89 protein-coding genes and 5 pseudogenes (2 of these 94 running past the window's edge) are annotated in these 115343 nt (G+C 62.5%); 43 read left to right on the plus strand and 51 right to left on the minus strand.

Annotated features, from left to right (window positions below; genetic code table 11):
• Nucleotide 1 carries a 1-nt sliver of a glycogen synthase gene (glgA, locus tag ACO07W_RS16365; RefSeq protein ID WP_421844774.1) on the minus strand. Its footprint begins 1163 nt before the window's first position, so just 1 of its 1164 coding nucleotides falls inside the window; the start codon is cut by the window's left edge — 1 of its three bases falls inside, at nucleotide 1; its stop codon lies off the left edge, out of view.
• A gap of 168 nt (nucleotides 2–169) precedes the next feature.
• Between glgA and glgC the strand changes: the two genes are divergently transcribed.
• Nucleotides 170–1384 (plus strand): glucose-1-phosphate adenylyltransferase, encoded by a 1215-nt coding sequence (gene glgC, locus ACO07W_RS16370; RefSeq protein WP_421844776.1) that lies wholly within the window; start codon nucleotides 170–172, stop codon nucleotides 1382–1384.
• Nucleotides 1385–1684: 300 nt separating this feature from the next.
• Here glgC and ACO07W_RS16375 read toward each other — a convergent pair.
• A pseudogene (locus ACO07W_RS16375) lies at nucleotides 1685–2052 on the minus strand (ATP-binding cassette domain-containing protein); the annotation flags it as partial.
• 320 nt (nucleotides 2053–2372) lie between these two features.
• Entirely contained in the window at nucleotides 2373–3038 is a 666-nt protein-coding gene (locus tag ACO07W_RS16380) for an O-methyltransferase (protein ID WP_421844778.1), read from the minus strand.
• Nucleotides 3039–3261: 223 nt separating this feature from the next.
• Here ACO07W_RS16380 and sigE point away from each other — a divergent pair, with 223 nt between their 5' ends.
• The 4 genes from sigE to tatB all read left to right on the plus strand — a co-directional run bounded on the left by sigE (nucleotide 3262) and on the right by tatB (nucleotide 6705).
• A complete protein-coding gene (gene sigE, locus ACO07W_RS16385; protein WP_421844780.1) occupies nucleotides 3262–4032 on the plus strand; it encodes an RNA polymerase sigma factor SigE in 771 nt (256 codons plus the stop codon).
• Between the two features lie 162 nt (nucleotides 4033–4194).
• Nucleotides 4195–4596, plus strand: a complete 402-nt coding sequence (rseA, locus tag ACO07W_RS16390; RefSeq protein ID WP_421844782.1) for an anti-sigma E factor RseA — start codon at nucleotides 4195–4197, stop codon at nucleotides 4594–4596.
• A gap of 171 nt (nucleotides 4597–4767) precedes the next feature.
• A complete protein-coding gene (locus tag ACO07W_RS16395) occupies nucleotides 4768–6294 on the plus strand; it encodes a S1C family serine protease (protein ID WP_421844784.1) in 1527 nt (508 codons plus the stop codon).
• Nucleotides 6295–6705 carry a Sec-independent protein translocase protein TatB gene (gene tatB, locus ACO07W_RS16400; protein ID WP_421844786.1) on the plus strand — a complete coding sequence of 137 codons (411 nt, stop codon included), beginning with the start codon at nucleotides 6295–6297 and terminating at the stop codon, nucleotides 6703–6705.
• A 24-nt stretch (nucleotides 6706–6729) separates the two neighbouring features.
• On the opposite strand, the gene ACO07W_RS16405 is transcribed toward tatB, so the two are convergent.
• The 6 genes from ACO07W_RS16405 to ACO07W_RS16430 form a co-directional block, all read right to left on the minus strand.
• On the minus strand, nucleotides 6730–7884 hold the full coding sequence (locus tag ACO07W_RS16405) for an Mrp/NBP35 family ATP-binding protein (RefSeq protein WP_421844788.1): 1155 nt from the start codon (nucleotides 7882–7884) through the stop codon (nucleotides 6730–6732).
• 36 nt (nucleotides 7885–7920) lie between these two features.
• On the minus strand, nucleotides 7921–9252 hold the full coding sequence (locus tag ACO07W_RS16410; RefSeq protein WP_421844790.1) for a lytic transglycosylase domain-containing protein: 1332 nt from the start codon (nucleotides 9250–9252) through the stop codon (nucleotides 7921–7923).
• 104 nt (nucleotides 9253–9356) lie between these two features.
• Nucleotides 9357–9899, minus strand: coding sequence for a DUF1003 domain-containing protein (locus ACO07W_RS16415; RefSeq protein WP_421844792.1), 543 nt, complete (start codon nucleotides 9897–9899; stop codon nucleotides 9357–9359).
• Nucleotides 9896–11185, minus strand: coding sequence for a magnesium transporter MgtE N-terminal domain-containing protein (locus tag ACO07W_RS16420; protein WP_421844794.1), 1290 nt, complete (start codon nucleotides 11183–11185; stop codon nucleotides 9896–9898). Before ACO07W_RS16420 ends, ACO07W_RS16415 begins: the two co-directional genes overlap by 4 nt.
• Nucleotides 11186–11242: 57 nt before the next feature.
• On the minus strand, nucleotides 11243–11893 hold the full coding sequence (locus ACO07W_RS16425) for a DUF4190 domain-containing protein (RefSeq protein WP_421844796.1): 651 nt from the start codon (nucleotides 11891–11893) through the stop codon (nucleotides 11243–11245).
• 148 nt (nucleotides 11894–12041) lie between these two features.
• Complete coding sequence (locus ACO07W_RS16430; RefSeq protein ID WP_421840071.1) at nucleotides 12042–13316, minus strand: IS256 family transposase; 1275 nt, start codon at nucleotides 13314–13316, stop codon at nucleotides 12042–12044.
• 278 nt (nucleotides 13317–13594) lie between these two features.
• Here ACO07W_RS16430 and ACO07W_RS16435 point away from each other — a divergent pair, with 278 nt between their 5' ends.
• From ACO07W_RS16435 to ACO07W_RS16460, 6 genes are read left to right on the plus strand one after another with little or no spacing between them, the layout of a single operon-like run.
• Nucleotides 13595–14122 (plus strand): general stress protein, encoded by a 528-nt coding sequence (locus ACO07W_RS16435; protein WP_421844798.1) that lies wholly within the window; start codon nucleotides 13595–13597, stop codon nucleotides 14120–14122.
• Between the two features lie 25 nt (nucleotides 14123–14147).
• Nucleotides 14148–15569, plus strand: a complete 1422-nt coding sequence (locus tag ACO07W_RS16440) for an extracellular solute-binding protein (RefSeq protein WP_421844800.1) — start codon at nucleotides 14148–14150, stop codon at nucleotides 15567–15569.
• On the plus strand, nucleotides 15566–16507 hold the full coding sequence (locus ACO07W_RS16445; protein WP_421844802.1) for a carbohydrate ABC transporter permease: 942 nt from the start codon (nucleotides 15566–15568) through the stop codon (nucleotides 16505–16507). Before ACO07W_RS16440 ends, ACO07W_RS16445 begins: the two co-directional genes overlap by 4 nt.
• Before the next feature lie 4 nt (nucleotides 16508–16511).
• A complete protein-coding gene (locus ACO07W_RS16450; protein WP_421846050.1) occupies nucleotides 16512–17351 on the plus strand; it encodes a carbohydrate ABC transporter permease in 840 nt (279 codons plus the stop codon).
• A gap of 4 nt (nucleotides 17352–17355) precedes the next feature.
• Nucleotides 17356–18537, plus strand: a complete 1182-nt coding sequence (locus ACO07W_RS16455) for an ABC transporter ATP-binding protein (RefSeq protein ID WP_421844804.1) — start codon at nucleotides 17356–17358, stop codon at nucleotides 18535–18537.
• A complete protein-coding gene (locus ACO07W_RS16460; protein WP_421844806.1) occupies nucleotides 18534–19160 on the plus strand; it encodes a suppressor of fused domain protein in 627 nt (208 codons plus the stop codon). Before ACO07W_RS16455 ends, ACO07W_RS16460 begins: the two co-directional genes overlap by 4 nt.
• A gap of 167 nt (nucleotides 19161–19327) precedes the next feature.
• Here the strand turns inward: ACO07W_RS16460 and ACO07W_RS16465 are convergent, their stop codons facing one another.
• Together ACO07W_RS16465 and ACO07W_RS16470 are read right to left on the minus strand one after the other, a co-directional pair.
• A complete protein-coding gene (locus ACO07W_RS16465; RefSeq protein WP_421840071.1) occupies nucleotides 19328–20602 on the minus strand; it encodes an IS256 family transposase in 1275 nt (424 codons plus the stop codon).
• A gap of 263 nt (nucleotides 20603–20865) precedes the next feature.
• On the minus strand, nucleotides 20866–22065 hold the full coding sequence (locus tag ACO07W_RS16470; RefSeq protein ID WP_421844808.1) for a cytochrome P450: 1200 nt from the start codon (nucleotides 22063–22065) through the stop codon (nucleotides 20866–20868).
• Nucleotides 22066–22306: 241 nt separating this feature from the next.
• Here ACO07W_RS16470 and ACO07W_RS16475 point away from each other — a divergent pair, with 241 nt between their 5' ends.
• A complete protein-coding gene (locus tag ACO07W_RS16475; protein WP_421844810.1) occupies nucleotides 22307–22501 on the plus strand; it encodes a ferredoxin in 195 nt (64 codons plus the stop codon).
• 106 nt (nucleotides 22502–22607) lie between these two features.
• On the opposite strand, the pseudogene ACO07W_RS16480 reads toward ACO07W_RS16475, so the two are convergent.
• Nucleotides 22608–22946: pseudogene (locus ACO07W_RS16480) on the minus strand (CorA family divalent cation transporter); the annotation flags it as partial.
• A 219-nt stretch (nucleotides 22947–23165) separates the two neighbouring features.
• On the opposite strand from ACO07W_RS16480, the gene ACO07W_RS16485 reads away from it, so the two are divergent.
• Nucleotides 23166–24374 (plus strand): IS110 family transposase, encoded by a 1209-nt coding sequence (locus ACO07W_RS16485; protein ID WP_421844812.1) that lies wholly within the window; start codon nucleotides 23166–23168, stop codon nucleotides 24372–24374.
• Nucleotides 24375–24387: 13 nt separating this feature from the next.
• Here ACO07W_RS16485 and ACO07W_RS16490 read toward each other — a convergent pair.
• Nucleotides 24388–25155: pseudogene (locus ACO07W_RS16490) on the minus strand (magnesium and cobalt transport protein CorA); the annotation flags it as partial.
• Nucleotides 25156–25404: 249 nt separating this feature from the next.
• On the opposite strand from ACO07W_RS16490, the gene ACO07W_RS16495 reads away from it, so the two are divergent.
• Together ACO07W_RS16495 and ACO07W_RS16500 are read left to right on the plus strand one after the other, a co-directional pair.
• Entirely contained in the window at nucleotides 25405–26394 is a 990-nt protein-coding gene (locus tag ACO07W_RS16495) for a malate dehydrogenase (RefSeq protein WP_421844814.1), read from the plus strand.
• A 30-nt stretch (nucleotides 26395–26424) separates the two neighbouring features.
• Nucleotides 26425–27291: a glycine betaine ABC transporter substrate-binding protein gene (locus ACO07W_RS16500; protein WP_421844816.1), complete on the plus strand. Its 867-nt coding sequence runs from the start codon at nucleotides 26425–26427 to the stop codon at nucleotides 27289–27291.
• 24 nt (nucleotides 27292–27315) lie between these two features.
• Here the strand turns inward: ACO07W_RS16500 and ACO07W_RS16505 are convergent, their stop codons facing one another.
• From ACO07W_RS16505 to ACO07W_RS16515, 3 genes are all read right to left on the minus strand, one after another.
• Nucleotides 27316–28137: an SDR family NAD(P)-dependent oxidoreductase gene (locus tag ACO07W_RS16505; protein WP_421844818.1), complete on the minus strand. Its 822-nt coding sequence runs from the start codon at nucleotides 28135–28137 to the stop codon at nucleotides 27316–27318.
• Between the two features lie 82 nt (nucleotides 28138–28219).
• Nucleotides 28220–31927, minus strand: coding sequence for a multifunctional oxoglutarate decarboxylase/oxoglutarate dehydrogenase thiamine pyrophosphate-binding subunit/dihydrolipoyllysine-residue succinyltransferase subunit (locus ACO07W_RS16510; protein ID WP_421844820.1), 3708 nt, complete (start codon nucleotides 31925–31927; stop codon nucleotides 28220–28222).
• Nucleotides 31928–32098: 171 nt separating this feature from the next.
• The gene (locus ACO07W_RS16515; RefSeq protein WP_421846051.1) at nucleotides 32099–32860 is read right to left on the minus strand and encodes a hypothetical protein; all 762 of its coding nucleotides are present in this window, start codon (nucleotides 32858–32860) and stop codon (nucleotides 32099–32101) included.
• Between the two features lie 230 nt (nucleotides 32861–33090).
• Between ACO07W_RS16515 and ACO07W_RS16520 the strand changes: the two genes are divergently transcribed.
• Nucleotides 33091–34944 (plus strand): DHA2 family efflux MFS transporter permease subunit, encoded by a 1854-nt coding sequence (locus tag ACO07W_RS16520; RefSeq protein ID WP_421846052.1) that lies wholly within the window; start codon nucleotides 33091–33093, stop codon nucleotides 34942–34944.
• A gap of 7 nt (nucleotides 34945–34951) precedes the next feature.
• Here ACO07W_RS16520 and ACO07W_RS16525 read toward each other — a convergent pair whose 3' ends face one another.
• Together ACO07W_RS16525 and ACO07W_RS16530 are read right to left on the minus strand one after the other, a co-directional pair.
• Nucleotides 34952–38374, minus strand: a complete 3423-nt coding sequence (locus ACO07W_RS16525) for a TM0106 family RecB-like putative nuclease (protein ID WP_421844822.1) — start codon at nucleotides 38372–38374, stop codon at nucleotides 34952–34954.
• 57 nt (nucleotides 38375–38431) lie between these two features.
• On the minus strand, nucleotides 38432–39040 hold the full coding sequence (locus ACO07W_RS16530) for an LppP/LprE family lipoprotein (protein WP_421844824.1): 609 nt from the start codon (nucleotides 39038–39040) through the stop codon (nucleotides 38432–38434).
• 99 nt (nucleotides 39041–39139) lie between these two features.
• On the opposite strand from ACO07W_RS16530, the gene ACO07W_RS16535 reads away from it, so the two are divergent.
• The 4 genes from ACO07W_RS16535 (at nucleotide 39140) to ACO07W_RS16550 (ending at nucleotide 44314) form a co-directional block, all read left to right on the plus strand.
• Complete coding sequence (locus tag ACO07W_RS16535; RefSeq protein WP_421844826.1) at nucleotides 39140–40855, plus strand: DEAD/DEAH box helicase; 1716 nt, start codon at nucleotides 39140–39142, stop codon at nucleotides 40853–40855.
• Nucleotides 40852–41994, plus strand: a complete 1143-nt coding sequence (locus tag ACO07W_RS16540; RefSeq protein ID WP_421844828.1) for an acyltransferase family protein — start codon at nucleotides 40852–40854, stop codon at nucleotides 41992–41994. The genes ACO07W_RS16535 and ACO07W_RS16540 overlap by 4 nt, the downstream gene beginning before the upstream one ends.
• Before the next feature lie 452 nt (nucleotides 41995–42446).
• Complete coding sequence (locus ACO07W_RS16545) at nucleotides 42447–43721, plus strand: IS256 family transposase (RefSeq protein WP_421840071.1); 1275 nt, start codon at nucleotides 42447–42449, stop codon at nucleotides 43719–43721.
• Between the two features lie 77 nt (nucleotides 43722–43798).
• Nucleotides 43799–44314 (plus strand): VOC family protein, encoded by a 516-nt coding sequence (locus tag ACO07W_RS16550; protein WP_421846053.1) that lies wholly within the window; start codon nucleotides 43799–43801, stop codon nucleotides 44312–44314.
• Nucleotides 44315–44321: 7 nt separating this feature from the next.
• Here ACO07W_RS16550 and ACO07W_RS16555 read toward each other — a convergent pair whose 3' ends face one another.
• The 4 genes from ACO07W_RS16555 to ACO07W_RS16570 form a co-directional block, all read right to left on the minus strand.
• Complete coding sequence (locus ACO07W_RS16555; protein ID WP_421844830.1) at nucleotides 44322–44933, minus strand: TetR/AcrR family transcriptional regulator; 612 nt, start codon at nucleotides 44931–44933, stop codon at nucleotides 44322–44324.
• Nucleotides 44933–46171: a cytochrome P450 gene (locus ACO07W_RS16560; RefSeq protein ID WP_421844832.1), complete on the minus strand. Its 1239-nt coding sequence runs from the start codon at nucleotides 46169–46171 to the stop codon at nucleotides 44933–44935. The genes ACO07W_RS16555 and ACO07W_RS16560 overlap by 1 nt, the downstream gene beginning before the upstream one ends.
• An 87-nt stretch (nucleotides 46172–46258) precedes the next feature.
• A complete protein-coding gene (locus ACO07W_RS16565) occupies nucleotides 46259–47626 on the minus strand; it encodes an FAD-binding oxidoreductase (RefSeq protein WP_421844834.1) in 1368 nt (455 codons plus the stop codon).
• On the minus strand, nucleotides 47623–48885 hold the full coding sequence (locus ACO07W_RS16570) for an MFS transporter (protein WP_421844836.1): 1263 nt from the start codon (nucleotides 48883–48885) through the stop codon (nucleotides 47623–47625). Before ACO07W_RS16570 ends, ACO07W_RS16565 begins: the two co-directional genes overlap by 4 nt.
• A 93-nt stretch (nucleotides 48886–48978) precedes the next feature.
• On the opposite strand from ACO07W_RS16570, the gene ACO07W_RS16575 reads away from it, so the two are divergent.
• From ACO07W_RS16575 to ACO07W_RS16585, 3 genes are all read left to right on the plus strand, one after another.
• The gene (locus ACO07W_RS16575; RefSeq protein ID WP_421844838.1) at nucleotides 48979–49806 is read left to right on the plus strand and encodes a uracil-DNA glycosylase; all 828 of its coding nucleotides are present in this window, start codon (nucleotides 48979–48981) and stop codon (nucleotides 49804–49806) included.
• A 2-nt stretch (nucleotides 49807–49808) separates the two neighbouring features.
• Nucleotides 49809–50927, plus strand: a complete 1119-nt coding sequence (locus ACO07W_RS16580) for an FAD-binding protein (RefSeq protein WP_421846054.1) — start codon at nucleotides 49809–49811, stop codon at nucleotides 50925–50927.
• A 69-nt stretch (nucleotides 50928–50996) separates the two neighbouring features.
• Entirely contained in the window at nucleotides 50997–52040 is a 1044-nt protein-coding gene (locus tag ACO07W_RS16585; RefSeq protein WP_421844840.1) for an LLM class flavin-dependent oxidoreductase, read from the plus strand.
• On the opposite strand, the gene ACO07W_RS16590 is transcribed toward ACO07W_RS16585, so the two are convergent.
• Both ACO07W_RS16590 and ACO07W_RS16595 read right to left on the minus strand, forming a co-directional pair.
• On the minus strand, nucleotides 52037–52486 hold the full coding sequence (locus ACO07W_RS16590) for a nitroreductase family deazaflavin-dependent oxidoreductase (protein ID WP_421844842.1): 450 nt from the start codon (nucleotides 52484–52486) through the stop codon (nucleotides 52037–52039). The genes ACO07W_RS16585 and ACO07W_RS16590 overlap by 4 nt on opposite strands.
• Before the next feature lie 4 nt (nucleotides 52487–52490).
• A pseudogene (locus ACO07W_RS16595) lies at nucleotides 52491–52709 on the minus strand (HIT domain-containing protein); the annotation flags it as partial.
• A gap of 120 nt (nucleotides 52710–52829) precedes the next feature.
• Here ACO07W_RS16595 and ACO07W_RS16600 point away from each other — a divergent pair.
• On the plus strand, nucleotides 52830–54104 hold the full coding sequence (locus tag ACO07W_RS16600) for an IS256 family transposase (protein WP_421840071.1): 1275 nt from the start codon (nucleotides 52830–52832) through the stop codon (nucleotides 54102–54104).
• Between the two features lie 45 nt (nucleotides 54105–54149).
• Here ACO07W_RS16600 and ACO07W_RS16605 read toward each other — a convergent pair.
• Nucleotides 54150–54389: pseudogene (locus ACO07W_RS16605) on the minus strand (HIT domain-containing protein); the annotation flags it as partial.
• A gap of 66 nt (nucleotides 54390–54455) precedes the next feature.
• Nucleotides 54456–55547 (minus strand): LLM class flavin-dependent oxidoreductase, encoded by a 1092-nt coding sequence (locus ACO07W_RS16610; RefSeq protein WP_421844844.1) that lies wholly within the window; start codon nucleotides 55545–55547, stop codon nucleotides 54456–54458.
• 546 nt (nucleotides 55548–56093) lie between these two features.
• On the opposite strand from ACO07W_RS16610, the gene ACO07W_RS16615 reads away from it, so the two are divergent.
• The 3 genes from ACO07W_RS16615 to ACO07W_RS16625 all read left to right on the plus strand — a co-directional run bounded on the left by ACO07W_RS16615 (nucleotide 56094) and on the right by ACO07W_RS16625 (nucleotide 61261).
• Nucleotides 56094–57446 (plus strand): WS/DGAT/MGAT family O-acyltransferase, encoded by a 1353-nt coding sequence (locus ACO07W_RS16615; protein WP_421844846.1) that lies wholly within the window; start codon nucleotides 56094–56096, stop codon nucleotides 57444–57446.
• A 1285-nt stretch (nucleotides 57447–58731) separates the two neighbouring features.
• Complete coding sequence (locus ACO07W_RS16620) at nucleotides 58732–59664, plus strand: hypothetical protein (protein ID WP_421844848.1); 933 nt, start codon at nucleotides 58732–58734, stop codon at nucleotides 59662–59664.
• Between the two features lie 757 nt (nucleotides 59665–60421).
• Nucleotides 60422–61261, plus strand: a complete 840-nt coding sequence (locus ACO07W_RS16625) for a hypothetical protein (RefSeq protein WP_421844850.1) — start codon at nucleotides 60422–60424, stop codon at nucleotides 61259–61261.
• Between the two features lie 141 nt (nucleotides 61262–61402).
• Here the strand turns inward: ACO07W_RS16625 and ACO07W_RS16630 are convergent, their stop codons facing one another.
• Complete coding sequence (locus ACO07W_RS16630; protein WP_421844852.1) at nucleotides 61403–62518, minus strand: MFS transporter; 1116 nt, start codon at nucleotides 62516–62518, stop codon at nucleotides 61403–61405.
• A gap of 176 nt (nucleotides 62519–62694) precedes the next feature.
• Between ACO07W_RS16630 and ACO07W_RS16635 the strand changes: the two genes are divergently transcribed.
• The gene (locus ACO07W_RS16635) at nucleotides 62695–63522 is read left to right on the plus strand and encodes an AraC family transcriptional regulator (RefSeq protein WP_421844853.1); all 828 of its coding nucleotides are present in this window, start codon (nucleotides 62695–62697) and stop codon (nucleotides 63520–63522) included.
• A 318-nt stretch (nucleotides 63523–63840) separates the two neighbouring features.
• Here ACO07W_RS16635 and ACO07W_RS16640 read toward each other — a convergent pair.
• A protein-coding gene (locus tag ACO07W_RS16640) for an IS3 family transposase (RefSeq protein WP_421840069.1) occupies nucleotides 63841–64985 on the minus strand; the annotation gives its coding sequence in 2 pieces (ribosomal slippage) (nucleotides 63841–64718 and nucleotides 64718–64985; 1146 coding nt in all).
• Between the two features lie 186 nt (nucleotides 64986–65171).
• Between ACO07W_RS16640 and ACO07W_RS16645 the strand changes: the two genes are divergently transcribed.
• Complete coding sequence (locus tag ACO07W_RS16645; RefSeq protein ID WP_421844854.1) at nucleotides 65172–66263, plus strand: LLM class flavin-dependent oxidoreductase; 1092 nt, start codon at nucleotides 65172–65174, stop codon at nucleotides 66261–66263.
• Nucleotides 66264–66454: 191 nt separating this feature from the next.
• Here ACO07W_RS16645 and ACO07W_RS16650 read toward each other — a convergent pair whose 3' ends face one another.
• Nucleotides 66455–67033 carry a hypothetical protein gene (locus ACO07W_RS16650; protein WP_421844855.1) on the minus strand — a complete coding sequence of 193 codons (579 nt, stop codon included), beginning with the start codon at nucleotides 67031–67033 and terminating at the stop codon, nucleotides 66455–66457.
• The gene (locus ACO07W_RS16655) at nucleotides 66954–67724 is read right to left on the minus strand and encodes a hypothetical protein (RefSeq protein ID WP_421844856.1); all 771 of its coding nucleotides are present in this window, start codon (nucleotides 67722–67724) and stop codon (nucleotides 66954–66956) included. Before ACO07W_RS16655 ends, ACO07W_RS16650 begins: the two co-directional genes overlap by 80 nt.
• 662 nt (nucleotides 67725–68386) lie before the next feature.
• Here ACO07W_RS16655 and ACO07W_RS16660 point away from each other — a divergent pair.
• Complete coding sequence (locus ACO07W_RS16660; RefSeq protein ID WP_421844857.1) at nucleotides 68387–69445, plus strand: DNA adenine methylase; 1059 nt, start codon at nucleotides 68387–68389, stop codon at nucleotides 69443–69445.
• Complete coding sequence (locus tag ACO07W_RS16665; protein ID WP_421844858.1) at nucleotides 69442–70281, plus strand: hypothetical protein; 840 nt, start codon at nucleotides 69442–69444, stop codon at nucleotides 70279–70281. The genes ACO07W_RS16660 and ACO07W_RS16665 overlap by 4 nt, the downstream gene beginning before the upstream one ends.
• An 89-nt stretch (nucleotides 70282–70370) precedes the next feature.
• On the opposite strand, the gene ACO07W_RS16670 is transcribed toward ACO07W_RS16665, so the two are convergent.
• Both ACO07W_RS16670 and ACO07W_RS16675 read right to left on the minus strand, forming a co-directional pair.
• On the minus strand, nucleotides 70371–72005 hold the full coding sequence (locus tag ACO07W_RS16670; RefSeq protein ID WP_421844859.1) for a fatty acyl-AMP ligase: 1635 nt from the start codon (nucleotides 72003–72005) through the stop codon (nucleotides 70371–70373).
• Nucleotides 72006–72544: 539 nt separating this feature from the next.
• Nucleotides 72545–73969: a sodium:solute symporter family protein gene (locus ACO07W_RS16675; protein WP_421844860.1), complete on the minus strand. Its 1425-nt coding sequence runs from the start codon at nucleotides 73967–73969 to the stop codon at nucleotides 72545–72547.
• A gap of 254 nt (nucleotides 73970–74223) precedes the next feature.
• Here ACO07W_RS16675 and ACO07W_RS16680 point away from each other — a divergent pair, with 254 nt between their 5' ends.
• Nucleotides 74224–75498 carry an IS256 family transposase gene (locus tag ACO07W_RS16680; RefSeq protein WP_421840071.1) on the plus strand — a complete coding sequence of 425 codons (1275 nt, stop codon included), beginning with the start codon at nucleotides 74224–74226 and terminating at the stop codon, nucleotides 75496–75498.
• A gap of 188 nt (nucleotides 75499–75686) precedes the next feature.
• On the opposite strand, the gene ACO07W_RS16685 is transcribed toward ACO07W_RS16680, so the two are convergent.
• The 3 genes from ACO07W_RS16685 to ACO07W_RS16695 form a co-directional block, all read right to left on the minus strand.
• The gene (locus ACO07W_RS16685) at nucleotides 75687–77081 is read right to left on the minus strand and encodes a hypothetical protein (RefSeq protein WP_421844861.1); all 1395 of its coding nucleotides are present in this window, start codon (nucleotides 77079–77081) and stop codon (nucleotides 75687–75689) included.
• A gap of 217 nt (nucleotides 77082–77298) precedes the next feature.
• On the minus strand, nucleotides 77299–77874 hold the full coding sequence (locus tag ACO07W_RS16690; protein ID WP_421844862.1) for a dihydrofolate reductase family protein: 576 nt from the start codon (nucleotides 77872–77874) through the stop codon (nucleotides 77299–77301).
• A gap of 100 nt (nucleotides 77875–77974) precedes the next feature.
• Nucleotides 77975–79123, minus strand: coding sequence for a cystathionine gamma-lyase (locus ACO07W_RS16695; RefSeq protein WP_421844863.1), 1149 nt, complete (start codon nucleotides 79121–79123; stop codon nucleotides 77975–77977).
• A gap of 161 nt (nucleotides 79124–79284) precedes the next feature.
• Here ACO07W_RS16695 and ACO07W_RS16700 point away from each other — a divergent pair, with 161 nt between their 5' ends.
• A complete protein-coding gene (locus ACO07W_RS16700; protein ID WP_421844864.1) occupies nucleotides 79285–79665 on the plus strand; it encodes a thiol-disulfide oxidoreductase DCC family protein in 381 nt (126 codons plus the stop codon).
• 80 nt (nucleotides 79666–79745) lie between these two features.
• On the opposite strand, the gene ACO07W_RS16705 is transcribed toward ACO07W_RS16700, so the two are convergent.
• Nucleotides 79746–80468 carry a haloacid dehalogenase type II gene (locus ACO07W_RS16705; RefSeq protein WP_421844865.1) on the minus strand — a complete coding sequence of 241 codons (723 nt, stop codon included), beginning with the start codon at nucleotides 80466–80468 and terminating at the stop codon, nucleotides 79746–79748.
• Between the two features lie 104 nt (nucleotides 80469–80572).
• On the opposite strand from ACO07W_RS16705, the gene ACO07W_RS16710 reads away from it, so the two are divergent.
• The 4 genes from ACO07W_RS16710 to ACO07W_RS16725 all read left to right on the plus strand — a co-directional run bounded on the left by ACO07W_RS16710 (nucleotide 80573) and on the right by ACO07W_RS16725 (nucleotide 85563).
• Nucleotides 80573–81964, plus strand: a complete 1392-nt coding sequence (locus ACO07W_RS16710) for an amidase (protein ID WP_421844866.1) — start codon at nucleotides 80573–80575, stop codon at nucleotides 81962–81964.
• Between the two features lie 126 nt (nucleotides 81965–82090).
• Entirely contained in the window at nucleotides 82091–83257 is a 1167-nt protein-coding gene (locus tag ACO07W_RS16715; protein WP_421844867.1) for an adenylate/guanylate cyclase domain-containing protein, read from the plus strand.
• Between the two features lie 343 nt (nucleotides 83258–83600).
• On the plus strand, nucleotides 83601–84200 hold the full coding sequence (locus tag ACO07W_RS16720; RefSeq protein ID WP_421844868.1) for a hypothetical protein: 600 nt from the start codon (nucleotides 83601–83603) through the stop codon (nucleotides 84198–84200).
• Between the two features lie 218 nt (nucleotides 84201–84418).
• A protein-coding gene (locus ACO07W_RS16725) for an IS3 family transposase (protein WP_421840069.1) occupies nucleotides 84419–85563 on the plus strand; the annotation gives its coding sequence in 2 pieces (ribosomal slippage) (nucleotides 84419–84686 and nucleotides 84686–85563; 1146 coding nt in all).
• 25 nt (nucleotides 85564–85588) lie between these two features.
• On the opposite strand, the gene ACO07W_RS16730 is transcribed toward ACO07W_RS16725, so the two are convergent.
• The 3 genes from ACO07W_RS16730 to ACO07W_RS16740 form a co-directional block, all read right to left on the minus strand.
• Nucleotides 85589–87367, minus strand: coding sequence for a protein kinase domain-containing protein (locus ACO07W_RS16730; protein ID WP_421844869.1), 1779 nt, complete (start codon nucleotides 87365–87367; stop codon nucleotides 85589–85591).
• Nucleotides 87368–87832: 465 nt separating this feature from the next.
• On the minus strand, nucleotides 87833–89737 hold the full coding sequence (locus ACO07W_RS16735; protein ID WP_421846055.1) for an ABC transporter ATP-binding protein: 1905 nt from the start codon (nucleotides 89735–89737) through the stop codon (nucleotides 87833–87835).
• A gap of 11 nt (nucleotides 89738–89748) precedes the next feature.
• Nucleotides 89749–91512: an ABC transporter ATP-binding protein gene (locus ACO07W_RS16740; protein ID WP_421844870.1), complete on the minus strand. Its 1764-nt coding sequence runs from the start codon at nucleotides 91510–91512 to the stop codon at nucleotides 89749–89751.
• A gap of 173 nt (nucleotides 91513–91685) precedes the next feature.
• Here ACO07W_RS16740 and ACO07W_RS16745 point away from each other — a divergent pair, with 173 nt between their 5' ends.
• Both ACO07W_RS16745 and ACO07W_RS16750 read left to right on the plus strand, forming a co-directional pair.
• Nucleotides 91686–92252: a DUF3558 domain-containing protein gene (locus ACO07W_RS16745; protein ID WP_421844871.1), complete on the plus strand. Its 567-nt coding sequence runs from the start codon at nucleotides 91686–91688 to the stop codon at nucleotides 92250–92252.
• Nucleotides 92249–92830, plus strand: coding sequence for a DUF3558 domain-containing protein (locus tag ACO07W_RS16750; protein ID WP_421844872.1), 582 nt, complete (start codon nucleotides 92249–92251; stop codon nucleotides 92828–92830). The genes ACO07W_RS16745 and ACO07W_RS16750 overlap by 4 nt, the downstream gene beginning before the upstream one ends.
• Before the next feature lie 45 nt (nucleotides 92831–92875).
• Here the strand turns inward: ACO07W_RS16750 and ACO07W_RS16755 are convergent, their stop codons facing one another.
• On the minus strand, nucleotides 92876–93376 hold the full coding sequence (locus tag ACO07W_RS16755; RefSeq protein ID WP_421844873.1) for a SixA phosphatase family protein: 501 nt from the start codon (nucleotides 93374–93376) through the stop codon (nucleotides 92876–92878).
• 287 nt (nucleotides 93377–93663) lie between these two features.
• Between ACO07W_RS16755 and ACO07W_RS16760 the strand changes: the two genes are divergently transcribed.
• Genes ACO07W_RS16760 through ACO07W_RS16770 form a run of 3 tightly spaced genes read left to right on the plus strand, consistent with a single transcriptional unit; the run spans nucleotide 93664 to nucleotide 99084 of the window.
• Entirely contained in the window at nucleotides 93664–94824 is a 1161-nt protein-coding gene (locus ACO07W_RS16760) for a metallophosphoesterase family protein (RefSeq protein ID WP_421844874.1), read from the plus strand.
• Nucleotides 94821–97451: an AAA family ATPase gene (locus ACO07W_RS16765; RefSeq protein ID WP_421844875.1), complete on the plus strand. Its 2631-nt coding sequence runs from the start codon at nucleotides 94821–94823 to the stop codon at nucleotides 97449–97451. The genes ACO07W_RS16760 and ACO07W_RS16765 overlap by 4 nt, the downstream gene beginning before the upstream one ends.
• A 46-nt stretch (nucleotides 97452–97497) precedes the next feature.
• Complete coding sequence (locus ACO07W_RS16770) at nucleotides 97498–99084, plus strand: GMC family oxidoreductase (RefSeq protein WP_421844876.1); 1587 nt, start codon at nucleotides 97498–97500, stop codon at nucleotides 99082–99084.
• 111 nt (nucleotides 99085–99195) lie between these two features.
• Here the strand turns inward: ACO07W_RS16770 and ACO07W_RS16775 are convergent, their stop codons facing one another.
• Both ACO07W_RS16775 and ACO07W_RS16780 read right to left on the minus strand, forming a co-directional pair.
• Nucleotides 99196–100200, minus strand: a complete 1005-nt coding sequence (locus ACO07W_RS16775; protein ID WP_421844877.1) for an NAD-dependent epimerase/dehydratase family protein — start codon at nucleotides 100198–100200, stop codon at nucleotides 99196–99198.
• A gap of 120 nt (nucleotides 100201–100320) precedes the next feature.
• Nucleotides 100321–101421, minus strand: coding sequence for an NAD-dependent epimerase/dehydratase family protein (locus ACO07W_RS16780; RefSeq protein ID WP_421844878.1), 1101 nt, complete (start codon nucleotides 101419–101421; stop codon nucleotides 100321–100323).
• Between the two features lie 246 nt (nucleotides 101422–101667).
• Between ACO07W_RS16780 and ACO07W_RS16785 the strand changes: the two genes are divergently transcribed.
• Entirely contained in the window at nucleotides 101668–102855 is a 1188-nt protein-coding gene (locus tag ACO07W_RS16785) for an RNA-guided endonuclease InsQ/TnpB family protein (protein ID WP_421841682.1), read from the plus strand.
• 91 nt (nucleotides 102856–102946) lie between these two features.
• Here ACO07W_RS16785 and ACO07W_RS16790 read toward each other — a convergent pair whose 3' ends face one another.
• From ACO07W_RS16790 to ACO07W_RS16830, 9 genes are all read right to left on the minus strand, one after another.
• Nucleotides 102947–103492 (minus strand): nitroreductase family deazaflavin-dependent oxidoreductase, encoded by a 546-nt coding sequence (locus ACO07W_RS16790; protein WP_421844879.1) that lies wholly within the window; start codon nucleotides 103490–103492, stop codon nucleotides 102947–102949.
• Between the two features lie 310 nt (nucleotides 103493–103802).
• Nucleotides 103803–107537: a methionine synthase gene (gene metH, locus ACO07W_RS16795; protein ID WP_421844880.1), complete on the minus strand. Its 3735-nt coding sequence runs from the start codon at nucleotides 107535–107537 to the stop codon at nucleotides 103803–103805.
• A 98-nt stretch (nucleotides 107538–107635) separates the two neighbouring features.
• Nucleotides 107636–107824: a hypothetical protein gene (locus ACO07W_RS16800; protein ID WP_421844881.1), complete on the minus strand. Its 189-nt coding sequence runs from the start codon at nucleotides 107822–107824 to the stop codon at nucleotides 107636–107638.
• Between the two features lie 376 nt (nucleotides 107825–108200).
• Nucleotides 108201–109754 carry a succinic semialdehyde dehydrogenase gene (locus ACO07W_RS16805; RefSeq protein ID WP_421844882.1) on the minus strand — a complete coding sequence of 518 codons (1554 nt, stop codon included), beginning with the start codon at nucleotides 109752–109754 and terminating at the stop codon, nucleotides 108201–108203.
• A gap of 168 nt (nucleotides 109755–109922) precedes the next feature.
• Entirely contained in the window at nucleotides 109923–110495 is a 573-nt protein-coding gene (locus ACO07W_RS16810; RefSeq protein WP_421844883.1) for a DUF5313 family protein, read from the minus strand.
• Nucleotides 110496–110579: 84 nt separating this feature from the next.
• Nucleotides 110580–112247, minus strand: coding sequence for an ABC transporter family substrate-binding protein (locus ACO07W_RS16815; RefSeq protein ID WP_421846056.1), 1668 nt, complete (start codon nucleotides 112245–112247; stop codon nucleotides 110580–110582).
• A gap of 76 nt (nucleotides 112248–112323) precedes the next feature.
• The gene (locus ACO07W_RS16820; protein WP_421844884.1) at nucleotides 112324–114216 is read right to left on the minus strand and encodes a dipeptide ABC transporter ATP-binding protein; all 1893 of its coding nucleotides are present in this window, start codon (nucleotides 114214–114216) and stop codon (nucleotides 112324–112326) included.
• The gene (locus ACO07W_RS16825) at nucleotides 114213–115109 is read right to left on the minus strand and encodes an ABC transporter permease (protein WP_421844885.1); all 897 of its coding nucleotides are present in this window, start codon (nucleotides 115107–115109) and stop codon (nucleotides 114213–114215) included. The genes ACO07W_RS16820 and ACO07W_RS16825 overlap by 4 nt, the downstream gene beginning before the upstream one ends.
• Nucleotide 115110: 1 nt before the next feature.
• Nucleotides 115111–115343 carry the end of an ABC transporter permease gene (locus ACO07W_RS16830; protein WP_421844886.1) on the minus strand. Its footprint extends 745 nt past the window's final position, so only the last 233 of its 978 coding nucleotides appear in the window; its start codon lies beyond the right edge, outside the window; it ends in the stop codon at nucleotides 115111–115113.

Here is a 115343-nt window from a genome sequence, read left to right on the forward strand (position 1 = left end):
TTCTCCGCACCGTAGTTCGGCGACGATTCGGGCTGTGCGTTGGCCCGGGGAGGAGCCGGACAATTGGGCCGAATACCGTGCTGGACGGTTCCTCAGAGCGACGGCCGCTTCGGGGGCGAACGGGGGGTTCCCTCTGGCAGCGTTTTGCGGTGGTCGATAGGTTTGACCCATGAGGGAATTGCCGCACGTGCTAGGCATAGTCTTGGCGGGCGGTGAGGGTAAGCGGCTGTACCCGCTGACTGCGGACCGAGCCAAACCAGCAGTCCCGTTTGGTGGCGCCTATCGGCTGATTGATTTCGTGCTTTCCAATCTGGTCAACGCCCGATACCTAAAAATCTGCGTTCTCACTCAGTACAAGTCGCATTCACTGGATCGCCACATTTCGCAGAACTGGCGCTTGTCCGGGCTGGCCGGCGAGTACATCACTCCAGTCCCGGCGCAGCAGCGTCTCGGCCCACGCTGGTACACGGGCTCTGCCGACGCGATCTATCAATCGTTGAATTTGATCTATGACGAAGATCCGGACTACATAGTGGTTTTCGGTGCGGACCACGTCTACCGCATGGATCCCGAACAGATGGTCCGATTCCACATCGACAGTGGTGCCGGTGCGACGGTGGCAGGCATCCGGGTTCCACGCGCGGAAGCGGGCGCATTCGGTTGTATTGACGCAGACGAATCCGGCCGGATACGCAGTTTTGTCGAGAAGCCGTTGGAGCCCCCGGGTACCCCTGATGACCCCGACGCGACGTATGTCTCGATGGGGAACTACATCTTTACGACAAAGGTGCTTATCGACACGATTCGTGCCGATGCTGATGATGACCACTCTGATCACGACATGGGCGGCGATATCATTCCACAGCTGGTGGCCGACGGCATGGCAGCCGTTTATGACTTTTCCGACAACGAAGTTCCCGGTGCCACCGACCGCGACCGCGCCTACTGGCGAGACGTCGGGACCCTGGATGCCTTTTATGATGCACACATGGACCTGGTTTCAGTCCATCCGGTGTTCAATCTGTACAACAAGCGCTGGCCGATCCGTGGCGAGTCGGAGAATTTGGCGCCGGCGAAGTTCGTCAACGGTGGCTCGGCTCAGGAGTCAATAGTCGGTGCCGGCAGCATCATTTCGGCGGCGTCGGTGCGCAACTCGGTGCTGTCCTCGAACGTGGTGGTCGACGACGGCGCGATCGTGGAGGGCAGTGTGATCATGCCGGGCGCCCGGGTTGGTCGCGGAGCGGTGGTACGTCACGCGATCCTCGACAAGAACGTCGTCGTTGGGCCGGGCGAAATGGTAGGTGTGGATATGGACAAGGATCGAGAGCGGTTTGCGATCAGTGCCGGGGGAGTGGTGGCAGTGGGCAAGGGCGTCTGGGTCTAGCTCGTCAGGCAGGCGCCGGGATTGCGCCCCGCGCGATGGTCTCCGTTGCGGAACGCTCGAACTCGTGGAGGTCCGAAAGGCGGTGTCTGATAACGGTGCTCGGTAGCACATATCGGATGGTCAAGTCGGTCCGTCGTGGGCCACAGCGCCAACGAGGACGTGTTACTAGCACCGCACATCTCGGTGTCGGGAACCGAGGGTGCTCGCGATAATTGGTCCTGCCTTGATGCCTAGCAGCCACAGCAGCGGCCCAATGCCGAAGTTGCGGAGGCGGGGAATGCGCGCGAACGGTTCGAGATTGAGTAGCTCCGCTCGACGTTTTCCGGTCGATCCAACGCCGCAAGCGGGCCAGCAAATCGATGGTTTCGCCGCCGGTCAGTGACGGCCAAAAGGTGACATCGTCTGGCACGTAGGCGATCTGACGATGTAGTTTGACAGCGTCCGACCACGGGTCGCCGCCTAATAACCGAGCGTTTCCGCTGTCGACCTTCGCCAACCCCAACAGAATGCGCAGAGGGTGTGGACTTGCCGGCCCCGTTCGGCCCAAGGAAGCCGTGCACTTCGCCTTTGCACACGGTTAGATCGAGGCCGTCCAGCGCTCGCACCGGACCGAAGTTTTTGATGAGATTCCGGATTTCGATGGGTGCCTGGCAGCTGTCAGCTGGCAGGGAAATCTCCTTGCCTCTCTTTGTCCCGGATATCCGAGAAGGCGCGGTACACGGCGTGATCGGTGAGAAGGCCTTCGGTGCAGAGCTCAGGGCGCGCACGTCCGCGGCGTCGGTGATGCCGGGCAACCCGACTCCGAGGCTTTGTTGACCGAACCGCCCGATGGCCGCATCGGTGATCTGGGTCGTCGCGGTCAAGTCGACCGAACGCATGCTCGGTGCGCTAAAACGCAGCTTCGCTGCGTGGTCACGTGGCGTTGTCTAGCCGATAGTCATCGTCCAACGGGGTGTTCGTCTAGGATTTCGCGGTAGCCAATCGCGAGCTAGTCTCTGACGGCTGTGAGCAGACCGTCACCCAACGGGACCAGCGCGGGAGTGAGGCGTTCGTCCTCGGCTATCAACCGTGCCGCCTCGCGCACGGCAGCCACTTCGGCATCGCGCGCTGCCGGATCGCCGGCCCGCCCGTTCAGTGCGGCCCGGTGCACCACGATGACCCCGCCGGATCGGAGCAGCCGCATGCCCTCGACCACGTAGTCCGGTTGATCGATCGGGTCGGCGTCAATGAACACCAGGTCGTAAGACTCGTCGGCGAGCCGCGTCAACACGTCCTGGGCGCGGCCGCTGATCAACCTGGTGCGTGACGGCCCGATGCCGGCTTCCGAGAACGCGTCTCTGGCGAACCGCAGATACTCGGGCTCGATATCAATCGTGGTCAAGACGCCGTCGTCGGTCATGCCGGACAACAGCCACAGCCCGCTGACGCCGGCTCCCGTACCGACCTCGGCCACTGCCTTGCCTCCGCTGAGCTTGGCCAGCACGCTCAGGAGCGCGCCGACTGCGGGTGTTATTGCTCCGACGCCGATATCCGCGGCTCGTTCGCGGGCGCTCGCAAGGATCGCGTCTTCGGAAATCGATCGTTCCGCATGTGCGGAGAGCGAATCGGCCCGGCTGCTGGCGGGTTGGCCGGGGGAGTTCTCGGTGCTGGCCATGCCCGCAGCGTATTCCAATTCGCAGTACGTTATGGCAGGCGCGCCCGATCCTGGTTGCCGAGACTGGCGGGTGGGCCCTGCGCGACACGCCCGGGACGGGTGGTGTCGGGGCCATCTTTCGGCGGCCGATAGGCGCTGGACACGGCCGATTCGCAGACGGTTTCTCAGCTAAAGCTCAGTTTGCTCATATACCGCCCATACGCAGGTAAGCGACGGTATGTCTATGGAACGCGGTGAATGTTGGGCGGGGAATAAACAACGGCAAGTTCGCGTTGCCGGCGGTGAAGACCTGCCAACACTTGATGGCAGGGCGAAACCGGAGGATTTGATTATTAGCACACTGAGTCCGACCACGATGTCTCATCCCCAAGAGTGCCGCGACGGCGAGTGGACCGAAGCGTCCGACGCGTTGCAAGGCACCGCGGTGTTTGACGCGACCGGTGACAAGGCAACGATGCCGTCGTGGGATGAGTTGGTTCGTCAGCACGCCGACCGGGTGTACCGGCTGGCCTATCGGCTCGCCGGCAACCAGCACGACGCCGAGGACCTCACCCAGGAGACTTTCATCAGGGTTTTCCGGTCGGTGCAGAACTACCAGCCCGGTACTTTCGAGGGTTGGTTGCACCGCATTACGACAAACTTGTTCCTCGACATGGTTCGCCGGCGGGCCCGCATTCGGATGGAAGCTTTGCCCGAGGACTACGATCGAGTACCCGCCGACGAGCCCACGCCCGAGCAGATTTACCACGACTCACGGCTTGGCCCCAACCTGCAGGCTGCCCTGGATTCGTTGCCGCCTGAGTTCCGTGCCGCGGTTGTGTTGTGTGATATCGAAGGTTTGTCCTACGAGGAGATCGGCGCCACGTTGGGCGTGAAGTTGGGCACCGTGCGAAGCCGGATCCACCGCGGTCGCCAGGCGCTACGAGACCACCTGGCCGCGCACCCAGAACCCAGCAACAGTCCTGAAATGCTGCACCCTCAAGCGGCCAGCTGAGTATCCACCGCGGGTCTGCGAGACTGAACCACCGGATTGGTCACGGGGTGGTTGCGAATTACTCCTAAGTCCAGGGGTGTTATCGGCTGGTGATGGTTATCGGGTGGCGAACCGCGCTACATTCGAGATATCGGTGATGTCGACGCTGGAGGAGAGGAGCTGATGATGGCCGACCGCGGACGTGTGTTCCGCCGGGCGTTCTCCTGGCTGCCTGCTCAGTTCGCTTCCCAGAGTGATGCGCCGGTGGGGGCGCCGCGGCGATTCGGCTCTACTGAGCATCTGTCCATTGAGGCCATAGCTGCGTTCGTCGACGGAGAGCTGCGGATGAATGCCCACTTGCGCGCCGCGCATCACCTTGCGCTTTGTAGTCAATGCGCGGCCGAAGTGGAGGACCAGAGCCGTGCACGTACCGCGCTCCGCGACTCGCACCCGATCAGAATTCCTAGTGATTTGCTGGGCTTGCTGTCTGACATTCCGCACTGCCCGCCCGACGACCAGGCGGCGTCAATATCGGACAGCTTTCTTGGCGGCGACAACGTTCGTGACCAGCGGAAGCGCCGCTAGTTTGAGAGCTGCCCATTCGCAGTGCGGCCCATTGTGGCGGTGGCGTGCGGCTCATGCCGACTGACCGAGATCCGTGGATACTAGGGTGGATATAGACAACGCCGTGAACGCGCGTCGTCGCACGGCTTACTGCCCTGTCTCGAGCGCCCAGAGGATTCGGAAGAGGATGAGGTGACCTCCGACCAAGGCAGTGACAATGGGCAAGATGGCGGCGCGAACGGTGCAGATCGCCTGGCGCCGCGCCCCATCTCCCGACCACCAGTCGACTCGGCGGCGCGCATTGCGTTCGGGCGTCCTTCCGGGGTCCAGGGATCCTTTGTGGCCGACCGGGTACGCCCGCAGAAGTATCGGGAACAGTCGGAGTTTAGACCCCACGACCAGCCGGCCGATCCAGTACTAGAGGAGGCATTCGGCCGTCCCTTCGATGGCGCCGATTCACTTCAGCGACACCCGATAGATTCCGGTGCGTTGGCTGCTGAGCAAGCTAATGGCCAGCCGGACGGACTGGACGACCCGTGGCGGGATCCCGGGGCTGCGGCCGCCTTGGGTAAGCCGGGGGTCGCCGGACCGGTGCCGCACAGCGTGCTCGGCCACAGCGGCAAGCTGGGCGTACGCGACGTGCTGTTTGGCGACAAGGTGTCCTATGTGGCTCTGGCCACCTTGGCCATCGTTGCGCTGATGATCGGCCTGGTTGGTGGTGTGATCGGGCGCAAAACCGCCGAAGTCGTCGAGGCCTTCACCACATCGAAGGTTACTTTGTCGACCAGTGGCAATGCCCAAGAGCCGGCCGGCCGATTCACCAAGGTCGCCGCAGCCGTGGCTGACTCGGTGGTGACTATCGAGTCGGTCAGTGATCAGGAGGGTATGCAGGGTTCCGGTGTCATCGTCGATGGCCGCGGCTACATAGTCACCAACAACCACGTGATTTCGGAGGCGGCGAACAACCCCAGCCAGTTCAAGACGACGGTGGTGTTCAATGATGGCAAGGAAGTGCCCGCTAATCTCGTAGGGCGCGACCCCAAGACCGACTTGGCCGTGCTCAAGGTGGACAACGTCGATAATCTCACCGTGGCCAGGTTCGGAGATTCCGACAAGGTGCGTGTTGGCGATGAGGTCCTGGCCGTCGGTGCGCCGCTGGGACTGCGCAGCACGGTAACCCAAGGGATCGTGAGCGCGTTGCACCGTCCTGTCCCGCTGTCGGGAGAGGGCTCCGATACCGACACCGTCATCGACGCTATCCAAACCGATGCCTCGATCAACCATGGCAATTCCGGTGGTGCGTTGATCGATATGGACTCCCAGGTGATCGGCATCAATACTGCCGGCAAGTCACTATCGGAGAGCGCAAGCGGGCTGGGCTTCGCTATCCCGGTCAATGAGGTGAAGATGGTTGCCCAAACACTGATCAAAGACGGAAAGATCGTGCACCCCACTATTGGCATCAGTACCCGCTCGGTCAGCAACGCGATCGCGTCGGGTGCGCAGGTGGCCAATGTCAAAGCCGGCAGCCCCGCGCAGAAGGCGGGAATCCTGGAAAACGATGTGATCGTCAAGGTCGGCGACCGCACAGTCGCCGACTCCGACGAGTTCGTCGTCGCCGTGCGGCAGCTGCCCATCGGCCAGGACGCCCCAATAGAGGTGGTCCGCGATGGCCGGCATGTGACGTTGACCGTGAATCCCGAACCCGATTCCAGCTAGGTGTTCGCCAACATCGGCTGGGGGGAAATGCTCGTACTTGTCGTAGTCGGGCTGGTGATCCTCGGCCCTGAGCGGCTTCCTGGCGCGATCCGTTGGGCGGCCAACGCATTGCGGCAGGCACGCGACTATCTCAGCGGCGTGACCAGCCAGTTGCGCGAGGATATCGGCCCCGAATTCGATGATCTGCGTGCTCCGCTGGGGGAGCTGCAGAAGCTGCGGGGTATGACCCCGCGCGCGGCACTCACCAAACATCTACTCGACGGTGACGACTCGCTCTTTACCGGGAACTTCGACCGACCTACCAACGGTGCTCCCTCGAAGCCGGCGGAGCCGCCTGGCGCGCACAGCCCGGCTGAACAGCGTGCCCCCGATGACGCTGCGCGCACTCCGTTCGACACTGACGCCACCTGAGCTGGCCAGGCCAGCCCGGGCCGGTCAGTCTCGTTTCGTGTCGAGTCCCAGCGACATTCCTGCCAGGCCGCGCCGCCGGGACGACATGGTGTCGGCGATGCTGAGCAATGCCTTACCTACCGCGGAATCGGGGGCGCTCAGCACAATGGGCTTGCCGGAATCACCGGCGGTCACGAGCGCGGGATCCAGCGGGATCTGTCCTAGCAGCGGCACGTCGGCGCCGACCGCGCGGGACAGCCTTTCGGCGACCTGTTGACCGCCGCCCTCGCCGAATAGCTGCAGCTTTGTACCGTCGGGCAGCGTGAGCCCGGACATATTTTCTACCACGCCGACAACGCGCTGCCGGGTCTGCAGCGCGATGCTGCCCGCACGCTCGGCCACTTCGGCAGCGGCCAGCTGTGGTGTGGTCACGACCAGGATTTCGGCGTTGGGGATAAGTTGCGCCACCGAGATTGCGATGTCACCCGTGCCAGGAGGCAGGTCTAGCAAGAGCACGTCCAAGTCGCCCCAGTAGACATCGGCCAGGAATTGTTGCAATGCCCGATGTAGCATCGGGCCACGCCACACCACCGGGGTGTTTTCCTGAGTGAACTGAGCGATCGAGATGACTTTCACCTCATGGGCGATAGGTGGCAGGATCATCGATTCAAGCTGGGTGGGTCGGTCGGCGGTGCCCATCATCCGCGGGATGGAGTGGCCGTGGATGTCGGCGTCCAGTACTCCCACTGCCAGGCCACGTGCCGCCAACGCCGCGGCCAGGTTGACTGTGACAGTGGACTTGCCGACCCCGCCCTTGCCGGAGGCGACAGCGTACACCCTGGTAAGCGAACTGGGCTGGGCGAACGGAATGACAGGTTCACGTTCGTCTCCGCGCAATTGCTTGCGTAGCTGGGTGCGCTGCTCGTCGCTCATCACGTCCAGGCTGACCCTTACCGTCCCCGTGCCTGGGACATCGGTAACGGCCTGGGTAACGCGCTCGCTGATTTCGGACTTTTTCGGACAGCTGGCGATGGTCAGGAAGATCTCGACGTGCACGCTGCGGTCGGGGCCGATTTCGACGCTTTTGACCATTCCCAGTTCGGTAATGGGGCGCCGGAGTTCCGGGTCGATTACTTTGGCCAGCGCGCTGCGGATCGCTGCGGCAAGGTCGTTCTGGTTGTCGTCATTGGTTCCGGACATCACCGCCGAGTGTAGGCGTTTGCCGTTTACTGCTGTTCAGCCGATCGGAGTGGGCGCCGGTGGGTTGGGTGGTGGCGCGTCGGGCACTCCGGGGATTGGGCCGCCGGGTGGAGGCGCAAGGGGATTCGGTGGTGGAGGGGCAAGGGGATTCGGTGGTGGAGGGGCAAGGGGATTCGGCAGCGGTGCAGGCGGCGGCAAGCCAGCCGACGGTGCCGGCGCGAGCGGGTCCACCGGGGGCGGGCCGATCCCCGGTGGCGGTGCCGGGGGCGGGTTCTGCGACGCAATACAGATCAAAGTGCAGCCAGGTGGCAGTGCCTCCGGGGGCGGGGGCGGCGGCAGCCAAGGCCATAGCGGTGGCGGTGGAGCGGCCTGACGCGGACTCAGGTCGATGATGGGCACCTGTGCATACGGGTCGCCGAATCGGAGACCGTGGACGTTGACCGGTAGGTCGGGACCCAGGCCCTTCGGATGCTCGAGGTGCGCGTCGCCCAGCGGTGGCGGCGGCCCCGTGATCGGTGGTAGGTCGACAGGAACCACGCCGGTGGCGTATGCAGCGGCCCAGCCCAGCACGTTCTGGGCGTATGACATCGAGTTGTTGTAACGCAGGATTGCTGCCATGACCTGTGTCGGGTTCCGCAGATTTAGGCCGCCGCTGCACAGGTACCGGGCGGCGGCCAGCGTGGAATCGAACAAGTTCTGCGGGTCGGGGACACCGTCGCTGTCGCCGTCGGACGCATAGCGCGCCCAGGTGCCGGGCAAGAACTGCATCGGTCCCATCGCGCGGGCGTAGGTCACGCGATTGCCGACCCTGCTCTGGATGATGACCTCGTTGCCGGGCAATGTGCCATCCAGGGCCGGGCCGTAGATCGGCGAGATCGCGGTACCGTGTTCGTCGGTGGCGCCACCGTTAGCGTGCATTGACTCGATGCGCCCGATTCCGGCCAATAGGTTCCAGCTGACGCCGCAGTTGGGGGCGGCTACGGTCATCTTTTGTTCGGCATTCCGATATGCGGTCAGCGCCATGATCGGAATACCTAGCGCACCAGGCGAATTCACGGCAATTGGTGGCGGTGGGGCCGACAGGTTGGCGGTGGCGAAGTGGAAGCTGGTTGGCGGACGCTTTATCGAGATGATGATCGGACCGGAGGGGTCATCGGTCGAGGGATTTACTGCGGCGACCGGAGTGATTGCGCTGCGTCGGGGTGGAATCTTCCCGGGGAACGCGGGAGCCGTACCTCCGACCGCTCCGGCGAAGACTAGGGGGGTGACTACGGCCATGCCGAATAGCGGTGTCCGTGCTATGCGAAGTGCGTGTTTTCGCACCGCCGCTACGGCTGGGCGGATACCCCAGCGTCCCCCTATGCGCACCTCGACCGTCCTCAGAATGTGAGCCGCCGGGACAATATTTTTTTTCGTGAACTAGATCACCATACATAACCCGTGTTACGGGAGTGGCGCAATGGTCAGGTTGGCTAGAATCCAGATTTTTTGGCGCGCCGGTCGGGAGCCTCAGCGGCCCGCGCCGGGTTGGCGCCTGGTTTGCCCAGCTGGGGATCGGTCAGCAGCGTGCGCAGGTTTTCCAGCTCGTGGCGCAGGTAGTCACGGCTGGGGACTTCACCGATGGCTAGGCGCAGCGCGGCTAGCTCGCGAGCCAAGTATTCGGTGTCCGCCTTGGTCTGTGCGGCGCGCCGACGATCTTCGTCCAAACCGATCCGGTCCCGGTTTTCCTGGCGGTTCTGGGCAAGCAGAATCAGCGGCGCCGCGTACGCGGCCTGCGTAGAGAAGGCCAAGTTGAGCAGGATAAACGGATACGGGTCCCAGCGCAGACCCACCGCGAACAGGTTCAGTGCGATCCATACCGCCACCACCACGGTCTGCAGCAATAAGTAACGGCCGGTGCCGAAAAAACGTGCGATGGATTCAGTGAGCTGCCCGACGGCTTCCGGGTCCAATCGCGGTGCGGGTATGCGCGATGTTCGCGGCGTGTGCAGCCGTGGTGTGGAGTACTTGCTCACAGGGGTCCTCCAGCGGTGTCGAGATCCTGCGCGTCGAGCCGCCAGTCGTGCGGCAACATGTGGTCTAGCAAGTCGTCTACTGTCACCGCTCCCAACAGGTGGTTTTGGTCGTCGACCACCGGCCCACACACGAGGTTGTAGGCGGCGAAATACCGGGTCACCGCCGCTAGTGGGGTTTCCGGCGCCAAGTGTTGCAGGTCGGTGTCGACGATTCCGCCAACCAGCTCGGCTGGAGGCTCGCGGAGTAGTCGTTGCAGGTGTACGCACCCGAGATAGCGGCCGGTGGGGGTGGCCGTTGGTGGGCGCGTCACGAACACCATGGACGACAGAGCCGGAGTAAGGTCAGGATCTCGGACCCGAGCCAGGGCCTCGGCGACCGATGTGTCCGGTGCCAACACCACCGGATTGGACGTCATCAGGCCGCCGGCGGTGTCGGGGGAGTGCGTCAACAACCGGCGCACCGGGTCGGAGTCTCCCGGATCCATCTCGGTCAGCAGTGTCTCCGCGTCGGTCGGATTCAGTACGCCGAGTAGGTCGGCGGCATCATCCGGATCCATCTCCTCGAGCACATCGGCGGCGCGTTCGGTACCGAGTTGAGATAACACCTCAGCCTGATCCAACTCGGGCAACTCTTGCAGAATGTCGGCAAGTCGTTCGTCGCCGAGCGCCTTGAACACCTCGTAGCGTCGCTTGGGCGGTAGCCCGCGGATCGCATCAGCGACATCCACTGCCCTCCGTCCCTCGAACTGGTGCAGCAACTGGGCTACGCCCTGCCCCGGCATGGCCAATGCCGAAGGTGTCAGCCCGTGCACGTTGTCCCAGTCAACGACGTGCACCGGGCCCCGTCGTCCCAGCCGACGGTGACTGCGGACAGCGACTCTGGCAACCATCCAGTCGCGTGTTCGTGTTTGCTCCATGGAAAGGTCTGTGACCACGAGATCAAGGCCGGCCAGTTCCGGCAGCTCGGGATCGCTGACCATAACCGGCGTGTCGAGCACTTGGCCCAGCGCCAGCGCTTCGCCCGGCCGCTGCTCGAAACGGCGTAGTGACACGTTGCCGCTTCTCAGTGTTACCGCGTTTGGCTCGATCGCGGCAACCCGCAGGATTGGTATGAAAATGCTGCGGCGGGTAGCCAAATCCACGACCAGGCCCAGCACGCGCGGTTGTTGGCGAATAAGGCTGATACTGATCACGACGTCGTGGACACGTCCGAAGGATTCGCCGAGTGGCCCCAGCACCATCATTCGCGACAGCCGCGCGACATACACCCTGTTGACTGATCCCATGGTTGAAAGCGTAGGCAGCCGTTTGCGTGGTGGTAGCTGCCGAGGGTCGTAATCGCGCTAGTGCGAAGGCATGCTGAAGATCGCGATGATCAAGTAGACGAGCAATGTGGCCACGCCGATCACGATGCCGGCCACCGCCAAGCCGTAACCTTCTTGGTGAGTTCGCTTGATCTGGTTGAGCGCGATCGCGCCTACCACGATGGCCACGATTGAGCCGATGCAGCAGGGCAGCCCGACGAATGCTGAGATCAGCGAGATGACAGCCAGCGTGTTCATCCCGGGCTGCGGGGTTCCGTAGCCGCTCAGGTAGTCCGGAACCGGTTGGTAGGCGCCCAGTTGAGGTTGGGGTGCATAGCCGACTGAGTCGCCCTGAGATGTGCCGTAAGGCGGCGGCATCGGAGGGTAGGGCGGCGCGGCGCCGTAGCCCCCTGTTGGGGGGACGTGCGGCGGGTATGCGGACGGCGGATAGCCAGTCGGCGGGATTGGCGGTGCGGCTCCGCCCGGATAGCCAGGCGCATATGGGGGTGGGTAACTGGGCGGCGCATACGCCGGGGGCGGCCATTCGGCTTCAGGTGGGAGTGCCGGCGATATCGGCGAAGCACACGGAGGTTCCTGAACCGGATGCCCAGTAGGCCCCCCATCGGTCGGGGGGAGCGAAGCCGCGTCGTCCTGCGCATCCTCGCCGGAAGAACCGCCCGGAGCTGTCATGATGTTCAACTTAGCCTATGCGGCAATAGCGGCTACGACCGAAAAATTGAAAGCTGCAGCCGATGATTCACCCACCGATAAACACAAAGAATGGGTGGCGTCTTAGGACTGGTGTAAAAACGCTGGGCGCATGTTCCTGGTGGTCATGTTACGCGGCGGTGGTGTCGGTCGTGGTTGTTGTGGTGGGGGGATGCAGTGGGCGGGGTGGCTCGAGCAGTTGGTGGCGTAGTTCTTGGAGGTGGCGGCTGGTCGCTGATGTTTGGGTGACTCCGCGCCAGCCGCGGCTGGCGCGGTCGAGGACGGCCCATACCAGCGACAGACAGCTGGTTTCGCCGGGTAGGCGGCCGATGACCTTGACCCGGCGACGGGATTCTCCGAAGGTGCGTTCGATGAGGTTGGAATGGCGGATGCGTGTCCAGTGTTGGCGGGGGAAGCGCAAATGCACGCTCAGCGAGGCGAAGTCGTTGGCCAGGCAAGCGACCGCGGCTGGGTAGAGCCCGCGGTATGTGGTGGTGAACTCCTCGGCGCGGCGGGTGGCTTCATCCACGGCCTGCTGGCCGGGTGGCTGGTCAATGTCATCGAAGATCGACCAGAACGCGGCTTTGATCTCGTCCTGGACCGCGACAGGTGTCTTGGCGATGACGTTACGGCAGCGATGGATCAGACACCGCTGACGCAGGCTTGCCGGAAACGTGGTCTCCCATGCGGCGATCAGGCCCGGCGCCCCGTCGGAGATGCCCAGTAGCGGCGGGCGTAGTCCCCGGTTCCTCAGGTCAGCCAAGAAGTCGGCCCACGCATCAGCCGACTCCGCTGCGGCTGGGGCCAGCCCAATAAACAGGGGCTTGCCGTCGGTGCAGATGCCCCAGGCGGCCAGCACCGGCTCGGCCGGGGCGTTGGGATGCATCCGAAAGTTCGAGGCATCCAAGAACAGGTAGTCCAACACCAGCTCATCAAGGCGTCGAGACGACCACGCAGCGAACTCGTCTTTGATGGCCGCACAAATCCGGCTCACCGTCGAGCGCGACAACGCCGCCTGCGAGCCCAGCACCTCGGCCAACGCGGCCTCGATGTCGCGATCCGACAAACCGCGCACCCATCCCGAAATCACCAACGCCTCCAGAGCGTGGGTGCGCGTCACCCCGGCACCGAATAGCCGCGAACAGAACCGCTCGTCGGTGTCGCGTAGTTTCGGGCGGCATAATTCGACCGAGCCCATCGTGGTCTTCACCGTCGCCGGCGGTTGATACCCATTGCGGTACCCGCCCGGGCCGTCCTGAACCCGACGCTGGTGACGGGCTCGGCCCAACACTGCTTCTACCTCGGCCTCCACGGCGACCTGAAACACCAGACGCACCGATAACCGCCCGACCTCCTCCAAAATCTCGGTCAACGGCCGCTCGGTCGCGGCGAACAACTGATCCATCTCAACACGCACACGCTCAATCGGCGATACTCGCTTGGTCACGGGCGTAGCCCCTCCTTCATAGCTTTCGTCGGTTGCGACGGAACCTACGCCCGTGACCATTTACACCAGCGATGAGACGCGACCCAAAGAATGCGTCTGGGGTTGCACTGTGGGGGAGGGTCTGTGCGCCGCGTTCCGGTATGCGGTGGGTTGTTTCGAGGCTCTTGGCGGTGTGCGGGCGTGCTCGACCTGACCGGACATGAAACGATAATCGAGGCAGAGGAGAATGAAGATCGATGACTAGCCAATTCCAGCCCCGACAGGTTCCCGGCGCGACTCCCACCGGCGCGGCTGCAGGTCGTCATGGTGTGCCAGGATTGCCCACCCCTCCCAAAGGTTGGCCGGTCGGTTCCTATCCCACGTACGCCGAAGCGCAGCGCGCGGTTGACTATCTCTCCGACCAGCAATTCCCGGTCCAACAGGTGACTATCGTTGGTGTGGACCTCATGCAGGTCGAACGCGTCACGGGACGTTTGACCTGGGCAAAGGTGCTTGGTGGTGGTGTGCTCAGCGGCGCCTGGCTCGGCCTGTTCATCGGCTTGGTGCTCGGCTTTTTCAGCCCGAACCCGTGGGCCGCGCTGGCTACCGGCTTGATTGCCGGGGTGTTTTTCGGCCTGATCACGTCGGCGGTTCCCTACGCTATGGCTCGCGGAACAAGAGATTTCAGCTCGACCATGCAATTGGTGGCCGGCCGCTACGACGTCCTCTGCGATCCGCAGAACGCGGAAAAAGCGCGGGATCTGCTGGCGCGCTTGGCGATCTGAACGCGATGCGATTGAGGCAAGGACTTTGGTGAGTTACCGCGGGCGAGGCCGGCGCCTGGGTGTGGTTGTTTTGGCGACGCTGATCGTTGCGGCGGTGCTATTGGCCTGCGGGTCCCGCAGCTGGGATAGATCAAGGCTCGTGATCAGTCTTTACACACCAGCAAGTGACCGGGCGACATTTGCTTCCATTGCCCAGCGCTGCACCGAGAAACTTGACGGCCGGTTTGCTGTCCGGCTCGTCAGCTTGCCCAGGTCGCCCGACGAGCAGCGGCTGCAGCTAGCCCGCCGACTGGCTGGCAACGACCGCACCCTGGATGTTATGGCCATGGACGTGGTGTGGACCGCGGAGTTCGCTGAAGCGGGGTGGATTGTGCCGCTGTCTGACGATCCGTCGGGTCAGGCCGAGGCCGATGCCATTGTTGACACACTCCCCGGCCCACTGGAAACGGCTACCTGGAAGCACCGGCTCTACGCAGCGCCTATCACCACTAATACCCAATTACTCTGGTATCGAGCAGATCTGATGGACAATGCGCCAGCAAGCTGGAGCGGCATGCTGACCGAAGCCGCTCGGCTGCACGCGGCCGGTGAGCCCAGCTGGATCGCGGTACAAGCGAATCAGGGTGAGGGCCTGGTCGTCTGGTTCAATACGTTGCTGGTGAGTGCTGGCGGCCGAGTGCTCGCTCCGGACGGCAAACAGGTGACCCTTACCGACACCTCCGCGCACCGAGCCGCCACAGTCGCAGCGCTGAAGATCCTGAAATCGGTGGCCACCGCGCCAGGCGCGGATCCCTCGATCACCCGGACGGACGAGGGCACTGCGCGACTGGCCGTCGAGAACGGCAAGGCGGCATTGGAGGTCAACTGGCCGTTTGTGTTGCCGTCGATGCTGGAGAACGCGGTCAAGGGTGGTGTTCCCTTCTTGCCGCTCAATAGGAATCCCGAGTTGGCGGGCAGCATCAGCGACGTTGGGACGTTCGTGCCCACCGATGAACAGTTTCGCATCGCTTACGCGGCCAGTCGGAGGGTGTTCGGATTCGCGCCCTACCCCGGTGTGTCGCCGGGCGTACCGGCAAAGGTGACGATTGGGGGACTGAATCTGGCGGTGGCCAGCACAACTCGCCATCGGGCGGAGGCGTTCGAAGCGGTTCGGTGCTTGCGTAGTCTGCAGAACCAGAAATACTTGTCGATCGAGGGCGGTTTACCGGCAGTGCGGAACTCGCTCTACTCCGACCCGCAATTCCAGAGTAAGTATCCGATGTACAGCGTCATCCGCCAGCAGCTCACCGACGCCGCAGTGCGCCCGGCCACACCGGTCTATCAGGCGTTGTCCATCCGTCTTGCCGCGGCGTTGAGTCCAATTACTCAGATTGACCCGGAACGGACGGCCGACGTGCTCACAAAACAGGCGCAGAAGGCGATCGACGGTAAGGGTCTGCTGCCGTGACCTCCATTGAACAAGAGCGGGTCACTGGAGCCGCGTCGCGTTCTCGCACGGGGGATTGCCGAGCCGAACTGCGTCTGGCGGTCATGCTGGTGGCACCCGCTACGGCGTTGATGTTGGTCGTGACGGTCTACCCGATCGGCTATGCGATGTGGCTCAGCTTGCAGCGCAACAACCTGGCTGCGCCGAATGACACGATGTTTGTTGGTCTGGGTAATTACCAAACGGTCCTGACCGACCGCTACTGGTGGAATGCACTTGCGGTGACGCTGGCGATCACGGTGGTTTCCGTGGCTATCGAATTCGTGCTTGGTCTCGCTTTGGCGCTAGTTATGCACCGCACTCTCCTCGGCAAAGGTTTGGTACGTACGGCGGTGCTCGTTCCCTACGGCATCGTCACGGTGGTCGCGTCGTACAGCTGGTACTACGCGTGGACGCCCGGAACCGGGTACCTAGCCAACCTGCTTCCAGACATCTCGCCCCTTACCGAGGCGCCATTGACCCAACAGATCCCGTCGCTGGGCGTGGTAGTCATCGCCGAGGTTTGGAAGACAACTCCCTTCATGTCGTTACTGCTGCTAGCCGGGCTAGCGCTGGTGCCAGAGGATCTGCTGAAGGCCGCGCAGGTTGACGGTGCCGACGCCTGGCGTCGGCTGACGAAGATCATCTTGCCGATCATCAAGCCCGCAATTGTTGTCGCGCTGCTTTTCCGGACTTTGGACGCCTTCCGCATCTTCGACAACATCTACGTTTTGACTGGGGGCGACAACGATACTGCCTCGGTGTCCATCCTCGGCTACGACAACCTGTTCAAGGGCTTCAATGTGGGTCTCGGTTCGGCGATTAGCGTACTGATATTCGGCTGCGTGGCCATCATCGCGTTTATCTTCATCAAGTTGTTCGGCGCCGCGGCGCCCGGTAGCGGCGCTGATGGGTCGTAACGAGATGAACGGAAATCCGTGGGGCACGCGGCGCACAACGTTGTGGGTCGTCATTAACACCTTGGTTGTGGCGTATGCGTTGCTTCCGGTGTTATGGATTTTTAGTCTCTCGCTCAAACCAACGTCAACCGTCAAGGACGGCAAGCTCATCCCAGCATCAGTGACCTTGGACAACTATCGTGGCATCTTCCGGGGTGACTTTTTCAGCTCGGCACTGATCAATTCGATCGGAATCGGGTTGATCACTACCGCGATTGCGGTGGTGCTTGGGGCAATGGCGGCATACGCCATTGCCCGTCTAACTTTCCCGGGCAAGCGCCTGCTGATCGGCGGTGCCTTGATGGTCACTATGTTCCCGGCGATCTCACTGGTCACACCGTTGTTCAACATTGAACGTGCCGTAGGGCTATTTGATACCTGGCCGGGCTTGATTCTCCCGTATATCACCTTTGCTTTACCACTTGCTATCTACACGTTATCGGCGTTCTTCCGCGAGATCCCGTGGGATCTTGAGAAAGCGGCCAAGATGGACGGCGCAACGTCCGGGCAGGCGTTCCGCAAGGTGATCGCTCCGTTGGCTGCGCCGGGATTGGTGACGGCCGCAATCCTGGTGTTCATCTTCGCCTGGAACGACCTGCTACTCGCGCTGTCGCTAACCGCTACGAAAGCGGCGATCACTGCGCCTGTGGCCATTGCTAACTTCACCGGCAGTTCGCAATTCGAGGAGCCAACCGGATCGATCGCGGCTGGTGCGATCGTCATCACGGTCCCGATCATCGCCTTTGTTCTAGTCTTCCAAAGACGGATTGTCGCCGGGTTGACCTCTGGTGCTGTGAAGGGATAGCGCGATGGCCGAGATTGTGTTGGCAAACGTCAACAAGAGTTATGCGGATGGTGCGACGGCGGTGCGCGACCTCAGCATCACCATCGCCGACGGAGAATTTCTGATCCTGGTCGGGCCGTCCGGGTGCGGAAAGACCACGACGCTGAATATGATTGCTGGACTTGAAGATATCTCGTCGGGTGAGCTTCGTATTGGCGGCGAGCGGGTGAATGAGAAGGCGCCGAAAGACCGCGATATCGCAATGGTGTTTCAATCGTACGCGCTGTACCCGCACATGACCGTGCGGCAAAATATTGCTTTTCCGCTGACTCTGGCGAAGATGCAAAAGGCGGATATTGCGCAGAAGGTCGAGGAAACAGCCAGAGTTCTCGACTTGACGAAATTTCTGGATCGTAAGCCTTCGCAGTTGTCGGGTGGGCAACGGCAGCGAGTCGCGATGGGTAGAGCAATCGTGCGCCATCCGAAGGCGTTCTTGATGGATGAGCCACTCTCTAATCTCGACGCGAAATTGCGGGTGCAAATGCGTGGCGAGATCGCGCGACTGCAACGGAAGCTGGGCACTACCACCGTTTACGTCACTCACGATCAGACCGAGGCCATGACGCTGGGCGATCGCGTGGTGGTGATGCACGGTGGTGTGGCGCAGCAGATCGACACACCCACCGAGCTGTACGAACGCCCGGCCAATTTGTTCGTCGCTGGCTTCATCGGCTCGCCGGCGATGAATTTTTTCCCCGCCAAGTTGACATCGACGGGCTTGGAGCTGCCCTTCGGTGAGGTGACGCTGGCGCCGCAGGTTCAGGAAGTGATCGCGCAGCACCGGAAACCAGAAAACGTCATCGTGGGGGTGCGCCCGGAGCACCTGGCCGACGCCGCGGTGATTGACGCCTACCAGCGCATCAAGGCGTTGACCTTCGAAGTCAAGGCCGACCTGGTTGAGTCACTCGGCGCTGACAAGTATGTGTATTTCACGACCGCGGGTTGTGGCGTGCACTCGGCTCAGTTGGACGAATTGGCCGCAGAGTCTGAGATACAGGAAAACCAATTCGTGGCGAGGGTTCCGGCTGAATCCCAGGCCGCCACTGGCCAGCCGGTAGAACTAGCCGTCGATACGACGAAGCTTGCCGTTTTCGATGCCGACACTGGAGTGAACTTGACTATTCCCGTGCCGCCCGACCAACAGTGACATCGCCCCTGAATCGCGTACGCGCGCACCTGCGTCGCCACTTCGCGGAAGCGGGGCTTTGTGGGATTGGGGCCGAGCCCGAATCTGCAACCGTGACGTTTTTGGGTGCCGAATCCATAGAGGTGCTTCGATTCGGTTCGGAAGTTGGCGGATTGCTGCATTTTGTGTCATTGGGCTGCTCACGTCGCCCGATGCTCGATCCGACGCAGATTGTCCCTGACCAGCTATCTGGACCGCGTGCTGAAGTCGTGCTGTCTTTGCGCAATCCGGGGCCGGTCACCGGTTTGGCTCGCAGCCTGGCGATAGTGGCGTCGACTCCGGCGGTTGAAGGTGTGGTGTTGGCCGCGGATGCTTTGATTGACTTGGGTTCCCCACTGTGGACGCGACCTTCGGGGCCGGTGCCGTTCACCGCCGTGTTGTTGGGCCCCAGCGATATTGTCGATTTACCGCTGGACCCGCAATGCGATCCGGTTCGCTTTTTGTCCGCTACTCCGATCACCGAGACCGAGGCGGCTTGGGTGCGACTCAACGGGACTCAGGGTGCGCGGGCCCTGCGCCAGATATGGCAGAACGACGGCATCGACGTGGTTGATCCGAATCGCCGGGCCGGGCAACCGGGTTGATCAGCGAGCTGGTAGCTACGGGCCAGCTCGTCGGCAGAGTCGAACAGCCTGGCATAGCGCCCAAGCAGCTCAACAATAGGTTTCTAAGCAAGAACAACCTTTACCGGACGCGGGTGGCGTCTTAGGACTGGTGTAAAAACGCTGGGCGCATGTTCCTGGTGGTCATGTTACGCGGCGGTGGTGTCGGTCGTGGTTGTTGTGGTGGGGGGATGCAGTGGGCGGGGTGGCTCGAGCAGTTGGTGGCGTAGTTCTTGGAGGTGGCGGCTGGTCGCTGATGTTTGGGTGACTCCGCGCCAGCCGCGGCTGGCGCGGTCGAGGACGGCCCATACCAGCGACAGACAGCTGGTTTCGCCGGGTAGGCGGCCGATGACCTTGACCCGGCGACGGGATTCTCCGAAGGTGCGTTCGATGAGGTTGGAATGGCGGATGCGTGTCCAGTGTTGGCGGGGGAAGCGCAAATGCACGCTCAGCGAGGCGAAGTCGTTGGCCAGGCAAGCGACCGCGGCTGGGTAGAGCCCGCGGTATGTGGTGGTGAACTCCTCGGCGCGGCGGGTGGCTTCATCCACGGCCTGCTGGCCGGGTGGCTGGTCAATGTCATCGAAGATCGACCAGAACGCGGCTTTGATCTCGTCCTGGACCGCGACAGGTGTCTTGGCGATGACGTTACGGCAGCGATGGATCAGACACCGCTGACGCAGGCTTGCCGGAAACGTGGTCTCCCATGCGGCGATCAGGCCCGGCGCCCCGTCGGAGATGCCCAGTAGCGGCGGGCGTAGTCCCCGGTTCCTCAGGTCAGCCAAGAAGTCGGCCCACGCATCAGCCGACTCCGCTGCGGCTGGGGCCAGCCCAATAAACAGGGGCTTGCCGTCGGTGCAGATGCCCCAGGCGGCCAGCACCGGCTCGGCCGGGGCGTTGGGATGCATCCGAAAGTTCGAGGCATCCAAGAACAGGTAGTCCAACACCAGCTCATCAAGGCGTCGAGACGACCACGCAGCGAACTCGTCTTTGATGGCCGCACAAATCCGGCTCACCGTCGAGCGCGACAACGCCGCCTGCGAGCCCAGCACCTCGGCCAACGCGGCCTCGATGTCGCGATCCGACAAACCGCGCACCCATCCCGAAATCACCAACGCCTCCAGAGCGTGGGTGCGCGTCACCCCGGCACCGAATAGCCGCGAACAGAACCGCTCGTCGGTGTCGCGTAGTTTCGGGCGGCATAATTCGACCGAGCCCATCGTGGTCTTCACCGTCGCCGGCGGTTGATACCCATTGCGGTACCCGCCCGGGCCGTCCTGAACCCGACGCTGGTGACGGGCTCGGCCCAACACTGCTTCTACCTCGGCCTCCACGGCGACCTGAAACACCAGACGCACCGATAACCGCCCGACCTCCTCCAAAATCTCGGTCAACGGCCGCTCGGTCGCGGCGAACAACTGATCCATCTCAACACGCACACGCTCAATCGGCGATACTCGCTTGGTCACGGGCGTAGCCCCTCCTTCATAGCTTTCGTCGGTTGCGACGGAACCTACGCCCGTGACCATTTACACCAGCGATGAGACGCGACCCGGACGCGGCCTTGCTGGTCGAATCGAACTCCTATCTGCGGCGGAGCTAGCTTGCAGGCGTTTGGCTTCGAGGCGGCCGTACGGAATACGGCCAGGCTCGCGGTGACTGGGACTCAACGGCGTAGTCGCGGCAGCGCTCAATCATGCTCGATCGCAGCCGCCGTGGTGAACCGCAGCGGTAGCGACTTGAGCATGAATGACTTTGATGGAAAGGCGATTTCGGGATTGTAGTCGTCGGCTAGCTCAAAATCGGGGATCTGTTTGAGCCATTCCGCGACGATCACGGTCAGTTCTATCCGCGCCAGATGAGAACCCAGGCAGCGGTGAGCTCCGCCGCCGAAGCCCCAGTGCCGATGCACCTTTCCATCCATGACCAAATCGTCGGTGGACGTCGCGTCGCTGCCGTCGCGGTTGATGGCGGCAATGCACAAACGCACGTGTGAGCCTGGCGGAAGTGTCATTCCGCCAACATTGACGAAATCGGTGGTGACTCGTGGTGCCACCGGAGCTGACGGCTCCAGGCGGACGATCTCTTCGATGAAGACCCGTATTTGCTTCGGATTGTCACGGAGCTCGGGGCGTAGCTGCGGCCGTCGCGCCAATTCGAAAAGAGCAAATCCGATTGCCGCTGTCACCGTGTCGAGACCCGCCAGGATCAACAGATGACTCATACCTAGCAGCTCAAGGTCGCTGAAATCGCCCGGGCCGGTCATGATCCGCGACAACATGTCCGAACCAGGATTTTGCCGACGCATTCGGATCGCGTTGACGAGGTACTCAAGCAATTCGTGCTGCCCCTGCTCGGCCTCCTGCCTGGTGAGAAAGGGCTTATCGCCGATGATGGTGTCTTTCCAGGCGATCACCCGGTCACGATCCTCTAACGGCAGCCCATAGAGGTCGAGGAACACCTGAAAGGGGTACAGCGTTGCGAAATCCGTCATCGCGTCGCACCCGCCCCGGCTAGCCAGTTCAGCGATCATGTCAGCGGCATGTCGTTCGAGCACCGGCCGTGACTTGCTCAGCGCGTTTGGGCTGAAGTAGGGCTGCAGGATTTTGCGATAGCGAGTGTGCTCAGGCGGATCGAACGCCAGCGGCACCACGGGTAGTGGATTACCTGGGGGCTGCAGCACGCTAGAGGAGAAGACCGCGGGATTGCGCAGAGCCGTAAGTACGTCCTCGCGTCGGGTCAGGTAGTAGTAGCCATTCATGAACACCACGGGCCCGGCATCTCGCAGTGTCTTCCACCCGACACCTCGGTCGGCGGCTAACGGCAACGTCGAATATTCAAGCCGGGGCAGGTGGAACGCGCCGGCCTCGCCTTCGCCGGGTGGGCTCATTCGCTCAAGTCTTCCGTCTGTCCGTTCTCATCGCGGGTCTCCAGCGCAGCCAAGCTCTACCGCCACAGCCCAATATCGCACGGGCGGCGATCCTGCGCCCATTCGGTGCTCAGCACATCCGACACTGCCGGGCGCTCCCGGTCGGCGAGGGTCTTTTCAGGCGCTGCCGACGAGCTAATCTAGCTATCGATCTGTCCGGTCCACCCTGGCGCGCGCCAGGGTGGTTGAGGGAGGATGCCCGGTGAAGATTCGTCTTGAAAGCTCGAAGTGTGTCGGTCATGCCCAGTGTTATGCCGTCGATCCGGAACTCTTCCCGATTGACGACTCCGGCTATTCGACGCTCGAAGAGCGTCAGGTGCGTTCGGAGGATGCGCAGTTGGCTCGGGATGGCGTCGCGGCCTGCCCCGAAATGGCGCTCATCCTTGAGGAAGCCTGACGAAACGGGTGGCCCGGCGGCTCCGATCGCTGCGGGTGCGTCCGGCTGGCCGTGCAGGGTAAGCGCGACGACTATTTTGTGACGGCTGCCAACCTGACGACGGCAGTCAAAGCCAGCGGTTACGCCGGAAGGTGCGGTACAAGGTGAAGCAAGCCACGGTCATCACCGCGAGGACCACCGGATAGCCCCATATCGCGTGCAGTGTTGGCATCCAGTCGAAGTTCATCCCGTAGATGCCAGCAATCATCGTAGGGACCGCCACGATCGCTGCCCAGGCCGACATCTTGCGCATATCGGTGTTCTGCTGCATCCCGACACGGGTCTGCGCGGCCTGCAGCAGCGAGTTGAGCATGTCGTCGTGATTGCCGACCTGATCCGCAGCCTCGGTCTGGTGGTCGGCAACGTCGCGCAGGTAGCGTCGCACTTCCTTCGAGATCAGATCGCGTCCCTAAGGTCGTGGGTGTCTGGGGTTGATGCTCTGGATGCCCAGGGCGGTGGGGTGTAGCTGAGATCTTGTTGCTGAGTGTGTGGCTTCGTGAGGCTGGCTGCCCCACCGTGCTGGACGCTCCGGCCGCTGATTGAGAGCTGATGCGGATCGTCGCTGGTTAGGGACATGTCGGCGGAGCTGTCCATGGGCTTGACCTGCGAACACAGGAGAACAACCGTGACGGGACGGCCACTGGTGTGGGTCGGAATCGATGTTGGTAAGGCCAGCCATCACGCGTGCGCGGTGGATGAGACCGGCACGGTGGTGTGGACTCAAAAATTGGCCAACGAGCAGCGGGCGATCGAGGCGCTGATCGACCGCGCGCAAAAGACTGCCGAGCAGGTGCGATGGGCCGTCGATCTGACCAGCCCGCTGGCGCTGATGCTAATCACGGTGCTGCTGGCTGCCGATGAATCGGTGGTCTATGTGCCCGGCCGAGTGGTCAACACCATGACCGGTGCGTTTCGGGGCGAGGGTAAGACCGACGCCAAAGACGCTCGGGTTATCGCCGAAACTGCCCGCATGCGAAGCGATCTCGCCACAGTGACGATACCCGACGACCTGGTCATGGAGTTGACCCAGCTGACCGGCTATCGCACTGATTTGATGGCCGACTGGGTTCGCGGTATCAACCGGTTGCGGTCGCTGCTGGGGTCGATCTTCCCGGCCCTGGAAGCAGCGTTCGACTACTCCACCCGCACACCGCTGATTCTGGTCGCCGGGCTATGCACCCCCGCGGAGATCCGGGCGGCCGGCACCGACGGCGTCACGGCCCATCTGGCCAACAACCAGGCCTGGCGTCCCGGGATCGCCACGACCGCGGCCACCGCCGTAGCGCTGGCCAATGAGCAGCAGATAGCGCTGCCCGGCCAGGACGGTACCACCGCTTTGGTCAAACGGACGGCGGCCAAGCTGCTCGGGCTCGACCGCGAGATCAAAGACATCGACAAGATGATCGCCGAGCGCTTCCGCGATCATCCCTACGCGCGGATCATCGAGTCGCTGCCCGGCTTCGGGCCGAACCTGGGCGCTGAGTTCCTGGTCGTCACCCGCGGTGACCTGGCATCGTTTGCCACGCCCGGGCGCCTGGCGTCTTACGCCGGATTGGTTCCTGTGCCACAGGACTCCGGTCGCGTGAGCGGCAATCTACGCCGGCCGAAACGCTACAACCGCAGACTGCGCCGCGTGTTCTATCTGGCCGCGCTGTCCAGCCTGCGCACCAACGGGCCGTCACGGCAGTTCTACGACCGCAAACGCGGTGAACGCCTCATCCACAGCCAGGCCCTGCTCGCCCTGGCCCGCCGCCTCGTCGACGTCCTGTGGGCACTGCTACGCGACGGCCGCGAGTTCACTCTCGGCAAACCGATAGCCACCGCCGCAGCTTGACACCATCATTGAGAGTCTCCAGCTGCATTCGCTGAAACGCTACGGACAGCGGGCTCACGCACCGACGCAATTCCAGGACTTCTCGTTTGAGCATGTAAATCGGTTCGACATCAATCTTGCGGCCAGGAGCAAACGCCACCTCCTCGATGTCATCGATATCGGATTCCATCAACGTGGTCACCTCGAGGTAGTGATCAACCACGTCGTCGGAGATCGCGTGCATCACCGCATGCGGACCCAGCCGCAGGTGCGCGGGGTCGGTATCCATCCGTTTGCGCACATTTGACAGCCCGCCGTGTTCGCCGTGGCGGACCGTTACCACGAAGTTCTTGCCGACGAAGATCATGATTTCGCCGGTTTCGACGATTTCGCGAGCTAGAACTACCGTTTCGTGCGGCACGTAGTTGACGGTCTTCAGCACCAGGAACAGCGTGTCATCGTAACGCTCCAGCTTGGGCCGCTGATGGGCGTGGACGGCGTCCTCGACCGCCAGTGGGTGCAGCCCATACACGTCCGCGACATCTTGCATCTGGCTGTGGCTGGGCTCGTGCAACCCGATCCAGACGAATGCTGCTTGCCCGGCTTGTTCCATTTCGTGGACCTTGGTCATCGCGGTGCTGTAGCTGAATTTGCCCGGCAACCGCTTGCCGTCTACGTAGACCCCGCAGTCGACCAACGCTTCGGCTGGTGGGTCAGGAATGGGATGTACGTATGGCTGGCGGTCCGGGGACTTCGCGATTGGTCTCAGCGATTCAGGCAGCGCGTCAAATCCTGGGAACACATCAAACCTCCGATCGCTGCGCAGGTCGGATCGGGTGGTGCTCAATCGTACGCGTCCTCCCGAAACAGTGGGCGACAACGCGCGACCGTGGCCAGCCGACTGGCTCAATCGTCGCAAGCAGCCCACTGTGCAGAGCTCGAAAAAACCGGCTTGGTATCGGACCGGCGATTTGGGGATGGCCCGGGTGCGCTAGTTTCGACCCCGAAACCAAGCCTGCTTCCCGACCTTCTCCAGAAGGAGCAAACCGACGTGAGCGCAAGTCCCCTCAAGGTGGCCGTTACCGGTGCCGCCGGTCAGATCGGCTACAGCCTGTTGTTCCGCTTGGCGAGTGGCTCGCTGCTGGGTCCCGATCGCCCGATCGAGTTGCGACTGCTTGAGATCGAGCCGGCGTTGAAGGCGCTCGAAGGCGTGGTGATGGAGCTCGACGATTGCGCGTTCCCGCTGCTGGATAGCGTTCACATCGGTGCGGATCCGAACAAGATCTTCGATGGCGTCAACCTGGCCTTGCTGGTGGGCGCCCGTCCCCGTGGCCCGGGCATGGAGCGTGGCGACCTGCTTGAGGCCAACGGCGCGATCTTCACTGCGCAGGGCAAAGCCCTCAACTCGGTCGCGGCAGACGATGTGCGCGTCGGCGTGACGGGTAACCCGGCCAACACCAATGCGCTGATTGCCATGACCAACGCTCCCGACATCCCCCGTGAACGGTTCTCCGCGCTCACCCGCTTGGACCACAACCGAGCGATCTCACAGTTGGCCACCAAAACTGGCGCCGCGGTCACCGACATCAAGAAGATGACGATTTGGGGCAACCACTCGGCCACCCAGTACCCAGACTTGTTCCATGCTGAAGTCTGCGGCAACAACGCGGCTGAGGTCGTCAACGACCAGGCTTGGGTCGAGGATTACTTTATTCCCACGGTTGCCAAACGTGGCGCAGCGATCATCGACGCTCGGGGAGCATCCTCGGCCGCTTCGGCAGCCTCGGCGACGGTCGACGCTGCCCGTGACTGGTTGCTGGGCACGTCAGCAGGAAACTGGGCTTCGATGGCGGTCGTTTCCGACGGTTCATACGGAGTTCCGGAGGGATTGATTTCTTCGTTCCCGGTAACGACCAAGGATGGCAACTGGACGATTGTTAGCGGCCTCGACATCGATGACTTCTCCCGCGGCCGCATTGACAAGTCGACCGCCGAGTTGGCCGACGAGCGTGACGCGGTCACGAGTCTCGGTCTGATCTGAATGTGAAGGCAACCGTCAAAGACACGTGAGGTGATTATCGGGAGGCTGGAAGCGCTGCTAGTCGCCGCCGTGCTGGCTTTGGCTGGTGGCGCTGGGTGCGCGGCCGACACCGATGGTCAGCATCCCACACCGGGGCTGGTGGTCGGTTCCACCGCGGGCTCGAACTCGGAACTGTTGGCCGGCGTCTACGTCGCGGCGCTGCGGTCATATGGTTTTGTTGCCCGAGCCGAAACCGCTGGCGATCCGATGGCAAAACTGGACTCGGGAGCATTCACCGTAGTCCCGGCGTACACCGGCCAGGTTTTGCAGGCGTTGCAACCCGGCGCAACAGCATTGTCCAACGCCAAGGTCTATCGCCTGATGATCTCCGCACTGCCCGAGGGCATCGCTGCAGGTGATTACACCACCGCGGCCGAAGACAAACCAGCGCTGGTGGTCACCCAAGCCACCGCCAGGGCCTGGGGCGGGAGCGACCTACGCGTGTTGCTGCGCCACTGCACAGGGCTGGTGGTCGGAGGCGTGGCTCACAGTCGTCAGCCCACGAAGGTGGGGTCGTGTCGGTTGCCTGTAGCGCGGGAATTTCCCGATGCTCCGGCGATGCTGGCCGCGTTGCGGGCGGGGCGGCTGACGGTGGCCTGGACCAGCAGCGCCGATGCCGACATTCCCGCGGATCTGGTTGTGCTTTCCGACGGAAAGCCGGCGCTGATCCGGGCTGAGAACGTGGTGCCGCTCTATCGACGCAACGCGTTGTCCGATCGGCAATTGTTGGCGATCAACGAAGTAGCCGGTGTGCTGGACACAGCAGCTTTGGCTGCGATGCGCCGTGATGTAGCTGGTGGTGCCGACCCGCAGGTGGTGGCTGACCGGTGGCTGGCTGAGCATCCTCTCGGCCGCTAGTCGCCGTCCAGCATGGCCGTGGGCCTACCGATTGGGCATTATCCAGCGCCACACCGGCACGAACAGCCGTGGATATCCAGAACCTGTCAACCGAACGAGCGCGTCCATCAATTTGGCGTCCGGGCCGACCAGCACCCGGGCTTTGTCTTTGTCCACCGCCGCCAGGATGATGCGGGCTGCTCGTGGCGGGCTGGTGCGCGCAATCCGAGCGAAAACGCGTGCCAGCTCATCTGTGTCGAGACCTTCGGCGGCGGTGGCGTTGCGTGCGATCGCGGTCTTGATGCCACCGGGGTGCACTGTGGTCACTTTCACCGGGTGCCCGGCTAGCGCCATCTCCTGTCGCAGCGCCTCAGTGAACCCGCGGACGGCGAATTTCGCCGAGTTGTACGCCGCCTGCCCGGGCACCGAGAACAACCCGAACACGCTGGAAACGTTGACCACGTGGCCGTCGCCGGATGCGATCAGATGGGGCAGGAACGCCTTGGTGCCGTTGACTACGCCCCAGAAGTCGACGTCCATAATTCGCTCGATGTCTTTGAATTGACTGACCTCGATGTCACCGGTAAAGGCGATGCCCGCGTTGTTGTAGATCTGGTTCACTTTGCCGAAGTGCTCGTTGACAGCGTCGGCATAGGCCAGAAAGGCTTCGCGTTCGGCGACGTCGAGTCGGTCTGCCTTGACCGACGCGCCCATCGACACCAGTTCTTGCTCAGTTTGTGCCAGCCCTTCCAGATCAACATCGCTGATCGCGACCCTGGCACCGCGGCGAGCCAGCTCTATCGCGAGCGCTTGCCCGATACCAGAAGCGGCGCCGGTAACCACGGCGACTTTCCCGGTGAACCCCATGAGATACCTCCTGGTAGGCGACTAGTGGCAGATCGGGCGCGGGCTTGTGTCCCGGTCCAATACGTCGACGCGGTGCGATGGATCAGGTGAACGCTGCGTCGATGATCTCTTGCTGTTCGACCGCGTGCACCTTTGACAAACCTGACGACGGGGCCGACATGGCCCGCCGCGAAATGCGCTTGATTCGTCCGAGCCGTTCGGGAAGAGTCTCGGGAAGCGCCAACCCCAGCGATGGCCAAGCGCCCTGATTGGCTGGCTCTTCCTGCACCCAGAAGAACTCCTTGACGTTTGCGTAGCGGTTGAGTGTTTCGGCGAGTCGGCGTCTGGGCAGCGGCGCAAGTTGTTCAAGGCGCACGATCGCGACGTCGTCGCGCTTGTCCTTCGCTTTGCGCGCGACCAGCTCATAGTAGAGCTTGCCGCTGGTCAACAGGATGCGGCTGACTTTGCTGCGATCGCCGATGCCGTCCTCGTAGGTGGCTTCCTCGAGTACCGAGCGAAACTTGAGCTCGGTGAACTCCTTGACGTCGCTGACCGCAGCCTTGTTGCGCAACATGGACTTTGGCGTGAACACGACCAGCGGGCGCTGAATCCCGTCGAGTGCGTGCCGGCGCAACAGGTGGAAGTAGTTGGCTGGAGTCGACGGCATCGCGATAGTCATCGACCCCTCCGCCCACAACTGCAGGAAACGTTCGATCCGGCCGGATGTGTGGTCGGGGCCTTGCCCTTCATGCCCGTGCGGCAGCAGCAGCACCAGGTTGGACAGCTGACCCCACTTAGCCTCTCCGGAGCTAATGAATTCGTCGATGATCGACTGTGCTCCGTTGACGAAGTCGCCGAACTGGGCCTCCCACAGCACAACGGCATCTGGGTTACCCACGGTGTAGCCGTACTCGAATCCGACGGTCGCGTACTCCGATAGCGGTGAGTCGTAGACCAAGAACTTTCCGCCGCCCGGGGTGCCGTCACGGTTGGTCGTCAACAACTTTAGCGGGGTGAACTCGTCGCCGGTGTCGCGATCGATGATCACCGAATGTCGTTGAGAAAAGGTGCCGCGGCGGCTGTCTTGACCCGATAGGCGCACCAGCTTGCCGTCAGCGACCAGCGACCCTAAAGCGAGCATCTCAGCAAAGGCCCAGTCGATCTTTCCGTCGTAGGCCATCTCCCGGCGTCTGTCCAGAACCGGCTGGACCCGCGGATGCACAGTGAAGCCAGCTGGGATGGCAAGGAAGGCATCGCCGATCCGTGCCAGTAGAGACTTGTCTACCGCGGTGGCGAGACCCCGGGGCACCTGCTGTTCGGACTCGACTGACTCACTGGGCTGCACCGGATGCTTCTCGAGGTCGCGAACCTCGTTGAACACTCGCTCGAGTTGGCCTTGATAGTCGCGCAGGGCGTCCTCGGCCTCCTTCATCGAGATGTCGCCGCGGCCGATCAAGGCTTCGGTGTAGCTCTTGCGGACCCCACGCTTGTGATCGACAACGTCGTACATCGCGGGGTTCGTCATCGACGGGTCGTCGCCCTCGTTGTGCCCGCGCCGCCGGTAGCACAGCATGTCGATGACGACGTCCTTCTTGAACTTCTGCCGGAAGTCCACGGCCAGCCGCGCGACCCATACGCATGCCTCCGGATCGTCGCCGTTCACGTGGAAGATCGGCGCCCCGATCATCTTCGCGACGTCCGTGCAGTATTCGCTGGACCGTGAGCACTCCGGCGAAGTAGTGAATCCGATCTGGTTGTTGACGATCAGATGGATGGTGCCGCCGACACGGTATCCAGGCAGCAGCGCCAGATTTAGGGTCTCAGCGACCACTCCCTGTCCAGCGAAGGCGGCGTCGCCGTGCAGCATGAGCGGCATGACCGAGAATGCCCGCTGATTTTCGCTGTCGATGACACCGTGGTCGAGCAGATCCTGTTTGGCCCGGACCAGACCCTCCAGTACCGGGTCTACGGCCTCTAGATGGGACGGGTTGGCAGTCAGCGATACCTTGATGTCGTTGTCGCCGAACATCTGGATGTAGTCGCCGGTCGCGCCCAGATGGTATTTCACGTCACCGGAGCCGTGGGCTTCTGAGGGGTTCAGATTGCCCTCGAACTCAGTGAAGATCTGCGAGTACGGTTTGCCGACGATGTTGGCCAGCACGTTGAGCCGACCGCGGTGCGGCATGCCGATGACAACTTCGTCGAGGCCGTGTTCGGCGCATTGGTCTATCGCCGCGTCCATGAGCGGGATGGTGCTTTCGGCGCCTTCCAGCGAGAACCGCTTTTGCCCCACGTACTTGGTCGCCAAGAACGTCTCAAACGCCTCGGCCGCGTTGAGCTTGCTCAGAATGTACTTCTGTTGGGCTACAGTCGGTTTGACGTGTTTGGTCTCGATCCGCTCTTCCAGCCACTGCTGTTGTTCGGAGTCGAGGATATGGGTGTACTCGACGCCGATATGGCGGCAGTAGGCGTCGCGCAGCAAACCCAGGATATTGCGCAGCTTCTTGTATTGTGCCCCGGCGAAGCCGTTGACCTTGAATACCCGATCGAGATCCCAAAGGGTCAGACCGTGGGTTAGCACGTCGAGATCGGGGTGGCTGCGAAACCGGGTCTTGTCCAAACGCAACGGATCGGTGTCGGCCATCAGGTGGCCGCGGTTGCGATACGCCGCAATCAATTCGATGACGCGGGCAGTCTTGTCGACGATCGAGTCCGGGTTGTCAGTGCTCCAGCGAACCGGCACGTACGGGATGCTCAGTTCAAGGAATATCTCGTCCCAGAAGCCGTCCGAGAGCAACATCTCGTGGATGGTCCTCAAGAAATCGCCGGATTCCGCACCCTGGATGATGCGGTGGTCGTAGGTCGACGTCAGCGTTATCAGCTTGCCGATACCTAGTTCAGCGATGCGCTCCGGGCTCGCGCCCTGGAATTCGGCCGGATACTCCATCGCGCCGACTCCGATAATCGCGCCTTGGCCAGCCATCAGCCGCGGCACCGAGTGTACGGTGCCGATTGTGCCGGGATTGGTCAACGAGATCGTCACGCCGGCAAAGTCTTCGGCGGTCAGCTTGCCGTCGCGGGCCCGTCGCACGATATCTTCGTAGGCGGTGACGAATTGCGCGAACCGCATGTCCTGGCAGCCTTTGATGCCGGCCACCACCAGGGACCGCTTGCCGTCCTTGCCGGCGAGGTCGATCGCTAAGCCGAGATTGGTGTGCGCCGGCGTCACCGCGGTTGGCTTGCCGTCGACTTCGGCGAAATGGCGGTTCATGTTGGGGAACTTCTTGATGGACTGCACTAATGCGTAGCCCAACAGATGGGTGAAAGAGATCTTGCCGCCGCGGGTGCGCTTGAGCTGGTTATTGATAACAGTACGGTTGTCGATCAAAAGTTTGGCGGGTACGGCTCGAACGCTGGTTGCCGTGGGCACGCTCAGTGACGCCGACATGTTTTTCACGACTGCCGCGGCGGCACCCCGCAGCGGCCTAACCTCATCGGTTTCGGCCGGCGCAGGAGTCGACGTTTTGACAGGCGGTGCGGTGACCGCGCCGTTGCCCACCGCGGCAGTGCCGGCGGCGGGCCTGGCGGGTGCCGGCGCCGCAGCGGGCGGGGCCTCCGGAACCGCTGAAGCAGGCTGGCGTTCCTTGGTCGCCGACGTGGGCGGGGCCGTTGGAATCGACGGCTCGGGGTTGTAGTCAACCAAGAACTCGTGCCAGCTTTGATCGACCGAAGAGGGGTCTTCGCGGAACTTGCGGTACATCTCCTCGACCAGCCACTCGTTTTGCCCGAATGGTGAGCTAATGTTGGCCACGGCCAGTGTTCGCCTCGATTCCTCTGCCCTGCAGGCGCATTACCCAACGCCTGCTACTTTCTCCCGCCCTGGTCGGCGGGGCACTGCACGCTGTTAACGGTCCCAAATGTTTCCGCTCTATAGAGGCTAACGCTTTGCCAGTAATTCGCCAGCGAGGGCGGGCAACGCCGTCTAGCCGGCATCCCGAACGGTTGGCAGCAGGCGCAGCGTGACCGGCCAGCGCGCTGGTGGGGCACCGAACGCCGACTGCGCATTGCGGACAAGCTTCTTACCCACCAACCGGTTGCCAATGGCACCGACAATCGCGCCGATGCCGACGGGCAGCAGCTTGCCAAACATGAGCACACCGCGTTTCAGTGCGAATCGTCTGACGAAGTACTTAACCATCCGCGAGTTCAACTTCGATATCGCCGGCAGCGGCAGCGAGGCTATGCTCTCTGACACCCAGCTGCCGTTGGTGCGGCTCGATCCGATCAGTTCAGCCAGGGCGTTACTACCGTTGTCGCCCACCAGCACCGCTAACACTAAGGCACGCCTTCGTTCGCGGTGGTTGAGGGGGATGTCATAGACCGCAGCCAGGGCCAGCACGAAGAGCGCAGTGGCCTCAAGAAACACCGCGGTTTCTCCGGCGGCAGCTGACAAAGCGGCCAAGGTGCCGATTCCGGGGAAGGTCGCGGTCGCACCGATCGCCGCCCCGCTGGCTGTTATGACGGATAAGAAATGTTTCTCGATTTTTGCGACAATTTCTGCCGGGTTAGCACCCGGGTGGGAGTGACGCAGGCGGGCCACATAGGCCTCGGCCGCCGGGCCTTGTATACGCGAGGTATGTTCGATCACCTGGGCTAACGCGCGTGCAGACGCTTTCGGTCGGCCACCTGTCTTGGTGGTTGGCTGGTCTGGTTCAGGCCCAGACCGAGACGTGCGTTGAGATATTCTTCCGATTTTTTTTCCAAGGCCGTTTTCGTTGAGCGCACATAGTGTCTTCTCCTGCGAAGGGCGTCTCGCTAGGCTAACGCCCCGCAGGGATCCGCGGAACGCGCAGAGTCGGGGAGGATTCGGCCGGACCGCCTTGGTGCACGCCAAGGTAGTCGCCCCGCGGACTCCGACACGCAATCGTCGGGAGCCGAAAGAGGTATATGAGCATGGGTTCTGCGATGTCCCCGATGCCAGGGGCGGCTAGACACTCGCGGCCGAGTAGTGGCCCCGGCAACCCGTGGCATGTGCTCGCGGCGATGATGGTCGGCTTTTTCATGATCATGCTCGACTCGACCATTGTGGCTGTCGCCAACCCGACCATCATGGCTAACCTACATGTCGGCTACGCCACCGTGGTGTGGGTGACCAGTTCGTACCTGCTGGGTTACGCAGTCGTGTTGCTGCTGGCCGGCTGGCTCGGTGACCGCTTCGGACCGAAGAATATTTACGTGACCGGCTTGGCGGTGTTCACCGTCGCCTCGGTGTGGTGTGGTTTGTCGGGCACTGCGGCGGCGCTGATTGTCTTCCGAGTGGTGCAGGGTGTTGGTGCCGGGTTGCTTTCCCCGCAGACCTTGGCGGTGATCACCCGGATCTTTCCTGGGGATCGCCGTGGTGCCGCGATGAGTGTTTGGGGAGCTACCGCGGGGGTCGCCAGTCTGTTCGGCCCGTTGATCGGTGGGGCACTGGTCGGCAAACTCGGCTGGCAGTGGATCTTTCTTGTCAATGTGCCCGTCGGGATTCTGGCGCTGGCGCTGGCAGTCTGGCTGTTCCCAGTGCTGCCGGTTCACGTTGAGCGGGTCGACGTGATTGGTGTTGGGCTTTCCAGCCTGGGCGTGTTTCTCATTGTCTTTGGCCTGCAGGAAGGTCAGTCCGCGGGTTGGGAGCCGTGGATCTGGGCGGTGCTCGTTGCAGGTGTGGGATTCCTGTCGGCGTTTGTGCACTGGCAGTCGATCAACAACGGTGTGCCGCTTGTCCCGCTGAGCATCTTTGCTGACCGCTACTTCAGCCTGTGCAGCGTGGGGGTGGCCACGATCGCGTTCGTGACGACGGCGATGATGTTGCCGCTGATGTTCTACGCGCAGGCGGCGTGCGGGTTGTCGCCGACCCGCTCGGCACTTCTGATCGCGCCGCTGGCGATCACTAGCGGGGTACTGGCCCCGTTCGTCGGTACGATCGTTGACCGGGCACATCCAGTGCCGGTGCTCGGCTTCGGCTTCTCGGTGCTGGCGATCTCTTTGACCTGGCTTTCGATCGAGATGGCTTCGAGCACGCCGATCTGGCAACTGGTCTTGCCGTTGAGTGCAATGGGTGTCGGGACGGCGTTCATATGGTCGCCGCTGGCCGCCACGGCGACTCGCAACTTGCCGCCCAGTCTGGCCGGTGCGGGTTCGGGGATCTACAACGTCACCCGGCAGTTAGGGGCGGTGCTCGGGAGTGCGGCCATGGCTGCGTTCATGACGTCGCGGGTCGGTGCCGAGATGCCGCCGATGTCCAACGACGGTCACGCGGTTGTGGGCGCGGCTGGCGAGGGCGGCAGCGCCGTGCAACTACCCGAGTTCCTGCGCGAGCCATTCGCTGCCGCGATGTCGGAGTCGATGCTGCTGCCGGCGTTCATCGCTTTGTTCGGGATCATCGCGGCGTTGTTGCTTGCTGGCATCGCTAGTTCGCTGATTTCTTTTCGGATCTTATCCAAAGGTGGCGAACCCGCGGGCCGGGTGCCGGTCGGCAGGCGTGGTCTGGATAAGCCCTCCGAAGTTGTGCACGAGCACGAGCCGGACGTCCGTCCCGTCGTGGCTCGCGCCCGGCGAAAGTCCACGGCATCTGACCCGGTGCGGCGGCGTGAGCTCGTTGAACCGTCGCGTAGCTGGCTCTCCGGCTTTGTTCCGCGATCCGAATCGATTGGATCGGCTCGCAAGGCCCCCAACGGCGTTGGTCTCGGTGACGAGGAATGCGTCGCATCGGACGCTGATGCGCCCTACCGCCCGGATCCAGCGGATCCCTTCCCGTTCGGGCGGCCTCCTTCGGGAAGAAGGGATTACTAGGCGGCCTTCAGTCGACCTGAGTCAGCGCGAGGAAAGCGCCGAGGCTTACCAGGCCCGCCGGCGTCGCGGGCAGATGCTGTGTTAGCAGCTCCGAATGCACAATCACAGCGGCGTACTGAGCTCGGCTGACGGCGACGTTGAGTCGGTTCCTGTTGAGCAGAAAAGAGATTCCGCGTGGTACTTCGTTGACAGACGAAGCCGTCATCGAGATGAAAACGACTGGAGCCTGGCTTCCCTGGAACTTGTCGACCGTGCCAACGCGGACCCCGGTCGGCCCGCCGAGTCCGGCGGCCTCCAACCGCTGACGAACCAGCACAACCTGGGTGTTGTAGGGCGCCAGCACCAGCACGTCGGAAGCTGTCAAGGGGCGGGTGCCGTGTTCATCGGTCCACGTCGTACCCAGCAGCTGCTGGATCTCGGTGAGTATCGCCTCGGCTTCCTGCGGGCTTTCGGTCGAATTGCCATGGTGGCAAACAGGAAGCACGTGCACGCCGGGTCGACAACCGCTGAGGCGGCGTGCGGTGGTGCGCTCGGTGTGAGAATTCAGTCTGCCCGCGTAGGACAGCTTCGAGACGGCGGCGCACACCTCCGGATGCAGCCGGTAAGAGCGGTCGAGGAAGTAGCCGCGTTCATTCGGCAGTGTGCGCTGATCGTCGAGAAGCCAATCCAGCGCGGAGGTGTCGACCGGCTCAGGATGAGTTCCCTGGCTGACCTGCGGCAGCTGTTGTGGGTCTCCGAGCAGCAACAGGTTCGCTGCCGCCTGCGCCACGGCGATGGTGTTGGCCAGGCAGAACTGGCCCGCCTCGTCTATCACTAGCAGATCGAGGCTGGCTGGGGGCACGCGGTTGCTGTTGGCGAAATCCCATGCTGTCCCGCCGATCACACAACCGGCGGTGTCGGCGATGAATGCTGGGTAGTTGTTGCCTTCGATCTCCTGCCAGCGCGGGGCCTGGTGGGTATAGGGCTTCTTGGCGGCGCGACTCGGGTCTAGTCCGGCATCGATCACACAGTCCAGCAGGTTCTCGACAGTGGCGTGCGATTGGGCGACAACACCGATGCGCCACGAGTGCTCGGTGACCAATCGCATGATCACTTGTGCGGCGGTGTGTGTTTTACCAGTACCTGGCGGTCCATGCACCGCCAGATACGACGAGTCCAAATCGAGCAACGCCATCGTGATGTCGGCAACGGTATCGGTACCGCGTGGTAGCGGAGTACCGCTGCGGATGCGCGGGGAGTGCCGCAGCAACACGTCGAACAGCGCGGTGCGGGGGAGCTGTGGCAATTCGGCTGCCACCGCAACAGCCGTCGATTCGATCGCGTCCCGCAGTGCTGTTGTTGGCACAGGTGGGCCGGGGGTGAGCGCGAACGGAGTCTGGTGAAATGTTGCGCCATCGGAGCTGGTGCGCTCAACGATGACGACTTCGGTGGGCAGGCACGGGTCGTCGACTTCGACGACCTGGGCGTGCCCTGCTGCCCGACGGTCGGCGTCGTCGGTCATGGTGACTGGCGCCGGCGGCTCGTAGAGCGCGAATACGTTTGTTTTGAGGTCGCCGCGTGTCAGCTCTCCGGTTAGCCGCACCCGACGCTGGGGCTTGCGTGCGCGCGGAGGCGTACGCCATTCAACGTCGACTGAGGTGTCGCTGACAACAAAAACATCGGTGTCGTCCGACCATTCGTCAACCGGATAGTTCAGCCGGTTGAAATGCGCCCACCAGAATGGCTTGTCCTCTCGTTGGTGGTAGCCGCGGGCTGCGGACACCAAGGCGACCGCCGTCTGGCCGGGTGTGCGATCGGTGGCAGCGACATCGGTGATGAAAGCGGACAGAGCAGATGCCACCTTGTCGTTATCGTCGAGCGTGTTGCCGTGGGGAACCGATTGGACACCGATCGGTGTGACGCCGGACTCCCAGGCGCGCAGCATCAGCCAATCGCGGAGTGCGCGAGTGGACTGGCAGTCGTAGTGGTTGTAGTCCGCGATTTCCTTGAGCAGGTTGTCGGCTTCATCTGCGCGCCCGCCGGCGCGCAGCTCGCAGTACCGCGCGTAGCATGTGATCGAGTCCGCGGCGGTGGTAACGTCGCCGGAACGCAGCTGTTTCCCCATGTACAGCGGTTCGAGGGCCTTCAAGCTGAACGATTCGGTACCGACGCGAATGCTCTTGCGCACCAACGGATACAAGTCGATCAGCACTCCGTCGCGGAGCAGGTTGTCGACGTCGTCTTCGCCAACGCCGTACCGGCCGGTGAGGCGCAACAGCGCGGTCTTCTCGTAGGGTGCGTAATGGTAGATGTGCATGTGGGGGTAGCGTCGGCGCCGCCTGGCTACCATCGCGAGAAAATCAGTGAGCGCCTTTCGTTCGTCGGCTCGGTTGTGCGCCCACAGTGGGCGGAAGGTTCCCGCGGGTCCGGCTTCTAGGACCCCGAACAGGTATTCCAAGCCCCACTGTTTGCCGTCCGCCGTCCACAGCGGGTCACCCTCGAAATCAAAGAACAGGTCGCCGGGGTCCGGATCAGGCAACAATGTCAATGATTGTGGGTCCGCGATCTCGAATTGGGGTTTACCGGTACTGCGTTGAAGTACTTGGAGTTTGGCTTGGGCGGTTAGTTTGCTCAGCGCGTTGGTTGCCATGCCGGGAACGGTCCTGGTGTGTTCGGCCAATTCGGTGACGGTGCTGATGCCAGCCCCAACCAACTTGTCCCGCTGCGTTGCTCGAATACCGGCGGTCAGCATCAGATCGTCGGTTGCGCGCAGCTGTTCGATGCAGACTGAGCACTGGAAGCATGCTTGGACTGCCTGGTCATCCCAACGCGCAGCGAGGCCCGCGGCGAAGTGGTTGTCCAGCAGCCGCTGCAGGCGTTCACGTTGGGCCCGGTAGACCGGGATCAGCTCGCCGACGCGGTAGCGCAGCACGGTGCCGTCGCCGAGTTCTAGCTCGGCCTCCGTCGCGACCGGCACACCGGAGCGGGTCAGCGTGTCGGCGTAGGCGGCCAGCTGCAACAGCGCGGTGACCTTTGGCGAGCGGGCTAGCTTCGTATCGGCGACCCGATAGTGCTCACCGTCTCGGATCAGAAAATCAGCGAACCCGACGAAGCGGTTGTCGAACATCGCGGCCTGATATATCGCAGGAGCGCGGTTGGAGATGGCGCGCCGCGTCGCGTCGGCGGCCGCGGTAAACCCGGCGACCGTGTATGCCGGGCGACCGATGACAACAACCGCATTGCCGAATTCGGCGCGCAGTTGTTCGAGCCGCTGACATTCATGTTTGGTGCCCAGAACAGCTGTTCGCGCAAGCAGCTCGTCGTCGTTGGCGGCGATGACGGGGCCCCTGCCTAATTTCGCGTCGAAGTCCCGGAGCAGTGCGTATTCGCAGCTGGCCGCGGCCGCGATATCCGACGCGCTGTAGATGAAACTGCCGTCGGTGACTAACACAGCAGCAACTGTAGGTGAGTGGTCGGACGCGGCGGCCCAGTTCGACTAGCTGCGTGGTCAGCCCCCGGCGGTGTTGCTGATCAGCTCCACGCCGCTGCCGTTCCACCGGAACTTCACTACGCTGTTCAACCCACTGATTCCGGCGGGGTAGGTCAAAGCGACCGTGTCGCCCGTGCACTGCGATGTGTCGATGCCAGTGAATCCGTAGGTGTCGGGCACACCCCGCGGAATGTATTTTCCGAGGTGGAACATCACCGCCCGAGTGGTCGGATTGTCCGCGTTTGTGTTGGCCGCTATGACCACCGCCGACAGCCGGGCGCACTCGTTGTAGTTGCCTGCGAGCGGTTCCGGATTCCAGGGCTGCTGGCTGCGCGGATCGCGAGGCAGTTCGGACACCACACGGGCGATTGCGGGCGAGGTGAGATTCACGGCACACGGGTCCGATGCTGCGTCGTCGGTAGTGGCTGGCGCTGCTTCGGAGGGCTGCTCCGGAGCACTGCTTGGTGCACTTGGGCTAGTAGTTGGGGACGAGGTCGGAGCCTGGGGCGTTTTTGCCACGGTGGAATCACCGGAACCACAGCCGGTCGACGCCGGTGCGATAAGTGCGGCGACGGCCAGACAGGTCAAGAGTCGGGCACGGCAGGGTTGCGACCACACATCGCGCACCGTACCGGCATCGAGCTCGGCGCTGTGGCAGGCGCGGCCGCATCATGGATAACCGCCGGGCTAACCTCGGCGCGCGCCGACCACTAAACTTCCCATCCGATGGCTACTCCGGAGAGTTCGCCTGCGGCGTCCCCTACCTCTTTTGCTGACCTGCAGATTCACCCCCGCGTCCTGCAGGCAATAGCTGACGTCGGTTACGAGTCGCCCACAGCCATCCAGGCCGCGACCATTCCGGCGCTGATGGCAGATTCCGATGTGGTGGGCCTGGCGCAGACGGGAACAGGCAAAACGGCAGCCTTCGCGATCCCAATTCTGTCCAAAATCGACATAACCAGCACAGCAACCCAGGCGTTAGTGCTGGCGCCTACCCGCGAGCTGGCTCTGCAAGTGGCGGAGGCGTTCAGCCGCTATGCAGCACGTCTGCCCCAAATTAGTGTGCTGCCGATCTATGGCGGGTCGTCGTACAGCGTGCAACTAGCCGGGCTCAGGCGCGGTGCGCAGGTGGTGGTAGGCACTCCGGGGCGCGTCATCGACCACCTCGAACGCGGCACTCTCGACTTGTCGCGGGTGGATTACCTGGTGCTCGATGAGGCAGACGAGATGCTTGCCATGGGTTTCTCCGAAGAGGTCGAACGGATTCTGGCCGACACCCCGGAATACAAGCAGGTTGCCTTGTTCTCGGCAACCATGCCGTCGGCGATCCGCAAGATCACCACCAAATATCTGCATGATCCGTTCGAAGTCGCCTCTGAAGCAAAGACTGCTACAGCCGAGAATATTTCGCAGCGCTATATACAAGTGGCCGGGCCGCGCAAAATGGACGCGCTCACCCGTTTCCTTGAGGTTGAACCGTTCGAAGCGATGATTGTTTTTGTTCGCACCAAGCAGGCGACCGAGGAGGTCGCCGAAAAGCTACGTGCTCGGGGGTTTTCGGCGGCGGCTATCAATGGCGATATTGCCCAGGCCCAACGGGAGCGGACCATAGCGGCGTTGCGAGAAGGCGGAACTGGGGGTGTCGATATTCTGGTCGCAACCGACGTGGCGGCCCGGGGGTTGGACGTCGAGCGGATATCGCACGTTCTCAACTACGACATTCCGCACGACACCGAATCCTATGTCCACCGGATCGGTCGGACCGGTAGGGCGGGGCGCCGGGGGTCCGCGCTGCTGTTTGTCTCTCCGCGGGAGCGCCATCTGCTCAAGGCAATAGAAAAGGCGACGCGTCAAACGCTCACTGAGACCGAATTGCCGACCGTTGACGACGTCAATGCACAGCGAGTAGCGAAGTTCTCTGATTCAATCACCGACGCCCTGGGAGGCCGGGGGATCGAGCTGTTCCGCAGGCTGGTTGAGGACTACCAGCGCGAGCACGATGTCCCGATGGCTGACATCGCTGCGGCGCTGGCGTTGCAGTCACGCGATGGTGAGGCGTTCCTGCTGGCGCCGGATCCTCCGCGTGAGCCAAGGAAGGCGCATGGTCGCGAAGAACGTCGGGAGCGTCTGGAAAAGCCGAGGCGCGGAAAGGCTTTCACCACATATCGGATATCCGTGGGCAAGCGCCACAAGATCGGTCCAGGTGCGGTGGTGGGAGCTATAGCCAACGAGGGAGGTCTGCGGCGCAGCGACTTCGGCCACATCACCATCGGGCGAGATTTCTCGCTGGTGGAATTGCCCGCCAAATTGTCTAGCGCAACGCTGAAAAAGCTTGAGCGCACCCGCATCTCTGGGGTGCTGATCAACCTTCGGCCAGACCGACCACCCGATAAGGGCCGCCGCCGCGACGCCAGCAAACCGCGCCGGAAACGCACCGGATGACGGTGCCCAGGACCACCTGCCCGGAGGGCGGAGTCGAGCAGATTTCCGGCGCCGATCGGGTTGCTTCGTTAACCGGTATCCGCGCGGTCGCCGCGATACTGGTTGTCGCCACCCACGCGGCCTACACGACTGGCAAATACACGCACGGCTATTGGGGCCTGGTATCTGCCCGGTTGGAGATCGGTGTCCCGATCTTTTTCGTGCTGTCCGGCTTCCTGTTGTTTCGCCCGTGGGTGAGGTGGGCTGTGGCCGGCGGGCCGCCGCCTTCACTGAGTCGTTATGCCCGGCATCGGGTTCGGCGCATCATGCCTGCCTACGTCATTACTGTCCTGATCGCCTACGTGCTCTATCATTTCCGCGCCGCAGGGCCCAACCCCGGGCATAGCTGGGTTGGGTTGGTGCGCAACCTCACGTTGACGCAGATCTACACCGACGGCTACCTAGGCTCGTACTTGCACCAGGGTCTCACTCAAATGTGGAGCCTGGCGGTGGAGGCGTCCTTCTATGTGTCCCTACCCGCGCTGTCGTATGTCCTGCTGGTGCTGCTCTGTCGACGGCGCTGGCAGCCGAAGCTGATATTGGGCGCCCTGGCGGGGATGACTGTGATCACTCCGGCGTGGTTCGTGCTGGTGCACGCGGTTGACTCGATTCCCGATGGTGCTCGGTTGTGGTTGCCTGCCTATTTGTCCTGGTTCATCGGCGGCATGATGCTGACCGTGCTACAGGCGGTGGGTGCGCGCTGCTACGCGTTCGCCGCTCTGACGCTGGCGCTCGTTAGCTACTTCATCGTCGCGACACCCATTGCGGGCGCGCCTACGACCTCGCCCGCGGCCGTGGTGGAGGCATTGGTCAAGTCGTCTTTCTACGCGGTGATCGCAACGTTGGCGGTGGCGCCGCTGGCCTTGGGCGACCAGGGGTGGTACGCGCAGCTGCTGGCGACGCGGCCGATGGTTTGGCTAGGTGAGATTTCCTACGAGATCTTCCTGATCCATCTGGTGACCATGGAGTTCGCGATGGTCTATGTGGTTCGGGACCACGTTTACACGGGTTCGATGGCTAAGCTTTTTGTCTCAACGATGGTGATCACGATTCCCTTGGCCTGGCTGCTGCATCGTTTCACCCGGGTCAGGAAAGGCTAGGTCGGGGCAGACCCGCCGAGATTCCAGAAGTGCGCTCTTGTCACCGGTTCGTGGTGTTTCTGCTGCACGTCGCTCGGTGTTTTTAGGGCTAGTCCGAAGCTAGCCTGGCGCAAGTGCGCGAACATGTTGGCTGATCTGCGAAGTGACGGTGTCGTGGTGGGTGGCCGCTTGACTGCTTGGCATCATGGAACGGGCGCGGTCCTGGACGCTTAGGCCGCTGGCCACTCGATTGTCGCCGGTCGTTGGGTGGGCTACCTTCTATCCGAAGGAAGAGAATCTTTTTTGGATCGGACCAATGGTTGACTTCATCCCGCGACGCGATATTCGGTCGCGTCTCATCGCTGGTGTAAATGGTCACGGGCGTAGGTTCCGTCGCAACCGACGAAAGCTATGAAGGAGGGGCTACGCCCGTGACCAAGCGAGTATCGCCGATTGAGCGTGTGCGTGTTGAGATGGATCAGTTGTTCGCCGCGACCGAGCGGCCGTTGACCGAGATTTTGGAGGAGGTCGGGCGGTTATCGGTGCGTCTGGTGTTTCAGGTCGCCGTGGAGGCCGAGGTAGAAGCAGTGTTGGGCCGAGCCCGTCACCAGCGTCGGGTTCAGGACGGCCCGGGCGGGTACCGCAATGGGTATCAACCGCCGGCGACGGTGAAGACCACGATGGGCTCGGTCGAATTATGCCGCCCGAAACTACGCGACACCGACGAGCGGTTCTGTTCGCGGCTATTCGGTGCCGGGGTGACGCGCACCCACGCTCTGGAGGCGTTGGTGATTTCGGGATGGGTGCGCGGTTTGTCGGATCGCGACATCGAGGCCGCGTTGGCCGAGGTGCTGGGCTCGCAGGCGGCGTTGTCGCGCTCGACGGTGAGCCGGATTTGTGCGGCCATCAAAGACGAGTTCGCTGCGTGGTCGTCTCGACGCCTTGATGAGCTGGTGTTGGACTACCTGTTCTTGGATGCCTCGAACTTTCGGATGCATCCCAACGCCCCGGCCGAGCCGGTGCTGGCCGCCTGGGGCATCTGCACCGACGGCAAGCCCCTGTTTATTGGGCTGGCCCCAGCCGCAGCGGAGTCGGCTGATGCGTGGGCCGACTTCTTGGCTGACCTGAGGAACCGGGGACTACGCCCGCCGCTACTGGGCATCTCCGACGGGGCGCCGGGCCTGATCGCCGCATGGGAGACCACGTTTCCGGCAAGCCTGCGTCAGCGGTGTCTGATCCATCGCTGCCGTAACGTCATCGCCAAGACACCTGTCGCGGTCCAGGACGAGATCAAAGCCGCGTTCTGGTCGATCTTCGATGACATTGACCAGCCACCCGGCCAGCAGGCCGTGGATGAAGCCACCCGCCGCGCCGAGGAGTTCACCACCACATACCGCGGGCTCTACCCAGCCGCGGTCGCTTGCCTGGCCAACGACTTCGCCTCGCTGAGCGTGCATTTGCGCTTCCCCCGCCAACACTGGACACGCATCCGCCATTCCAACCTCATCGAACGCACCTTCGGAGAATCCCGTCGCCGGGTCAAGGTCATCGGCCGCCTACCCGGCGAAACCAGCTGTCTGTCGCTGGTATGGGCCGTCCTCGACCGCGCCAGCCGCGGCTGGCGCGGAGTCACCCAAACATCAGCGACCAGCCGCCACCTCCAAGAACTACGCCACCAACTGCTCGAGCCACCCCGCCCACTGCATCCCCCCACCACAACAACCACGACCGACACCACCGCCGCGTAACATGACCACCAGGAACATGCGCCCAGCGTTTTTACACCAGTCCTAAGACGCCACCCGATATTCAAGCCATCTCCCACATCAACGTGGTCGTCGACGACATCGGGGTCGCCACCGAGTTCTATCGCACTGTGCTTGGTTTTGAGCAGGCAACCAACGCCGATGGGCCGATGGATTACCGAGGCCTGGATCTAGCCTCATTCGCCCGAAACGCCGGATTCGGTGACGGCCGAGTCAGTCTGGATGTTCGCTTTTTGAAGCATGCAGAGGTAGGCCTCTATTTGGAGCTGTTCACCTATCACCACCCCAGCGGGGACCAGACTATCCATCGCAGGCAGACGAACGATTTGGGCGGCATTCGCCACGTGGCGCTCGAAGTGGGGGACGCGGTGGCAGCCCACGCGTTCATCCTGTCTCAGCAGGAGGTCTATCGGAAACAAGGTCTACACATCGAGATTCTGGGCCAGGACCACATTCCTGAGGAAATAGCCCCGTTTCCCTACAAGTTCTTCTACTGGATCGATCCCTGGGGTGTGCAGTGGGAGATGGAGCAAGGTCGCCCTGTCGAGCGGGTGATGAAAGGCATTGTGGGCTGATCCCGGATTAGATCGTGGCTCGACGAGCCGGAACCGGCGTCACGATCGGGACGACGAACTCCTCAATCATCGCCCGTTCGTCGGCGTCGTCAATGCCGGGAAACATCAGCAGTGATGTGATTATCCGAACCACCCACCGCGCCCGGCGTTCGATGATCGAAGGTTTGTCGGGGTCTAGGGAGTGTAGGAATGCCGCTGCCAGAGCGTTGATCAGTTCTGATTGTCCGGCCATCTCGCCGCCGATCGGTGTATGGGTGGTGGCGAACCATGACGCCAGCGCCGGGCTGTCGCGAACCATACGCAGGGTCATGGTGATACTTGCGGTGAGTCGTTGGCTGGGGTCCTCGACGTCGTCGATCCGTTGCATGACTTCACGACCGAGGCGGTGGGTTTCACGGTGCACATAGGCGTTTCGCAGCGCTTCGCGGCTCTCGAAGTATCGGTACAGCGTTGCCCGGGAACAGCCAGCAGCCTTTGCGATCTCGTTCATGCCGACGCCAGCTGGGTCTTGTTGCGTGTAGAGCTGTTCGGCAGCGTCGAGTATGCGATCAGCGGCTACTTCGGTGCGGCGGGCTGCTAGCCAGTCATTTCCTGCTCGGCCCTCGTTTGTGGCGGCCATCAGGACCGCACGTGAAATGGCACCGAAAGCGGGCGCCTGACGTAGCTGCCGCCGGACCACACGATGCCGGAGTCGTCGACGGTGAAATCCGGGCATCGAGCAAGCAGTTCGGTCAACGCGACCCGCGCTTGCATCCGGGCCGCCGCAGCGCCAAGGCAGTGGTGCGCGCCGTGGCTGAAGGTCAGGATATTGCGCGGGCACCGGGTTACGTCGAGCTCGCCGGCGTCCGGCCCGTATTGACGCTCATCACGGTTGGCCGATCCGTATAGCAGAAGTGCCTTTCGGCCAGCCGGGATGGTGGTGTCGCCAATGCTCACGTCGCATGTGGTTGTGCGAGCCAGTCCCTGGACCGGAGCGGTCAGTCGTAGCAATTCGTCGACAGCGTCCGAGATCAGATCGGGATTGTCGACCAGTAGCTGACGTTGGTCGGGGCGGTGCTTCAGTAGCGGCATCGAGCCGCCGAGGAGTCCGGTCGTGGTGTCGTTTCCGCCGGTGACCATCGTGAATGTGAACGCTAGTACCGACAGTGTGCCCGCGATATCACCGTCGGCGCCCACTCCCGCGGCCACCAAGTGCGAGATTGTGTCGTCCTCGGGTTCGGTTCGACGCCGCTCGATCAGTTCAGCGAAGTAGGCCATCATCGACGTAACCGCATCGCTGACAGATCCGAGCGCGCTGGCTAGGCCGTCTTCAGTCGTATTGGCCGCGACGATGGCCTCCGTCCATCGGTCGAATTGCGCCCGATCCTCTTCGGGCACGCCGAGATAGTGGGCAACGACCATGGACGGGAGTGGCTTGAACAACTCGGTGACAATATCGCCACCGCCGCTGGCCCGCAGCCTCTCAATGCGCTCAATGACGAATTCGCGGACCTTCGGCTCGACTGACTCGACCTGGCGCGGTGTAAAACCGCGCGACACCAGCTTGCGAAACTCGGTGTGCACCGGGGGGTCCTGCATGACCATGGGGGGGTTGTCTTGCAGTCCAATCATTTCCAGCTCGCCGTAGTTGACGGTCAGGCCTGCGGCGGAAGAGAACGTTTGGTGGTCCCGGGCTGCTGCCCAGACGTCGGCGTGCCGCGACAGCACGTAGTAGTCGTGGTCGGGATGCTCGGGCGGAATGACGTGGTGAACCGGGTCGTGGTCGCGCAGGGCTTGATACATCGGCCAGGGATTCGACCAGCTGTCCGCGGTGCCGAGATGAAACTTCGGCACTGGCTGAGACAATTTCGTATACATGTCTCATGTTTAAGACATGTTGGGCGCGGTGTCAACCGCGAGGTTGGGGGAATGCGCGTGTCGCTGATGGGACCTACCCGTGGTTCTTCAGATGCCCGCGCCGGGATTGAGGATGCCCTGCGGGTCCAATGCCTGTTTGATGCGCCGGTTTAGGTCCATGACGTCGGGGCCGAGATAGCCGGCCAGCCACGGCCGCTTCAAGCGACCAACCCCGTGCTCCCCAGTGATCGTGCCACCCAGCCCGACGGCCAGATCCATGATTTCGCCATACGCGAGGTGGGCGCGCTCTGCCATCTCGGTGTCAGCGGGATCAAACACAAGCAACGGGTGGGTATTGCCGTCACCGGCGTGCGCGATCACCGATATCATCAGCTCTCGCTCTTCGGCGATGTCTGCGATGCCGGTGACCAGTCGGCCCAGTGCCGGTAGCGGCACCCCGACGTCTTCGAGCAAAAGTGTTCCCTTGCTCTCCACCGCTGGGATGCAATAGCGGCGGGCGGCGACGAATGCCTCGCCCTCGTCCGGATCGTCGGTGGAAAAGACCTCGGTCGCGCCATGCTCGGCAAACACAGCGGCCATCACTTCGGCGTCGTCGGTTCCCGCGCGCCCACGTTCGTCGGAGCCGGCGACCAGCATGGCGGCCGCCCCCCGATCCAAATCCATACGCAATGTGTCCTCGACTGCGTTAATCGCAACCGAATCCATGAACTCCAGCATGGCGGGGCGTAGCCGGGCGGTGACCCCCAATACCGCATCGACCGCAGCGGCAACCGAGGAGAAGCTGGCTACCACGACGTTGGAGGTGTTCTGCGCCGGCAGCAGCCGCAAGGTCACTTCGGTGATCACCCCCAGTGTGCCTTCGCTGCCGACGAACAGCTTCGTCAGGCTTAAGCCAGCGACATCTTTGAGCCGCGGGCCACCCAATCGCACCGCGGAGCCGTCAGCCAGCACCACCTCCATGCCCAGCACATAATCAGTGGTCACGCCATATTTCACGCAACAAAGCCCGCCAGCGTTAGTGGCGATATTGCCGCCGATGCTGCAGATCTCGAAAGACGACGGATCGGGCGGGTACCAGAGCCCATGTTCGGCGGCGGCCTTCTTCACCTCAGCGTTGAACAAACCTGGCTGACATACCGCGGTACGAGTGACCGGATCGATGGTGAGGTCACGCATCTTTTCTGTGGACAGGACGATGCCGTTGTCAAGCGCGGTCGCCCCCCCAGATAGGCCGCTGCCGGCTCCTCTGGTCACAACCGGCACCCCATGAGCCGCTGCCCATCGTAAGACGGTCTGTACCTCCTCGGTGTGCCGTGGCCGGACTACGGCCAGCGGTCGGCCGGCCGACGGGTCAAGAGCGCGGTCTTGCCGATAACCCTCGGTCACCGCGGGGTCGGTTGCCACCTGCCCATCGGGCAGGTTGGCACGCAGATCTTCCACCGCATGTGCGTTCACTGCGCCGATCCTACGTTCGAAGAATCGAGAGCGGATTCAGGCGCACGATTCAGTTCGTACAGCGATGGCAGTCTCAGGCAAGCCAGACCGGTGAGCAGGATCGGTAGCGCCAACGCCATAAATGTTGCCCTCAAACCGACGGAATCGGTCAACGGGCCGGCCATCAGCAAACCCAACGGACCGGCGGCGTAGGCCAGCGATGTCATCACTCCGACTACACGGCCCCGCAGGTGATGGGGCGCACGGGTCTGCATCACATACAGGTAGATCGGCTGGATTGGCCCGAACACCAGGCCAACCAGGGTGGCGAGAACCAGGATGACCGGCAACGGGGGTAGCAACGAGAAGAACACCGTTGCGACACCAAGGGTGAGCATCGCGACCAACAACGTAGTACGGCGGGGAACGTGTTTGGTCAGCGTGGCATAGCCAAGCGCACCCACCAGGCCCCCGCTGGCCAGCGCCATCAACACCCACCCCAACTCCTCAGGTTGGTGGAGGTCGGCGAAGTACTTCGGAAACAGCACGCTTTCCATCGGCAGATACAGCGCTGTCACAACTAGATCAACCAACGCAAGTGTGCGCAACACCGGCAGATTCCACACGAATCGCAGCCCTTCGGTGATTCCGGAAACCAGTCCCGCGGGTCTGGACGCCTGGTGGGGCTTACCGGCGCCCTCCAAGGACAAGGTGGTGATTGACAGAATGGAGAGCAAGAACGCGCTGGCAGTGATCCACATTGTCGCGATGCCGCCGACGGTCCCAATCATCAGACCACCAATGCCTGGGCCGAGGATAAAGGCCAGGTTGAGGATAGCTTCGTAGGTGCCATTGGCCCGATCCAGTGACCAGCCAGCTCGTTCGGCAGCCTCGGGCAGCATCGACTGCCGAGCGGTAATCCCCGCCGGATCGAACGCGGCAGCCAATGCCGCCAGTACCGCCAGCACGGCCACGTTGACAGCGGCGGTGCCGAACAGCCATGCGACCAGCGGCACGCCCGCCACGGCGGTCCCGGACAGGGCATCGGCAACTATGGACATCCGTCGCCGCCCGAGGTAGTCGACCGCGATGCCGGCGACGAGCGTGGAAAACAGAAGCGGCAGCATAGTTGCACTGGCCACCACCGACGCCTGGCCTGCGCTGCCCTCGCGCTCCAAAACCAACCAGGGGAACGCGACGATCGAGACACCATCGCCTGTCGTCGCCATCAACGTGGCGAACAAGATCCGGAGAGCTGGGCCTCGACTACGGTTTCTCATGGATATCGGGGCTGAACCTAGCGGCAAACCAGCATCGGATGCCACTGAATATTGGCCTGCTTTCGTAGGCATTTCGTGTCCTCGGGTAGCTGAATGCAGGATGTCTATGTGCTCATCCATCCCGGCAGCGGTCAGTCGTTTGGTTCTCCGGTTGCGCCCGGCAGCGGCTGGCCGGGTGATCTGGCGACGGTACGGACCCCGGTGGCTGCCGATCCGGCTGCAGTCTCGGTGCTTGCGAACGAGGCCGGTTCGATACCGGAACTCGACGCTGCGGTCAGCGTTTGCCGAGCTTGCCCTCGCCTAGTCAGCTGGCGGGAGGACGTCGCCGTAGCGAAACGCCGGGCTTTCGCCGCACAGCCGTATTGGGGACGGCCGGTGCCGGGCTGGGGATCTGAGCGCCCCGCCCTGTTGATTGTCGGGCTGGCGCCCGCCGCGCACGGCGCCAACCGGACTGGCCGGATGTTCACCGGAGACCGATCAGGAGATCAGTTGTATGCGGCATTGCACCGGGCCGGTTTGGTGAACTCGCCGATCAGCGTCCATGCGGCCGACGGGTTAGCGGCTCATCGTATTCGTATCGTCGCACCTGTAAGGTGCGCGCCGCCCGGCAACGCCCCGACGCCGGCCGAGCGGCTGGCCTGTTCGCCGTGGCTGGATGCTGAATGGCGACTGATTGCTGATTACGTTCGCACGATCGTTGCCCTGGGAGGTTTTGCTTGGCAGGTCGCGCTGCGGTTGCCGATCGCCTCGGGGATGCGTAAGCCAAAGTTTGGCCACGGTGTCGCCGCTGAGCTGCGATCCGGCGTGCGATTACTTGGTTGCTACCACCCGAGTCAGCAGAACATGTTCACCGGTAGGTTGACCCCGGAAATGCTCGACGACGTTTTCAGCGACGCCAAGGTGCTGGCAGGATTGGGATGACAGTGAAGACGGTTCTGGTTTCCGGTGCCAGTATCGCTGGTACGACTGTCGCGTATTGGCTAGGGCGACAGGGTTATTCGGTCACCGTGGTGGAGCGCCACCCGGGGCTGCGGCTGGGCGGTCAGGCGATCGACGTACGTGGCCCAGCGCTGATGGTGCTGGAGCGTATGGGGCTGCTGGCCGCCGCGGAAAGCATGAAGACGCGAATCCGGGGCGCTTCCGTTGTCGATCATGACGGCAACGAGCTGTCTCGGGATACCGAATCAACGCCGACCGGCGGGCGGATCGATAGTCCCGACATTGAGCTACTGCGCGACGACCTGGTCGAATTGCTCTACAAAGCAAGCGAATCGACAACGGAATACCTTTTTGACGACAGTATCGTGACGATGCGGGATCATGGCACCTCGGTCGAAGTGACCTTTGAGCGTGCCGCCGCGCGCAGTTTCGACCTCGTTGTCGGTGCTGACGGATTGCATTCCAATGTGCGCCGTCTGGTTTTCGGGCACGAGGAGCACTTCATCAAGAGATTGGGAACCTACGCGGCGATATTCACCGTGCCCAACTTCCTGGAGTTGGACTACTGGCAGAAGTGGCACTACGGCGAGTCCACCATGGCCGGGGTTTACAGTGCTCGCGACAACACCGAGGCCCGGGCCGCGTTGGCGTTCATGGACCCCGATCTGCAGATCGATTACCGCGACACCGCATCCCAGGTTGCCGAGGTGGAGCGGCGTATGGCCGAGGATGGCTGGGTGCGCGCGCAACTGCTGCACTACATGCGGACCGCGCAGGACTTTTACTTCGACGAGATGTCTCAGATCGTGATGGATCGCTGGTCGCAGGGTCGAGTGGTTTTGGTCGGTGACGCCGGGTACTGCTGTTCGCCCTTGTCGGGCCAAGGCACCAGTGTCGCTTTGTTGGGCGCCTACATCCTGGCGGGCGAGCTCGCGGCCGCAGGCACTGATTATGAACGCGCCTTCGCCAACTACTTTGCCGAGTTCCGTGGCTATATCGAGCGCAATCAGTGGCTGGTCAGCGACAACATCCCTGGGGGCGAGCCCATACCGCAGGAAGAGTTCGAGCGGATCGTCGGATCGATCACCCTTGAGGACTACTGAGCCGCTTGGCTGCTTTGGTGAGAAAAGCCGGCTGGGAACGTTCCAGAGGCCGAATGCGTTGACGTCATCGTGCGTATTTCCGTCCTCGATCTCGTTCCAGTACGCACTGACCAGTCGACCAGGGATGCGTTGGCCGCCACGGTGACGTTGGCGCAAGCCGCGGACCGCTTGGGTTTCACTCGCTACTGGGTTGCCGAGCACCACAACATGCCGTCTGTAGGTGCCACCAGTCCGCCGGTGCTGATCGCTTACCTGGCTGCCCAAACTTCGCGGCTCCGGCTCGGGTCAGGTGGTGTGATGTTGCCCAATCATGCACCGCTGTCGGTGGCCGAGCAGTTCGCGCTGCTTGAAGCGGCCGCGCCCGGCCGGATCGATCTCGGTGTCGGCCGAGCTCCAGGTTCGGACCCGGTTGCGGCGCATGCGCTGCGCGGAGGTCGCCCACCCGCTCAGCAGGATCGAGACATCGAGAACTTTCCCAACTACCTCGACGACATCGTCGAGTTAATGAGCGCTCGCGGCGTGCGGGTACCCCTTCGTTCCGGGCACTACACGCTCAAAGCAACCCCCGCCGCGGCCAGTGAGCCGCGGCTATGGCTGTTGGGTTCCTCGATGTATTCGGCTCGCCTGGCCGCCGCGAAGGGGCTGCCGTATGTGTTCGCTCATCACTTCTCCGGGAAAGGGACCGAAGAGGCTCTTGAGCTGTACCGCTCCCAGTTCGTGCCCAGTGAACTGGCTGCCGAGCCGGTCACGTTTTTGACGGTGAACGCCGCAGTGGCGCAAACACGTGCCGAGGCGGCGGCATTGATGTTGCCCAACTTGCAGATGATGGCCCGGTTGCGGACCGGGCAGCCGCTCGGCCCGGTGCCGCTGGTCGAAGAAGCGTTAGCGGCTCACGTAGGTTCGCAGCAGCAGCGCATCGTGGAGGCCGGATTGAAGCGGGCCGTCGTCGGCTCACCAGCCGAGGCCGCCGACCAGCTGCGGAGAGTTGCCGCTCAATTCGGGGTCGACGAGGTGATGGTGCACCCAGTCGCATCGGCTCGGCGCGGCACCGAATCCGCGGCCGCACCGGACCGAGTGGCAACTCTCGAAATGCTGGCGAAAGAGCTGTTTTAGCGGCGGGTCAGCGCCACGACCGGAATCGGCCGTGACGTCCTGGTTTGGTATGCCTCATAGCGGTTGGCGTTGTTCTTGTTGACGATCTGCCACAGCCGAGGGTAATCCGGGTCGCCGGGCAGCGCCGGCTTTGCTGTCACTACGAATCGCTTTGTGCCGACATTGATTTCGATATCTGGATTGGCCTTCAGATTGTGGTACCAGCCTGGTGACCGGGGATCACCACCCTTGGAGGCGACGACGAGGTATGCATCGCCGTCCAGGGCGTAGGTCAGCGTGGTCGTGCGTGCCTTACCCGTTTTGGCCCCGGTCGTATGCAGCAGCAGGCTCGGGGGCACGCCTGGGACCCGGTGGCCGACCCGACCGCCAGTGCCCCGGTAGATAGCATCGTGCAGCTGCAGCACCCGCACGCCAACATGCCGCTCAATCCATCGTGATATGTCCATGGATTCAGTCTTGCGGAGGGGCGCCCAGTTGCGCCAGCGCGTCTCGCAAGATCCGACCAGTGCCTTCCCGGTCCGGATCCCGGCGCAGTACGAGTCCCTTGGCGACGGATAGCTTGTCGCCGCTGCGCCGCGGCAGTACGTGAAGGTGGATGTGGAACACCGTCTGGAAGGCGGCGCGGCCGTCATTGATCCCGATGTTGGTTGCATCCGCCAATTCGGTCGCGTCTCATCGCTGGTGTAAATGGTCACGGGCGTAGGTTCCGTCGCAACCGACGAAAGCTATGAAGGAGGGGCTACGCCCGTGACCAAGCGAGTATCGCCGATTGAGCGTGTGCGTGTTGAGATGGATCAGTTGTTCGCCGCGACCGAGCGGCCGTTGACCGAGATTTTGGAGGAGGTCGGGCGGTTATCGGTGCGTCTGGTGTTTCAGGTCGCCGTGGAGGCCGAGGTAGAAGCAGTGTTGGGCCGAGCCCGTCACCAGCGTCGGGTTCAGGACGGCCCGGGCGGGTACCGCAATGGGTATCAACCGCCGGCGACGGTGAAGACCACGATGGGCTCGGTCGAATTATGCCGCCCGAAACTACGCGACACCGACGAGCGGTTCTGTTCGCGGCTATTCGGTGCCGGGGTGACGCGCACCCACGCTCTGGAGGCGTTGGTGATTTCGGGATGGGTGCGCGGTTTGTCGGATCGCGACATCGAGGCCGCGTTGGCCGAGGTGCTGGGCTCGCAGGCGGCGTTGTCGCGCTCGACGGTGAGCCGGATTTGTGCGGCCATCAAAGACGAGTTCGCTGCGTGGTCGTCTCGACGCCTTGATGAGCTGGTGTTGGACTACCTGTTCTTGGATGCCTCGAACTTTCGGATGCATCCCAACGCCCCGGCCGAGCCGGTGCTGGCCGCCTGGGGCATCTGCACCGACGGCAAGCCCCTGTTTATTGGGCTGGCCCCAGCCGCAGCGGAGTCGGCTGATGCGTGGGCCGACTTCTTGGCTGACCTGAGGAACCGGGGACTACGCCCGCCGCTACTGGGCATCTCCGACGGGGCGCCGGGCCTGATCGCCGCATGGGAGACCACGTTTCCGGCAAGCCTGCGTCAGCGGTGTCTGATCCATCGCTGCCGTAACGTCATCGCCAAGACACCTGTCGCGGTCCAGGACGAGATCAAAGCCGCGTTCTGGTCGATCTTCGATGACATTGACCAGCCACCCGGCCAGCAGGCCGTGGATGAAGCCACCCGCCGCGCCGAGGAGTTCACCACCACATACCGCGGGCTCTACCCAGCCGCGGTCGCTTGCCTGGCCAACGACTTCGCCTCGCTGAGCGTGCATTTGCGCTTCCCCCGCCAACACTGGACACGCATCCGCCATTCCAACCTCATCGAACGCACCTTCGGAGAATCCCGTCGCCGGGTCAAGGTCATCGGCCGCCTACCCGGCGAAACCAGCTGTCTGTCGCTGGTATGGGCCGTCCTCGACCGCGCCAGCCGCGGCTGGCGCGGAGTCACCCAAACATCAGCGACCAGCCGCCACCTCCAAGAACTACGCCACCAACTGCTCGAGCCACCCCGCCCACTGCATCCCCCCACCACAACAACCACGACCGACACCACCGCCGCGTAACATGACCACCAGGAACATGCGCCCAGCGTTTTTACACCAGTCCTAAGACGCCACCGCCAATTCCGTCGAGCGCGCTGCCTGAGCGATCCGTTGGCCGATCGCCGCCATATCGGCCAAGGTCTCTGGCGGGGTGTCGGTGAGATCTACCGTGTGACGCTTGGGCAGCACCAAGGTGTGTCCGCGGGTGAAAGGGCGAATGTCGAGGATAGCCAGATATTCGTCGTCTTCGTAGATCCGGATTGCGGGAGCCTCCCCAGCGACGATCGCGCAGAACACACAGGACATATCGCTACGGTACTGGCCAGCCCACTCGTGGTGGGCGGGGACGTCGGGGTTTTGCCTGGCGGGTGGTTAGACGTCGCGGAGGTCAGCCAGCAGGGTGAGAAACTCTGTTGTGTTGGCATTGATTTCGTCGAGTCCACCGACACTGCCGGTCGCGTTAGCCACGATGATGTGTTGGAGACCGTTGTCGGCGTAGCCGCGGACTCGATCAGCGATTTCGGTGGCGTTGCCGATGAAAGTGAATTCTTCGACCAGGTCAACAGGGATTGTTGGAGCGAGCTGGCGAAGGTCGTCAGGATCGAAATCGTGGTAGATCAGGTCCACCAAACCGCGGCATCGCGGCCCGGCAGGATGAGCCAATCCGTGTTTGGCCCACACCTCAGCAGAACACGCGAGTGCGGAGAGCTTAGCCAGCGGCTCACGGTCCATGAGTTCGGCCACATACTCACGAGATTCACCCATAACCACACCAATATGCAGGGCGCATTCGGGCATCGGCCGCCCGGCTCGCTGGGCGAACTCGGCGATCATGCGGCGCTTGTCGCCGTAGCTCGATGCGCTCATCGGCCAGGCCGGAATCCAACCATCGCCATATTCCCCGGTCAGACGCAGCATCCGTGGACCGTGACCGGCCACCCACACCTTCGGCCGACCAAGATCATCACGCTGCAACGGCAGGCCGACACGCCCAGGCGAAGCCCCCGCGGGCATGACACCATGATCAAGCAACGCGCGCAGCTCGATCAAAAACGTCTCCAAGTCCGCAACCGGGGTCGAGAAGTCATAGCCGAACGGTTCAAGGTTTTCGGCTTCCCCAGCACCAACCCCAAGGCAGAATCCACCGCGGCACAGCTGGTGCAGGGTCAGCGTGGTCCGAACCACATCCGGTGCTCGGCGCCGGATCCCGTCGGTGACACAGACCCCCATCGGCAGCTGCGAATCACCGCCGATCGCAGCGATATAGGCAAACGGGTCATACCAGGCGTCAGAATCCGGCGACAGCGACGCCAACGCCATCTCAGCCCACAGATCCGGATGCGCTACCCCCAGCAAATGATCCGGCACCCAGAAAGAATCCACACCAGCCTCTTCGGCAACAGCCAACATCGCACGAGACGACTCAAATGGATGCATCGGCACCACCAGCAACCCGACTTTCATCAATTCGCTCCCTATAGCTTCCGGGTTGCTCTGCAACGTGGTGAACCTGCTGGCTGCCGACCGAGATGTCGTTGCAGGCCCGGCCATAGCGTTGGCCTCATTCTGGCTCAGATTAGCCTGCTGCTGAGGTCAGTATCCGTTGTGTAGATACCTGATTGGCAGGATTGGTGCTGTGGTGCGGTGGGCGTCGGCCTGTTGGAAGGTGTCGAGTTGGATGGTTCGCTCGGCCGGGACTTCGTGTCCGCTGTCGGGGCCGGGCACAACAACCTTTCTCAATATCGCGCGACATTTTCAGATAATTGACGCAGGCCTGTTCGTGGAGTTCAAATTTTCTACATTGGGACAACGGGGTGTCGTGGGGAGGGCGAAATATTGATGGTGATTTCTCACTGGGGCGATGGATAAACTTACCCGGCAACAGTTCTCATCCGGTCAGGGCTCAAGTGCGGATTGAGTACGGCGATGGGCCGAGTCAGCTAACGCATAGCGGGAAAATCGGCGGGCGCCCGATTGGCTAAGTTGAGTTGGCCCCGGTTGAATGTGGGGATGGACTGGATGACGCCCACCGACTTGATGTTCTTGTTCAGCGAATCACGTGGACATCCTGCGAACATGGGCCTCTTGTTCTTGTTGGACCCTCCTGTGGGTGCGGGCCCAGAATTCGTTCGGGAGTTCTACGACGCGCTGGTGGCCAACGACGAATTCCAGCCCACCTTTCGTAAACATCCCGCCACGATCGGTGGTGGTATTGCCCAGTTGGCATGGGCTTATGACGAGCACATTGACGTGGACCACCACGTGCGACTGTCTGCGTTGCCGGCCCCGGCGCGGGTTCGCGACTTGTTTGAGCTGACTTCTCGGCTACACGCTAGTTCGTTTGATCGCGACCGCCCGTTGTGGGAATTGCACGTGCTGGAGGGGCTTGCCGATGGCCGGTTCGCCATGTACGTCAAACTGCACCACATCCTGTTCGACGGTGTCGCGCTGCTGAACCTTGTGCGACGAACGTATTCGGTTGACCCGAGTGACCTCGGAATGCGGGCTATGTGGAGTTTGCCGTGGGTATCCGATCAACAGTCCGACCTCCCATCTCGGCCGGCTTCCCTGGGTAAGAGGGTGGGATCCATTGCAGGACTTGCTTTATCGACGGTCAAGCTGGCCCGGGCCGCGCTGATCGAGCAGCAGCTGACTATGCCGTTCGCGGCGCCACCCAGCATGTTCAATGTCAAGATCGGCCAAGCACGTCAATACGCGGCTCAATCCTGGGCACTGGAACGGATCATGCGGGTCAAGCAAGCCGCCGGGGTGACCGTCAATGACGCGGTCTTGGCGATGTGCGCCGGAGCGTTACGTTACTACTTGATCGAGCAGGAGGCTCTTCCGGATGCGCCGCTGATTGCGCTGGTTCCGGTGAGTCTGCGCCCAAAAGAAGGAGCTGATGCCGGCGGTAACATGGTCGGCAGCATCTTGTGCAATCTTGCTACACATCTTGAGGATCCCGGTAGACGGCTTGAGACTATCGGTGCGTCGATGCGTGCGAGTAAAAATGTGCTGGCCGACCAGCAACGGGTGCAGGGGCTGGCGTTATTTGCCATGACCACGGTGGCGCCGTTGGCTCGGTCGGGTTTCCTGGGCGCAGTGCGGCCGCCGTTCAACCTTGTCATCTCGAATGTGCCGGGCCTTCCAGAGCCGATGTACTACCGGGGGGCTCGGGTCGACGCCGGCTATCCGCTGTCGTCCGTCATGGACGGGCAAGCCCTAAACATCACCATGGTGAGCAATTCGGGCAATCTCGATTTCGGCTTGATCGCCTGTCGGCGCGGTGTGCCGTCTCTGCAGCGGCTGCTTGGGCACCTGGAATCTTCGCTCAAGGACCTAGAGCAGGCGGTCGGGGTCTGAAGGACTATCCCCAGGCCGACACCGGCGCGTTGAGCATGTCGGCCCCGGTTCAGAGCGCACTGATCTGTTGGGCGGGGTTGCCGCGGAGCCGGGGTGGCCATGTGCGCAGCCAGTTATATTGTTGAATCCCAGAGCGTTTCCCGCAGAGCTTCCAGGGGGCGTCACGCGGTTTCGACCGCCAGTGGGCGCCGACTAGGCGAGTGGTTGCCGATCGCGCTCCTTGTTTCATCGCAGCGGACAACGGGTCAGATCATGTGACGGCCAGTCTGACGATGGCATGAACCAGGCGGCTCGCCGCCTCGTTATTAGATTCGACGGCGCGCGTCGGCCACCAACCAAACCAAGACCGGTGTTAGCGCTGGCGAAAGTGAGATGAACGAGGTGCTTTCGGAGCTGGATTTCGCCGTACGCTGCAAATGCGCGAAGAAGTTCAACGACGGTGTGACGTGTGCCGCAAACGCGACGTGGTTTGTCGAGATCCACCCTGTCGACTGGTGCGACCGTGTCGAGCTAAACGAAAACGGCAACGTTGCCGGATTTCTCTGCTACGAACATCTGAAACTCTATGAACACAGGGCAATCGACAAGGCCAGTAGCGTCAATCCTACCGGCTACTCCCGGCTTTGGCGCCCCAGCAGGCCCTACTGCCAGACTTGCCGCCAGTCAATACGGACCGGGACCGACATCCTCCAGGTCGCACTAGCCCTTAAGGCGCCAACCGCCCCTAGCCGCTGAGTCAGAGTCAGTTGTGCGCGGCTCGCGCAGTTTTGGTCGTTGAGGGCCGGCGAGTTTCGCCGCGCCGCGATAACAGGTGCGGCTTATCCGCATGTTTATGGGTTCAGAAGGGGCGGATACCGAGCCGCCGCATTCGGCGGGATGCGATTTTGCAGGCTTCCGATAGCTTTTCCGCGCGCCACGCCCGCCGGGTCGGAGCGGGCCAGTCCGATGGTCGGTCGGTGGTGCGGGTCCGTCTGGTGGGCGGCAGATTCGAGGCGGTTAGCTCAGCAACGAGTGTGTGGGACATGTCATGTACACCGCCGCGGGTTTCTGGTGGTATTCCTATTTTTGGGACGGTACCGGAGTTGCGGCGGTGGTTCCGATTAAAAATTGCGTTGAGCCGAAATAGATTTCGGCCGTCCTCGTGAATCGGTGATTAAGTTCACAGATCGCAGGGCAACGCTCGTGCTGGCTGTGTGCCATACTTCCATGGCGGCTCTGTGGCGCCCCTGAAGTCGAAAAATGCAGTGCAACAACCTCGTAAGGATTTTGCTCCAATATGGGTGCTATGAGTTCAGCTATTAAAGAAATGGCGGGCGGGATAAGTTTCGCTGCAGGTTCTATGGCTGGCGGTCTGATCGGGTACGAAATCGGGGACAAGGCCGATGGGAAATCCGGTGCCCAAACCGGTGAGACGCTTGGTGCCGTCATCGGCGGTGCGCTAGCGGGAATTCCTGCGATCGCGTTGACGGGCCAGTACCGTGCGGTTTTGGGAACCGTCGGCCATTTAGGTGAATTGGTAGGTGAAGTCGGGACTGGTCTGATACCCGGCGGCGCGCGTTTTGAGACGATAGGAAACCTGGTCGGCTACGGTGTCGGATCGGGCGCAGGAAAAGCGGCTGAAACCGTTCTAGGGGCCAGGGGCGGTAGGCAGAAGTCTAAGCGGAAGTCCGGGCCGCCCAAAGGGAAGAAGCGGAATCCCGCGTCCTCGGACCAGCCGACTGAGGAACAAGATCAGTCTTCCGGCCGACGCTCGCGCCGAGCGCCACTGCTCGAAGAAGAATCTCTGCAGGATGACTCCGACGTGAATGTCGATGTTCAACCTCGACCGACGGCAATCACCAGTGCGGCAGCGCCACCGCAGCCTGGACGCCCCAGCACGGTTGTTGCAGAAATACACCCGGAGCCCACGGCGAACTCCGAGACGAACCGCTTGGTGTATGACCGTGAGGGCATCGCCGATGGTATAGACCGATGCCGCCGGGTGATATCACGCTCGCAGTCGGCGCTGGATCAGCTTCGCGAGCTCGAGGCCTCACTGGATGCCAGCGCAGAGGGGCAGACGGCGCAAGCCGCCCATGAACGCCTGACACCACTGGTGCGGATGAACCAAAAAGCCATCGCCGATGCGTTGCGTACCCTGGATTATCTTGACCTCGCCACAACAAACATGGATAACCTCGACCGAGGTCTAGCGCAGTCGCTAACCACGATCGCCTAGGTGGGCGGGTTCGCGCTTATTGGGCGCGATCGGCGTCCACGGCCGGGGCCGGGGCGCCTCGCCGGGCGTTTGGCTGCTGGGACGACCGGTCATTGGGCATGGTGCTCGAACCGACGCTAGCCAAGGCATTGATCGCCGGTTTGGTCAAGGCTAGGGCGCTGGCCGGGCCTGGCGCGTACTAAATCTACGACCCATAGTTGTTAGATCTACGCGATTTTCCTGATGTACCTGAGCGCGGCGGAAACAACGATCGGGAGATGGCGGCGCCCCAATCTCTGTCGGTTGGTGTGCGCGCGCGTGTGTACTGTCCTGCGGCCCAGGGGATCCGCGGCATTCTGATCGAGGATCTCGGGAAGCGTCTTCCGGAGATGTCTACGCCGACAACGCCTATTGTGCGTCGGCAGTGTGGAAGTGGGTTGTCCGCCTTGCCGACTAGCCGCCGGGTGCGTAGTGGACGACATCGCCATGTGTCCGATTTCACGACAGCAAACAAGCGCCGTCGGTTGTTCGGACGCGAGACGAGTGCTGTGTGTAGGCACGCGGGCACTCATGCAACTAGTCGAGACCGGTTCGGTATCGGCCCGCCGTCGAGCAAATCAACACATGCAACCCAACCAGGTCTGCCCGACTAGTCGACACAGCAGAAAAGGCAGTCATAACACAGTTAGGACTTTGTTGCGCTATGAGTGCTACTCCGTCTGCAGCCAAAGAGTTACTGGGCGGTATAAGTTTCGCCGTAGGTGCCACGGCTGGGGGTTTGATCGGCTATGAAATCGGCGATAAAGCCGATGGAGACTCTGGCGCTCAAACCGGTGAGACGATTGGGTCCGTTGTCGGGGGTGCCTTGGCGGGTATTTCGGTAATTGCATTGACAGGGGAGAACCGTTCGATATTGGGAACCGTCGGCCATCTAGGTGAGATGGTGGGTGAAGTCGGGACTGGTCTGATACCCGGCGGCGCACGTTTTGAGACAATAGGAAAACAGGTCGGCTACGGCATCGGCTCAGGGGCGGGGAAAGCGGCCGAAGTCGTTCTAAGATCCAGGGGAAATAAAAAGAAACCGACATCCTCGCCTCGGTCCGGCGAACAACAACGCGAGTCTTCCCGTCGACGTGCGCGGCAACCGCTCTTGCTCGAAGAAGAACCACACTCTGTTGACGTTGAAGAGGAGCCACGTTCGACCGCGATCACTCGAGCGTCGGGCGCGGAACAGGAGACGAGCGCCGAAACGGGATCGCAGTCTGGGCGAACGATCACCGTTGTTGCAGAAATACACCCGGAGCCCACGGCGAACTCCGAGACGAACCGCTTGGTGTATGACCGTGAGGGCATCGCCGATGGTATAGACCGATGCCGCCGGGTGATATCACGCTCGCAGTCGGCGCTGGATCAGCTTCGCGAGATCGAGGCCTCACTGGATGCCAGCGCAGAGGGGCAGACGGCGCAAGCCGCCCATGAACGCCTGACACCACTGGTGCGGATGAACCAAAAAGCCATCGCCGATGCGTTGCGCACCCTGGATTATCTTGACCTCGCCACAACAAACATGGATAACCTCGACCGAGGTCTAGCGCAGTCGCTAACCACGATCGTCTAGGTGGGCGGGTTCGCGCTTATTGGGCGCGATCGGCGTCCACGGCCGGGGCATCTCGCTGGGTGGTGTTCGGCCGTCACCATCGCTGGTCCGGCTACACGCCGAGGCTAGCAAATCAGGGTGGTCGTACCCGGTTTTTTTCGTTCAATTATTTGGGGTGGGCAACAATAAGCTGAGCCCAACAGGCAGAACTGCCAGTGCGCACAGCGCTGTCAATGCGGAGGTAACACCGTGGGTGTCAGCGAGTGCTCCAAGAATCGGCATGAACACGCCCCCCGCGCTGACCGCTAGTCCAAGTGTCACGCCGGCGGCCGTGCCCAGCCGGTTGGGTAGGTAGTCCTGACCGAGTTTGATCATCACCGCGAATGGGATGTTGATAGCTGCGCCCGCCGCAAATGTCAGCGCGAGCGCGACGATCGGACGCGTGCTGAGGTGCAGAGCGATGAGGAAGGGGATTATCAGGGCACCCCCGATCTGCACCGTACGAACGGTCCCGCACTGGTCGGCGATAATTCCTCCCACCATGGTGCCCATGATTCCGCCAGCGAGGAACAGGGACAACGCGACACCGCCAGTCGTCGCGGTGGCGCCAAAGTGCTTGATGAAGTACAGCGCGATGAAGGTGTTGATCCCGAACGAGACGGTCGAGCGGGTGATCTCTACACCGGTCAGGGTCAGAAAAGGCGCCCAACGGTCGCGGCCTATCACGGTCTTGGAGGCAATCTGCGCCGAACGGTTTGTACGGACCTGGTAGCGGAGCAGTAGTGCTCCCATGACCAGTGCTGGTATGGCCAACGGCAACAGGGAACGCAGGCCCAGATGTGCAGCAAGTGGCGTCACCACAACCGGTGCGAGGAAAAATCCGATCTTGCCGCCAGAGGCGAAGTAGCTCATCGCGGTGGTGCTGGCTCCCGCGTCGCGGCGAGCATCACGCCCGGCGGCCGGATGGAAAGCCGCCACTCCCAGACCTGAAGCCAAGAAAAGCGTCCATACCGCGGCGTAGTGTGGCGCGGTCACGGCCAGGCATGCTGCTACCCCTGCGGTGCTCAGGCCGAGCGGAGCGATCCACGATATCGATCGACGATCGGCTACCAGCCCGAAGATGGGCTGCGGTAACGCGCTGCCCAAGGTGGCGGCCATGGCCAACGAAGCGATGGCGGTGTAGCTGTAGCCGCGTTCGATGGCGAAGAACGGCAGGGCCGCAGGCACCAACCCTTGGTAGAAATCGTCCACGGCGTGGCCGGCTACCCAATACCGCATCCGCGCCAGTGCCCGACCGGCGCCCGGCGGCAGTTTCGTTTTTCCGTCATCCGCGGGTGTGCGTCGACGTCCACCCCAACGGTCTGGTGGCTCATTCGGCCCTCCGAAGTTCTGTGTCTTGTCACTTCACGTTATGTGGATGCCGGAGTGCCCGGCTTCCGATAAAGTGCCAAATAATGTCGAAAACTAGCCAAGATCTGATGGCGACGTCGTCACAACGACGCGTTGCCGGCGCCGAGATAGGAAGTCACCATCACCGGCTGCATCAAATCGTCTATCCCTCACGCGGGGCAGTCGCGGTCACTACTTCGATGGGCACGTGGATCAGTGCGGCCAACCGCGCCATCTGGATCCCTGCAGGCGCCACTCATCAGCACCGTTTCCACGGCGACACGCAATTCCATTGTGTCGCGTTCGATCCCGGAAAATACGCCGCCGTCTCACACGTTCCTGCCGTATTGCTCGTCGATGCACTGGCGCGTGAACTGATAGTGGCCTGTTCGCAGGCCGAAGATATCGGCGATGCAGCCAATGCGCGCAGACTTGACGTCCTTTACGACCAGTTGTGCATGAGCGCTCCGCAACCACTGTGGATACCGTCGCCCAAAGACCACCGACTGCGCCAAGCGTGCCGAATCACCGCCGAAAACCTGGCTACGCCGCTAGCCCTAAACCACATTGGGCGAATGATCGGCGTTAGCCCGCGTACCCTGAGCCGCCTCTTCGCCGCGGATGTGGCGATGAGCTATCGGCAGTGGCGCACCCAGCTGCGCGTTCATCACGCGCTTCGGTTGCTTGCTGAACAGCACACCGTCACAGAAATAGCTCACGCATGCGGCTGGGCCACTCCAAGCGCGTTCATTGAAACGTTCAAGCGCACCCTCGGATACACCCCAGGGCAACACCAAAACGCGGATAGCCGGTCCGAACAACGGGGTAACTCGCGACAAGCACGGGGCTCTATCGCCGATCAAAGAATGGACGGACGCCAACGCGGCAGATAGGCATGGGATCGCTCGCCAGGCCTTCAACTGATCAGCATTGAGCGTCAGAGGTGTTGACCCGCTGCCAATTCGGGCAACGGTTAGGCAGCAAAGGTGAAACCTCGCCTCTGGCTTCGCGACACCCGTCTCATGAAAAGCCTGTCTAGTCAGGTTGTCACCGGTAATCGGTGGGATGGCCGGCGGTGTTTCGGAGGTCGGTAGCACCGCGCTTGAAGCGCATGACCCCAGTCGGCCGCTGTTCGGTGCGCGGGTTAGTGTGGCTGGTCCCCGATATCGGGTCCACCTGGAATTAGAGCCAGGTTGTTGTTGATCTGGATTTTAGTTGATGTCGCAGGCTATGGGGTGATGGGTGTGGCTGCATTGGGCAGCGTATTCGGCCGGAGTGCGATAACCCAGCGATGAGTGGCGGTGGCGGTGGTTGTGCTCGTGTTTGAAATCGCTGATCACCACCTTGGCTTCGAGCAGGTCAGTCCAGTAGTTGCGGTTCAGACACTCCTTTCGTAAGCGGCTGTTAAAGGATTCAATGTAGGGGTTTTTCCAGGGCTGACCTGGGGGGATATAGGTCAGCCCGACTTTTCCGTCGCAAAACTGCTGCAACGCTTGAGAAATCAGCTCCGGCCCGTTGTCCATGCGCAGCACCGTGGGCGGACCCCCGGCAGTGGTGAACACTCGCTCGAGCTCGTCGACCAGCGCCTCGGCGGTGATGGAGCGTGCGGTCATGTCCAGCAGCGACTCGCGAGTGTGCTCATCGAGCATCGAGGCGATCTTGACCGACCTGCCGTCGATAGTGGAGTCAAACTGAAAATCCAGCGCCCACACCACCTTGGGGGCATCGGCGATGATCGGCGGCACTGAGGGCACACCACCACGTTTGCGTGGGGAGCGGACGGCGACTTGCAGTCCCTCTTGGCGCCACAGCCGGTGGATCTTCTTCTTGTTGACCTGGTGATGCTCGTCGTAGCGCAACGCCGACCACGCACGGCGAAACCCGTGACAGGGGTGTTTGCGGGCGTAGGAACGCAGCCAGGCCCGCAGATCGGCATCCGGGTCCGCCGGGGTCTGGTCGATACGGACACGTCGGTAGGTTGAGCGGGCCAGCCCAACCGCTTGGCACGCCAACCGTTCTGAGATGCCCTTGACTTCTGTGAGCATGTCCACGGCGCGGCGTTTGGCGGCTGGGCTCAAAATTTTCCCTTGGCCACCTCACGTAGGGCGTCTTTGACGAGCTCGGCCTCGGCCAACAGCCGTTTGAGCCGCCCGTTTTGCTCGCGCAGTTCCTTGAGCTCGCGGGCCGCATCGAGATCCATTCCCCCGTAGGCTCGGCGCCAGTTGTACAGGGTGGCCGCCGATACCCCCAGCTCGGCAGCGATCTGCTCACCGGAGCTGCCGCCGGCGGCCAGCTCATCAGCTCGGCGCAGCTTGCGCACAATGTCTTCGGCGGCATACCTCTTACGACCAGCCATTTCCTTGTCCCTTCCAGCCCACGTTTAGGGCCACGAGACTCTAAAACAAGCTGGACTCATTCACGGGGAACACGCCAAGTGTTTCGGACCGAGCGGCGCATTCGTCGTTGCAGAATCCCACAGCGCTGTGGTTTTTTCGCAATAGGTTTCGGCCGTGCAGCCGAAGATCAACGGGGGAGTGAATTGATGAAGGTCGGGTTGCTGGTGGTGCCGATGCATCCATTTGAGTCGTCTCGTGCGATGTTGGCTGTTGCCGAAGAGGCTGGTGTGGATTCTTTCTGGGTGCCGGATCATTTGCTGGGGGTAGCGCATCCGGATCTGTGGGCTGAGATGGCGTTGGCGTCGCTGTCGCCGGATTCTGACGCCTGGTATGACCCGTTTGCCTATATCGCTGCGATCGGCGGTGATTCGCAGCTGCCGATGGGGGTCTGTGTCACCGACGGGATCCGGCGCCGAGCACCGGATGTGGTTCGGACCACGCTGACCCTGCACCAGCTGTGCCGCGGTGGATTCTGCCTTGGGGTTGGTGCTGGGGAAGCCGAAAACCTTGAACCGTTCGGCTATGACTTCTCGACCCCGGTTGCGGACTTGGAGACGTTTTTGATCGAGCTGCGCGCGTTGCTTGATCATGGTGTCATGCCCGCGGGGGCTTCGCCTGGGCGTGTCGGCCTGCCGTTGCAGCGTGATGATCTTGGTCGGCCGAAGGTGTGGGTGGCCGGTCACGGTCCACGGATGCTGCGTCTGACCGGGGAATATGGCGATGGTTGGATTCCGGCCTGGCCGATGAGCGCATCGAGCTACGGCGACAAGCGCCGCATGATCGCCGAGTTCGCCCAGCGAGCCGGGCGGCCGATGCCCGAATGCGCCCTGCATATTGGTGTGGTTATGGGTGAATCTCGTGAGTATGTGGCCGAACTCATGGACCGTGAGCCGCTGGCTAAGCTCTCCGCACTCATGTGTTCTGCTGAGGTGTGGGCCAAACACGGATTGGCTCATCCTGCCGGGCCGCGATGCCGCGGTTTGGTGGACCTGATCTACCACGATTTCGATCCTGACGACCTTCGCCAGCTCGCTCCAACAATCCCTGTTGACCTGGTCGAAGAATTCACTTTCATCGGCAACGCCACCGAAATCGCTGATCGAGTCCGCGGCTACGCCGACAACGGTCTCCAACACATCATCGTGGCTAACGCGACCGGCAGTGTCGGTGGACTCGACGAAATCAATGCCAACGCAAAGGAGTTTCTCACCCTGCTGGCTGACCTCCGCGACGTCTAGCCACCCGCCCGGCAAAACCCCGACGCTTCGGCCGCGACAGCGCCAGCGCCCGACGAACTCGGCTCGGGTGGGAAAGTCCACGCCGCCAGGCGACTTCGAGACCGGAAATGCTATGTCATCTAGTTGTCCGAAATCGAGACCGCGTATCAGATGGGTACGAAGTGAAGTGCCCAGGTATGGCAGCGCGCAATTTATAGACTCTCGAAAAATCGTCGTCCGAGTTCGTCGTCGAATCCTCTGAATTCGGTGTTGGCTAAGTCGAGATAGTTCAACGCCCGTGTGGTCACGTCGACCATGCTGCGTTGAACTTCTGAAAGCTGGGCCAGCCGCTCCCCAGAGGCTGCTGTCGTCCGCCCTTCGGAATTTGCTGCCAGCGATGCCTGAGTGCGGCCGAGCTGATCCAACGTTGACTCCGATTTTGACAGCACTTGTCGCAAACCGCCGATCCCAGCAGAAATTCCCTCATAGTCACGGACGATCAGACTGCCAGCCCCCGAACCACTGTCAAACAACTCTGACGACGAGCCTAGGCCAGCGCCAGGGCCAGGACCCGCACCCTGATATGGCACCCCATACGCCTCTTCATAGGGGATGAGGTCGTACCGGTCGGGAGGTTCGACGCCGGCGCCACCGGGATTTGTCCCTCCAGCTCCCGAGTCAGAATAGGGCGGAGTAAGGTTCTCTCCCGATTCAGAATAGGGCGGAGGAAGGTTCTCGTACTGCTGCGCTAAGTTCTGATACCCGCGCGCGCTGCTCTGATCGCTCGGCATCCTCCACGTTCCGCGCGGCCGCCTGCTGATTCCGCGCTTCTTCTTGCTCGAAGCGCTCCATCTCTTCCCGGTATTCCTCCGCCCGACGCTCGTGCGGTTCTATCTCTTGCCGTTCTTCCTCGGCCAGCTGCCGGTAGGTCCTTGCTTGCTTCTCGTGCGCCTCGACATTTTGCTGGTGTGCTTCGATATTGCGTTGATATCGGTCTAGCTGCTGCTCGTGATCTTCGGCAGCTGACCGAAACATTTCTTCTTCTTCTTCGAAGTCGGAGGCGTCTTCGGGATACTCCGCTGCTAGGTCCCGCCGCTCCTGCTCCAAGTGCCGGTACTTGTCCACCAACTGCTGCTGCTTAGCCAGTTCTCTTTGTTGTTGTTTCAAGAACCCTTGCTGCCGGCGCGCTTCCCCCTCGTGGTGTTCGGCCAGCCGCTCGTATTCCGCCACAGCCCGTTTGTTAGCTTCGGCTTCACGCAGCTCCTGCTGCATCAAACCTAAGTTTTGTTGCGCTGCCGTCTGATGCTCTTGTGCTGCTCGCGCCAGATACTGGTGTTCGTTGGCGTCAAGTCGGCTCTCTCGCGCCGCGACCTCGTCAGCGCGCGCCCGCGACCGGATGTACTCAGCAAAGCCTGTTGGATCGTAGGACGCTTCGGGAGTCACTCCGGCGCCGAGTTCGACTTTTTCTTCGGACTGGCCCACGGAATGAAAACCGCCGGATGGTGCGTCCCATGGGGATCCGTTTTCTGTGGAGGCGAAGGCGTAAGGAGGGGGCGGGCCCAGCGTTATCCGACGCGCTTCTTCTGCCTCAAGGAATCTGTCACGCCCCTCCGGAGGGGGACTGTAGGGCGGCGGATTCTCGCCGTCGTTGGGGTTAGGAGTTGGTGAAGTCACTGCGTATGCCTGTCAATACTGTTTACCGAAGGCCATCTCGTGTCAAATAGTGCCAGACGGCTAGAGATTTTACTCAGGTGAAGGCGGCACGCGCATGAGCGTAGCGATGTATCGGCTCAGCAAGGGCGCTTTCAAATGGTTCGGCAAGATTGTTTACCGAGGCAGAACAAGTGGCCTGGGCGACACGCTCGGAGGCATTGCCGGCGAGGGGTCTGGCCGACGCGCGTCTTAGATGGGCCGTGACGCCCAGGAAGGTGGCCGCGATACCAGCGGGCGCGATTCCCGCACGGCTGAGGCGCCCCTGTAACAAATCGCACACTATGGCGTCCCGAATCACAGCATCGCGGTTTGTCGGCTCTCTTGTATGAGCCGGCCCTGACCCCGTCAGGTGCATGCCACGCCACGTCGGTGGGTTGGACACTCCCAGGGCAATACCCGAGACTGTCCCCGGCCTGTGCGAAGGTGACCGCATGCGCCGGCCCGCGAGCACTACCGCAGACGTACTCGCACGAGCGCAGGCGTTCCCCCGGCTGCGCTACATGGGCTCGAAGTACCAGCTGCTGCCACATTTGGAGCGGCTGTTTGCGGTGCTTGGCGGTCAGACCGCCATAGACGCGTTCTCCGGCTCCGGAGTAGTTTCCTATCTGCTCAAAGCGCAGGGCTTCTCGGTCACCAGCAACGATTTCCTCGCGTTCCCCGGCATGATCACCCGCGCCGCTGTGGCCAACTCCTCAGTGAAGCTCACCAACGCCGACGTCGACCGGATCTGCGGGCCCAGCGCGGACGACCGCGACTTCATTCAGACCAAGTTCGATGGGCTCTACTTCAACGCGGAAGACCGTGAGTTTCTCGACTCGGCATGGTCACACATCGACCTGCTTATCGGTTTCAAGCGGGATATCGCAATCTCCGCGCTGGTGCTTTCCGCCGTACGTCGCCAGCCGCGCGGTGTGTTCACCTTCACCGACTCCACCCGCTACGCCGACGGACGCCGGGATCTTCAGACGTCGCTGCGTGATCACTTTCGTCGCGCCGTTGCCGAGTACAACGCTGTGGTGTTCGGAAATGGGGGAAAGAGCCGCTCGGTGACTGGCGACGTTTTTGACCTTGATACCGAGGCGGCCGATTTGGTGTACCTCGATCCTCCTTACGCGCCACCGCGCGACGACGCGGACTACATCAAGCGATATCACTTCCTCGAAGGCCTCAGCGTTTACTGGCGCGATGTGACAATCATGGAAGAGACGAAGACAAAGAAGCTGGAGAAGCGATTCACCCCATTCGCTTACAAGCGCACTATCGATGATGCGTTGCTGCGCACATTCGAGCATTTCGAGCAGTCGGGTGCGATCGTGCTGTCTTATTCCTCGAATGCCCTGCCCGGCGCCGACCGAATCGTGGACTTGCTGGGCAAGGTAAAGCCGAACGTGCGGAAGATCGCGGTGGACTACAAGTACAGTTTCGGTACACACGCAGCGGCAACTCGCCGCGACGTTGCGGAGTATCTCTTTGTCGGGACGAACGATTGAGCGCTGCGAGCCTGTTCGCTGACTACCTTGGCACCCTAGGCCCGATCAGTGCGCACATAGACCCGCTGGCGCCGACGCAAGAGGCCGAGGCCATCCGCACCGCCACCGTGTCGTTGGCAGCCCTTCCGGTGATCAGCCAGGAGTCCTTGTCGACGTGGACCGCCGCCCACCCGCACGACGTGCCGGTGCTGGCGCTGATCGTTGGCCTCGGCCAGGAGAAGCTCAAGAACGCCCTCAAGCACGAGTTCGGCACCGCCGGATGGGTGCTGCTGGGCCGCAATCGTGCCGGCGAGCTGATCGCCTGGCTGGACGACGCGTACGGCCTGGTCGCGCAAGTCAACGCTCAGCTGCACCAGCAATATGGAATTGCCGACGTTCTCATTGCTCGCGCAGGTACCCGGACCGTTGCGACGGCCGCCGGTCAGCAAGGACGCAAGGTCGAGGACGAGATTGAAGCCGTGGCGAAGGGGCTCAGTTTGCCCTATGAGACACGTACTCGTTTCGCTGGGCGCAATGGGCGCACCGCGCCTTGCGATCTGGTGATTCCGAGCGGGAGTAGCGCCGAGATCGTGGTGGCGGCCAAGGGCTTTGATTCAACGGGAAGCAAGCTTACCGATGCTGTCCGTGAGATCGAGGAGATGGCTGACGTGCGAATGGCGCGGCAGTTCGTCATTGCGGTCATCGACGGTATCGGTTGGAAGAACCGCATCTCGGATCTGCGGAAGATCCACCAGTTGTGGATGGACCGACAGATCGACGGCATGTACACCCTCGCCACGCTCAGCCAGTTCCGTGACGGCATAGAGGACGCGGCGCGGCTGCGGAAGCTGCTTTAGGCAGCCGCCTGACGATCACACGACGCGCACGGGCTGTTGTCTGGTCTAGAGGGTTTCGTTGGTTAGATCGGCTACGTCGCGCGGGGAACCTAATTCACTAGAGCCGGCACATGCGCTCGGCGTAGCTTTCCTGACGGAGTTTTCGGAATCATCCCGGGTTCGAGTACCACCACATTGCGTGGTCGGACGTCGACTTCGGCGACGACCTCGTGTGCGACTTGCCGCTCGATGCGACGCGCCTCGGCAGGGTCCTGTGATTCTTTGGACTCGACTACGACGGCGAAGGTCTCTCGTGAGAGCCCGGCGTCCAAGCGAACTGCCGCCGTACAGCCGGCGCGTACGCCAGGAACCCGGGCGGCGGCCCGCTCGATGTCGGTGGGGTAGATGTTGCGTCCGGCCATGATGATGAGGTCCTTGAGCCTGCCGCAGACCACGATGTTGCCGGTCTCGGTGAGATAGCCCAAATCGCCGGTGTCGTACCATCCTTGCTGGTCTTGTGCTGGGATGAAACCGGCGATGGTGGTGTAGCCCCGCGTCACCGATTTGCCGCGCACCTGAATAACGCCGACACCGCGGGTAGGCAGCAGAGTGCCTGCATCGTCGACGATGCGCGCCTCCAGGCCTGGCAGGGGCTTTCCGAGAGACGCTAGTCGCCGAGTGTTGGCCCGGGTGGATGGAACTGCGCGGTGCAGGCAGGACAATAGGTTGGCATCCACTTCATCGACGATCATGCCGGCGCCTGCCTTTGTGAACGACACGGCAACCGTCGTTTCCGCCATCCCGTAGGCCGGCAGGATGGCCTCGGGGCGCAATCCGAATGGCGCCCCGGCCTCGATTAGCTCTTCGACGTCGTCGGGGTCAACCGGCTCGGAGCCCGACAGTGCCCATCGCAGCGACGACAGATCGAATTGGCCTGGCTTGGCCTGCCTGCGCAGCCGCTTCGCGAAGAGGCTGTAGGCGAAGTTCGGCGCGGCGGTCATTGTGCCCTTGTACTTGTCAATTAGCTTGGCCCACAACAGCGTGTTGTTCAGAAAATCCATAGGCGTCACCTTGACTAACTCCACGCCGTAGTACATGGGCACGGTGAGGAACCCCGTCATGCCCATGTCGTGGAAGCAGGGCAGCCAGCAGACAACCACGTCGGTCTCGCGGTCGACTTGCGCGCCGGCGAACATTGCCTCAGCGTTGGCGACGAAGTTTGCGTGGGTGATCTGAACTGCCTTGGGCGGACCCGTCGATCCCGAGGTCAACTGCAAGAACGCCAGGTCGTCCTCGGCGGTGCTAACTGGTTCAACGGGGCCGGCGTCGAGCAACTGACTGATGGTGAGCACGCGTATCCCACGCTGTTCAAGCAGCGGCGTTGCTGGTGTGAAAGGGTCAGAAATCGCAACAACCTTGGCGTCGATCATTTTGATGACGTCGGCCGTCTCCTCGGCCCAGCGCTGCAAATCGGTGCGGGGTGTGGGCTGATGAAGCATGGTCAGGCTGGCGCCGCGCATCCAGATGCCCTGCGCCGTAGGCGCGATCTCGACCGGCGCGCCGGCTAGCACGGCGACGGCATCACCGCGCTCGACGCCTGCCCCTGCTAGGCCTCCGGCTACCTGTCGGGCACGCTGATGCACTTCCCCCCAGGTGTGTCGGACCGGGGCGTCCGGTTCCCCGGTGACTATTCCGTTGCGGCTAGACAGCGCGTTGGCGAACATTGTGTCGGTAAATTTGCTCACGAGACCCCTTGGGCTCCGGCGCCGTAGCGCCCCGGGTGGATACTTCCGCCACTGAAGCCGGTGAGCGCGGTGACCTCGATCGTGCCGCCTCATCGTGGTTTCGTGGATGAACCAACATGGCATCTTCTTAGAAGATGACAACAGCAATACAGCTGTGAGATGGCTGCGTCCTGTGCTGAGTTCTTCTGCTTCCCGATAACCTCGACACGACGGGATCTCGGTGGTCAACCGGGAACGGATCGCTTCTGCCATCGTTGATCCCGCGGTTGCTCAATGGTCCGGGCTCGAGACCGCTCCTGCCCGAGCGCTAGCCATCAAGCGCCGCCGGGTGGCTCGGCGCCGCGCCGTAGGAACGTGTGACTCGGGGTTCGGGTGCGGCCGTTGCGTGGTATGCCCCGACCGGGCCACCGTCATGCTCTGCGGTCAGGTGTCTTTGTCCTGCAGTATTTCTCGGATGTAGAACAGCAACCCGAGCCATCCGATCCATACGGTGATGGCGATAGCGACAACGGGTGCTCCGTAGAAGACTATATCTGTGATCATCGGGCAGCTCCGGCCATGGCTGGTGTCGGGGTCTGATGGCTGCGGGGGTACCGCTTGTTCGTGGCTGCCGCAACCACGACGAACACACACAAGTTTGCCGCGACCCCGGGAATGATCGCGTCGATCCCGTACGGCAGATGTAGAACCCACTGCCACACGGCGGTCACTATCGCGCCTGCGCTGATCGCAGATAGCGCTGCGGGCATCGAGCGCACACCGAATAGCAACGCTCCGCACAACGGGATGATCATGGTCGGTGCCCACAGGGTGTATGCGTAGAGCAGTGCGTCGACGATCGAGGGCACACTTAACGCGAAAATGGTTGCGGCCGCACCAACCACAACGCTCGTGGTGCGCTCGATCATCAAACGGCGTGAGGAAGAAACCGTTTGAGCTCGCAGCGGCATGTAGAGGTCTGCGGTCAGCACCACCGCCGTGGCGTTGAGAAAACTACTCGCTGATGACATCACGATGGCAAGCAATGCGGCTATCACCAACCCCTGGGTGCCGACCGGCATCAGGTTTCTCAATACCGTGGGCAAGGCGTCGTCACTGGTTGTACCGGGGTAGAGCACCAAGGCAATCAAGCCCAACGTGGCCGAGATGAAAAAGAAGAGAAATGAGAATGCGCCAGCTGTCGCGTACCCGTTGCGCGCCTGACGCGAATCACGGGTGGCCAAAGCCCGCTGCACATACGGAGGTGCGAGCATTTCGCCGAGAAACAATGCCAAGAACAGTCCCACGAAATGCACCGGGGTGAAATCGCCGAAAACCGTGAGATGCGTGGCGGGGAGCTTAGCGAAAAGTCCTGTCGGTCCACCGACGTGCTGCAACCCGATCAGCATGGCTACCGGCAACAGGGTGCCCAAAAAAACGAACTGGAGCATGTCGGTTTGAATCACCGCCCACACTCCGCCGAAAGACGAGTACAAGATCACCACGCCCATACCGAAAACCACCGATACCAATATTGGGGTGTCGAGGGTGGCGTGCAAGATGGTTCCGATTGCCAACGCTTGAGCACCCAATACCCCTGCGCAAAGGCCAACCGACAACGCGCCGGTTACCAGTCGAGCCGTTCGCCCGTAGTGGGCCTGCATGATGTCACCCAAGGTGTGAGCGCCGGCATAGTTCTTCATTCGCGGCGCAATAAACGCGCCGGTGAGAACGACTTGCAGGCCGTAACCGAAAAACACGAACATATACACGTAGCCGTCGCGCATCGAGGCACCCGCAACACCAAGAGAGTTGCCTCCCCCAAGGAATGCGGCCGCGAGGCTACCCAACAAAACCGGCCAGATGATGCGGTTGCCGGCTACGGCGAAGTCATCGGGCGTCTTGACCTTGCGCATCGTTTGTACGCCAATCACGATCAACACTACGAAATACAAACCCAACACAACCCAGTCAAGATCCCGCACATAACCTCCTCGGTACCGAGCACGCCGATCGAATCCTAGAAGACCCTGCCATGTGTAGCCTGGCTAAGCTACATGGGCCCCCGGCAACTGACTTTTCTCGTCTAAAGACAACGGAGATGACTCGTTTCGGTCGCGTCTCATCGCTGGTGTAAATGGTCACGGGCGTAGGTTCCGTCGCAACCGACGAAAGCTATGAAGGAGGGGCTACGCCCGTGACCAAGCGAGTATCGCCGATTGAGCGTGTGCGTGTTGAGATGGATCAGTTGTTCGCCGCGACCGAGCGGCCGTTGACCGAGATTTTGGAGGAGGTCGGGCGGTTATCGGTGCGTCTGGTGTTTCAGGTCGCCGTGGAGGCCGAGGTAGAAGCAGTGTTGGGCCGAGCCCGTCACCAGCGTCGGGTTCAGGACGGCCCGGGCGGGTACCGCAATGGGTATCAACCGCCGGCGACGGTGAAGACCACGATGGGCTCGGTCGAATTATGCCGCCCGAAACTACGCGACACCGACGAGCGGTTCTGTTCGCGGCTATTCGGTGCCGGGGTGACGCGCACCCACGCTCTGGAGGCGTTGGTGATTTCGGGATGGGTGCGCGGTTTGTCGGATCGCGACATCGAGGCCGCGTTGGCCGAGGTGCTGGGCTCGCAGGCGGCGTTGTCGCGCTCGACGGTGAGCCGGATTTGTGCGGCCATCAAAGACGAGTTCGCTGCGTGGTCGTCTCGACGCCTTGATGAGCTGGTGTTGGACTACCTGTTCTTGGATGCCTCGAACTTTCGGATGCATCCCAACGCCCCGGCCGAGCCGGTGCTGGCCGCCTGGGGCATCTGCACCGACGGCAAGCCCCTGTTTATTGGGCTGGCCCCAGCCGCAGCGGAGTCGGCTGATGCGTGGGCCGACTTCTTGGCTGACCTGAGGAACCGGGGACTACGCCCGCCGCTACTGGGCATCTCCGACGGGGCGCCGGGCCTGATCGCCGCATGGGAGACCACGTTTCCGGCAAGCCTGCGTCAGCGGTGTCTGATCCATCGCTGCCGTAACGTCATCGCCAAGACACCTGTCGCGGTCCAGGACGAGATCAAAGCCGCGTTCTGGTCGATCTTCGATGACATTGACCAGCCACCCGGCCAGCAGGCCGTGGATGAAGCCACCCGCCGCGCCGAGGAGTTCACCACCACATACCGCGGGCTCTACCCAGCCGCGGTCGCTTGCCTGGCCAACGACTTCGCCTCGCTGAGCGTGCATTTGCGCTTCCCCCGCCAACACTGGACACGCATCCGCCATTCCAACCTCATCGAACGCACCTTCGGAGAATCCCGTCGCCGGGTCAAGGTCATCGGCCGCCTACCCGGCGAAACCAGCTGTCTGTCGCTGGTATGGGCCGTCCTCGACCGCGCCAGCCGCGGCTGGCGCGGAGTCACCCAAACATCAGCGACCAGCCGCCACCTCCAAGAACTACGCCACCAACTGCTCGAGCCACCCCGCCCACTGCATCCCCCCACCACAACAACCACGACCGACACCACCGCCGCGTAACATGACCACCAGGAACATGCGCCCAGCGTTTTTACACCAGTCCTAAGACGCCACCCTCGTTTCCGCGGGCGCCCGCAGTGGACGCTATGGCGCGTTGGCGGTCAGCACCTTCCGGTGCGCGATAAGCATCACCGAGAGCGGGAGGTGTCGCCCAGCGACTACCAATCCACTCGTCTCGACGATCGCACTTAAACGACGGTGAGGCGTGCGAGGGTCGTCATGGTGGGGTAGTAGAGGTCTCGGCTCCAGCCTACGCAGGGAAACAACACCCCTTGGGTCACGCTCGGGACGGCAGCCCGTGCTCGTTCCTCACCCGACTCGATGTCGATAACTACCACGTTATCGGTGGAACGACGTGCCGCCGCAGCGCGCACCCGCGGACTGGAGACGAGCTTGCCGCCGCGCATCGCAAGCCTGCGCAGGCGGTGCGAACGCAACGCGGGAAAACCATCGTGAAAGTCGTTGATCACGACTTCGCCGGTATCGGGATAGCGGATCATGTGAGTTGCGGTGGAGTATTCCCGCTGCCATAGGCGCTCCAGGGAACCCTGCGTTAGGCGCCAGGCGGTCAGCACGCCATTGGCTGAGTCGTATCCCAACGCGATCTTGCGTTGCGGGTCATACAGCGGCGGGTTGGTCACGCTGCCATGTGATTGTCCGCAAACATCGACCGCATCGTGGTCAGCGGCGTCGTTCAATGACGCCCGAAGTATCTGTACAGCACTTGGGGCAACCCCAGCATGGAGCATCGATGTTGTGTAAGTGTGGTCGCCGTTGTCAAGAAACCACATCTGTTCGCCTTCGATCACGGCGTCCCATCCGTAGCTCCGGTCGAGCCTGGGACCGTATCGAAATGACCAGTTTTCGTCGGGTCGTAGCTGCTCTGCATCTGGATCCCAGATGTATCGGTACGCCGTCGACACGCCAAGCACATAGACCGCGTTGCCGTCGCTGGACAGGCGAGCGACCGAACGCTCGGGCAGCTGTACCTCTGCGCAACGCGGTTCGAGTCGCTCGGGGTCCAACAGGGTCAGCCGCGCCCCCTCCGATGCGGCGCTGCGGTCGCAGTCCTTGGTGACGATGGTGCCGTCTGCGAGGATGACGAACGAGTTATACGGGCTCGGCTGCGGCAACTCGCGTCGGGCGATCACCGAGCAATCTGGTGCTAGTCGGTGACACCACCGGCCGAACACCGTATACAGCGAGCCATTAGCATGCGCGGCCAACCCGCCCGGCCAAAACGGCCCCGCCGCCAGGTCAGGGGAGCGCTCTAGCACTTCGAGCGTTTGCGGGTGGATGCGCTCAACCCAGCCGACGACGGGGTCCTTGAGCATGTTGGACCCCAGTGTGTGGCGCAGCACATACACTTGGCCCGGTTCGCGCAGCACGACCATAGTGACCGCGCAAGCATCGCGGCTGGTGACTTCTAGCCGCTCGCCATCGGCGATCCGTAGACCTGCGGTGCCATGTGGGGCCTGAGATCGGCGCGGCCCAGCGTCCTCCGCGGGCCACGGACTATCCCAGTAGCCGGCCATCGGCAGATCCGAGGTGCGTGACGCATTCTTCTCGCCAGCTGTAGCCAAGAGCCCTAAAACCTCCCCGCTGTGTTTCGCGCCGGTGAACCGGCCCCCGCGGATACTACGTTCGGGCCGTTCTGAACCCGCGTTGTAGGTCGACGATAGTGCGAGTCGGGGCGGGCGCTTCAGCTGCGCAGCAGGTACCCCCCAAGCTGGCGGGCTTGCCGATCGGTTGCTGTGGCTAGCTTCGTCGGGGGTCGTCTGAATTGCGTTGGCGCGGTAGTCAGATGCCAAGTGGATCCATGATCGGGTTGACGGCGTAGACAAGCCGAGCGAACTGGCCGTAAGCGCGGGCGGAGACAAGGCGGAGCCGATCGGCTGCTACGTTTCGTGGGAGCAGTGGAGCTCCACCGGTCAGCGCGACGGGCGCAACCGATAATCTGATCTGATCCAGTGCTCCGGCGTCGAGAAATTGGCCGGCGAGGTCTCCGCCACCGACAACCCAGACGTCTCCGCCATCGGCCGACTTTCGGATCATCGGCAGGTGATCGATCACGGAGCCGGATACGAAGCGTACGTCGGCCCCGGCGGGGACGGGCAACTCATGTGTGGTGAAGACGAAGGTTGGCTTGTCGCCGTAGAGTTGCTGCCATTTTTCGGGGTGGTCGAGGATGCCCTCGGCTTCAACGACCCATTGGTAGGTTGTCGCTCCTTCGACGATGACTGTTGCTTCAGCGGGGAACAGCCCGTTTTCCGGCAGCCCACCTTGGTCGACCGCAAACAGCCATGCCAGCGAATTACCTTCGTCAGCGATCCAGCCGTTAAGGGTGGTCGCAGTGTCGAACACAATTTTGCTCACAGCCGAAACCGTACGGTTGGGCACCGACACCCGCTGTTTCATGCGAAGTCGGTCCGATCAGGAGCTTCTTCTCGGCAGGGCCGGCAGTTGAAAGCGGTATTCACGATCGTGGATGTGGGGCGAGGAAAGCGAGGGCGTGTTCGATATCGGCCAGCAGGTCGTCGGAGTCCTCAATGCCTAGCGCGATACGGGCGAAGCCGTCGGATACGGGATCGCCCCAGCGTGATCGCTGATCCACTGAGGTGTGGATGCCGCCGAAGCTGGTGGACGCGATGAGCAGCTCGCTGCGTTGTACCAGTGTGTGCACGGCGGCGGCGTCGACAAGTTCAGCCGACACCAAGGCGCCGAATCGGCTCATCTGCGCGGCGGCCACCGGGTAGGCCGGATCGTTGGGCAGTCCCGGGTAGCGCACCGTGCGCACTGCCGGATGTCTGCTCAGCATTGTTGCCAGTGCTTGGGCGTTTCGGCATTGGCGCTCGAAGCGCAGTCCGGCGCTGCCGAGACCGCGCAGCACCAGCCACGCCTCGAATGCTCCGAGGATCGCTCCGGTGAGCAGTCGTTCGCGTTCCACAGCAGCGAGCAACTCCGGCTGGTTGCCGGCAACATAGCCGGCGAGCAGGTCACTGTGGCCTGACAATGCCTTGGTGGCGCTGGCGACGACGAGGTCAGCGCCCAGGGCTAGCGGTTGCTGGCCCATAGGTGTGGCGGTCGTGTTGTCGACTACCAGGCGCGCGCCACGTTCGCGGCAGACCGACGCCAACTGGCGCAGATCAACCGCGTCCAGTCTCGGATTGGTCGGGGTTTCAACCAGGACGACGTCGGCGCCACCGGCGACGTCGCCCATTTCGGTGTTGTCGGCCTCGATGACTTTCACTCCATGGGGTGCAAGACACTCTGCGGCGTAGCGGCGGACTTGGTAGTAGCCGTCGGCCGGTAGCACCAGCACCGAGTCAGGCTCGGTCAGCACCCGCAGCGCGGCGCTGATTGCCGCCATACCTGAGCCAAACACCAGCGCTCCGGCGGCGCCTTCCAACTGGGCTAACGCCGATTCCAGCTGCCGCCAGGTTGGGTTGGAGCCGCGACCGTAGGTGTCGAGGTCTACGGTTTCGTCGCTGGACAGGTGATAGGTAGAGGCCATTACCAAGCCTGGAGCCACCGGCTGGCCCGGGACAGCCTTGGAAGTTACCGCTTTCACGGTACGAGTGGAATCGCCGTACCGGTTGTCGGGACAAGAAGATTCTCCGGTCATGTCAATGATTGTGGGACCTGGTCGTGTTTTCGCGCTTCGGGGGCGTGGCGATGTCGAGGTGAGACTGTGCAGACGGCGACGGTGACGGGTCGCGGGCGACTCGCGATGCCTTGATGCGGTTCGGCGCGCCTGGTCTGGTTTGGCGCTGGTAGAAATGGTGTATGGAAGGCACGTTGTACTTCGATGGAAAGTGCGGCATGTGCACTCGCAGCTGCGATCTGATCATAAAGCTGGACAGGTGCGGACGCGTTGCGACTACCCCATTTCAGCACCCTGGTTCGGCGGAGAAGCTCGGTGTGTCAGCGGATCGGTTGGGGGACTCGGCATGGTGGTTGGATTCCTCGGGCGAGGTGTACGGCGGCGCTGAAGCGGTAAACGCTGCCTTGTCGGCTGCGCTGGGTACCAGGCTGCCGCTGCTGATCTACCGGAGAGTCCCGGGTATGGGTTGGCTGCAGGAGGACATCTACAAGTGGGTGGCCGCCAACCGATACCGTTTTCCTGGCACCCAGCCGCGGTGCGAAGCCCACCCCGAGGCCTGCTGATAAAACTGGCTTCTGCGTCAAGTCGTCCGTGGTTCCAGTCATTCAGAAGTCAATGTTGCAAAAGAACTTCGCGTCGGGTGTCAGCAGCCCAGTTGATCGGCTAAGTCCAGGAAATCGCTGGCGTTGATATCGAAGGCGCCGTCATAGCCGGTGTCGGCGGTTCCGGCGGTTCCGAACTCCATTGGGCGGGCGACGAATGCTGTTTGAAATCCCAGGCTTCCGGCGGCGCGTATGTCGTATTTGTGGCTGGCCACCATCATTATCTTGGTGGGTGAGAGACCGAGGTAGCGTGCGGCGAGGCGGTAGACCGACGGGTCGGGTTTGAAGACTCCGGCCATCTCCGCGGCGAATACAGCGTCCCAGCGCAGGTTCGCGCGTTTGGAGATGTTGACCACGGCGGCGACGTCCGCGTTCGACAGTGTCGCCAGCGTGAACTGTTTTCTCAGGCGGGCTAGTGCCGGGACCACGTCAGGCCACGGATCTAGCCGTTGCCAGGACAGGGTGAGTTCTTCTCGCTCGGCGGCGGTGACGTCGGTGATGCCGTATTGGTCTAGCAACGAGTCCAGCAGGTCGCGGTACACAGAATGCACGGTGATCCAGTTGTTGCGGTCCGGTGTTGTCGATTCCAGGGCCGCAAAGTATCCGGTTCGCCATCGTTGGACGAAGTGCGCCCATTCGATGTGCGGGTAGCGGTCGCCGCATATCCGGCGTGCCGCGCTGCATACCGTGTTGTGGAAGTCAGTGGCTGTACCTTGCACGTCGAAAAGCAATGCTTGTGGCGCGTTCTGACCCTCGGCAGTCACCAGGCGATCCAACCATCCGCGCGGCCGACTCTGCTGCAGGAGCTAGCTCTGTCCGGCCGGTGAGCTGCTGCCGGGAACGGCTAGGAAAGGGATACGCTGCCGCGGTGGAACCTAGCGATCTTGCCTTCGCCGGGGCGCACCAGCAGGCGCGGATGCTGGTTGACGGTGAAGTCACCGCGCCAATGCTGCTCGAGGTCTACCTGGAGCGGATAGAGCGCCTAGACAGCCGGCTGCGTGCCTACCGAGTGGTGCCGTACGACCGGGCGCGTGCGGAAGCCGAAGCCGCCCAGCGACGCCTCGATGCGGGTGAGCGGTTGCCGCTGCTCGGCGTACCGATCGCGGTCAAGGACGATGTTGACGTCGCCGGCGAGGTGACGACCTATGGCGCTGGTGGGCACGGTCCGGCTGCGTCGATGGATGCGGAGGTCGTTCGCCGATTGCGTGCGGCGGGTGCCGTCATCATCGGCAAGACCGCTGTGCCTGAGCTGATGATCATGCCGTTCACCGAGTCGCTGACGTTCGGGGCGACTCGTAACCCGTGGAATCCCGATCGCACGCCGGGCGGCAGCAGCGGCGGCAGCGCCTCAGCGGTAGCCGCGGGGCTAGCCGCGGTCGCGTTGGGCTCCGACGGGGGAGGATCGATCCGTATCCCATGTTCCTGGTGTGGCCTGTTCGGGTTGAAACCGCAACGCGATCGGATCTCTTTGGAGCCGCACGATGGGGCTTGGCATGGCTTGAGCGTCAATGGGCCGATAGCACGGACGGTGATGGACGCCGCTCTGCTGCTCGATGCGACGACAACGCTGCCCGGTCCAGAAGGTGAGTTCGTTGCTGCGGCCGCGCGTGAACCTGGCCGGCTGCGAATCGCTCTGAGTAGCAAGGTCCCAAACCCAGCGCCCATCAGGTGCGGAAGGGATCAGTTGGCAGCCCTCGACCAAGCCGGTGCGTTGCTTCGAGACTTGGGCCACGAGGTCGTCGCCTGCGATCCGGAATATCCGGCTTTGGCGATCTATGCGAACTACCTGCCCCGCTTTCTCCGCGGCATCAGCGACGACGCGGACGCACAGGCCCACCCAGGTCGGCTCGAGGCACGTACCCGAGTGATCGCGCGCCTCGGGTCGTTCTTCTCCGACCATCGGATGGCAGTGCTGCGGGCCGCGGAGGTTGGGCTAAACACTCGAATCCAGGCGATTTTCCGCGAATTCGATGTCGTGGTGACGCCAGCAACCGCCGCGGGTCCGTCCCGTATCGGTGCGTACCAGCGTCGGGGTGCGGTGTCGACACTGGTGGATGCGGCACGACGGGTCCCGTACTCGCAAATCTGGAACTTGACTGGCCAGCCCGCTGCTGTGTTGCCGTGGGGCTTCGACAGTGACGGCTTGCCGCTGGCGGTGCAACTCATCAGCCCGCCCTACGGCGAAACGGTCCTGCTGTCGCTCGCCGCGCAGATCGAAACTTCAAGACCGTGGGCGCATCGGCGGCCACCGATGTCATGACAGCAGGATTGACTGTCCGGCGGCCAGCTTCATCCTCAGGCTTCATCACGTTGACGGCGTTAGGTGAGCAGGATCGCCATTCGGGCATCGTCTCCCGTGGTGTCGCATCGGCGCTAGCGTTGACCCGTGGGAGATCAAGGCGACTTCGAGGCAGCCGGCCAACACATCGACGGTCTGCTTAACGGACTGGACGGCACCGCTCGCGCGGAGCGCGCCGAACTCGTCGAGTGGCTGCTGGAACAGGGGGTCAGCGCCGACGAGATTCAGGCGAGTAACCCGCCGCTGCTCCTGGCGGCGCGGCACGTGATCGGAGATGACGGCACGTATGTATCCGCCCGGGAGATCAGTCAACGGTACGGCGTTGACCTAGAGCTATTGCAGCGAGTGCAGCGCGCCATCGGCCTGGCCAGCGTTGACGACCCGGACGCCGCCGTCCATATGCGGGCCGACGGGGAAGCTGCCGCAGCTGCGCAGCGGTTCGTCGAGCTGGGGCTGAATCCTGATCAAATCGTGTTGGTCGTGCGGGTTCTCGCTGAGGGCTTGGCGCGCGCGGCCGAGGCCATGCGCTACGCGTCCCTGGCGGCGATCATGCGTCCGGGCGCCTCCGAGCTGCAGATCGCCCAGGCGGCGACGCGACTGGTTAGCCAAGCCGCGCCGATGCTCGGCCCAATGATTCAGGACATGCTGTTCATGCAGCTGCGGCACATGGTGGAGACCGAGGCGGTCAATGCCGGTGAGCGAGCGGCCGGGAAACCGTTGCCGGGCGCGCGCTATGTCACCGTTGCGTTTGCTGATCTGGTTGGCTTCACTCGGCTGGGCGAGGTGGTGTCGGCCGAGGAGTTGGGGCAGCTGGCCAGCCGGTTGGCCGATCTGGCTCGCGACATGACGGCACCGCCGGTGCGGCTTGTCAAGACGATCGGCGACGCGGTGATGTTCGTCTGCCCGGACGCGGCGCCATTGCTCGATACCGTTCTTAGGCTGGTCGAGGTTGTTGACACCGATGACACCTTTCCCCGCCTACGGGCCGGAGTTGCGTCTGGGATGGCGGTAAGTCGGGCCGGTGACTGGTTCGGGAGTCCGGTGAACGCGGCAAGTCGAGTCACCGGGGTGGCGCGGCCGGGGACTGTGCTGGCCGCCGGTTCGGCGCGAGAAGCTATCGGTGATGCCGGTGGATTCCGGTGGTCTTCAGCTGGGGCCCGTCGTCTCAAGGGCATCAGGAATGAAACCAGGCTCTTTCGAGCAAGGCGCGCCACGATCCCCGAAGGCGATGACGGGGCACACCCATCGCTGTAGGCGGCGTTGATTCCGGTTGTCCCCGGTGAACGGCAATAGCTGAGCACATAGGCAAGCCCGGAGCGACTCTTGGGGGCGTCTGACATTCATCTACGCGGCCGGCTCTCACCCAGTTTCCGGCACTTCGAATAGGTCACTTCCGGGCCTGCTTCACCTCCAAAAATACAACTTCTAGCTGTTGATGGCAACGGTTTTTGGTGGGCCAGCGAGGGCATCTGCCAGTGTGGTACGTGGTCTCGGGCAAAGCCACAAGGTGTCGAACCTTGCTAACTCGGCCCAGGATCTATGTTCGCGGGAGGCGAATAGAACGCCAACTCAGGGCTAACGGTGTAATCATGTAATCATGAAGACACACCATCACTCACACGGGCACTCGCGTGGGCGCCGGTACGGGCGTCCCGGGGGCTGGCAGCAGGCGCAGCAACCCGACGCCAGCGGTGCGGCCGAATGGTTCGCCGGACGCCTGCCGGAAGATTGGTTCGATGGCGATCCCGCGGTCGTCGTAGACCGCGAAGAGATCACAGTCATCGGTAGGCTGGCTGGACAGCAGGGCTCGGGGGCCGAGGAAAGTGAAGAGCGCTCCGAAGGTCGGGTCGCGCGATTTCGTGAAGAAACCAGGCCGGAGCGGATGAGCATCGCCGATGAAGCCCAGGCTCGTTACGGACGTAAGGTTTCCTGGGGCGTTGAAATCGGCTCTGATGCCGGGCTGGAACGCGTTCTGTTCACCCATATCGCGGTTCCGGTGATGACGCGTTTGAAGCAACCGGAGCGTCAAGTGCTCGATACGCTGGTCGATGCCGGGGTCGCGCGGTCGCGGGCCGACGCGCTTGCGTGGTCGGTCAAGCTGGTCGGTGAGCACACCGAGCAGTGGCTGGCAAAATTGCGCGCGGCCATGTCCGCGGTTGATGATGTGCGTGCGCAGGGGCCGGATCTTCCGGAGTAGGCACGGCTGCGGGGACGTTCTGCCGCCCGGGCTAAGGCGCACCCGGCGAGCTGTGGTCCGCGTTGCCGGGGGAATCAGCCGAACTTCGCCCACCAGTCGTACAGATCATCCATGCTAACGGGGTCGCCGAACACATCATTGTGGCGTGTTCCCCGTGAATGAGTCCAGCTTGTTTTAGAGTCTCGTGGCCCTAAACGTGGGCTGGAAGGGACAAGGAAATGGCTGGTCGTAAGAGGTATGCCGCCGAAGACATTGTGCGCAAGCTGCGCCGAGCTGATGAGCTGGCCGCCGGCGGCAGCTCCGGTGAGCAGATCGCTGCCGAGCTGGGGGTATCGGCGGCCACCCTGTACAACTGGCGCCGAGCCTACGGGGGAATGGATCTCGATGCGGCCCGCGAGCTCAAGGAACTGCGCGAGCAAAACGGGCGGCTCAAACGGCTGTTGGCCGAGGCCGAGCTCGTCAAAGACGCCCTACGTGAGGTGGCCAAGGGAAAATTTTGAGCCCAGCCGCCAAACGCCGCGCCGTGGACATGCTCACAGAAGTCAAGGGCATCTCAGAACGGTTGGCGTGCCAAGCGGTTGGGCTGGCCCGCTCAACCTACCGACGTGTCCGTATCGACCAGACCCCGGCGGACCCGGATGCCGATCTGCGGGCCTGGCTGCGTTCCTACGCCCGCAAACACCCCTGTCACGGGTTTCGCCGTGCGTGGTCGGCGTTGCGCTACGACGAGCATCACCAGGTCAACAAGAAGAAGATCCACCGGCTGTGGCGCCAAGAGGGACTGCAAGTCGCCGTCCGCTCCCCACGCAAACGTGGTGGTGTGCCCTCAGTGCCGCCGATCATCGCCGATGCCCCCAAGGTGGTGTGGGCGCTGGATTTTCAGTTTGACTCCACTATCGACGGCAGGTCGGTCAAGATCGCCTCGATGCTCGATGAGCACACTCGCGAGTCGCTGCTGGACATGACCGCACGCTCCATCACCGCCGAGGCGCTGGTCGACGAGCTCGAGCGAGTGTTCACCACTGCCGGGGGTCCGCCCACGGTGCTGCGCATGGACAACGGGCCGGAGCTGATTTCTCAAGCGTTGCAGCAGTTTTGCGACGGAAAAGTCGGGCTGACCTATATCCCCCCAGGTCAGCCCTGGAAAAACCCCTACATTGAATCCTTTAACAGCCGCTTACGAAAGGAGTGTCTGAACCGCAACTACTGGACTGACCTGCTCGAAGCCAAGGTGGTGATCAGCGATTTCAAACACGAGCACAACCACCGCCACCGCCACTCATCGCTGGGTTATCGCACTCCGGCCGAATACGCTGCCCAATGCAGCCACACCCATCACCCCATAGCCTGCGACATCAACTAAAATCCAGATCAACAACAACCTGGCTCTAATTCCAGGTGGACCCGATATCGGGGACCAGCCAATTGAGCATCAGGTCGCTCTCGTTGGTCCAGATCACATTCGGCCTGTCCTTATAGGTGCCGCAGGCGATCATGCCGGCTGTCACCGTCGGCGTCCTGTCGTAGTGCCACTGATCTGGTGACGGTCCTTCTCCCGGGCAGTTCGTCAGCGTTACCGTTGCGATGTCGTCATCGAATGCCTGCTTCAGCGCGCTGGTACTGGGGAACAATCCATACACCGCGTGCGCCGGGCCCCCCGGGTTGGTGTTTTGCGCGCAGTCAACCATTGCCAGTGCGCCCACCCAGATGCTGTTCGGTTTTGGGGTGGTCGGTCTGCATACACCGGACGGGTAGCCCGAAGGCAACATGTTGAGCAGCTTGCCTTGAGCGGCATCGCCGGCAGCGGTGGTCGGCGTTGCGGGGTCCGTTCTCGTTGTCGTCTGCTTGCCGGGTCTCGTCGTGGTTGAAGAGGCCGTCCCTGCCTGCTGTTGGGTGTTGTCACGTCGGGTGACAGCCCATATGCCAAGGGCGCCGAGGACGAGGAAGAGCACGAGGGCCACTGCACCGGCCACAATGGGCCAAGGATTGCTTTTGCGTGGCGGTGATGGCTGGTTCCAGCTTGGGGGCCCGCCGGGTTGCGGTGGTGGGGGCGGTGTCGCGTTCCAGCTAGTGGATTGGAAGTACTGCGGGGCTGGAGCGGGTGGGTTCGCGGGAACCCACCCGGGTTGGCCGGCTGGAGTCGGTTGTTGCTGCGGCTCCGAACTGTACGGGTCGGCATACGCCGGTGTTGGCGGCGTTAACGACGGCGCGATGGGTGCTGCCGGGGGCGGGGTGGTGACGCGCGCGGTGGGTGGCGGTTGGTCCACGCCGGGGCCGGGCAAGGTGGATTCCTGACTGCGGCGCAAGATGTCGACGGCGTGGTCTTGATCAGGGTGGCTGAGTGCGTCATGGGCGGCCAGGGCCAGATCACCGGCGCTGGCGTAGCGGTCTTCGGGCTGCTTAGCCATGCCGCGCGCGATCACCGCGTCGAATGCCTTGGGGATACTTGAGCGCGCGGTGCTCGGTTGGGGTATGGGTTCCATCAAATGGGCGGTGACCGCGGTGGGGGCGCTGTCGGCGCGATACGGCGGAGAACCTGTCAAACACTCGTAAAGCACGCATGTGAGCGCGTAAATATCGGCCCGATAGGTCACATCGGTGTTGGAGAACCGTTCGGGGGCCATATATTTCCAAGTACCGACCGCGGTACCCAACTGGGTGAGTTTTTCGTCGGTGGTGGCGCTGGCAATTCCGAAATCGACCAGATAGGCGAAGTCGTCGCGGGTAATCAAGATGTTGGGTGGTTTGACGTCGCGATGCATCACCCCGTCGGCGTGGGCGGCGTCAAGGGCCGAAGCGATCTGGCTGATGATGGCCACCGCGCGTGGCGGAGTCAGTGGCCCGAATCGTTTGAGCACGCTGTCCAGGTCGGTGCCCTCGACTAGGCGCATCTCCAAGAACAGTTGGCCGTCGACTTCGCCGTAGTCGTGGATGGGAACGACGTGGGGTTCCTGTAGACGCCCCGCGATGCGCGCTTCGCGCTTCATTCGCTCACGAAAAACCGCGTCTTTGCTGAACTCTTGGGCCATGACCTTGACCGCGACCGTCCACTCCTTGACGGTGTGTTCAGCTTCGTAGACGTCGCCCATTCCGCCGCGACCCAGCAGTCGTGTGAGGCGGTAGGGCCCAAACATCGATCCCACCCGCGAGTCCGGGGCCTCGCTCATCGCTGATCCTCCTCAACAACCCCCGATCTCGCTGAGACTATCAACAACCCCCAGGCAAACACGCCAGAATGGCAACCGCGGTAGGTGTTAACCAAGAGGCCAAATCGCCGCAAACCTCGATGCGCAAAGCTCGGCAGCGTGCGATGCGTTGACCATTGGCGCCCGGCGCTTTGCTGCCACGCTCCACGCTGGCTATTGCCACGATGCCGTTGGTAGGCCATCAAACCCGCGGTAGCGCCGCCCGCCGCGCTTCCGCGGGCGGCGGGCGGCGGCCCACCGCGGCGGGTCGATGTGTCGGTTTCGGGGCTCGGTGTTCATGGCCGCCATGCCGTGGTTGTTAGCCCACGCCGGTATGAAGCGGGTTAAGGGGATTTGCTCGTCCCGGTCCGCGCCGGCAGCGCCGATGTTGAGTGGAGCCGAGACGGGTGCGGTGGCAACAACGGTGTGTGGCGCAAGCTTCGCCAGCTAGGCTTGAGTCATCGCGTAGTAGGCACCGCGACGGGCAACCAGCTCGGCGTGGTTGCCATGCTCGACGATCTTGCCCGCTTTCACCACCACGATTTGGTCGGCACCGCGAATTGTTGAAAGGCGATGGGCAACAATAAAACTTGTTCGTTCCCGGCGTAGTTCACGCATTGCCCGGGCAATAAGCACCTCAGTACGGGTATCGACGGAGCTTGTTGCTTCGTCTAGGACCAACAGCTGCGGGCGGGCAAGAAAAGCTCGGGCGATGGTGATGAGTTGCTTCTCGCCGGCGCTGACATTGCTGCCGTCGCCGCTGATCCGCGTGTGGTAGCCGTCGGGCAGGCTGTGCACAAAACGATCAACATAGGCCGCCTTGGCGGCTTCCACTATCTCGTCGGCTCCGGCGTCGGGCCGCCCGTACCCGATGTTGTCCGCGATTGTCCCGTCGAATAACCAGGTGTCTTGGAGCACCATGCCGATTCGGGATCGGAGCAGTTGTCTGTTCATCGAGGCGATATCGACTCCATCAATCAGGATCCGACCGGAGTCGACCTCGTAGAACCGCTCGAGCAGGTTTACCAGAGTGGTTTTGCCAGCTCCGGTCGGTCCTACGATCGCCACGGTGCTGCCCGGCTCGGCCACCAACGACAAGTCCTGGATCACCGGGATGCCTGGGTGGTAGGCAAAGTGCACGTGCTGGAACTCGACCCGTCCAGCTAGCCTGGCGTCTTGGTTCTTGGGCGGCTGCGGTTCGTCCTCGGAGTCTGGTGCTTCCTCCGGTTCGTCAAGCAGATCGAATACTCGTTCTGCACTGGCTATCCCGGATTGCAGCATGTTGTACATCCCGGCCACCTGGGTCAGTGGGTTGTTGAACTGCCGGACATATTGAATGAATGCCTGGATGCCACCGAGAGTGATGTGGCCCGTGGCTACTTGCACCCCACCCATCACGGCCACTGCGACGTAGCCGAGGTTGCCAATGAACGTCGTGGCCGGCGCGACCAGGCCTGAGAAGAATTGTGCGCCCATGCTGGCCTGGTGGACGTCGTCGTTAAGCGTGTGGAACTGTTCCTGCGCCGCGGCTTGGTGGCCGAACGTCTTGACCACGGTAAAACCGCTGAAGGTCTCTTCGATGTGTGCGTTGAGTCGTCCCGTGCTGGTTCGCTGGGCTACAAACAGCCGCCGCGAACGTCTCGTGATCGCCCGCGTTGTGAGCAGCGATATCGGTACGGTCAACACGGCGATCAGCGCCAATAGCGGCGAGATGGACACCATCATGGCCAGCACCGCCACTACGGTCAAAACCGATGTCACCAGCTGGCTGATCGTCAGGGACAGCGATGATTGGACGTTGTCGATGTCATTGGTCACCCGGCTCAGAAGCTCGCCGCGCTGTTGCCCGTCGAAGTAGGACAAGGGCAACCGGTGCACCTTGTCCTCGACATCGGAGCGCAACGTTGCGATGGTCTTCTGCACAGTGATGTTGAGCAGCCGGGCCTGAGCCCAAATCATCAGCGAGGCAATCAGGTACAGCATCAGCGCCAGTGCCAGCGTCCGTCCCACAGCATCGAAGTTCACACCGTGGCCCGGCACCACCGTGCTCCCCGACACCAGGTCGGCCAAAGCGTTGTCACCGTCAGCGCGGGCTGCGGCGATGGCCTGATCTCTGGTTATTCCCGCCGGCAGCTTTCGCCCGATCACACCGTTGAACAGCAGATCGGTGGCATGGCCGAGAACCCGTGGAACGACTACTCCGATTGCGGTGCCCATGATGCCAAGCGTGATCACCGCGAGACTTAGCTGGCGTTGCGGCGCGAGTCGTGTCACTAGTCGGGCCGCTGAACCCCAGAAGTCGCGTGACCGTAATGGGGAGGCCGGCTTTGCGCCGCGTGAGCGCTGGTTGATTGCGGTGGCAGTCACTCGATGCCCCCGACTCCGGCAATTACAGACTGCGAGGCGGCGAATTCCGCATAGGTGGCGCAGTCGGTGAGCATCGATTCGTGGGTGCCCGCGCCGACGATCTTCCCGTCGTCGACGACGATCACCTGATCGGCTCGTGATGCAGTCGAAATACGTTGTGTGACAACGATAACTGTTGCTTCCTCGGCTGTCTCCTGCAGTGCTGCGCGCACCCGCGAGTCGGTGTGCACGTCGAGCGCAGACAAAGCGTCGTCGAACAGATAGATGGACGGGCGACGCACGACCGCACGGGCTATCGCCAGCCGTTGGCGCTGCCCACCGGAAAGGTTGATGCCGGCCTGTGCGATCTGCAGCCCAAGTCCGTCGCCGGCCGAGCTGGGTGCTCGCACGAATTCATCAGCAGCGGCTATCCGAAGCGCCTCCCACATCTGTTCGTCGGTGACTACTTGTCCGGGGACCGCGCCGTAGCGGAGGTTGTCCGCGACGGTGCCGGAGAAGAGGTAGCCGCGTTGGGGCACGAGGCCGATCGCCGACCAGAGTTGGTCGGTTCGGTAGTCACGGACGTCGACGCCGTCGACGAGTACGGCACCGTCGGTGACGTCGTACAGCCGGCAGATCAGGGACACGAGTGTCGACTTGCCGGAGCCGGTACTGCCGACGATTGCGGTGGTGGTGCCGGGCAGCGCGGTAAACGAGACATCTTGGAGCACTGGGCAGTCGGCGCCCGGATAGGTGAAGGTCACATTGCGCAGGCGTACCACGCCCTTGATTCCGTGCGGCGGGAATTTGGGGTTGGGTGGGTTGGTCACGCGCGCGGGAGTAGACAGTACTTCGGTGATACGTTCGGCGCATACCGACGCTCGTGGGAGCACCACCAGTGTCATAGTCGCCATCAACACCGCCATCATGATCTGAGCGAAATACGAGAGGAAGGCGATCAGCGAGCCGACCTGCATCTGACCTTGGTCAATGAGCAGCCCACCGAACCAGATCAACGCGACGCTGGACACGTTGATGGTCAGTGTGGTCACCGGCAACGTCAACGCCTGCCAGTAACCCGCGCGCAGCGCAGTCTTCGACAATGCGGAATTGGCCCGGTCGAATCTTTGCCGCTCAAAGTCTTCGCGTGTGAACGCGCGGACCACCCGCACGCCGGATAGCTGGTCGCGCATCACCCGATTGATGCCGTCGATCAGGCTCTGCATGCTGCGGAACAGCGGCAACATGTGCGACATGATCCAGTAGTTGATCACGGCCAGGACCGGCACGCTGATCATCAGCAACCACGTCAAGGCTGGCTCTTGGTGGACTGCCATGATGATTCCGCCGACACACATGATCGGTGCGGTGACTAATACGGTGCCTGATATTTGAACCAGGAACTGAATCTGGCGGACGTCGTTGGTGCTGCGGGTCAGCAGCGTTGCGGCGCCGAACTGGGCCCGCTCGCGTTCGGAGAAGGTGATGATGTGTTCGAACATTGCCGCGCGCAGGTCGCGGCCGAAACCCGTTCCCGTCCTCGACCCGAAGTAGATCGCCGCGACTGAACATAGGGCCTGCAGTCCAGTGACCCCAAGCATCGCCATGCCGAGCTGGACGATGGCGGTGGTGTCGCCTTTGGCGACGCCGTCGTCGATGATGGCAGCATTGAGTGTTGGAAGGTACAGGGAAGCCAGGGTGCTGATCATCTGCAACAACATCAGTGCCGCGACCAGCCGGCGGTACGGCCGGATGTACCGGCGCAGCACTGCCAAGAGCATGTGGCTACTGTCGCATACTGCCAGCGCACCGGGCGCCACCACCAACGGTTGGCTTGGCACCCGTAACGGGCCGCTACGCAGGTCTGAAATGCCTGATCAAGTGGCGTGCCGGTGGTTGAGCGGTAAAGCTGACGCTACAGTGCATGCTGTGACCAGCAGTAGGAGAGGTAGCGGTGCGGCCTGACGCGACGAAGCTAGCCCTGGCGGCTCGCGTGGTGATCGCCTTGGTGGCGTTGATCCCAGCGGTTGCGGGGTGCTCTGATTCCGGTGGTGACGACGACGCGGGCGCGACAGCATCGTCCACGCCGGGAAACGTGGGCCAGCACGGCCCCTTTTTCCCGCAATGCGGCGGCATTAGCGATCAAACGGTGGCCGAGCTGACCCGCATGACGGGCTTGGTCAACACGGCCAAGAATTCGGTGGGCTGCCAGTGGCTCGCGGGGGGCGGAATCCTTGGCCCGCATTTCTCCTTCTCCTGGTACCGCGGAAGTCCGATCGGGCGGGAACGCAAGACCGAGGAGCTGTCACGGTCGAGCGTCGAGGACATCAACATCGACGGTCACAGCGGTTTCATTGCACTCGGTGACGATCCCAGCTTGGGTGACTCGTTGTGTGAAGTCGGCATCCAGTTTCACGACGACTTCATCGAATGGTCGGTGAGCTTCAACCAGAAGCCGTTCCCCGATCCGTGCGACGTAGCTAAGGAACTGACCCGGCAATCGATTGCGAACTCGAAATGATCGGGCGGATGCGGCCTAGATCCCGGCATGGCAAAGCCGTCCCTGTTGGAGTTGCCACCGTGGTGGCACTAATTCTGCTTGTCGCTGTGACCGGTTGCTCGAAGTCGATCGGCGGCACTGCGGTCAAAGCGGGCGGTGCCGGTGTTCCGCGCAATAACAATTCCGAACAGCAGTACCCCAACCTGCTCAAGGAATGTGAGATCCTGACCGCAGATATCCTGGCCAAGACTGTGGGCGCCGATCCGCTTGACATCCAGAGCACGTTCGTCGGCGCGATCTGTCGGTGGCAGGCGGCCAATCCGGCCGGTCTGATCGACATCACTCGATTCTGGTTCGAACAAGGCAGTCTCACCAATGAGCGGCAGGTCGCAAAGGGATTGAACTATCAGATCGAGCCCCGGTCGATCCAGGGCGTCAACTCGATTGTGATGCGGCCAAACGATCCCAATGGCGCGTGCGGCGTTGCCAGCGACGCGGCTGGAGTGGTGGGTTGGTGGGTTAATCCGCAAGCGCCTGGCATCGACGCGTGTGGGCAAGCTATCAAGCTGATGGAGCTAACGCTGGCGACCAACTCATAACCATCGTTGCCGCCGAATGTCGTATCGGCAGGCCATTGCGGACTGCTAGCGAGGTATGTGGAAGTCGACTAGCGTGGCGCCGCCCGGTCCGAGGTCTTTCCAGCGTCCGGGGACGTGTAGCAGGGCGAGCCCCGATGTCGGGAACTTCTCCGAGATGCGTTGCACCGCGGCAGTGTTGGTGCCGCCGGCGAGGATGATTGCCACGCTGGATGTCGTCGGTTCGTGCCCGACGACCAGTAGCGTCCGGACGTTGTCAGCGACAGCGTTGACCTCGTTGATAACGGTGCCGGGCGCGGCTTCGTAGAGCCGCTCGGCGTAGCGCACGGGAGCTTCGATGCCGGTGCATGCGAGGGTCCGACGGGCGCGGACGGCCGACGAACACAGCACCGCGTCCACGGTGTCCAGGTTCGCTCGTAGCCAGTCGCCGGCCAACCCGGCTTCTCGGGTGCCGCGCGGTGCCAGAGGCCGGTCGTGGTCGGCGACGCCGGCCGGGTACGCCGACTTCGCATGCCGCATCAACACGAGATTGAGGTGCTGCTCATTCATCGAACTCACGGTAGCGAGTCGATGGGGATCCGTATTCAACCAGCCCGCTTAGCTCGGCTTGAATCTCGAACGCATGTTTGGGTGGCCGCCGACGTTGGTGTCGGCTAGTGGGTATCTGAAACCAAAATTATGCAGGTAACTTCAGTGACCACTGCCATTGCTCCTCGCTGGCCTCCGGCAGCTACCCGTGGCTTCGAGCCTAACCTGCCGAGCGAGGTCCCGGGACTTGTCGGTGTCCAGCCCTAAACTCGCGTTGCCTTGATAGTCACGTACTCGGGAGACACGGGATGAAATTCCTGCATACCGCCGATTGGCAGCTGGGCATGACGCGCCATTTTCTCGCCGGGGACGCCCAGCCGAGGTATTCGGCAGCACGTCGCGACGTGGTTTCCGGATTGGGGCGCGTGGCCGCTGAGACCGGTGCTGAGTTTGTTGTAGTGGCCGGCGACGTATTCGAACACAACCAGCTCACTCCTCGGGTGATCAGCCAGTCTTTGGAGGCCATGCGCGTCATCGGAGTTCCGGTGTATCTGCTTCCGGGAAATCACGATCCGCTGGACGCGTCGTCGGTCTATACCAGTGCGCTGTTCACCGCCGAATGTCCGGACAACGTCGTCGTGCTCGACAGTGCTGGCGTCTATGAGGTTAGGCCGGGTGTGGAGATTGTTGCCGCGCCATGGCGATCCAAGTCACCTACCACCGATCTGGTCGCCGAGGTCTTAGCCGAGCTCCCGGACGTGCCGCGGCGGCCGGTTACCCGGATTCTGGTCGCTCACGGCGGTGTCGACGTTCTGGACCCCGATCGCAGCAAATCGTCGCTGATCCGGCTTGGCGTGCTTGACGACGCGCTTGACCGCGGTGTGGTCCAGTATGTGGCGCTGGGTGACAAGCATTCGGTCACGCAGGTGGGTAACAGTTCTCGGGTGTGGTACTCGGGATCGCCGGAAGTCACCAACTTCGACGACGTCGAACCCGACCCCGGCCATGTGTTGATCGTTGACATTGGCGAAAGTGACACGCAGCGTCCCGTCACGGTCGACACGGTACGCGTCGGCCGCTGGCGGTTTGCCACCTTGCATTGTCAAGTCGATACCAGCAGGGACATCGCCGATCTAGATCTCAACCTGGATCTGATATCCGAGAAGGAGCGAACCGTGGTGCGGCTAGCACTGACCGGGTCTTTGACGGTCACCGACCGCGCCGCACTCGACGCCTGTCTGGACAAATATTCGCGATTATTCGCTTGGCTCGGCTTGTGGGAACGTCGCACCGATCTGGCGGTGATACCGGCTGACGGTGAGTTCACTGACCTGGGAATCGGGGGTTTTGCCGCCGCGGCCGTCGACGAGCTGGTGGCTACCGCGCGTGCCGGCGCAGCTGAGTCCGCTGTTGACGCCCAGGCGGCGCTGGCATTGCTGTTGCGGCTTGCGGATCAGGGTGCGGCATGAAATTGCACCGGCTGATCCTGGCCAACTACCGCGGTATCACGCACCGTGAGATCGAGTTCCCGGATCACGGCGTGGTGGTGGTGTGTGGCGCCAACGAGATTGGCAAGTCGTCCATGATCGAAGCGGTCGACTTGCTGTTGGAGTGCAAGGACCGGTCGACGAAGAAAGAAGTTAAGCGGGTCAAGCCGACGAACGCTGATGTCGGCTCCGAGGTCACCGCTGAGATCAGCAGCGGTCCTTATCATTTCGTGTACCGAAAGCGATTTCACAGGAAATGCGAGACCGAGTTGACGGTGCTCGCGCCACGCCGCGAACAGCTGACCGGCGATGAAGCCCACGAGCGGGTGCAAGCGATGCTGGCCGAGACAGTAGACACCGAGCTTTGGCATGCGCAGCGCGTGCTGCAGGCTGGGTCGACTGCTGCGGTGGATCTGTCCGGCTGTGACGCGCTGTCGCGCGCGCTCGATGTTGCGGCCGCGAACTCTGCCGGCGATGCGGCGCTGTCCGGAACCGAGCCGTTGCTCATCGAGCGGATCGAAACGGAGTATGCGCGCTACTTCACCCGGACCGGACGCCCCGCCGGCGAGTGGTCGGCCGCGATCTCCCGGCTGGCTGCGGCAGAGGCTGCGGTGACGGAGTGCGCTGAAGCCATCGCCCAGGTCGATGACCGAGTGCGCCGCCACGCCGATTTGACCGAACAGGTCGCCGAGCTGGCGCAGCAAAAGGTTGTCGAGGGCTCGCGACTGACTGCCGCGCAGACCGCTGCCGATCAGATCGCGGCACTCACGGCCGACGCGCGCGAAGCAAAGCTAGTCGCTGCCGCGGCGACCGCGACCAGTACCGCGTCGGCTGCCGCACGCACCGCGCGCATTTCGCTGATCGCTGAAATCGATACTCGCGCTCAAAGTGTCGCCGCGGTAGAGGTCCAGGCGCACGAAGCACTGGACGGCCAGGCGGCTGCGCGTGCGGATGCCGAAGCCGGTGATTTGGCGGCGGCGGACGCGGCCGGCATCCGGACTGCGGCTCAACGTCGTTTCGAGGCTGCCCGACGCATCCTTGACCAGCTCGCAGACCGTGAGGAGACAACCCGGTTAGCGACACGGCTGGCCAGGATCGAAGCAGTTGAGAATGACCGCAGCCAGGTTTGTGCAGAATTGTCCACGATCGTTGTCACTGAAGATGTTCTGCGGCGAATCGAGAATGCCGAAGTGGCGGTCGATCGAATCCGCGGGCAGCTAGCGTTGATTTCGGCAGCGGTGGAATTCACCGCAGCGGCCGACATCGAGCTTGCCACAAGTCGTGAACACGTGTTTTTGGCGGCGGGCCAAAGCTGGTCGATGACGGTCACCGATCCCACGGTTGTCGAGGTTCCCGGCGTGCTCACCACGCGTGTCACGCCGGGCGCGACTGCGCTAGACCTTCAGGCCAAGCATGTCGCCGCGCAGCAAGAACTAGCGGCTGCGCTCAAAGCTGGTGCGGTCGCTGACCTATCGACCGCACGGCGCGCGGACCGGCGGCGTCGCGAACTGGAGAGGAGCCGCGACCAGTTGACCGCGACCTTGGCTGGCCTGTGCGGTGATGAACAAGAGGACGAGCTGCGCTCACGGCTGACCCAGTTGCGCGCCGAGCGCGTGGGCCAGCCCGCTCTCTTCACGAACAGCAAAGCCGACGCGCGCGAAGAGCTGGAGGTCGCCGAGGCGGCTCTAAGGGTCGCGGAGCAAAAGTACGAGGCGCAGGTTCAATCCGCGGCGACCGCCGGACGCGGGCTCGCTGAGGCATCTACCCGCGCTACGGTTTTACAGAACGATGTATCAACTCAACGCGCGGAGTTCGACGCTGCCAAGACCCGTCTAGCCCGAGAGCGCGCGTTGGTCAGTGACGAAGACCTTGCGTGCTCAGCAGACGCCGATCTCTTGGCGGCGCAGTCCGCTGAGTGTCGAGTAGCTGAACTGGCTGAAGCGCTGGCCGGTGCGGCGCCCGCGGCGGTGGCCGCTGAGCTGGCCGCGGCTATCGAAGCAGCCGAGGCCGTGCGCGACCGCCATGATGCCGCGATCTGCGCTCTGCGTGAGGTCAGCGCTGAACTGTCGGTTTTAGGCAGTGAAGGGCGCAAAAGCAAGCTTGATATTGCCGAAACCGAGTGTGAGCACGCCGCTAGTCAGCACGGCCGGGTCGGCCAGCGAGCCCGCGCCGCACAGTTGCTGCGGTCGGTGATGGTGCGCCACCGTGATGCCACCCGACTGCGCTACGTTGAGCCCTACCGTGCGGAAGTGCAACGGCTTGGCCGCCCGGTGTTCGGACCCACATTCGAGGTCGACATTGATAGCGGCCTCCGTATCCGCAGCCGCACCCTCAACGACATCACCGTCGCTTACGAGTCCTTGTCGGGCGGCGCCAAAGAGCAACTCGGAATCCTGGCTCGGCTGGCCGGCGCGGCGCTGGTCGCCAAGGAAGACACCGTTCCGGTAGTTGTCGACGATGCGCTCGGGTTCACCGATCCAGGCCGACTCGCCAAGATGGGGGAGGTGTTCGACACAGTCGGGGCCCACGGGCAGGTGATCGTATTGACGTGTAACCCCGCCCGTTATGATGCGGTTAAGGACGCATACCGCATTGATCTGGCTGTTTAGCCCGCGGGAATTGTCTGGGGCGTCATACACTCAGCCCGGATGAGCAATGGATAATCACTGCGACTACGTGATAGTCGGAACCGGCTCTGCGGGAGCGGTCGTGGCCAATCGGCTCAGCGCTGATTCGGCTACTGAGGTGGTGGCGCTGGAAGCCGGGCCCGGTGACACAAACCGGTTCATCAGTATCCCGGCGGCCTTCCCCAAGCTGTACCGCAGCGAAGTCGACTGGGACTATCTGACCGAGCCGCAGCCAGAACTAGACGGTCGACAGATCTATTGGCCCCGAGGCAAAGTGCTTGGCGGCTCATCATCGATGAACGCGATGATGTGGGTACGCGGATTCGCAGCAGATTACGACCAGTGGGCGAAGCAAGCAGGCCCGCAGTGGTCCGCCGCTGAGGCGCTGGCGTGCTTTCGTCGCATCGAGAATGTTAGCGCCGCATGGCACTTTGTCAGCGGCGACGACAGCGGGGTGACCGGCCCGTTGCACATTTCCCGTCAGCGCAGTCCCCAGGATTTGACGGGAGCCTGGCTGACAGCGGCACGCGAGTGTGGATTTCCGGCCGCGCAACCGAACTCCGCCGCCCCAGAGGGTTTCTGCGAGGCCGTAGTCACCCAGCGCCGGGGTGCCCGGTGCAGCACCGCCGACGCCTATTTGAAACCGGCGATGAGTCGAAAGAACCTGGCTCTGCTCACCGAGGCAACCGCGACCCGGATCGTGTTCGACCGTGGCCGGGCGGTCGGTGTGGAATACCAGCGTTCAGGTCGGTCGTCGGTGGCCTACGCCCGGCGCGAGGTGGTGCTCTGCGGCGGTGCCATCAACAGCCCGCAACTGTTGATGCTCTCTGGCATCGGCGATCGCGAACACCTGGCCGAGCATGGCATTGATACCGTCTATCACGCGCCCGAAGTGGGACAGAACCTCGTCGATCACCTTGTCGCAATACTCGGCTTCGACGTCGCTGACGGCAGCTTGTTCGCAGCCGAAAAGCCGAAACAGCTAATCAACTATTTGCTGCGGCGTCGCGGCATGCTCACCTCCAATGTTGGTGAGGCATACGGATTTGTTCGTAGCCGGCCGGAGTTGGAGCTCCCCGACCTCGAGCTGATCTTTGCTCCCGCTCCGTTTTACGACGAGGCGCTTGCTGTGCCGGCGGGGCACGGCGTGGTGTTCGGACCGATCTTGGTTGCCCCGGAAAGTCGTGGACAAATCACGCTGCGGTCCGCAGACCCGCACGCGAAGCCAATCATCGAGCCGCGGTACCTGTCCGATTCCGGAGGCATAGACCGCGCCGCAATGATGGCGGGTCTTCGGATGTGCGCACAGATTGCCCAAGCTCCCGCGCTATGCGGCCGACTCGGGTCCATCGCTCGACCGCGCAACAGCACCGTGTTGAATGAGGCCACCCTAGAGCTAGCGCTCAACACCTGCTCGCAAACCCTGTATCACCCACTTGGCAGTTGCCGGATGGGCACTGACGAGCCGAGCGTGGTGGATCCGCAGCTTCGGGTGCGTGGCGTCGACGGGCTCCGTGTCGCGGATGCCTCGATAATGCCAGGCACGGTGCGTGGGCACACCCATGCCCCTTCGGTCCTGATCGGGGAGAAGGCCGCGGACATGATCCACGGCTGACCGCGGTCCAAAACGCTTGGTTTCGACGACAAGCATCGCCAACATGCTTCGCCGCTGACTCGTTTGTCGACGTTCGAGACGATCCACTTCCTGCCTCGAAAGCGTTGTTGCCTAGCGTGGGCTCCTGGTTGGGATTGAGCTCGTCATCCAGAACCGCGCCGCCTCACGGATTGACTCCTGGATCGGTCGTGGCTGCCAATTGAGGTCGCGGATGGCCTTGCGATTGTCGAGGTGCGCTTCAGCTTGCAGGAGGCGCACTGACGCGAGACTGTGTTCGTCGTCTTGGCCGGTCAGCCGCGCCCACAGGCTGCGCAGTGCGCCTATCAGGTAAAGCGTCGATACCGGCAGTGACCACCGGGGCGGCGGCACACCGGCTTCATCGGCCGCGACCAGGACGACCTCCCTCAACGGAATCATCCGTTCGGAGATGATGTAACGCTGCCCGTTTTGTCCGTGATCGGCAGCCAAAATCAATGCTTCAGCGGCATCAGCGATGCCAACGACTTCTTGCTGAATGTCGTCGATCATCACAGGAAGCTCGCCTCGGACGGCTTTGGCGATGATCGCGCCGTGCGGGGTAGCTCCCCAATCGCCGTCGCCGTAAGTTGTAGCGACGCACATAGCTACGGCCGGTAAACCTGTTTGCTCGACGTACCGCAACACCATGTCTTCGGCCTGGACTCTGGATTCGACGTAGGGGTTGAGCCGACGGCGGTCGATCAGGTGGGCTTCGGTGGCCACGCGGCCCCGCCGCCGGCCCACAGTCGCGTAGCTGCTGGTGAACACGAACCGGCGCAGGCTCGCTCCCGCAGCGACGTCAAGGACATTGCGCAGTCCCTCAACGTTGGTGCGGAACAGTGGAGCCGGGTCGCGCAGCCACGCGCGAGCATCGACCACGCAGTAATACACGTCATCGCAACCACTCATCGCTTCGCGGAGGGTCTCGGTATCGAAGATGTCGCCGTGGAATCGAGTGACATCTAGATCGTCAATGCTGCGGGTGTCAGCGGTCGGTCGGACCATGGCCCGCACTTCGGCACCCGCAGCGACGAGTTGACGTGTGACATGTGAACCTAAAAAGCCGTTGGCGCCGACAACCAATTTAGGTGTGCTCATTCTGATCTTGAATACTTTCGTGTCTGTACGTTGTCAAATCGCGAGTGGCGCGGGCCGGCGCCGGCAGTTGGGTTGATGGCGAACAAGATCAGACCGCGGCTTGTCTCCTCATGCGCGAAGTTACCCGGCACGGGGTGGCGCGGTGTCGGTTGGCCAGTTGGGCCCTGGTGACGCCGACGAGGGTGCGGTGCCTGCGATGCCCAGCCGCCCGGCTTTCTTAGCCGATAGATGGTCCGCTTCGACCAGCCAACGGATCGTGTCGCTGAAGGTCTCTTCGCTGGATCGGAAGCGTAGACCGGACTTCGTTAAGATTCGGCTCGAATCCGCGTGGGGCCATTGGGTGGTAATGGCCATGGATTCGGCGGAGATCTGCGTTTCAAACGGTACCAGCCGTTTGACGAGATCAACGGCTATACCGATCGCGCGCAATAGCTTCGGTGAGAGACGCAAGCCACGTATACGCCGCCCCAGCAGAGCTTCAAGGTGTCGAGGCAGCTCCGCCCACGGATAATAGTTTCCTCCGACGACGTAGCGCCCGTTCTCGAAATCGCCTACCAGCGGATGCTGCAGCAGCCAGCGGTGTATCTGTGCGAGATCGCGCACGTCAACACACTGGAAACCCGTCGTAGTGCGCAGCACCATCTGGCGGCCGACCCAGCTGAGAAGCACCTGATTGACAACGCTGAGTTTGGGATCGTCTGGCCCGATGACACCTGCCGGGTAGGTGATCTGCACCGGCACGCCCTGCTTCTGTAGCTCGCGCACGTACTCGTCGCTGTCGCGTTTTGAGCGCGAGTACGCATCGGTTACCTGTGTCAACGGCGTCGTTTCGTCGATGCGCGCTGCGCCCGGATGGAACAGCGCGGTAACGCTGGAGACATACAGTAGGTTCCGGATGCCCAGCGCGCGTGCGGAGCCGAGCACCGCCTTGGTCGCGCCGACATTGTTGAGGTAGATTTCGCCGGCTCTACGCGGGTCGAGAGACACTGCCGCTGCGGCGTGGAACACGGCATCACAGCCAGCCATCGCGTGCTTGACCGCGGCCTGGTCGCAGATGTCGACGGTGACGAAACGTTCGATACGGTGCCCGCGAGCCGCAAACCACCGCTGCGCCGCCTTTTCATCGCGCACGAGCAACCGAAGCTCGTGCCCCGCGTCGAGGAGCGCCAGCGCGGTGTGCGCACCAACAAAACCGGTCGCCCCGGTGACGAAAACCTTCATACGTACGAGTCCCCTAAAGAGTTTTGTCTATCGAACCGAACAATTGAGCGGTACCAGTGCGCGACGAGCTGCGGACATCAGCGAAAGCGTCGGTCCCGCAAGGTGTTACCCGAAAATTCGTAGCGCGGGAAAGCCCCGCATCTTTAGTGCGGGGATGGAGCGCATCAATTTTGTTTCCGGGGTGGCCACTGCCTGGGGTCGCGGCGTGGCCGCCGCTTGTCGGTGCCCGGCACTATCGTGACTGGTATGAGTGCCGGGGCTGGTGAGGATGCGGGTAGCGGCAAAGCCCGCTACACCTACCGGCTGCGCATGTCGGGCGTCGCCGAAAAGGCTCTCCTGGTCGAGTGGGATCGCTGCCGCTGGGTGTGGAACCAGTGTGTCGCAGAATCGAAAAAAGCGCATCAGGCAGGCCAGACCTGCGGATACGCGGAACTCGACAAGCAACTAACTGGCTGGCGCCAACAGCAGGATTGGCTGGCCGCTGGATCGGCGGTACCGCATCAACAAACCGTGCGTGACTTCGCGAAATCGCGGGCAAAAGCGCTCAAGGACATCCGGAACCGGCTGCCGATGCGAGCCCGTGCTGGATTCCCCACATTCAAGAAGAAGCAACTCGCCGCGCCCACCCTCAACTACAACCGCAACGCCTTCCGGCTCGTAGACCGGGTGCTGTTTTTGGCGAAAGGTGTTGTGGTGCGGCCGGTGTGGTCGCGGGAGCTGCCTACTGCGCCGTCGAGTGTGCGCGTCTACCGCGACAGTCTGGGGCACTGGTATGCCTCGTTTGTGGTGAAAGCCCAAGCCGAGCCGCTACCAGTCACGGGCCGGGTAGTTGGTATCGACTGGGGTGTGAAGGCTATAGCTACCACCACCAGCGCTGAGCATGATTTGGCGCACCCGCAGCACGGTAAAACCGGATCCGACAAGCTGGCCCGCTATCAGCGGGCCATGGCGCGACGGCGCCCCGGAAAAGGGAAGCCAGGTAGTCGGCGCTACCGGGCGGCTAAAAGGTTGGCGGCCAAGGCGCACAAGAAGGTTGCGCGTCAACGCCAGCAGGACGCACGAATGTGGGCGAAAAACCTGGTCAATGATTTCGATGCGGTAGCAGTCGAGGACTTCAAGCCAAAGTTTTTGGCGAAGTCGACGATGGCGCGTAAGGCCGCCGATGCGGGTATCCGTATCGCGAAAACAGAACTTGTGAACATGGCGGGCAAGCATGGCCGTTGTGTTGTGATGGTGGACCCGAAGTACACCAGCACCGACTGCGGACAGTGCGGGGCAAGAGCCACGCACCGCCTGCCGCTGTCGCAACGCATCTACACCTGTGCCACGTGCGGCACAGTCGCGGACAGGGATCGAAACGCGGCGCAGGTGGTTTTAAACCGGGCAGGGCTGAACCCCGGCGGCGTAGACGGTGTAAGACCCGACGCGGCGTAGCTGCGCTAGGCAACCCGAGCTGCGGAATCCCCCGCATTTATGCGGGGGAGCAGTCAACTCGCTGCGGGCTCGTTCAACAGCGAACGTCGCGCTACGCTGGGCGGCGTAGCGCTGTCTGGTCACCTTCGGCTTGTGCGGCAGTTAAGCTGAGTCGGAACAGGGGAATCCGGCGACCAAGATGCGCCGTCTTGGCCCGATAGTCGGCATAGCCGGTGTAAACCTTTTCAGCTAGTCCGTATAGACGTTCGTACTCGTTGGGGTCCGTAACTTCTACCGCTACAAAGCTATCTCCGCCGAATACGCATTCCGGGTTTGCTACCAGGTTGTAGGTCCACTGGGGATGTGTCGCCCCGCCAAAATTAGAACCGATCAAGATCGGATCGTTTTGGTCGTGGAAGTAGGCGAGTTGAACTTTTCGTTGCTTCCGCGTCTTCGCTCCCGTGGTTACCAGGGTGGCAGTAGCGATGATCTGAAGCCGCGCCAGGTAGCCTCGGCTGTCGAAGCGGTACAGGTATGGCTCGATACGAGCAGCGATGAGACGCGCATATAGCTGCCCGAGGCGGGAACGGCCGAATCGGACCATCGCACGGTACATCCAGCCATGCTTCCTGTGCGGATCGACGTGTTGCAGCGGCATCTATGCTCCTTCATCTCAACGAGTCTGGGTCGCGGACCGCTCTGCAGTGTCGCAGACGAGGCCGGCTGCCCCGGTGGGGGCTCGGTCGCAACTCAAGACGTCTTTTGCAACGTTCTTACGGATTGCCCTGATGGAAGGTTCACCGTTGGCCGCCTTCGCCTCCGACCCGCTCAGGCAGAGCAAACCGGTTGACGACCTCGATGGCTAGCAGAAGCTAGGCGTCGACGACGGTGCCGGCTACCTCTTCAATACGGCCGAATGGGGCGGGTTTTCGTGACCTTCGCGGTATGGTCCTCAACCGGTCGTGGGCTCAATCCTCCGGGTTGTAGCCGAGGTTGGGGCCCAGCCACCGCTCGGCTTCCTGCATCGTCCAGCCCTTTCGACTCGCATAGTCGGCGACCTGGTCTTGGGCCAGCCGGCCGACGACGAAATACTGCGACTGTGGGTGCGAGAAGTACCAACCGCTGACGGCAGCGCCGGGCCACATTGCCATCGACTCAGTCAGCTCGATACCTGTCCGCTCCTGGACGTCCATCAATTCCCAGAGCGTTGCCTTCTCGGTGTGCTCTGGGCAGGCCGGGTAGCCGGGGGCAGGGCGGATTCCCACGTACTTCTCGCGGATAAGCGCGTCGTTGTCCAACTGTTCGTCTTGTTGGAATCCCCAGAACTCCTTGCGGACCCGTTGGTGCATCCGTTCGGCGAACGCTTCTGCCAGCCGGTCGGCGAGCGACTCCAGCAGGATTGCACTGTAGTCGTCGAGGGCTTCCTTGAACTCCGCTATTTTGTCTTGGCTGCCGAGGCCCGCGGTGACGGCGAAGGCGCCGACGTAGTCAGCCAGGCCGGTGTCCTTGGGCGCGATGTAGTCGCTCAGCGACCGGTTCGGGATGCCGTCTCGGTGCTCGCCTTGCTGGCGCAGGTGGTGCAACGTGGTCATCACCTTGCCACGGGTCTCGTCGGTGTAGACCTCGATGTCGTCACCAACCGCGTTCGCCGGGAAGAATCCGATCACTCCGTTGGCCGTCAGCCACTTCTCACTGATCATGGCGTCGAGCATCTTCTGGGCATCGTCATACAGCTTGCGGGCGGTTTCGCCTGAGGCCGGGTTGTTCAGGATGTCGGGAAACTTGCCCTTCATCTCCCAGGCGTTGAAGAACGGCTGCCAGTCGATGTACTCACGCAGCTCGGCGAGGTCGTAGTTCTCGAACTCCCGTACCCCGATGCCGTTGGCGGGCACCGGCGGCGTGTAGCCCTCCCACTCGATTGGTGTCCGGTTCGCGCGGGCTTTCTCCAGCGTGAGCATCGGCCGCTCACGTTTCTGCGCATGTCGCTCGCGAAGGGCCGCGTAGTCGGTCTCGGTGGCTTCCAACAGCGCTGGCCGCTGCCTGTCATCCAATAGCGCTGCAGCGACAGGCACCGAGCGAGAAGCGTCTTTGACCCATACCACCGGGCCGGTGCGGCGCGGCGCCACCTTGACGGCCGTATGGGCGCGCGAGGTGGTCGCGCCACCGATGAGCAACGGGATCTCTAGTCCTTCCCGTTCCATCTCTACGGCGAAGTTGACCATCTCGTCCAGAGACGGGGTGATCAGGCCGGACAGCCCGATGATGTCGGCTTTGTGCTCTTTCGCCGCGTCCAGGATCTTCTGGGCGGGCACCATTACACCGAGGTCGATCACGGAGTAGTTGTTGCACTGCAAGACGACCCCAACAATGTTCTTGCCGATGTCGTGGACGTCGCCCTTCACAGTCGCCATCACGATCGTGCCGTTGCTGTCCTCACCTGCGGAATCGCCGGACTTTTCCTTCTCGGCCTCGATGTAGGGCAACAGGTACGCAACGGCCTTCTTCATCACCCGGGCCGACTTCACGACCTGGGGCAGGAACATCTTGCCCGCGCCGAACAGGTCACCAACGACGTTCATGCCGTCCATCAGTGGGCCCTCGATCACCTCGATCGGGCGACCGCCGGCGGCGGCGATTTCGGCGCGCAATTCCTCGGTGTCGGCATCGACGTGCGCGTCGATGCCCTTGACCAGGGCGTGTGTGATCCGCTCGCGAACCGGCAGGCCGCGCCACTCGGCTGCGACCGGATCCTCGGATTTCTCCGAGCTGTTGAACCGCTCAGCGATCTCCAGGAGCCGCTCGGCCGCATCCTCGCGGCGGTTCAAGACGACGTCTTCGATGCGGTCCCGCAGCTCCGGGTCGATCGAGTCGTAGGGCACCAGCGCACCGGCGTTGACGATGCCCATGTCCAGGCCGGCCTTGATAGCGTGAAACAGGAACACCGCGTGGATTGCCTCGCGGACCGGGTTGTTGCCCCGGAATGAGAACGACACGTTCGAGATACCGCCGGAGATGTGCACCCCGGGAAGGTTCTCCTTGATCCAGGCGCAGCCCTCGATGAAGTCGATGCCGTAGGTTGCGTGCTCCTCGATACCGGTGGCCAGCGCGAAGCAGTTGGGGTCGAAGATGATGTCTTCGGGCGGAAAGCTGACCTCTTCGGTCAGGACTCGGTAGGCGCGCCCGCAGATCTCCTTGCGGCGCTCTAGGTTGTCGGCCTGGCCCTTCTCGTCGAATGCCATCACGACGACGGCGGCACCGTACTTGCGGCACAACCGTGCCTCGCGGACGAACTTCTCCTCGCCCTCCTTCATGGAGATCGAGTTGACGATCGGCTTGCCCTGGACGTTCTTCAGGCCTGCCTCGATGACCTCCCACTTGGAGGAGTCGATCATCACCGGGACGCGGCTGATGTCCGGTTCGGCAGCGATCAGTTTGGTGAACCGGTCCATGGCGGCGATGCCGTCGATCATGCCCTCGTCCATGTTGATGTCGATGACCTGCGCACCAACCTCGACCTGCTGCAGGGCGACCGACAGGGCGGTGTCGTAGTCCTCGGCCTTGATCAGGTTGCGGAACCGGGCTGAGCCAGTGATGTTGGTGCGCTCACCGATGTTGACGAACAGGGAGCCGTCGGTGATGTTGAGCGGCTCTAGGCCCGAGAGCCGGGTGGCTAACTCGATCTCCGGAAGTTGGCGATGTGGCTTGCCCTCGACGACCTTGGCGATCTCGGCGATGTGTGCCGGCGTCGTTCCGCAGCAACCACCGACCAGGTTGACCAGGCTGGCCTCGGCGAATTCGGCGATGTAGCTGGCCTGGCGCTCTGGGGATTCGTCGTACTCGCCGAAGGCATTGGGCAGGCCGGCGTTCGGATAGCAAGAGACGAAGGTATCGGCGATCCGCGCCATTTCGGCGATATAGGGCCGCATCTCCGGCGCGCCCAGGGCGCAGTTGAGGCCGACCGCGATCGGCTTCGCGTGCCTGATCGAGTTCCAGAATGCTTCGGTTACCTGGCCCGACAACGTCCGTCCGGAAGCGTCGGTGATGGTTCCCGAGATGATCACCGGCCAGCGGCGTCCGCGGTCCTCGAACAACGTCTCCACGGCGAACACCGCCGCCTTGGCGTTCAGCGAGTCGAAGATCGTCTCGATGAGGATGATGTCGGAACCACCGTCGACCAGGCCGTTGGCGGCTTCGAGGTAGGCGGCAACGAGCTGGTCGTAGGAGATGTTGCGGGCTCCGGGGTCGTTGACGTCTGGCGAGATAGAGGCGGTCCGCGTCGTCGGCCCGAGCGTGCCGGCGACGTAGCGGGGCTTTTCCGGGGTGCTGAACTCGTCACAGGCTTTGCGGGCTAGGGCAGCGCCGGTGTAGTTCAGCTCGTAGCTCAGCTCCTCCATGTCGTAGTCGGAGAGTGAGACCGCGTTCGCGTTGAACGTATTTGTCTCCAGGATGTCGGCGCCCGCTTTGAGGTACTCGCGGTGGATGCCCTCGATAATGTGGGGCTGGGTCAGGGAGAGCAGGTCGTTATTCCCCACGAGATCGCTCGGCCAGTCCTTGAATCGCTCGCCACGGTAGCCGGCCTCGTCCGGCCGGTCCCGCTGGATCGCCGTTCCCATCGCGCCGTCGATCACCATAATCCGCTGGCCGAGCGTAGCTGTGAGCTCGGCGGCGCAGTCGGGGCGGATGTTCGGATCCCAAGCGTTCACGTACATTCCTTCCGTCGCGGAAGGCGTCCTTGGTTCTGCCGAGCGTGGCGGATACCGGGGGACCGGGACCCGTTGCAACGCCTCTCGACCAGGCAAGTCTACGTCGTCACCCGATCGACGGCTGGGACGCCCAACTCGTCGCCGCGATCTACACCGACCCGCCCGGCGACCGCGGAGCCCTTGAGCGACAGCTCGCGGATCATGTCGGCAATGACGTAGTCACTCAGGTCGGAGATATTGTACCCGAACGTATTTGGTTGTGACCGCTTCGGCGACTCAGGCGTCAAATGCCGCATGTTTTAGTGGCGCCACGAAAACCGCTGCAAACATCGGTTGCCGCGCTGGTCTATGACGGTCTGTGGGTTCGCGTATTCTGCCCCGACTCGGCCTGGGCCATATTGTCCGGGTTAGGAATTCATCGTGTGGGTTTTGTTTCCAGTGGCGATCGATTACCCGGGTTCGAGGTATTGGTCGCAGCTGTCTTTGCTGCGGCATTGACGTGGTTGTTGACCTACCTCGCGACATCCGCCACATTCAAGACCCACCGCTTTTGGTCTCGAAGGCTCGTTGATGTTTCCCGCTCAGGCCGACTGAGGCGCGCTAACGCTCCTCGCAGTGTGGGGTAGCGCGATCCGCGCTGGCAGCGGGCCTGCTAGCTGGGCGTCAGCGGATGCCGAGCTTTCGCATGAAACGCAGGCCCTGGATGGTTTGCGGGACCTTCTTACTCCAGTCGGTGTCCTCGGGGTTGGAGAGTACTTGTTTCTTCAGGACAGCAACGTTTTGCACATCGGTGTACTTGAGCAGGCCGGCCGCTCCGTGCCGACTACCGACACCCGAGGTCTTGAAACCGCCCGAGGTGCTTTTCTTGCTCGCGTATGACGCTGCCAGACCGTCGTTGATATTGATGTTGCCGGCCTCAATTCGGCGACCGACTGCCTCGGCCACGCCGAGGTCCTTGCCCCAGACGCTGGCATTGAGCCCGTAGTCGGTGTCATTGGCACGCGCGATTGCGTCTTCGAGGTCGGTGTAGCCGTAGATCGTGGCTACCGGCCCGAAGGTCTCCACGGTGGCGTGCGTCATATCGGGCGTGACACCGGTGAGCACGGTCGGCTCGAAGAACGCCGGTCCTAGGTCTGGGCGTGCCTTGCCCCCGGTGAGCAGGGTGGCGCCTTTGGCGATTGCGTCATTGACGTGGGCCTCGACACGGTCTTTGTGCGCAACCGAACCCAGCGAACCCATCAGTGGCCCGAAGTCATAGGTCGCGCCGACGTCGATGTCCTGCACCGCCTGGACGAACTTCGTGGTGAACTCCTCGCGCCGCGACTCTGGCACGTAGATCCGCTCGATGTGCATGCACGCCTGGCCGGCGTTGAGGAAAGTCGCAAAGAGCGCGCCGTTGATTGTTTCCTGCATGTCCGCGTCTTCGAGCACGATCAGTGGGTTCTTGCCGCCGAGCTCCAGTGTGCAGCCGATCAGGTTCTGACCCGCGCGGGCGCCGATCAACCGGCCGGTGGCGGTCGAACCGGTGAACATCACAAAGTCGGCGTTGTCCACGATTGAGGGCCCGATATCCGGGCCCTCGCCACACACCAGCTGAACCAAGCCGTCGGGGAGACCGGCTTCGTAAAGCAAATGGATGCCATAGCCGACATTGAGGGTGGACTTGTTGTCCGTCTTGAGCACGATCCCGTTGCCTGCGATCAGCGCCGGCATCGCATCGGACAGACTCGTGGCAAACGGAAAGTTCCACGGTGAAATCAATCCGACGATGCCTTTGGGCACCCGGACTTCGGTCGAGGTAGAAACGACCGGCACCACACCGCCGTGCTTTTTGTCCTTGAGCAGTCCCGGAGCTGCCTTGATGTAGTGGCTGGCGGTCATGACGGTGTCGCAGGTTTCCTCGAATGCCATCCGCCGGGCCTTGCCGGTCTCGGCCTGCATCAAGTCGACCACAGTCAGGTTCTTCTGCAGCAGCAACTCGTGGAAGCGCTTGATCACGCCGAGACGGCGCTTTAGTGGCCACGCTGCCCAGATGGTCTGTGCTTTGCGGGCGTTTGCGTAGCTCTGTTCGACATCCTCGGGACTTGACTGCGGCAAGTCGGCAAATTTGCGGCCTGTGTAGACCTCGATCACGGGGACTGTCTTGCCAGTGGTCGAGACCACCATTGCGGTGAGCTGGGCAAGTAGCTCCGGCGTGATTGATTGAGGCAGGTCCATGGCCGAGACTGTAACGCGTGGCTGCACGTCGGGACCGGGCAGGTCGCGCTGCCGTCACCGATTTGCCTCTATCTGTGGCCCGTGCGGCGACGCTGCGGCCGATGCCGGTGGAGCCGCTGCTGACCAATGGATTCGATCATGCAAGATCGGCGGTCAGCGGGCACAGTTCTAGTCGCTGTTACTGGACCGATAGATGGCGTCGTATCGGCGTCGCTCATCTGTTGTGGCCTTGCTCTGAGCCTCAGCCATCACCTGTGTGAAAGTGCCATCTGGGAACCCATGTTTACCCAGGCGGTACTGGGCGTATTGATCGATGTAGGACAGTGAGTAGATCACCGCCAGCAGGTACCCGCCGAGTGCGGCAGTCCACACAATCCAGGTATTGCCAGCCAGCACCAGGCCGACCAGCGCGAACGGAGCCAGCACCGCGCTGGTCCGTAGCACCTGTCGCACCCACCGGCTCGGTGCGGTGAGGTCGCGCAGTACCCACGGGCGGTAGTGCTCGGGCAGTGTGCGGCCGTAGGCATACCAGAACCAACGGATCGGGTCGGGCCGGTTCAGTTTTTTGCTGATGGGAGTCCTCCGTTCCTGATCGGCGCGAATATCACATGCGAATACGACACTAGTCGTCAGTACCTCGTGGATGTCCCGGAACGGTCCGCCGATGCTGGGTTTGCGCGGTGATCGCGAGATCTTGCGGGTCGACCTGTCGATCACCTTCAACATCTGCGGTGCGGTCATCGACGGTCGTGGAACGTTGATAGAACGCTTGTCGGGACGAAGCCTTGCCGGAACCAAAAATGATGTCTATCAAATGAACTGAGGTCAGTTCCGCATGAATCCGATTGCGGTGTAGTCCAGGTCGGCCAGCCCGGTGGCGCCGAAGTTGGCCAGGGTAGCGCGAACCGCGACGTCACCGGGGGATTGGGTCAGCGGCAGGCTGAATCCTTCGGCCCAGATGAGTTTGTCTACCTCGTTGGCCAAGGCTCGCGCTTTGCTCGGATCGAGTTCTTCGAGTGTTCGCTCGATGGCGGCGTCGATTTCGGGGCTGCCGATCTTGCCGAAGTTGCTCTCTCCATCGGATGCGTAGATCTGAGTCAGCGACGACAGCGGGAACGCATCGCCTGCCCAGCCGAACTGGGCGATGTCGAAAGCCCCGACGTTGATGTAATTGCTAAAGAAGCCACTACCGGACTTGGCTTGCAGCTCGAGTTTGACCCCGATCTGGGCGAGGGCGTTTTGTGCGATCTGAGCGAACTGCCGGGTGCTCCGCGCATCGTAGAACAAGTCGCGAATCACTAGCCGACGACCGTTCTTCTCTCGGAACTGGCCGTTGAGTTTCCAGCCCAGGGCGTCGAGTTCCCGTTTGGCCTGCTCCGGATCGTAAGCGACGCTGTTGTCCTGGTAGCCCTGTTGGCCGGCAACGAAGATATGGTTGTTTAGCGGGGCCGGGTCGTCGGCGAGGCCGTATAGCGTGACCTTGGCGATGGTCTCCCGGTCGATGCCCTTGGCAACGGCAAGGCGCAGCGCCTTATCGGCCAGAATCGACCCGGCGGCGCCGTTAAAGGTGAAGTGATACCAGCTCGGGCTGGGAGCGCGCCGAATGGAAATGCCCTTGGTGCGTTGTGCGATGGTCAGCTGGTCTAGCGTGCCTACTCCGGTCGCATCGATGGTGTTGTTCTGCAGCGCTGGTATCCGAGCCGCATCGTCGAGCACCAGGTAGGTGATGGTGTCCAGGCGCGGCGGGGTCCCCCACCATTTCGGATTTCGCGTCAAAATAATGCGTTGCGTGGTCCGGTCGAGCGACGAGACGATGAATGGACCAGCCGACGGACCGGGCCCGTTCAGTTGGCCTTTGTTGAACGCCTCGGGCGTCGCGGTCATCCTGGCGGGCATCAGCATGCCGTTGCCAGCGAACATTCCGCGCCACTCCGCGTAGGGCTTGGCGAAGGTCACGACGGCCTGCCGGTCGTCAACACCTCTGGTCACCGATGCGACGCGTTCGGCTCCACTGGTCGCCGCGATCTCGAACATCTTGTCCGAACCGCTGATTGCGTGGATCTGGCTGGCGATATCACGCCAGGTGATCGGTGTGCCGTCGGACCACACTGCCTTGGGATTGATGGTGTAGGTCACCACTTGCGGAGAAGTTGAGGTCAGCGTGACGCTGGTGAAGTAGTTGGTGTCGACCCTCGTTGAGCCATCCGGACCGATGATGAACGCCCGGGGCAAGGTGGCCTTCATCAGTGCTCCGACCTCGGCGGTGTTGCCGTCGATGTGCAGGATGTTGAAGTTGGGTGGAAAGTCGGTGAGCGATAGTCGAAGATTGCCGCCTTCTTGCAGCGTGGCAGGGTCTTGCGGGTTGATGTCGCTGGTGGTGCCAATCTCGGCGTGAGCGCCGGTGGCCGGCGCCTGGTGCGTGGTTGGCGCGCATCCGGCGAACAGCAGAGTGCCTGCCAACACCGCGGCCAGGGCGCGAAACCGGATCCACAACCAAGACCCGACAACCCGGGCACCGGTAGGAGCCGCGCGGCGCTTTGTTGCGGACCGATCCGCGGGACGGGTTCGGCTAGTCACCATTGCCATGCTTTACTTTGGGCCGCTGCCTGGTCTGTGCCGTCGGTCGGCTACGGGTGCCTGGGTCCGGTTGCGGCACCGCCCCCAGCAGGCGTCGGGTGTACTCATGTTTCGGGCGGCTGAAGACTTCCTGGCTATCGCCCTGCTCGACAATGGTACCGGCGAACATGACGGCGACTCGGTGAGCGAGGTGCTTGACCACCGAGAGGTCGTGGGACACGAATAGGTACGAAAGCCCGAACTTTTCCTGCAACTCAAGTAAGAGGTTGATGATCCCGGCCTGAATGGATACGTCAAGCGCCGATACCGGTTCGTCGAGTGCCAGAATCGTGGGTCGTAGTGCCAGCGCCCGCGCGATACCGATGCGCTGTTTTTGACCGCCCGAGAATTCGGCAGGGTAACGACTGGCATCGGCGCGGTGCAGTCCCACGGTGTCGAGTAGCTCGGCAACGCGAGCATGAGTGTCGTCCTTGCTGAACCCGTTGGCTTGCAACGGCTCAGCGAGCAAGTCAAACACGGGCAGCCGGGGGTCCAACGACGCTACCGGGTCTTGAAAGACGACCTGAATGTCGCGCCGCAACGATCGGCGGCCGGACCGGGAGAGGGTTGCGACATCGGCGCCCAGCACTTCAATCGATCCCGATTGGGGTGCGGCGAGTTCCAAGATCTGGTGCACGGTCGTCGATTTTCCCGATCCGGATTCGCCGACGATGCCGAGCGTGTGGCCTTGCCGCAAGTCGAAACTGACGCCGTCGACCGCCCGGACTTCGCCGATGGCCCGCCGCAGTACAACGCCCTTGGTCAGTCGGTAGGTCTTGACCAGGTCGCGCACCCGCAGGACGACCGACGCGTCGTGGGGTTCTGCCGCAACGCTTTCGGTGTTGACCCCGTAGATATCCGCGGCGCTGCGCCCGGTGATCTGGTCGGTTCGAATGCAGGCTGCCTGGTGATCGGCCGCGACTGCGATCAATTCTGGTTCCTCAGAGCGGCATTCGTCGATGGCCAGCGGGCATCGGGGTGCGAACGGGCACCCGGGCTCAAGGGCGGCCAGAGCCGGCGGTGCGCCCGGGATGGGCACCAATCGTGCACCCCGCGGGGCGTCCAATCGGGGCACTGATCCCAAGAGCCCAGCGGTGTAGGGCATCCGGCGATCGTGATAGAGCGAATTCACCCCGGCCGACTCCACAACTCGGCCCGCGTACATCACCAGAGCCCGGTCAGCGAACTCGGCGACGACACCAAGGTCGTGGGTGATGATCAAGACGCCGGCTCCGGTGACGTCGCGTGCTGTCCGGAGTACCTGAAGGATCTGTGCCTGCACGGTCACGTCGAGCGCAGTCGTGGGCTCGTCGCAGATCAACAAGTCAGGATCGTTGGCGATCGCGATCGCGATCACCACGCGTTGCCGTTCTCCGCCGGAGAGTTCGTGTGGGAAGGCGCGGGCTCGTCGGCTGGGTTGCGAGATGCCAACCAGCTCAAGCAGTTCGACCGCGTGTTGCCGGGCAGCCTTCTTTCCGACACTGGGTTGGTGCACCGTGACCGCCTCGGCGATCTGGTCGCCGACGGTGTAAACCGGGGTCAGCGCTGACATTGGGTCCTGGAAGACCGTGCCGATCGTCTTGCCGCGGATTCGCGACATCGCGTCGTCGGCGAGTCCGAGCAGCTCAGTGCCGTGCAGCCGTACTGAGCCGCGCACCTGTGCATACTCGGGCAACAGTCCGACCACCGCCATCGCCGCTGCGGTCTTACCCGAACCCGATTCGCCGACCATCGCCACCACTTCGCCCGGATCCACGTGGTACTGGATGCCGCGCACCGCATCGACTCGATCGCGGTCGCTGGGGAATGCGACGGCTAGATCGGTCACCTGGAGCAGCGGGTTCATCGGCCTGCGCCCCGCGTGGTGCCACTTCCGGGGTCGAGTGCGTCGCGCAGTCCATCGCCGGTCAGGTTCGCGCACACAAGAATCAGCACCAGAACCCCGGCCGGGAACAAGAACACCCAAGGGAATGTGGTCGCCGACGCGGTGCCGTCGGCGATCAGGGTTCCCAGGGAGACATCCGGCGGTTGAATCCCGAACCCGAGGAAGCTCAATCCAGTTTCGGCCAAAATGGCGGCGGCGACATTCAGCGCCGCGTCGATGATTAGGATGGATGCCACATTGGGTACCACGTGACCGATGATGATGCGACGGCTGGACACACCCATATACCTTGCTGCCCGGATGAATTCGCGGTCCCGCAGGCTCAGGGTCATGCCACGCACCATCCGGGAGCTGATCATCCAGCCGAAGCCCGCCAGCAGCAGAACCAGAAACATGATGTTGGCCGAGTTTTTGGTTCGCGGGGTGACGATCGCGATCAGGATGAAGCTGGGCACGACAAGAAGCAGGTCGACTAGCCACATCAGTGCTCTGTCCCGCCAGCCTCCGAAGTAGCCAGAGATCGTCCCGACAGCGGCGGCGATTGCGGTGGAGATAATGGCGACGCAGACCCCGATCAGCATCGATTTCTGCATCCCCCGCAATGTTTGTGCTAACAGGTCTTGGCCTAGCGCGTTGGTGCCCAGCCAGTGGTCGGTACTAGGCGGCTGCAGCAGCGCATCGAAGTCAAGGTCTTCGTAGGAATAGGGCAGCAGCGAAGGTAGTGCATAGCATCCGACGAACAGCAGGACCAGCAGTGCGAGCGACGCCACCGCGGAACGATGGCGCAGGAACCGTCTTATTACCAGCGTGCGGCGCGAGGCGAAATTTGCTGTTGCGGGGCCAGCGTCGGTCATGTCATGCCACCCGAACCCGGGGATCGAGAGCCGCGTAGATGATGTCGGAGAGCAGGCCCGCCAGCAGCACGACAGTTCCGGAGAACACGGTGATCGCCGCAACGATATTGGTGTCTTGAGTCGCGATGCCTCGGATCATCCATTCCCCCATGCCATGCCAGCCGAAGATTTTCTCGACGAAGACGGCGCCGGTTACCAGTCCGGCGACCCCGTAAGCGAACAGCGTGGCCATTG

It is taken from the genome of Mycobacterium sp. (assembly GCF_965230835.1).
Lineage (GTDB): Bacteria > Actinomycetota > Actinomycetes > Mycobacteriales > Mycobacteriaceae > Mycobacterium.

Excerpts from the sequence above, each read along its gene's own strand:
- ACO07W_RS16630 (WP_421844852.1), bottom strand. The coding sequence starts at position 62,518 with ATGCGGTATTGGGTAGCCGGCCACGCCGTGGACGATTTCTACCAAGGG.
- ACO07W_RS16810 (WP_421844883.1), bottom strand. The coding sequence starts at position 110,495 with ATGACCGCACCGCAGATGTTGAAGGTGATCGACAGGTCGACCCGCAAG.
- ACO07W_RS16650 (WP_421844855.1), bottom strand. The coding sequence starts at position 67,033 with ATGCCGAGCGATCAGAGCAGCGCGCGCGGGTATCAGAACTTAGCGCAG.
- ACO07W_RS16430 (WP_421840071.1), bottom strand. The coding sequence starts at position 13,316 with ATGGATCAGTTGTTCGCCGCGACCGAGCGGCCGTTGACCGAGATTTTG.
- ACO07W_RS16785 (WP_421841682.1), top strand. The coding sequence starts at position 101,668 with ATGAGTGCCGGGGCTGGTGAGGATGCGGGTAGCGGCAAAGCCCGCTAC.
- ACO07W_RS16600 (WP_421840071.1), top strand. The coding sequence starts at position 52,830 with ATGGATCAGTTGTTCGCCGCGACCGAGCGGCCGTTGACCGAGATTTTG.
- ACO07W_RS16695 (WP_421844863.1), bottom strand. The coding sequence starts at position 79,123 with ATGACCGGAGAATCTTCTTGTCCCGACAACCGGTACGGCGATTCCACT.
- ACO07W_RS16420 (WP_421844794.1), bottom strand. The coding sequence starts at position 11,185 with ATGGGATCAGTCAACAGGGTGTATGTCGCGCGGCTGTCGCGAATGATG.
- ACO07W_RS16680 (WP_421840071.1), top strand. The coding sequence starts at position 74,224 with ATGGATCAGTTGTTCGCCGCGACCGAGCGGCCGTTGACCGAGATTTTG.
- ACO07W_RS16775 (WP_421844877.1), bottom strand. The coding sequence starts at position 100,200 with ATGAGCACACCTAAATTGGTTGTCGGCGCCAACGGCTTTTTAGGTTCA.
- rseA (WP_421844782.1), top strand. The coding sequence starts at position 4,195 with ATGATGGCCGACCGCGGACGTGTGTTCCGCCGGGCGTTCTCCTGGCTG.
- ACO07W_RS16700 (WP_421844864.1), top strand. The coding sequence starts at position 79,285 with ATGGAAGGCACGTTGTACTTCGATGGAAAGTGCGGCATGTGCACTCGC.
- ACO07W_RS16635 (WP_421844853.1), top strand. The coding sequence starts at position 62,695 with ATGTCGAAAACTAGCCAAGATCTGATGGCGACGTCGTCACAACGACGC.
- ACO07W_RS16450 (WP_421846050.1), top strand. The coding sequence starts at position 16,512 with ATGAACGGAAATCCGTGGGGCACGCGGCGCACAACGTTGTGGGTCGTC.
- ACO07W_RS16660 (WP_421844857.1), top strand. The coding sequence starts at position 68,387 with ATGCGCCGGCCCGCGAGCACTACCGCAGACGTACTCGCACGAGCGCAG.
- ACO07W_RS16380 (WP_421844778.1), bottom strand. The coding sequence starts at position 3,038 with ATGGCCAGCACCGAGAACTCCCCCGGCCAACCCGCCAGCAGCCGGGCC.
- ACO07W_RS16575 (WP_421844838.1), top strand. The coding sequence starts at position 48,979 with ATGCAGGATGTCTATGTGCTCATCCATCCCGGCAGCGGTCAGTCGTTT.
- ACO07W_RS16790 (WP_421844879.1), bottom strand. The coding sequence starts at position 103,492 with ATGCCGCTGCAACACGTCGATCCGCACAGGAAGCATGGCTGGATGTAC.
- ACO07W_RS16555 (WP_421844830.1), bottom strand. The coding sequence starts at position 44,933 with ATGGCCGCCACAAACGAGGGCCGAGCAGGAAATGACTGGCTAGCAGCC.
- ACO07W_RS16455 (WP_421844804.1), top strand. The coding sequence starts at position 17,356 with ATGGCCGAGATTGTGTTGGCAAACGTCAACAAGAGTTATGCGGATGGT.
- ACO07W_RS16820 (WP_421844884.1), bottom strand. The coding sequence starts at position 114,216 with ATGAACCCGCTGCTCCAGGTGACCGATCTAGCCGTCGCATTCCCCAGC.
- ACO07W_RS16780 (WP_421844878.1), bottom strand. The coding sequence starts at position 101,421 with ATGAAGGTTTTCGTCACCGGGGCGACCGGTTTTGTTGGTGCGCACACC.
- ACO07W_RS16470 (WP_421844808.1), bottom strand. The coding sequence starts at position 22,065 with ATGAGCCCACCCGGCGAAGGCGAGGCCGGCGCGTTCCACCTGCCCCGG.
- sigE (WP_421844780.1), top strand. The coding sequence starts at position 3,262 with ATGGAACGCGGTGAATGTTGGGCGGGGAATAAACAACGGCAAGTTCGC.
- ACO07W_RS16435 (WP_421844798.1), top strand. The coding sequence starts at position 13,595 with ATGACTAGCCAATTCCAGCCCCGACAGGTTCCCGGCGCGACTCCCACC.
- ACO07W_RS16755 (WP_421844873.1), bottom strand. The coding sequence starts at position 93,376 with ATGAATGAGCAGCACCTCAATCTCGTGTTGATGCGGCATGCGAAGTCG.
- ACO07W_RS16425 (WP_421844796.1), bottom strand. The coding sequence starts at position 11,893 with ATGACAGCTCCGGGCGGTTCTTCCGGCGAGGATGCGCAGGACGACGCG.
- ACO07W_RS16545 (WP_421840071.1), top strand. The coding sequence starts at position 42,447 with ATGGATCAGTTGTTCGCCGCGACCGAGCGGCCGTTGACCGAGATTTTG.
- ACO07W_RS16750 (WP_421844872.1), top strand. The coding sequence starts at position 92,249 with ATGATCGGGCGGATGCGGCCTAGATCCCGGCATGGCAAAGCCGTCCCT.
- ACO07W_RS16760 (WP_421844874.1), top strand. The coding sequence starts at position 93,664 with ATGAAATTCCTGCATACCGCCGATTGGCAGCTGGGCATGACGCGCCAT.
- ACO07W_RS16765 (WP_421844875.1), top strand. The coding sequence starts at position 94,821 with ATGAAATTGCACCGGCTGATCCTGGCCAACTACCGCGGTATCACGCAC.
- ACO07W_RS16720 (WP_421844868.1), top strand. The coding sequence starts at position 83,601 with ATGAAGACACACCATCACTCACACGGGCACTCGCGTGGGCGCCGGTAC.
- ACO07W_RS16540 (WP_421844828.1), top strand. The coding sequence starts at position 40,852 with ATGACGGTGCCCAGGACCACCTGCCCGGAGGGCGGAGTCGAGCAGATT.
- ACO07W_RS16620 (WP_421844848.1), top strand. The coding sequence starts at position 58,732 with ATGAGTTCAGCTATTAAAGAAATGGCGGGCGGGATAAGTTTCGCTGCA.
- ACO07W_RS16505 (WP_421844818.1), bottom strand. The coding sequence starts at position 28,137 with ATGGGGTTCACCGGGAAAGTCGCCGTGGTTACCGGCGCCGCTTCTGGT.
- ACO07W_RS16825 (WP_421844885.1), bottom strand. The coding sequence starts at position 115,109 with ATGACCGACGCTGGCCCCGCAACAGCAAATTTCGCCTCGCGCCGCACG.
- ACO07W_RS16465 (WP_421840071.1), bottom strand. The coding sequence starts at position 20,602 with ATGGATCAGTTGTTCGCCGCGACCGAGCGGCCGTTGACCGAGATTTTG.
- ACO07W_RS16805 (WP_421844882.1), bottom strand. The coding sequence starts at position 109,754 with ATGGACCTGCCTCAATCAATCACGCCGGAGCTACTTGCCCAGCTCACC.
- ACO07W_RS16520 (WP_421846052.1), top strand. The coding sequence starts at position 33,091 with ATGCCAGGGGCGGCTAGACACTCGCGGCCGAGTAGTGGCCCCGGCAAC.
- ACO07W_RS16615 (WP_421844846.1), top strand. The coding sequence starts at position 56,094 with ATGGACTGGATGACGCCCACCGACTTGATGTTCTTGTTCAGCGAATCA.
- ACO07W_RS16590 (WP_421844842.1), bottom strand. The coding sequence starts at position 52,486 with ATGGACATATCACGATGGATTGAGCGGCATGTTGGCGTGCGGGTGCTG.
- ACO07W_RS16405 (WP_421844788.1), bottom strand. The coding sequence starts at position 7,884 with ATGTCCGGAACCAATGACGACAACCAGAACGACCTTGCCGCAGCGATC.
- ACO07W_RS16560 (WP_421844832.1), bottom strand. The coding sequence starts at position 46,171 with ATGTATACGAAATTGTCTCAGCCAGTGCCGAAGTTTCATCTCGGCACC.
- ACO07W_RS16730 (WP_421844869.1), bottom strand. The coding sequence starts at position 87,367 with ATGAGCGAGGCCCCGGACTCGCGGGTGGGATCGATGTTTGGGCCCTAC.
- ACO07W_RS16570 (WP_421844836.1), bottom strand. The coding sequence starts at position 48,885 with ATGAGAAACCGTAGTCGAGGCCCAGCTCTCCGGATCTTGTTCGCCACG.
- glgC (WP_421844776.1), top strand. The coding sequence starts at position 170 with ATGAGGGAATTGCCGCACGTGCTAGGCATAGTCTTGGCGGGCGGTGAG.
- ACO07W_RS16610 (WP_421844844.1), bottom strand. The coding sequence starts at position 55,547 with ATGAAAGTCGGGTTGCTGGTGGTGCCGATGCATCCATTTGAGTCGTCT.
- ACO07W_RS16645 (WP_421844854.1), top strand. The coding sequence starts at position 65,172 with ATGAAGGTCGGGTTGCTGGTGGTGCCGATGCATCCATTTGAGTCGTCT.
- ACO07W_RS16770 (WP_421844876.1), top strand. The coding sequence starts at position 97,498 with ATGGATAATCACTGCGACTACGTGATAGTCGGAACCGGCTCTGCGGGA.
- ACO07W_RS16535 (WP_421844826.1), top strand. The coding sequence starts at position 39,140 with ATGGCTACTCCGGAGAGTTCGCCTGCGGCGTCCCCTACCTCTTTTGCT.
- ACO07W_RS16740 (WP_421844870.1), bottom strand. The coding sequence starts at position 91,512 with ATGCTCTTGGCAGTGCTGCGCCGGTACATCCGGCCGTACCGCCGGCTG.